Origin of the sequence: Staphylococcus sp. FSL K6-3157 (assembly GCF_038005145.1) — a bacterium.
In the GTDB taxonomy this organism is placed as follows: domain Bacteria; phylum Bacillota; class Bacilli; order Staphylococcales; family Staphylococcaceae; genus Staphylococcus; species Staphylococcus equorum.
The window spans coordinates 1,903,160-2,018,502 of sequence record NZ_JBBOSM010000001.1 but is presented as its reverse complement, the minus strand read 5'-3'; the positions used below and the strand labels follow the sequence as shown (position 1 = coordinate 2,018,502).

107 protein-coding genes, 2 tRNA genes and 3 pseudogenes (2 of these 112 running past the window's edge) are annotated in these 115,343 nt (G+C 32.7%); 79 read left to right on the top strand and 33 right to left on the bottom strand.

The window, feature by feature from the left end; genetic code table 11:
• Together lipA and MHB47_RS09645 are read left to right on the top strand one after the other, a co-directional pair.
• A protein-coding gene (lipA, locus tag MHB47_RS09650) for a lipoyl synthase (RefSeq protein WP_002508167.1) crosses the window boundary here: on the top strand, positions 1-322 show its end. 608 nt of this gene lie to the left of the window's left edge; the window shows 322 of its 930 coding nt (coding positions 609-930); its start codon lies beyond the left edge, outside the window; the stop codon is at positions 320-322.
• A gap of 166 nt (positions 323-488) precedes the next feature.
• A complete protein-coding gene (locus MHB47_RS09645; protein ID WP_002508166.1) occupies positions 489-872 on the top strand; it encodes a YutD family protein in 384 nt (127 codons plus the stop codon).
• 225 nt (positions 873-1,097) lie between these two features.
• Here the strand turns inward: MHB47_RS09645 and MHB47_RS09640 are convergent, their stop codons facing one another.
• Entirely contained in the window at positions 1,098-1,364 is a 267-nt protein-coding gene (locus MHB47_RS09640) for a DUF3055 domain-containing protein (protein ID WP_002508165.1), read from the bottom strand.
• Positions 1,365-1,512: 148 nt separating this feature from the next.
• Between MHB47_RS09640 and MHB47_RS09635 the strand changes: the two genes are divergently transcribed.
• The 9 genes and pseudogenes from MHB47_RS09635 to dltD all read left to right on the top strand — a co-directional run bounded on the left by MHB47_RS09635 (position 1,513) and on the right by dltD (position 8,928).
• Entirely contained in the window at positions 1,513-1,944 is a 432-nt protein-coding gene (locus MHB47_RS09635; protein ID WP_107518588.1) for a DUF86 domain-containing protein, read from the top strand.
• A gap of 6 nt (positions 1,945-1,950) precedes the next feature.
• Positions 1,951-2,730, top strand: coding sequence for a TIGR01457 family HAD-type hydrolase (locus tag MHB47_RS09630; RefSeq protein ID WP_002508163.1), 780 nt, complete (start codon positions 1,951-1,953; stop codon positions 2,728-2,730).
• Positions 2,731-2,740: 10 nt separating this feature from the next.
• Entirely contained in the window at positions 2,741-3,700 is a 960-nt protein-coding gene (locus tag MHB47_RS09625) for a 2-hydroxyacid dehydrogenase (protein WP_340756384.1), read from the top strand.
• Positions 3,701-4,099: 399 nt separating this feature from the next.
• Positions 4,100-4,374: pseudogene (locus MHB47_RS09620) on the top strand (transposase); the annotation flags it as partial.
• Positions 4,375-4,695: 321 nt separating this feature from the next.
• Positions 4,696-4,842, top strand: a complete 147-nt coding sequence (locus MHB47_RS09615; protein WP_002508161.1) for a teichoic acid D-Ala incorporation-associated protein DltX — start codon at positions 4,696-4,698, stop codon at positions 4,840-4,842.
• Between the two features lie 14 nt (positions 4,843-4,856).
• On the top strand, positions 4,857-6,317 hold the full coding sequence (gene dltA, locus MHB47_RS09610) for a D-alanine--poly(phosphoribitol) ligase subunit DltA (RefSeq protein WP_340756383.1): 1,461 nt from the start codon (positions 4,857-4,859) through the stop codon (positions 6,315-6,317).
• Positions 6,317-7,531 (top strand): D-alanyl-lipoteichoic acid biosynthesis protein DltB, encoded by a 1,215-nt coding sequence (gene dltB / locus MHB47_RS09605; protein ID WP_340756381.1) that lies wholly within the window; start codon positions 6,317-6,319, stop codon positions 7,529-7,531. The genes dltA and dltB overlap by 1 nt, the downstream gene beginning before the upstream one ends.
• Before the next feature lie 18 nt (positions 7,532-7,549).
• Complete coding sequence (dltC, locus tag MHB47_RS09600; RefSeq protein ID WP_340756379.1) at positions 7,550-7,786, top strand: D-alanine--poly(phosphoribitol) ligase subunit 2; 237 nt, start codon at positions 7,550-7,552, stop codon at positions 7,784-7,786.
• Positions 7,783-8,928, top strand: a complete 1,146-nt coding sequence (gene dltD, locus MHB47_RS09595; RefSeq protein ID WP_340756377.1) for a D-alanyl-lipoteichoic acid biosynthesis protein DltD — start codon at positions 7,783-7,785, stop codon at positions 8,926-8,928. Before dltC ends, dltD begins: the two co-directional genes overlap by 4 nt.
• 546 nt (positions 8,929-9,474) lie before the next feature.
• Here the strand turns inward: dltD and MHB47_RS09590 are convergent.
• Positions 9,475-9,717: a NifU family protein gene (locus tag MHB47_RS09590; protein WP_002483816.1), complete on the bottom strand. Its 243-nt coding sequence runs from the start codon at positions 9,715-9,717 to the stop codon at positions 9,475-9,477.
• Positions 9,718-9,823: 106 nt separating this feature from the next.
• Here MHB47_RS09590 and MHB47_RS09585 point away from each other — a divergent pair, with 106 nt between their 5' ends.
• Positions 9,824-10,135 carry a YuzD family protein gene (locus MHB47_RS09585; RefSeq protein WP_002508155.1) on the top strand — a complete coding sequence of 104 codons (312 nt, stop codon included), beginning with the start codon at positions 9,824-9,826 and terminating at the stop codon, positions 10,133-10,135.
• A gap of 137 nt (positions 10,136-10,272) precedes the next feature.
• Here the strand turns inward: MHB47_RS09585 and MHB47_RS09580 are convergent, their stop codons facing one another.
• A complete protein-coding gene (locus MHB47_RS09580) occupies positions 10,273-11,337 on the bottom strand; it encodes an NAD(P)/FAD-dependent oxidoreductase (protein WP_002508154.1) in 1,065 nt (354 codons plus the stop codon).
• A 454-nt stretch (positions 11,338-11,791) separates the two neighbouring features.
• Here MHB47_RS09580 and MHB47_RS09575 point away from each other — a divergent pair, with 454 nt between their 5' ends.
• From MHB47_RS09575 to MHB47_RS09550, 6 genes are all read left to right on the top strand, one after another.
• On the top strand, positions 11,792-12,028 hold the full coding sequence (locus tag MHB47_RS09575; RefSeq protein ID WP_002512218.1) for a YuzB family protein: 237 nt from the start codon (positions 11,792-11,794) through the stop codon (positions 12,026-12,028).
• Positions 12,029-12,040: 12 nt separating this feature from the next.
• Positions 12,041-12,400, top strand: coding sequence for a HesB/IscA family protein (locus tag MHB47_RS09570; protein ID WP_002512219.1), 360 nt, complete (start codon positions 12,041-12,043; stop codon positions 12,398-12,400).
• A gap of 231 nt (positions 12,401-12,631) precedes the next feature.
• Positions 12,632-13,840 (top strand): NAD(P)/FAD-dependent oxidoreductase, encoded by a 1,209-nt coding sequence (locus tag MHB47_RS09565; protein ID WP_340756375.1) that lies wholly within the window; start codon positions 12,632-12,634, stop codon positions 13,838-13,840.
• A gap of 189 nt (positions 13,841-14,029) precedes the next feature.
• Positions 14,030-15,508 (top strand): M17 family metallopeptidase, encoded by a 1,479-nt coding sequence (locus tag MHB47_RS09560; protein WP_340756373.1) that lies wholly within the window; start codon positions 14,030-14,032, stop codon positions 15,506-15,508.
• A 251-nt stretch (positions 15,509-15,759) separates the two neighbouring features.
• On the top strand, positions 15,760-17,076 hold the full coding sequence (locus MHB47_RS09555; RefSeq protein ID WP_340756371.1) for a Na+/H+ antiporter family protein: 1,317 nt from the start codon (positions 15,760-15,762) through the stop codon (positions 17,074-17,076).
• A gap of 30 nt (positions 17,077-17,106) precedes the next feature.
• The gene (locus MHB47_RS09550) at positions 17,107-17,484 is read left to right on the top strand and encodes a hotdog fold thioesterase (protein ID WP_340756369.1); all 378 of its coding nucleotides are present in this window, start codon (positions 17,107-17,109) and stop codon (positions 17,482-17,484) included.
• Between the two features lie 21 nt (positions 17,485-17,505).
• Here the strand turns inward: MHB47_RS09550 and MHB47_RS09545 are convergent, their stop codons facing one another.
• The 9 genes from MHB47_RS09545 to kapB form a co-directional block, all read right to left on the bottom strand.
• On the bottom strand, positions 17,506-18,681 hold the full coding sequence (locus MHB47_RS09545; protein WP_340756367.1) for an NAD(P)-binding domain-containing protein: 1,176 nt from the start codon (positions 18,679-18,681) through the stop codon (positions 17,506-17,508).
• A gap of 184 nt (positions 18,682-18,865) precedes the next feature.
• Positions 18,866-19,222: a Na+/H+ antiporter subunit G1 gene (locus MHB47_RS09540; RefSeq protein WP_340756365.1), complete on the bottom strand. Its 357-nt coding sequence runs from the start codon at positions 19,220-19,222 to the stop codon at positions 18,866-18,868.
• Positions 19,200-19,493 (bottom strand): Na(+)/H(+) antiporter subunit F1, encoded by a 294-nt coding sequence (locus MHB47_RS09535; protein ID WP_107514682.1) that lies wholly within the window; start codon positions 19,491-19,493, stop codon positions 19,200-19,202. The genes MHB47_RS09540 and MHB47_RS09535 overlap by 23 nt, the downstream gene beginning before the upstream one ends.
• Positions 19,493-19,972, bottom strand: coding sequence for a Na+/H+ antiporter subunit E (locus MHB47_RS09530; protein WP_340756363.1), 480 nt, complete (start codon positions 19,970-19,972; stop codon positions 19,493-19,495). The genes MHB47_RS09535 and MHB47_RS09530 overlap by 1 nt, the downstream gene beginning before the upstream one ends.
• Before the next feature lies 1 nt (position 19,973).
• The gene (locus MHB47_RS09525; RefSeq protein WP_340757312.1) at positions 19,974-21,470 is read right to left on the bottom strand and encodes a Na+/H+ antiporter subunit D; all 1,497 of its coding nucleotides are present in this window, start codon (positions 21,468-21,470) and stop codon (positions 19,974-19,976) included.
• Positions 21,457-21,804 (bottom strand): Na+/H+ antiporter Mnh1 subunit C, encoded by a 348-nt coding sequence (gene mnhC1 / locus MHB47_RS09520; protein ID WP_002508142.1) that lies wholly within the window; start codon positions 21,802-21,804, stop codon positions 21,457-21,459. Before mnhC1 ends, MHB47_RS09525 begins: the two co-directional genes overlap by 14 nt.
• Positions 21,804-22,232 (bottom strand): Na(+)/H(+) antiporter subunit B, encoded by a 429-nt coding sequence (locus tag MHB47_RS09515; RefSeq protein WP_002512223.1) that lies wholly within the window; start codon positions 22,230-22,232, stop codon positions 21,804-21,806. The genes mnhC1 and MHB47_RS09515 overlap by 1 nt, the downstream gene beginning before the upstream one ends.
• Complete coding sequence (locus MHB47_RS09510; protein WP_340756362.1) at positions 22,213-24,630, bottom strand: Na+/H+ antiporter subunit A; 2,418 nt, start codon at positions 24,628-24,630, stop codon at positions 22,213-22,215. The genes MHB47_RS09515 and MHB47_RS09510 overlap by 20 nt, the downstream gene beginning before the upstream one ends.
• Positions 24,631-24,756: 126 nt before the next feature.
• Complete coding sequence (gene kapB, locus MHB47_RS09505; protein ID WP_340756360.1) at positions 24,757-25,137, bottom strand: sporulation phosphorelay system protein KapB; 381 nt, start codon at positions 25,135-25,137, stop codon at positions 24,757-24,759.
• A 67-nt stretch (positions 25,138-25,204) separates the two neighbouring features.
• Here kapB and MHB47_RS09500 point away from each other — a divergent pair, with 67 nt between their 5' ends.
• From MHB47_RS09500 to MHB47_RS09480, 5 genes are all read left to right on the top strand, one after another.
• Entirely contained in the window at positions 25,205-25,807 is a 603-nt protein-coding gene (locus MHB47_RS09500) for a peptidylprolyl isomerase (protein ID WP_021339466.1), read from the top strand.
• A 390-nt stretch (positions 25,808-26,197) separates the two neighbouring features.
• Positions 26,198-26,599, top strand: coding sequence for a S1 domain-containing post-transcriptional regulator Ygs (gene ygs / locus MHB47_RS09495; RefSeq protein ID WP_002508137.1), 402 nt, complete (start codon positions 26,198-26,200; stop codon positions 26,597-26,599).
• Positions 26,600-26,768: 169 nt separating this feature from the next.
• On the top strand, positions 26,769-27,902 hold the full coding sequence (locus MHB47_RS09490) for an NADH-dependent flavin oxidoreductase (RefSeq protein ID WP_056935412.1): 1,134 nt from the start codon (positions 26,769-26,771) through the stop codon (positions 27,900-27,902).
• Positions 27,903-28,481: 579 nt separating this feature from the next.
• A complete protein-coding gene (locus tag MHB47_RS09485) occupies positions 28,482-29,672 on the top strand; it encodes an ornithine--oxo-acid transaminase (RefSeq protein ID WP_002508135.1) in 1,191 nt (396 codons plus the stop codon).
• A 110-nt stretch (positions 29,673-29,782) separates the two neighbouring features.
• Positions 29,783-31,027 carry a Glu/Leu/Phe/Val family dehydrogenase gene (locus MHB47_RS09480; RefSeq protein ID WP_002508134.1) on the top strand — a complete coding sequence of 415 codons (1,245 nt, stop codon included), beginning with the start codon at positions 29,783-29,785 and terminating at the stop codon, positions 31,025-31,027.
• 456 nt (positions 31,028-31,483) lie between these two features.
• On the opposite strand, the gene MHB47_RS09475 is transcribed toward MHB47_RS09480, so the two are convergent.
• The 4 genes from MHB47_RS09475 to MHB47_RS09460 form a co-directional block, all read right to left on the bottom strand.
• On the bottom strand, positions 31,484-31,864 hold the full coding sequence (locus MHB47_RS09475) for a YbaN family protein (protein WP_021339469.1): 381 nt from the start codon (positions 31,862-31,864) through the stop codon (positions 31,484-31,486).
• Between the two features lie 131 nt (positions 31,865-31,995).
• A complete protein-coding gene (locus MHB47_RS09470; protein ID WP_002512228.1) occupies positions 31,996-32,985 on the bottom strand; it encodes a glycerophosphodiester phosphodiesterase in 990 nt (329 codons plus the stop codon).
• A 355-nt stretch (positions 32,986-33,340) separates the two neighbouring features.
• Entirely contained in the window at positions 33,341-34,714 is a 1,374-nt protein-coding gene (gene argH / locus MHB47_RS09465; RefSeq protein ID WP_340757310.1) for an argininosuccinate lyase, read from the bottom strand.
• On the bottom strand, positions 34,704-35,909 hold the full coding sequence (locus MHB47_RS09460) for an argininosuccinate synthase (RefSeq protein ID WP_002512230.1): 1,206 nt from the start codon (positions 35,907-35,909) through the stop codon (positions 34,704-34,706). The genes argH and MHB47_RS09460 overlap by 11 nt, the downstream gene beginning before the upstream one ends.
• 342 nt (positions 35,910-36,251) lie before the next feature.
• On the opposite strand from MHB47_RS09460, the gene MHB47_RS09455 reads away from it, so the two are divergent.
• The 9 genes from MHB47_RS09455 (at position 36,252) to MHB47_RS09415 (ending at position 49,780) form a co-directional block, all read left to right on the top strand.
• Positions 36,252-37,583 carry a glucose-6-phosphate isomerase gene (locus MHB47_RS09455; protein ID WP_340756354.1) on the top strand — a complete coding sequence of 444 codons (1,332 nt, stop codon included), beginning with the start codon at positions 36,252-36,254 and terminating at the stop codon, positions 37,581-37,583.
• A gap of 275 nt (positions 37,584-37,858) precedes the next feature.
• On the top strand, positions 37,859-38,434 hold the full coding sequence (locus MHB47_RS09450; RefSeq protein WP_002508126.1) for a TVP38/TMEM64 family protein: 576 nt from the start codon (positions 37,859-37,861) through the stop codon (positions 38,432-38,434).
• 4 nt (positions 38,435-38,438) lie between these two features.
• Positions 38,439-38,957 (top strand): signal peptidase I, encoded by a 519-nt coding sequence (gene lepB, locus MHB47_RS09445; protein ID WP_340756351.1) that lies wholly within the window; start codon positions 38,439-38,441, stop codon positions 38,955-38,957.
• A gap of 18 nt (positions 38,958-38,975) precedes the next feature.
• The gene (gene lepB, locus MHB47_RS09440; RefSeq protein WP_065337630.1) at positions 38,976-39,551 is read left to right on the top strand and encodes a signal peptidase I; all 576 of its coding nucleotides are present in this window, start codon (positions 38,976-38,978) and stop codon (positions 39,549-39,551) included.
• Positions 39,552-39,844: 293 nt separating this feature from the next.
• Positions 39,845-43,312, top strand: coding sequence for a helicase-exonuclease AddAB subunit AddB (gene addB, locus MHB47_RS09435; protein WP_340756348.1), 3,468 nt, complete (start codon positions 39,845-39,847; stop codon positions 43,310-43,312).
• Positions 43,306-46,965 (top strand): helicase-exonuclease AddAB subunit AddA, encoded by a 3,660-nt coding sequence (gene addA / locus MHB47_RS09430; RefSeq protein WP_340757308.1) that lies wholly within the window; start codon positions 43,306-43,308, stop codon positions 46,963-46,965. Before addB ends, addA begins: the two co-directional genes overlap by 7 nt.
• Positions 46,966-46,989: 24 nt before the next feature.
• Positions 46,990-48,129, top strand: coding sequence for a DUF418 domain-containing protein (locus MHB47_RS09425; RefSeq protein WP_340756346.1), 1,140 nt, complete (start codon positions 46,990-46,992; stop codon positions 48,127-48,129).
• 113 nt (positions 48,130-48,242) lie between these two features.
• A complete protein-coding gene (locus MHB47_RS09420) occupies positions 48,243-49,148 on the top strand; it encodes a fumarylacetoacetate hydrolase family protein (protein WP_002508120.1) in 906 nt (301 codons plus the stop codon).
• Positions 49,149-49,390: 242 nt separating this feature from the next.
• On the top strand, positions 49,391-49,780 hold the full coding sequence (locus MHB47_RS09415) for a YisL family protein (protein ID WP_002508119.1): 390 nt from the start codon (positions 49,391-49,393) through the stop codon (positions 49,778-49,780).
• An 81-nt stretch (positions 49,781-49,861) separates the two neighbouring features.
• On the opposite strand, the gene MHB47_RS09410 is transcribed toward MHB47_RS09415, so the two are convergent.
• On the bottom strand, positions 49,862-51,184 hold the full coding sequence (locus tag MHB47_RS09410) for a CoA-disulfide reductase (protein WP_340756344.1): 1,323 nt from the start codon (positions 51,182-51,184) through the stop codon (positions 49,862-49,864).
• Positions 51,185-51,216: 32 nt separating this feature from the next.
• Positions 51,217-52,059: a Cof-type HAD-IIB family hydrolase gene (locus MHB47_RS09405; RefSeq protein ID WP_002508117.1), complete on the bottom strand. Its 843-nt coding sequence runs from the start codon at positions 52,057-52,059 to the stop codon at positions 51,217-51,219.
• Positions 52,060-52,172: 113 nt separating this feature from the next.
• Between MHB47_RS09405 and MHB47_RS09400 the strand changes: the two genes are divergently transcribed.
• Together MHB47_RS09400 and MHB47_RS09395 are read left to right on the top strand one after the other, a co-directional pair.
• The gene (locus MHB47_RS09400) at positions 52,173-52,481 is read left to right on the top strand and encodes a metal-sulfur cluster assembly factor (RefSeq protein ID WP_002508116.1); all 309 of its coding nucleotides are present in this window, start codon (positions 52,173-52,175) and stop codon (positions 52,479-52,481) included.
• Between the two features lie 86 nt (positions 52,482-52,567).
• Positions 52,568-52,852: pseudogene (locus MHB47_RS09395) on the top strand (acyltransferase family protein); the annotation flags it as partial.
• Positions 52,853-53,075: 223 nt separating this feature from the next.
• Here the strand turns inward: MHB47_RS09395 and MHB47_RS09390 are convergent.
• Entirely contained in the window at positions 53,076-53,495 is a 420-nt protein-coding gene (locus MHB47_RS09390) for a nuclear transport factor 2 family protein (RefSeq protein ID WP_340756342.1), read from the bottom strand.
• Between the two features lie 289 nt (positions 53,496-53,784).
• Here MHB47_RS09390 and clpB point away from each other — a divergent pair, with 289 nt between their 5' ends.
• On the top strand, positions 53,785-56,394 hold the full coding sequence (gene clpB / locus MHB47_RS09385) for an ATP-dependent chaperone ClpB (RefSeq protein ID WP_340756340.1): 2,610 nt from the start codon (positions 53,785-53,787) through the stop codon (positions 56,392-56,394).
• Between the two features lie 512 nt (positions 56,395-56,906).
• Positions 56,907-57,300 (top strand): annotated as a pseudogene (locus MHB47_RS13480) (transposase); the annotation flags it as partial.
• A 194-nt stretch (positions 57,301-57,494) separates the two neighbouring features.
• Here MHB47_RS13480 and MHB47_RS09380 read toward each other — a convergent pair.
• Positions 57,495-57,689, bottom strand: coding sequence for a DUF2929 family protein (locus MHB47_RS09380; protein ID WP_002508112.1), 195 nt, complete (start codon positions 57,687-57,689; stop codon positions 57,495-57,497).
• A 233-nt stretch (positions 57,690-57,922) separates the two neighbouring features.
• Here MHB47_RS09380 and MHB47_RS09375 point away from each other — a divergent pair, with 233 nt between their 5' ends.
• The 3 genes from MHB47_RS09375 (at position 57,923) to MHB47_RS09365 (ending at position 61,606) form a co-directional block, all read left to right on the top strand.
• Entirely contained in the window at positions 57,923-58,864 is a 942-nt protein-coding gene (locus MHB47_RS09375; protein ID WP_277581445.1) for a beta-ketoacyl-ACP synthase III, read from the top strand.
• Between the two features lie 11 nt (positions 58,865-58,875).
• Complete coding sequence (gene fabF / locus MHB47_RS09370) at positions 58,876-60,120, top strand: beta-ketoacyl-ACP synthase II (RefSeq protein WP_277581446.1); 1,245 nt, start codon at positions 58,876-58,878, stop codon at positions 60,118-60,120.
• A 253-nt stretch (positions 60,121-60,373) separates the two neighbouring features.
• Positions 60,374-61,606: an MFS transporter gene (locus tag MHB47_RS09365; protein ID WP_340756335.1), complete on the top strand. Its 1,233-nt coding sequence runs from the start codon at positions 60,374-60,376 to the stop codon at positions 61,604-61,606.
• 55 nt (positions 61,607-61,661) lie between these two features.
• Here the strand turns inward: MHB47_RS09365 and MHB47_RS09360 are convergent, their stop codons facing one another.
• A complete protein-coding gene (locus MHB47_RS09360) occupies positions 61,662-62,036 on the bottom strand; it encodes a DUF3899 domain-containing protein (protein ID WP_340756333.1) in 375 nt (124 codons plus the stop codon).
• 244 nt (positions 62,037-62,280) lie between these two features.
• Here MHB47_RS09360 and opp3b point away from each other — a divergent pair, with 244 nt between their 5' ends.
• The 5 genes from opp3b to MHB47_RS09335 are packed head-to-tail and all read left to right on the top strand — an operon-like array spanning position 62,281 to position 67,982.
• Positions 62,281-63,207 (top strand): oligopeptide ABC transporter permease, encoded by a 927-nt coding sequence (gene opp3b / locus MHB47_RS09355; RefSeq protein ID WP_021339489.1) that lies wholly within the window; start codon positions 62,281-62,283, stop codon positions 63,205-63,207.
• Positions 63,207-64,274 (top strand): oligopeptide ABC transporter permease, encoded by a 1,068-nt coding sequence (opp3C, locus tag MHB47_RS09350; RefSeq protein WP_021339490.1) that lies wholly within the window; start codon positions 63,207-63,209, stop codon positions 64,272-64,274. Before opp3b ends, opp3C begins: the two co-directional genes overlap by 1 nt.
• An 18-nt stretch (positions 64,275-64,292) precedes the next feature.
• A complete protein-coding gene (locus MHB47_RS09345) occupies positions 64,293-65,375 on the top strand; it encodes an ABC transporter ATP-binding protein (protein ID WP_021339491.1) in 1,083 nt (360 codons plus the stop codon).
• Positions 65,365-66,309 (top strand): ABC transporter ATP-binding protein, encoded by a 945-nt coding sequence (locus MHB47_RS09340; protein ID WP_069802047.1) that lies wholly within the window; start codon positions 65,365-65,367, stop codon positions 66,307-66,309. Before MHB47_RS09345 ends, MHB47_RS09340 begins: the two co-directional genes overlap by 11 nt.
• 20 nt (positions 66,310-66,329) lie before the next feature.
• Complete coding sequence (locus tag MHB47_RS09335; protein ID WP_340756330.1) at positions 66,330-67,982, top strand: peptide ABC transporter substrate-binding protein; 1,653 nt, start codon at positions 66,330-66,332, stop codon at positions 67,980-67,982.
• Between the two features lie 276 nt (positions 67,983-68,258).
• On the opposite strand, the gene trpS is transcribed toward MHB47_RS09335, so the two are convergent.
• Complete coding sequence (gene trpS / locus MHB47_RS09330) at positions 68,259-69,248, bottom strand: tryptophan--tRNA ligase (RefSeq protein ID WP_340756328.1); 990 nt, start codon at positions 69,246-69,248, stop codon at positions 68,259-68,261.
• A gap of 304 nt (positions 69,249-69,552) precedes the next feature.
• Between trpS and spxA the strand changes: the two genes are divergently transcribed.
• The 5 genes from spxA to MHB47_RS09305 all read left to right on the top strand — a co-directional run bounded on the left by spxA (position 69,553) and on the right by MHB47_RS09305 (position 74,985).
• On the top strand, positions 69,553-69,948 hold the full coding sequence (gene spxA, locus MHB47_RS09325; RefSeq protein ID WP_002483765.1) for a transcriptional regulator SpxA: 396 nt from the start codon (positions 69,553-69,555) through the stop codon (positions 69,946-69,948).
• 345 nt (positions 69,949-70,293) lie between these two features.
• Positions 70,294-71,013, top strand: coding sequence for an adaptor protein MecA (gene mecA, locus MHB47_RS09320; protein ID WP_340756326.1), 720 nt, complete (start codon positions 70,294-70,296; stop codon positions 71,011-71,013).
• Positions 71,014-71,194: 181 nt separating this feature from the next.
• Entirely contained in the window at positions 71,195-72,193 is a 999-nt protein-coding gene (locus MHB47_RS09315; RefSeq protein ID WP_340756324.1) for a competence protein CoiA, read from the top strand.
• 54 nt (positions 72,194-72,247) lie between these two features.
• Positions 72,248-74,056: an oligoendopeptidase F gene (pepF, locus tag MHB47_RS09310; protein ID WP_002508099.1), complete on the top strand. Its 1,809-nt coding sequence runs from the start codon at positions 72,248-72,250 to the stop codon at positions 74,054-74,056.
• Between the two features lie 314 nt (positions 74,057-74,370).
• On the top strand, positions 74,371-74,985 hold the full coding sequence (locus tag MHB47_RS09305) for an NAD(P)-dependent oxidoreductase (RefSeq protein ID WP_340756322.1): 615 nt from the start codon (positions 74,371-74,373) through the stop codon (positions 74,983-74,985).
• A 441-nt stretch (positions 74,986-75,426) separates the two neighbouring features.
• Here MHB47_RS09305 and yjbH read toward each other — a convergent pair whose 3' ends face one another.
• From yjbH to MHB47_RS09290, 3 genes are all read right to left on the bottom strand, one after another.
• The gene (gene yjbH, locus MHB47_RS09300) at positions 75,427-76,215 is read right to left on the bottom strand and encodes a protease adaptor protein YjbH (protein ID WP_340756320.1); all 789 of its coding nucleotides are present in this window, start codon (positions 76,213-76,215) and stop codon (positions 75,427-75,429) included.
• 17 nt (positions 76,216-76,232) lie between these two features.
• Positions 76,233-76,604, bottom strand: a complete 372-nt coding sequence (locus MHB47_RS09295; protein ID WP_002512240.1) for a truncated hemoglobin YjbI — start codon at positions 76,602-76,604, stop codon at positions 76,233-76,235.
• An 87-nt stretch (positions 76,605-76,691) separates the two neighbouring features.
• Positions 76,692-77,276, bottom strand: a complete 585-nt coding sequence (locus MHB47_RS09290) for a CYTH domain-containing protein (protein ID WP_340756318.1) — start codon at positions 77,274-77,276, stop codon at positions 76,692-76,694.
• Positions 77,277-77,464: 188 nt separating this feature from the next.
• On the opposite strand from MHB47_RS09290, the gene MHB47_RS09285 reads away from it, so the two are divergent.
• The 7 genes from MHB47_RS09285 to fabI all read left to right on the top strand — a co-directional run bounded on the left by MHB47_RS09285 (position 77,465) and on the right by fabI (position 84,446).
• Positions 77,465-77,812 carry a UPF0738 family protein gene (locus tag MHB47_RS09285; RefSeq protein WP_002508094.1) on the top strand — a complete coding sequence of 116 codons (348 nt, stop codon included), beginning with the start codon at positions 77,465-77,467 and terminating at the stop codon, positions 77,810-77,812.
• Positions 77,813-77,828: 16 nt separating this feature from the next.
• Positions 77,829-78,464 carry a GTP pyrophosphokinase gene (locus MHB47_RS09280; RefSeq protein WP_002508093.1) on the top strand — a complete coding sequence of 212 codons (636 nt, stop codon included), beginning with the start codon at positions 77,829-77,831 and terminating at the stop codon, positions 78,462-78,464.
• 11 nt (positions 78,465-78,475) lie between these two features.
• Positions 78,476-79,285, top strand: coding sequence for an NAD kinase (locus MHB47_RS09275; protein ID WP_002508092.1), 810 nt, complete (start codon positions 78,476-78,478; stop codon positions 79,283-79,285).
• A complete protein-coding gene (locus MHB47_RS09270) occupies positions 79,285-80,139 on the top strand; it encodes an RluA family pseudouridine synthase (RefSeq protein ID WP_340756314.1) in 855 nt (284 codons plus the stop codon). The genes MHB47_RS09275 and MHB47_RS09270 overlap by 1 nt, the downstream gene beginning before the upstream one ends.
• Positions 80,140-80,165: 26 nt before the next feature.
• Positions 80,166-81,551 carry a magnesium transporter gene (mgtE, locus tag MHB47_RS09265; RefSeq protein WP_021339500.1) on the top strand — a complete coding sequence of 462 codons (1,386 nt, stop codon included), beginning with the start codon at positions 80,166-80,168 and terminating at the stop codon, positions 81,549-81,551.
• 9 nt (positions 81,552-81,560) lie between these two features.
• Complete coding sequence (locus MHB47_RS09260; RefSeq protein ID WP_340756313.1) at positions 81,561-83,405, top strand: monovalent cation:proton antiporter family protein; 1,845 nt, start codon at positions 81,561-81,563, stop codon at positions 83,403-83,405.
• A gap of 270 nt (positions 83,406-83,675) precedes the next feature.
• On the top strand, positions 83,676-84,446 hold the full coding sequence (gene fabI, locus MHB47_RS09255) for an enoyl-ACP reductase FabI (protein ID WP_002508088.1): 771 nt from the start codon (positions 83,676-83,678) through the stop codon (positions 84,444-84,446).
• A 180-nt stretch (positions 84,447-84,626) separates the two neighbouring features.
• On the opposite strand, the gene cozEa is transcribed toward fabI, so the two are convergent.
• Positions 84,627-85,712 (bottom strand): lipoteichoic acid biosynthesis protein CozEa, encoded by a 1,086-nt coding sequence (cozEa, locus tag MHB47_RS09250; protein ID WP_277583316.1) that lies wholly within the window; start codon positions 85,710-85,712, stop codon positions 84,627-84,629.
• A 338-nt stretch (positions 85,713-86,050) separates the two neighbouring features.
• On the opposite strand from cozEa, the gene MHB47_RS09245 reads away from it, so the two are divergent.
• From MHB47_RS09245 to MHB47_RS09235, 3 genes are all read left to right on the top strand, one after another.
• Positions 86,051-87,622 (top strand): alanine/glycine:cation symporter family protein, encoded by a 1,572-nt coding sequence (locus tag MHB47_RS09245; protein WP_021339502.1) that lies wholly within the window; start codon positions 86,051-86,053, stop codon positions 87,620-87,622.
• A 95-nt stretch (positions 87,623-87,717) separates the two neighbouring features.
• On the top strand, positions 87,718-88,464 hold the full coding sequence (locus MHB47_RS09240) for an esterase family protein (protein WP_340756308.1): 747 nt from the start codon (positions 87,718-87,720) through the stop codon (positions 88,462-88,464).
• An 85-nt stretch (positions 88,465-88,549) separates the two neighbouring features.
• Positions 88,550-89,059, top strand: a complete 510-nt coding sequence (locus tag MHB47_RS09235) for a YjcG family protein (protein ID WP_002508084.1) — start codon at positions 88,550-88,552, stop codon at positions 89,057-89,059.
• 115 nt (positions 89,060-89,174) lie between these two features.
• Here MHB47_RS09235 and ltaA read toward each other — a convergent pair whose 3' ends face one another.
• A complete protein-coding gene (gene ltaA / locus MHB47_RS09230) occupies positions 89,175-90,377 on the bottom strand; it encodes a lipoteichoic acid biosynthesis MFS flippase LtaA (RefSeq protein WP_340756306.1) in 1,203 nt (400 codons plus the stop codon).
• Positions 90,355-91,530 (bottom strand): diglucosyl diacylglycerol synthase, encoded by a 1,176-nt coding sequence (locus tag MHB47_RS09225; RefSeq protein WP_340756304.1) that lies wholly within the window; start codon positions 91,528-91,530, stop codon positions 90,355-90,357. Before MHB47_RS09225 ends, ltaA begins: the two co-directional genes overlap by 23 nt.
• 431 nt (positions 91,531-91,961) lie before the next feature.
• Between MHB47_RS09225 and MHB47_RS09220 the strand changes: the two genes are divergently transcribed.
• From MHB47_RS09220 to MHB47_RS09190, 7 genes are all read left to right on the top strand, one after another.
• The gene (locus MHB47_RS09220; protein WP_340757306.1) at positions 91,962-93,446 is read left to right on the top strand and encodes a UDP-N-acetylmuramoyl-L-alanyl-D-glutamate--L-lysine ligase; all 1,485 of its coding nucleotides are present in this window, start codon (positions 91,962-91,964) and stop codon (positions 93,444-93,446) included.
• Positions 93,436-93,675, top strand: a complete 240-nt coding sequence (locus MHB47_RS09215) for a YueH family protein (RefSeq protein ID WP_340756302.1) — start codon at positions 93,436-93,438, stop codon at positions 93,673-93,675. Before MHB47_RS09220 ends, MHB47_RS09215 begins: the two co-directional genes overlap by 11 nt.
• 12 nt (positions 93,676-93,687) lie before the next feature.
• Positions 93,688-95,250 (top strand): peptide chain release factor 3, encoded by a 1,563-nt coding sequence (locus MHB47_RS09210; protein ID WP_021339508.1) that lies wholly within the window; start codon positions 93,688-93,690, stop codon positions 95,248-95,250.
• A gap of 354 nt (positions 95,251-95,604) precedes the next feature.
• The gene (locus tag MHB47_RS09205; protein ID WP_340756300.1) at positions 95,605-96,408 is read left to right on the top strand and encodes a TerC family protein; all 804 of its coding nucleotides are present in this window, start codon (positions 95,605-95,607) and stop codon (positions 96,406-96,408) included.
• 275 nt (positions 96,409-96,683) lie between these two features.
• On the top strand, positions 96,684-98,465 hold the full coding sequence (locus MHB47_RS09200) for a trypsin-like peptidase domain-containing protein (protein ID WP_340756298.1): 1,782 nt from the start codon (positions 96,684-96,686) through the stop codon (positions 98,463-98,465).
• An 18-nt stretch (positions 98,466-98,483) separates the two neighbouring features.
• Positions 98,484-99,842 carry a TrkH family potassium uptake protein gene (locus tag MHB47_RS09195; protein ID WP_002508076.1) on the top strand — a complete coding sequence of 453 codons (1,359 nt, stop codon included), beginning with the start codon at positions 98,484-98,486 and terminating at the stop codon, positions 99,840-99,842.
• Positions 99,843-100,087: 245 nt separating this feature from the next.
• Positions 100,088-101,596 carry a bifunctional metallophosphatase/5'-nucleotidase gene (locus tag MHB47_RS09190; RefSeq protein ID WP_340756295.1) on the top strand — a complete coding sequence of 503 codons (1,509 nt, stop codon included), beginning with the start codon at positions 100,088-100,090 and terminating at the stop codon, positions 101,594-101,596.
• A 261-nt stretch (positions 101,597-101,857) separates the two neighbouring features.
• Here MHB47_RS09190 and MHB47_RS09185 read toward each other — a convergent pair whose 3' ends face one another.
• Both MHB47_RS09185 and MHB47_RS09180 read right to left on the bottom strand, forming a co-directional pair.
• Positions 101,858-102,460 carry a CPBP family glutamic-type intramembrane protease gene (locus tag MHB47_RS09185; protein ID WP_002508074.1) on the bottom strand — a complete coding sequence of 201 codons (603 nt, stop codon included), beginning with the start codon at positions 102,458-102,460 and terminating at the stop codon, positions 101,858-101,860.
• A gap of 6 nt (positions 102,461-102,466) precedes the next feature.
• Positions 102,467-102,652 (bottom strand): YkvS family protein, encoded by a 186-nt coding sequence (locus MHB47_RS09180; RefSeq protein WP_002508073.1) that lies wholly within the window; start codon positions 102,650-102,652, stop codon positions 102,467-102,469.
• Between the two features lie 200 nt (positions 102,653-102,852).
• Here MHB47_RS09180 and MHB47_RS09175 point away from each other — a divergent pair, with 200 nt between their 5' ends.
• Positions 102,853-103,842 (top strand): lipoate--protein ligase, encoded by a 990-nt coding sequence (locus MHB47_RS09175; protein WP_340756293.1) that lies wholly within the window; start codon positions 102,853-102,855, stop codon positions 103,840-103,842.
• Between the two features lie 99 nt (positions 103,843-103,941).
• Here MHB47_RS09175 and MHB47_RS09170 read toward each other — a convergent pair whose 3' ends face one another.
• Positions 103,942-104,160, bottom strand: coding sequence for an IDEAL domain-containing protein (locus MHB47_RS09170; RefSeq protein WP_002508071.1), 219 nt, complete (start codon positions 104,158-104,160; stop codon positions 103,942-103,944).
• A 252-nt stretch (positions 104,161-104,412) separates the two neighbouring features.
• Between MHB47_RS09170 and MHB47_RS09165 the strand changes: the two genes are divergently transcribed.
• From MHB47_RS09165 to MHB47_RS09135, 7 genes are all read left to right on the top strand, one after another.
• A complete protein-coding gene (locus MHB47_RS09165; protein WP_002508070.1) occupies positions 104,413-104,976 on the top strand; it encodes a competence protein ComK in 564 nt (187 codons plus the stop codon).
• 154 nt (positions 104,977-105,130) lie between these two features.
• Positions 105,131-105,205 (top strand) — tRNA-Asn (locus MHB47_RS09160).
• Positions 105,206-105,207: 2 nt separating this feature from the next.
• A tRNA-Ser gene (locus MHB47_RS09155) sits at positions 105,208-105,296 on the top strand.
• Positions 105,297-105,678: 382 nt separating this feature from the next.
• Complete coding sequence (locus MHB47_RS09150) at positions 105,679-105,993, top strand: ArsR/SmtB family transcription factor (RefSeq protein ID WP_069828118.1); 315 nt, start codon at positions 105,679-105,681, stop codon at positions 105,991-105,993.
• Positions 105,993-107,285: an arsenite efflux transporter membrane subunit ArsB gene (gene arsB, locus MHB47_RS09145; protein WP_198644304.1), complete on the top strand. Its 1,293-nt coding sequence runs from the start codon at positions 105,993-105,995 to the stop codon at positions 107,283-107,285. Before MHB47_RS09150 ends, arsB begins: the two co-directional genes overlap by 1 nt.
• 17 nt (positions 107,286-107,302) lie before the next feature.
• On the top strand, positions 107,303-107,698 hold the full coding sequence (gene arsC / locus MHB47_RS09140) for an arsenate reductase (thioredoxin) (protein WP_002512251.1): 396 nt from the start codon (positions 107,303-107,305) through the stop codon (positions 107,696-107,698).
• A gap of 474 nt (positions 107,699-108,172) precedes the next feature.
• Complete coding sequence (locus MHB47_RS09135) at positions 108,173-108,427, top strand: GlsB/YeaQ/YmgE family stress response membrane protein (RefSeq protein WP_340756288.1); 255 nt, start codon at positions 108,173-108,175, stop codon at positions 108,425-108,427.
• 351 nt (positions 108,428-108,778) lie between these two features.
• Here the strand turns inward: MHB47_RS09135 and MHB47_RS09130 are convergent, their stop codons facing one another.
• A complete protein-coding gene (locus MHB47_RS09130; RefSeq protein ID WP_002508060.1) occupies positions 108,779-108,991 on the bottom strand; it encodes a TM2 domain-containing protein in 213 nt (70 codons plus the stop codon).
• A gap of 174 nt (positions 108,992-109,165) precedes the next feature.
• Between MHB47_RS09130 and MHB47_RS09125 the strand changes: the two genes are divergently transcribed.
• Complete coding sequence (locus MHB47_RS09125) at positions 109,166-109,723, top strand: GNAT family N-acetyltransferase (protein ID WP_002508059.1); 558 nt, start codon at positions 109,166-109,168, stop codon at positions 109,721-109,723.
• A gap of 111 nt (positions 109,724-109,834) precedes the next feature.
• On the opposite strand, the gene MHB47_RS09120 is transcribed toward MHB47_RS09125, so the two are convergent.
• On the bottom strand, positions 109,835-110,773 hold the full coding sequence (locus tag MHB47_RS09120; RefSeq protein WP_340756285.1) for a 1,4-dihydroxy-2-naphthoate polyprenyltransferase: 939 nt from the start codon (positions 110,771-110,773) through the stop codon (positions 109,835-109,837).
• Between the two features lie 189 nt (positions 110,774-110,962).
• Between MHB47_RS09120 and MHB47_RS09115 the strand changes: the two genes are divergently transcribed.
• The 4 genes in view from MHB47_RS09115 to menB are tightly spaced (each overlapping or abutting the next) and all read left to right on the top strand, a layout consistent with a single transcriptional unit that may run on beyond the window.
• Complete coding sequence (locus MHB47_RS09115) at positions 110,963-112,315, top strand: isochorismate synthase (protein ID WP_340756283.1); 1,353 nt, start codon at positions 110,963-110,965, stop codon at positions 112,313-112,315.
• Positions 112,308-113,990 (top strand): 2-succinyl-5-enolpyruvyl-6-hydroxy-3-cyclohexene-1-carboxylic-acid synthase, encoded by a 1,683-nt coding sequence (gene menD / locus MHB47_RS09110; protein ID WP_340756281.1) that lies wholly within the window; start codon positions 112,308-112,310, stop codon positions 113,988-113,990. The genes MHB47_RS09115 and menD overlap by 8 nt, the downstream gene beginning before the upstream one ends.
• A complete protein-coding gene (menH, locus tag MHB47_RS09105) occupies positions 113,977-114,783 on the top strand; it encodes a 2-succinyl-6-hydroxy-2,4-cyclohexadiene-1-carboxylate synthase (RefSeq protein ID WP_340756279.1) in 807 nt (268 codons plus the stop codon). The genes menD and menH overlap by 14 nt, the downstream gene beginning before the upstream one ends.
• A protein-coding gene (gene menB / locus MHB47_RS09100) for a 1,4-dihydroxy-2-naphthoyl-CoA synthase (RefSeq protein ID WP_002508054.1) crosses the window boundary here: on the top strand, positions 114,776-115,343 show its 5' portion. The gene runs 251 nt beyond the window's last position; only the first 568 of its 819 coding nucleotides appear in the window; it begins with the start codon at positions 114,776-114,778; its stop codon lies beyond the right edge, outside the window. Before menH ends, menB begins: the two co-directional genes overlap by 8 nt.

The window sequence follows — 115,343 nt, the reverse complement described above, 5'->3', positions numbered from 1 at the left end:
TAAATCAAGTTTAATGGTAGGTTTAGGTGAAACACATGAAGAAATCTATGAAACAATGGATGACTTACGAGCAAATGATGTTGATATCTTAACAATAGGTCAATATTTGCAACCTTCACGTAAACACTTAAAAGTTGAAAAATACTATACACCATTGGAATTTGGTAAATTAAGAAAAATTGCGATGGATAAAGGTTTCAAACATTGCCAAGCTGGTCCGCTTGTAAGAAGCTCATATCATGCAGATGAACAAGTGAATGCAGCTGCCAAAGAAAAACATCGTATTGGTGAAGAAAAATTGGGTACTGATACAAAGATTTAATAGTAAATAAGACTTAGTTCATTTGTTAAGTGTGCTTAATTTAGCTTCACTTTATGGGCTAAGTCTTTATTAGAAATATAAAGTATATATGCATAGCACCAGCCTGACTAAAGCAGTTGGACGTTCATTGAATGCATGGATAGTATACTTAGATTAGGTGAATGAAATGATAAAAGTGAATGAACACTACTTTGAAATCATAGAAGAGTATAGAGAATGTTTTGACGAGGAAACCTTCGCAAATCGTTATTCTGACATATTAGATAAGTATGATTACGTTGTAGGTGACTTTGGTTACGAACAATTAAGATTAAAAGGTTTTTATACTGATAAAAACAAAAAGGCAGAGTTGAGCAAACGTTTTTCGACAATACAAGATTATTTATTAGAATATTGTAATTTTGGTTGCCCGTATTTTATCTTGAGACGTATTCCAGAACAAGAACTTAAAGCATATGTAGATGAAACTGAAGAGGTTGATCATGATTTTGAAGAAAATAAATTACAAGATGTAAAGATTAAGCCGAGTATTCAAGATACAGAAAAATAAATGTTGATTAATAAAAAGGGAACAGAACATATAGCTCTCGTTTTAAAAAGAACTCATCCATTAAAATTTGTGGATGAGTTCTTTTGCTATATTTAAATATTACGATTTTGATTATGTAGGCATAGGCATATGTATTGTTCCTGTAGTATGTGACACGCGTTGTTTCCAAGGAGTCTCATATGCAAATGTGATATAAAATTAATGAAGCTTTCTAATAGTTAATAACTATTGAATGACTTCATTTAAATATTCGGTGATTTCATTTCCTTCATCTTCATTAACACCAAGTATATATGAAATGTAACCTTCTTCTTCCAAATCATCTGTGCCGATAATCCCAAATTTATTTGTTTGCATATTTAATACGATAGTTTTACCAAAATGGCGATTGGTTTGGACTAACATCAAATCGTAACGACTATGTTCACCTACAAATCCGACAAATTGGACTTGAGCTGATTCATCGTCATCATATAGATACATATCAATCATTTTATAACACTCCTCTTAGTGTGTGGCTTATAATATAATACAGTAGTTGATTCTTTTTTCATGATTAAAAAGTCTTAATTAACAGTATAACGATAAATGAATTCGACTGCAAAGGTATGGTATGATTAGAATGATAGGGGTGACGATGATGTATTTTGTTAATAAAGAAAAATTGAATACAAAGTTAAATTATTTACAACAATTAATTACAGATTATCCTCAAAGTAAAGATAATCAATATGCGTTTGAACGTATTGCACAAATGTTTATAGAGTCAGCTGTAGATATCGGAAATATGGTTATTGATGGCTTTATATTAAGAGATCCAGGTAACTATAAAGATGTTATAGATATTTTAGAATTAGAAAAAGTGATTTCTAAAGACACACAAGTTCACATTAACAAAACGGTCGATGTAAGAAAACAATTCGTCCACTATTATGATGAGCTTGATACGGCTAGTCTTATACCACTTTTTGATGAGACGGTGCCTTATTATCAACAATTTATTGAAGAAGTCATACGTTTTCTAAAAAGTGAAGATGTGCCAGTTACAGCTTTTGGTAAAAAAGGAGAGTAAATATTAATGAAAAATTACAAAGCTTATCTTATTGATTTAGATGGCACGATGTATAAAGGTAATGAAACTATTGATGGTGCAACGCAATTTATAGAATATCTAAACCAACAACAAATTCCACATTTATACGTAACGAACAATTCTACGAAAGAACCAGAAGAAGTAGCTTCAAAATTACATACAATGGGTGTAGATGCAAAGGCAGACGAAGTAGTTACTTCCGCACTTGCAACTGCTGAATACATTTCAGAAGAATCTCCAGGTGCTACTGTTTATATGTTAGGTGGTAGCGGCCTTGAAAAAGCACTAACAAGTCACGGATTAATATTGAAAGACGATGAGTTTGTGGATTACGTAGTAATTGGATTAGATGAAGCAGTTACATATGAAAAATTGACTACTGCAACATTAGGCGTACGTAATGGTGCGAAATTTATATCAACAAATCAAGATGTGTCGATACCTAAAGAACGAGGCTTCTTACCAGGTAACGGTGCTATTACGAGTGTTGTAACAGTATCTACAGGTATTCAACCGACATTTATCGGTAAACCTGAACCTATTATTATGAAAAAAGCATTGGAAATTTTAGATTTAGAGCGTTCAGAAGTAGCTATGGTTGGAGATTTATATGATACGGATATTCTTTCAGGAATTAATGTGGACATTGATACGATACATGTACAAACAGGTGTCACAACTAAGGAACAAATCGTACTCAAAGAAATACCTCCGACTTATACGTTTAAAGATTTGAATGAAGTGATCAAAGAACTCAAAATGTAGGGGTGATTGTATGAATAAAATAGTCGTTAGTAGAAAAATACCTAAGTCATTTATAGAACAATTAGAAACACTTGCAGATGTAGAAGTTTGGAATGAATCTTATACACCAATGCCAAGAGATAAATTTTTGGCATCTTTAAAAGATGCAACTGCCTGTCTTATAACTTTAAGTGAAAAAATTGACGAAGAAGTTATAGAAGCAGCACCTCATTTGAAAGTGATTGCAAATATGGCAGTTGGTTTCGATAATATAGATGTCCAACTAGTACAAAGTAAAGGGATTGTTGTTACGAATACGCCTGGCGTGTTAACTGAGACAACAGCAGAGCTAGGCTTCACTTTGATGCTGACCGTGGCAAGACGCATTGTTGAAGCGGAACAATACGTACAAAGAGGGGAATGGCAAAGTTGGGGGCCATATCTTTTGGCAGGTAAAGATTTATATAATGCTAAGGTAGGCATCTACGGCATGGGTGATATCGGAAAAGCCTTTGCGAGACGCTTGAAAGGATTCAATGCAAATATCATGTATCACAATAGGTCAAGACATAAAGATGCTGAAGAAGCATTAGGCGCTTTATACGTGCCTTTTGATACAATGCTTGAGCATAGTGATTTTATTATTTGTACAGCGCCACTTACTGAAGATACAAGAAATAAATTTGATACTGCTGCATTCAAAAAGATGAAAAATGATGTGATATTCATTAACATCGGCCGAGGTGCAGTTGTTGATGAGCAAGCACTTGTTAATGCTTTACAAGATGGAGAAATTGGTGCATGTGGTTTGGATGTCTTACGTCAAGAACCGATTGATATGACACATCCATTGTTATCAATGAAAAATGCAGTCATTTTACCACATATTGGTAGTGCATCTGTAGTAACGAGAAATCGCATGATTCAACTTTGTGTAGATAATATACGCTTAGTGTTAAGTCACAAACAGGCTAAAACACCGATTTCATAAAATTAAATTACACCTTCTCAGAGAGAATGGGACATAAATATACCATTCTCAAATTAAAAGCAGCAATCTATTGGTTTCTAATGGATTGCTGCTTTTCTATGTTAAAATATTCCGATTTTAAAAGCGCATGCTTGCCTGGGGTATGGGAGTGGGACAAAAATCTAATTTTTCTAATAAGATTTCGTCGTCCCACCCCGGCAAAGATGACTAGAAGTGAAACAAGCTTAATATTATGCGCGTTTTCACTTCAGTCATCTACTGCCAATATAGCAATAGAGTTGAGATATTATTTGTTTTACGGACTCATACTATTCGCCTAGGCGTCAGCTCTTTATAAAATCGGTACAATTATATAAATTTATACAAAAAAATAAGCCACTTTCGTATAAAAATTACAATATGACTCAGCTAACACTACCAATGGAAACTGAAATTTTGATCCCAATGATATCGCACATGCAGTTCATCAAATTGTTGAAACAATTCCAGAAACAGAATTCTACGAATTCAATCACTTAAATGGTGCATCCTCTTATCACTCTAAAATGATGTTGAAAATAATTCTTTATGCTTATACACAATCAATATTTTCTGGACGAAGAATTGAAGCTGCACTTTCAGATAGTATTCGTATGGTGTGGTTATCTCAAAATCAAAAGCCATCATATAGAACAAAAACTCATTGATAATGAGTCTATATTTCTGCTAACAAAGTCAAAGACTTTATTAGCATTTTTTTTGTGCCCAACTTTTCATGAAACTCACTTTGTTATATTAATATTTTAAAAAAAGTAATACCACTCTTTATTATGCGTTATTCAATATAACACTTTTGTTATATATAAATTTGTTTATTCAATTGTCAACCTGTCGTAAAAAATGTATAATATATTAGTAAAATGTTAACGCAATGTAAATTGCTTTAATTAATAAAATTTTATTTATTACATAATTTAATTATAGTCTAGTCTGAAATGAAAAAGAAGAGGTGACCAATGAGTAAAAAAATAGAACAAGATTCATTATTTAATAAGTTAAAACCTTGGCTCATAACGCTGCTTTATTTTGCTATTTTTATAGCGTTGTATCTCATATACGGTACTGGCGATACTCATAATAACTTTATTTATAATGAATTTTAATAGAGGAGAGAAGCATGAAAGATATTATACAATCACTAATTGAAAATGCCCAAAATCACCCTGATCATAAAGCAATTCAACATAATAATGAGAGTTTGACTTATCGTGAATTGAACCAATATTCAAATATACTGGCCGACATTATTAAAGAATCTAAGCGACCGCTCATTTTATATGGTCACATGTCTCCATTTATGATTGTCGGTATGTTGGCAAGTATAAAAGCTGGTTGCGGCTATGTTCCAATCGATACATCTATACCTCATGAACGTATTCAGTCCATTATTGAAAAAATAGAAGGTCAATTTATATTCAATACAACTGAAAATGATATAAATATAAAAGAAATTAATGTGATAGAACAGAGTATGATAACAAGCGCATTAAACATGGAGCAATTTGATTCTAGGATGGTAGGAGAGAATATTGCTTATACGATATTCACGTCTGGCTCTACAGGCGAACCTAAAGGAGTTCAAATAAGTTATGAAAGTTTGAATCAATTCACTAAATGGATGGTTGACCTTAATAAATTAGGTCATAAGCAACAATGGTTAAATCAAGCACCATTTTCATTTGATTTATCAGTGATGGCAGTTTATCCATGTATCGCAACTGCAGGTACATTAAATTTAGTAGATAAAACGATGATTAATAAACCTAAACTATTAAATCAAATGCTGGAGCATTCAAAAATAAATATATGGGTTTCAACACCATCCTTTATGGAGATGTGTTTAATGCTACCTAATTTATCTGAAACAACATACACGAGTTTAAAAGAATTTTTCTTTTGTGGTGAAATTTTGGCACATAGAACTGCTCAAATGTTATTACAGCGTTTTTCATCTGCTTATATATACAACACATATGGTCCTACAGAAGCAACTGTAGCTGTTACGAGTATATTGATTACTGAAGCGGTAATTGAGCGATATAATCCTTTACCGGTAGGCGTTCCAAGACCAGGTACATCTTTATCACTGACAGATAAAGGTGAGCTTATTATTTCTGGAAAGTGTGTAAGCGCGGGATACGTCAAAGATGAGGTTCGTTCTAATGAAGTGTTTAAAATAAATAATAATAAAAAGTATTATTATACAGGTGACAAAGCAGAAATAAGAGATGACCAATGGTTTATTAATGGTCGTATAGATTTTCAAATTAAATTAAATGGTTACAGAATGGAATTAGAAGAAATAGAATTTCAATTAGGCCAAATAGCACGTATCAAGGAAGCTATAGTAGTACCAATATACAAAGGTAATAAAGTTATACATTTAAATGCTGTAATCGTAGTAAATGAAGCTGACCGTGTGGAAAATGAACAAGAAGCAATTCATAACATCAAATGTGAATTAAAACAACGTATACCAGAATATATGATACCAAGGAAAGTTATATTCCAAGATAAATTGCCTTTAACAGTAAATGGTAAATTAGATCGTAAAAAGATTGCTGAGGATGTAATGTAATGATTCCATATGGCACATTTACGTTTTTTCTCATAGCAACTATAGTATTAATACCCGTCATTATTCTTGGTCTTATGGGTAAAAGAAGCCGCATATACAATGGCGTGAGTACTGTAATAATGATTGTACTTATTTTCTCATCTGAAAAACACAATTTATTTGGACAGGATTATTTAAGTGTTCAAGTTATAAATTTTTTGCTCTATACGATTTGGCAAGTTTTAATTATTATATATTATTGGAAATCTCGAGCTAAAAATAATACATTCAGTAAATTTTTTATGGTCATCACATTATCTATATTACCGTTAATTATTGTGAAAGTGATGCAAAGTTCTTGGTTTGGAACTGCACAGCTGAAACTTCATGAAAATAAAGTCATAGAATTTATAGGATTTTTAGGTATTTCATATGTAACTTTTAAAAGTGTTCAATTATTGATGGAAATACGTGACGGCTCAATTAAAGAAATAAAAAGTTGGAAAGTCATACAATTTATTTCATTCTTTCCAACCATTTCATCTGGACCAATCGATCGTTATAAACGATTTGTAAAAGATGATAATAAAATACCTAATGGTGAACGTTATCGTGAACTATTAGTTAAAGCAATTCATTTTATAATGCTTGGATTTTTGTATAAATATATTATTGCGTACTTAATCCAAATGTATGCAATCAATCCACTTATGTTAGATTTTACGAGCTTTACTGCAAAATGGCTGTATATGTATGCCTATAGTTTATATTTATTTTTTGATTTTGCAGGTTATTCGTTGTTTGCCATTGCATTTAGTTATTTGTATGGCATACAAACACCTCAAAACTTTAAGCAACCTTTTAAAGCTCAAAATATTAAAGATTTTTGGAATAGATGGCATATGTCATTATCGTTTTGGTTCAGAGATTGTATATATATGAGATCATTATTCTTTATGTCAAAGAAAAAATTATTGAAAAGTCAATTTGCGATGTCGAATATTGCGTTTTCACTTAACTTTTTAATCATGGGTGTGTGGCATGGTATTGAAATGCATTATATTTTATATGGTTTATATCATGCGGTACTTTTTATTGGCTACGGTTATTATGAAAAGTGGAGAAAAAAACATCCGCCACGATGGCAAAATCTATTTACAACAATGTTAAGTATCATTATCACATTTCACTTTGTAACGTTTGGTTTTCTGATATTTTCTGGAAAACTGTTTTAAAAAATAGGAGGAATTTTTATGGAATTTAGAAAACAAGTTTTAGATTTATTAGAAGAAGTAGCTGAAAATAGTATCGTTAAAGAAAATCCAGATGTTGAATTATTTGAAGAAGGTATAATAGACTCTTTTCAAACAGTGGGACTTTTACTAGAAATACAAAACAAATTAGATATAGAGGTTTCAATCATGGATTTTGATAGAGATGAATGGGAAACACCAAATAAAATAGTAGCGGTTTTAGAAGCATTAAGATGAAACTAAAACCATTTATACCAATCATCGCAAGTCTTATATTGTTTGGAATTTTCTTAGCTATACCAGTAAGTTGGTTTACAGGATTAATTAATTCAAAAACTTTAGAAACACAACGTATATCGTTATCAGATCAAGTGTTAAAAGGAACATTAATTCAAGATAAGATGTATGAATCTGATGCATATTATCCAATTTACGGTTCGAGTGAACTTGAAAAAGATGATCCTTTTAACCCTGCTTTATTAATAAATAATGATAAAAACATTTCTGAGAAACCATTTTTAATTGGAACAGGTGGTTCAACAGATTTAGTCAATGCAGTAGAACTAGGTTCGCAGTATGATAATCTTAAAGGTAAAAAGATAGCGTTTATTGTATCACCACAATGGTTTACTAATAATGGTTTAACATCTGAAAATTTTAAAGAACGTATTGCTAAAGGGCAGTTAAACCAACTGTTTAAACAAAATAATTTAAGCCCTGAACTTAAACAACGTTTTGCTAAAAGACTGTTACAGTTTAAAGATGCTGAAAATAAGCCCTATTTGGAAAAAGTAGCACAACAACCCCAAAATGTTAAGGATACTTATATTTCATCTTTTACAGATAATCAATTGAAAAAAATTGAATTAATAAAAGCGATGTTTCCGTTAACTTCTTCTCCATTATCACAAGTTAAACCTGTAACTCAAGAAGGTGAGTCATGGGAGGATATTCAAAAGCAAGCAGAAGAATATGGTAAAGCACGAACGAAGTCAAATGAATTTGGTATTAGAGATGAATATTGGGATTTAATAAAAAACCATAAACGTAAAATAAATAGAGATTATGAGTTTAATATTAACTCACCAGAGTTTAATGATTTAGCATTGTTAGTAGATACACTAAACGAAGCTGGTGCTGATGTTGAATATATAATCTTACCATCTAATGGTAAGTGGTATGATTATATTGGTATTGATAAACACAGAAGACAAGGTATCTATAAAAAAATTAATCAAACAATTGTAGAACGTGGTGGGGACGTTTATGATATGTCAGATAAAGATTATGAGCCATATGTTGTAAGTGATGCAGTACATATTGGCTGGAAAGGCTGGGTGTATATAAGCGAAAGAATGAATCAACACTTACAAGAATAATTTAGCATGTTACTAACAAGTTTCAGAGTCTATTGTTAAATCAATCAAGTTGTTGTCTGAATTGAAAATGTGAAAGTTTCAACGCTTCTATTCTTTTTTTGGTAAAAATTTTGGATGAAATTTGGGACATAAGCTTCTTAGATAACTGAAAAATGATGGTTTCTATGTGAAATAAAATAGAAGCCATCATTTTTATGTTTTATATATTTGAGTAGCTCGATGATCTACAATTTTCTTTATGCTTATTGCCATTAAGATACCTTCACTTTTTGTTTAACTTTAAGCAATACACAAAGCGATATTCACTAGAAATATACGGTGGAAAAGTACGGAATATTGTATAATCAGTCGGAAAATTGATATTATGACGGAGAATACATTTCTAGTAAAGCACTTGTAATTTTTGCAAAATAAAAAAGCTAAACGATATTATTCGTTTAGCTTGACTATGCTTTGAAACTATTCGCATTACAAAAATGAAATAGTTAATTAAAGTGCTCGAAAGAAACTTAATCTTGAGATGTTATCTATATATGAATATATCAATTAGAATACTTGTTCTACTTCGATTACTCCTGGTACTTCTTCATGCAAAGCACGTTCAATACCTGCTTTTAAAGTGATTGTTGAACTAGGGCATGTACCACATGCACCATGTAATTGTAGTTTAACAATACCATCTTCTACATCAACGAGTGAACAGTCACCGCCATCACGTAGTAAGAAGGGACGAAGTTTTTCAATTACTTCTGCTACTTGATCAAACATTGTTACGTTTTCAGTTGGCATGGAAATGCCTCCTTTCAAGTGAGTTATTTCATATTCTACTTATCTTTTTATTATAATAGAAATGTAAGGAAAAATCTATCAATCAATACAAAAGGGGAATGTTAAAATGAATAAAGCTAGTGTCATCGTTTATGGTGCAGATATTGTTTGCGCAAGTTGCGTTAACGCGCCAACAGCGCGCAATACTTACGATTGGTTACAACCATTGTTAAAAAGGAAATATCCAGATGTTCAGTTTGAATTCACATATATTGATATTGAAAAAGATACTGAGAACTTAACAGATCATGACCAACAGTACATTGAACGCATTCAAGAAGATGAATTATTCTATCCATTAGTTACCATAAATGAAGAATATGTATCAGATGGTTATGTACAATTAAAAGATATAACGAAATTTATGGATGCGCATTAATCACATCCTATTTAGTCTTTCAATTAAATATTACGTCTTAAAAAGATAAAGCGCTTGAGACATCTTATTATAATGTCTTAAGCGCTTTACTGTCCAAATTTGTTTTTCGTATTACTAATTTGAGGAGATAGTACTTTTTAACCGTTATGGTATTTATATAACCATAGTACGCCTGATTTTAAAATAGAAGCTAAGCGGCCGGTAACAGTTCGGTCCATTATATAAGCAAATCCTTTTTTATCTCCAAGTGAGCCGAGGAAACCTTGAACTTTAATTTCAGGCATTTTTTCTGGAAGTGCTTTACCTTGCCATTGTAATTTCATAACATCTGCAATTTGATCACCTTGTGCTTCAGCGAGCTGTGCACTTGGTGCGTGCGGTAATTCTGCACAGTCACCAACCACATAGACATTTTTGTAGGTAGGCACTTGGTGATATTGATTTAAAATAACACGGCCACCTTTACTAATGTCTATTGGAAGGTTTCTAACTACCTCAACAGGTTGAATACCTGCAGTCCATACGACTAAATCTAATTCTTCAGGTACATCATTATTATAGATACAGCCTGGTTCTACGCGATTAATATCAGAGTTTGGTACTACAGTTACATCATTTTTCTTAAACCAATTTTCAATATATTGACTTAACTTTTCAGGAAAACGACGTAGAATACGTTCGCCTCTGTCATAGAGGTAGATTTTTAAATCTTCTCGACTTTCACGTAGTTCACTTGCTAATTCGATACCACTTAATCCAGCACCAACGATACCTACTTTGGCGCCATTTGGTAATTCGCTTAAATGGTGGAATGTCTCACGAGATTTAGATAATGTTTGAATACTATGTGTGTATTCTTCAGCACCTGGCACACTGTGATACTTATCTTCACAGCCTAAACCAATCACTAATTCATCATAATCTACTTTCGTATTGCCAACGGAAATAATTTGATCTTCTAAATCGATATCATTAATTTCTCCAAAAACATTGTTGATGCGATCAGAATCAGGAAAATTCATACGAACATCCTTATCAGATTTAGTACCAGCAGCCAACTCATAAAACTCTGGCTTTAAACAGTGGTAAGGCATACGATCAATTAATGTGACCGTATAATTTTCAGGAAGTGCAGATGGTAAAATATGTGACATGATGCGCATATTTCCATAGCCGCCACCTAATAAGACTAAGTTTTTCATTTGTGATACCCCTCTAGTAAAAATTGTATTGAGCATTAAGATAAAATGAGATGTATTTTATCTTCAACTCGTCAATGTAAGTTATTAAATATAATGTGGTTAAATCATATTTCGTCTTTCATCGATATACCAATTTTCTATAATCAGCTTACTTAGATATATTATAAGCCTTTTTGAATACTTCTACAAATAAAGTAGATACTTTATTATTTGCAATTACATTTAATTTGTAACAGAATTTATTATTTCATCTACTTAAGTAATAACGGCTTGTTTTGACGCAATCTATTTGATAAATAAATGTGGCTAATTGATTAATTATATATCTATAATCAATTGTTTATTCTGGTTGATAAGACAGTATAAAAGTGTGGATTTTATAAGCTAGTATGTAGTCAACTATGTGCAGTGTTTGTTATAATTGTTTAACTGATAATTTATGAGAGGGTGTATTATGAATCCAATAATTGAGTTCTGCATTTCGAATTTAGCGAAAGGCGGGGACTACGTATATAATCAACTTGAAAATGACCCAGAAGTAGACGTATTAGAATATGGTTGCTTACAAAATTGTGGACTATGTTCAAGTGGGTTGTACGCACTAGTGAATGGTGATATCGTTGAAGGTGAATCGCCAGATGACTTATTACAAAAAATTTACGCACATATAGAAGAAACATGGATTTTTTAGGAGGTAATTATAATGGCAGTAGTTGAAATAACTGAAGCAGCAGCATATGAAGTAAAAGACATGTTACAACAAAATGATATGGCAGATGGTTATTTAAAAATTAAAATAAATGGTGGAGGTTGTACAGGCCTTACTTATGGTATGTCAGCTGAAGCAGAGCCAGGTGAAAATGATGAAGTCTTGGAAGTCCACGGTTTGAAAATACTTGTAGAAAAATATGACAAACCTGTATTAGATGGTACTAGAATTGATTTCAAACAGTCACTCATGGGTGGCGGTTTCCAAATTGATAATCCAAACGCAATTGCATCTTGCGGTTGCGGTAGTTCATTTAGAACAGCCAAAGTTGCTGGTTCTCCAGAAGATTGTTAATTTATAAAATTTAAAGGCTATAGTTCGCATAATATCCAAGGTGAGCTATAGCCTTTTATAAGTTTATGTGAAATAATAAACAATATGGGCATTAGCGCTTGAAAATAAGCTATAAAAACTATAAAATTAGTATTGGATAAAAAATGTCTTTTTTGTGAATTACTAATTAAAATATAGGGTATAGCAAAAGACTAAGGCAACAAAAAAATTATGAAAGTTTAGGTGAATGAAATGGCTCAAGATCGTAAAAAAGTATTAGTTTTAGGCGCGGGTTATGCAGGTTTACAAACTATTACAAAATTACAAAAGCAAATTTCAGCAGATGAAGCTGAAGTTACATTAATTAATAAAAATGATTACCATTATGAAGCTACTTGGTTACATGAAGCTTCAGCAGGTACGATTAGCTATGAAGATTTACTATATCCAGTTGAAAGTGTAGTAAACAAAGACAAAGTTAACTTTGTTAAAGCAGAAGTTACAAAAATCGACCGCAATGCTAAAAAAGTAGAAACTGACGCTGGTATTTTTGATTACGATATCTTAGTTGTATCATTAGGTTTCGAAACTGAAACATTTGGTATCAAAGGCATGAAAGATCATGCTTTCCAAATCGAAAACGTTTTAACTGCTCGTAAATTATCTCGTCATATCGAAGACAAATTTGCTAACTATGCATCTTCTAAACAAAAAGATGACAAAGATTTAGCTATTATTGTTGGTGGCGCAGGATTTACTGGTGTGGAATTCTTAGGTGAATTAACTGACCGCATCCCTGAATTATGTAATAAATATGGTGTAGAACAAAGCAAAGTTAAAATTACTTGTGTCGAAGCTGCTCCAAAAATGTTACCAATGTTCTCTGATGAATTAGTTAACCATGCTGTAAGTTACTTAGAAGATAGAGGCGTAGAATTCAAAATTGGTACTCCAATCGTTGCAGCTAACGAAAAAGGTTTCGTAGTAAAAGTTAACGATGAAGAGCAACAATTAGAAGCTAATACAGTTGTATGGGCTGCTGGTGTTCGTGGTAGCAATTTAATGGAAGAATCATTTGAAGGTGTTAAACGTGGACGCATCGTTACTAAACAAGATTTAACTATAGAAGGTTATGACGATGTCTTTGCAATTGGTGATGTTTCCGCATTTATCCCAGCTGGTGAAGAACGTCCATTACCAACAACTGCGCAAATTGCTATGCAACAAGGTGAACAGACTGCTAAAAATATTATAAATATTTTAGAAGGTCAACCAACTCAAGAATTTGAATATGTTGATCGTGGTACTGTATGTTCATTAGGTTCTAATGATGGTGTAGGCGTTGTTTACGGTAAAGATATTCAAGGTAAAAAAGCTGCATTCATGAAAAAAGTTATCGATACACGTGCAGTATACAAACTTGGCGGTGTCGGCTTAGCATTTAAAAAAGGTAAATTTTAATATAGCAATTAAATAATACAGGCGCATGCACTATGTGATTCTGTACTTAAAAAGACCTGTCTAGTAAATAGATAGGTCTTTTTATTAAATAAAAAAGCACTAAGCCATATAAACCGTAGTATCATTTTTAATAAAATAATGGATAGACAATGACACATTAAAAATTCAATTTAAAAAGAGGGATGCGCAATGCAAGTAACAATGCAAAGCAATACTAATATTAACAATAAAACTTTAGTAGTTGGTGTGCCAGAACACTTGAATCAAATTAGTGAGTTAACTGTAGAAGATGAAAATATAATTGAAAAATTAGAAGAACTAAAACGCAATCAAATTATTAATACAAATGTTGGGACAATTTCTAGTACACTGTTTTCATTAAATGGTAAAAAATTAAAGCTCATCACAGTTGGTTTAGGCAATTTAAAAACAACAAACTATAGTGATTTTTTAAAAGTATTTGGCAACTTATTTCAATATTTAAAAAAAGATAGAATTACTCAGGCTTCACTCTTATTTGATACGTTTGGCTCTCAAGTAATTACGATAGATGCGGTTGCAGAAATTTTAGGGCAACAAAGTGAACAAGCAACGTATCAATTTGATGGCTATAAAACGAATAAAATGCCGCCTTATCAACTTGATTTAGATATACATACAGAAAGTTCAGCAGTGCACACATTTGTTAAGCAAGGATTAATTATTGGTTCATCGATTAATTTAGCGCGCGATTATAGTAATATACCGCCTAATATATTAACACCAGGTTATTATGCTGAACGCATTCAAAACCACTTTAAGGATACAGACGTTGCTGTCGATATTAAAGATAGCGATACCGTACAACGTGAAGGCTTTGGATTGATACATGCAGTTGGTAAAGGTTCAAAGCATGGTCCTAGAGTTATTACACTTACATATAATGGAGGCAATGCAGATGCTGAGCCTATCGCACTTGTAGGTAAAGGTATCACTTACGATTCTGGTGGCTATTCTATTAAGCCGAAAATAGGCATGCAAACGATGAAGTATGATATGTGTGGTTCTGCGAATGTGATCGCAATGATTGAAGCAGCACGCCAATTAAAACTTAAAGTAAATATTGTAGGGGTTATTGCAGCTGCTGAAAATATGGTAAATGAAATAGCTATGAAACCTGACGATGTTTATACAGCGTTAAGCGGTGAATCTGTTGAAGTATTAAATACGGATGCTGAAGGACGCTTAGTATTAGGTGATGCAGTATTTTATGCAAACCAATTTCAGCCACAAGTAATTCTTGATTTTGCAACTTTAACCGGCGCAGCTGTAGCCGCACTTGGTGAAGATAAAGCTGCAGTGTTTAAACATAACGCAGAACACCAGCTTGAGGCTATAATTGCTAAAGCACAATTAGTAGACGAATATGTTTTTGAATTACCAATGACCTCTACAGAACAAAGTTTAATCCGTAAAAGTGAAGTCGCTGATTTAGTGAATCATACGAATGGTCATGGAAAAGCTTTGTTTGCTGCTACATTTATTAATCATTTTGCAGGTGAGACACCTCATTTACATTTTGACATTGCAGGGCCTGCAACAACTCAAAGCAACACATATAAAGGACCAAAAGGACCGACAGGCTATTTAATTCCAACCATTGTTCAATGGTTGCGCACATTAAAGTAAATGTTAAAGTAATTTAAATCATTTTGTTATTATTTTAATGGAAAACTCATAAATTATTTTATAGAGTTTTCTGTTTTTTTATTTATAATATGAAAAACATGTAATAATCATTTGACAGTAGGTTATGAATTACCAATGAGCTAAAAATATGGAAACAGATTGGGTAAATGCCATTGACAATTGAAGTGGATATTGATATTATAAATTTCGTAATGCTTTAGTTCGATAACGTGGTAAAGGAGTCATGCTTTGTGATAAATGCAGTAGTTATAGCAGTCGTACTGATGATTGTCTTATGTTTATGTAGATTAAATGTAGTGATAAGTTTATTTATTGGTGCGCTCGTAGGTGGCTTAATTTCAGGAATGAATATCACTGAAATTGTGTCCGTATTTGGTAAAAATATAGTAGATGGTGCTGAAGTAGCACTTAGTTATGCCTTGTTAGGTGGTTTTGCAGCACTTATTTCTTATAGTGGCATTACCGATTATTTAGTGAATAAAATTATAGATGCTATTCATGCTGAAAATAGTAAAATGTCACGAGTAAAAGTGAAAATTATTATTATTGTTGCATTATTAGCGATAAGTATAATGAGTCAGAACTTAATTCCTGTACATATTGCATTTATCCCAATCGTTATTCCACCATTAATCAGTTTATTTAATGAACTTAATATCGATAGAAGACAAATAGCAATCATCATTGGCTTTGGTTTATGTTTTCCTTATGTTCTTATGCCTTTTGGTTTTGGACAAATTTACCACCAAATTATTCAAAGTGGTTTTTCAAAAGCAGATCATCCAATTGAAATGGGTATGATTTGGAAATCGATGCTTATACCATCGATAGGGTATATTGTCGGCTTGATTGCAGGTATATACTATTATAGAAAGCCAAGAAAATATATACAACGTGATGAAGTAAAAGATACAACTCACACTGAAATTAAACCTTATATACTTATAGTTACAATAGTTTCCATTATCGCAACATTCCTTGTACAATTACTTACTGATTCAATGATCTTTGGTGCATTAGCAGGTGTCCTAGTATTCTTTATTTCTAGAGCATATAAATGGACTGAATTAGATAAGAAATTTGTTGAAGGTATACAAATTATGTCCTTTATCGGTGTCGTTATTTTATCTGCAAATGGTTTTGCGGGTGTGATGAATGAAACAGGTGACATTTCTAAGTTAGTGAATGGCATAAGTGGTGTCATAGGAGATAATAAACTTATAAGTATTATTGTAATGTATTTGATTGGATTAGTTGTCACGTTAGGTATTGGCTCATCATTTGCTACGATACCTATTATAGCTACATTATTTGTTCCGTTAGGCGAATCTTTAGGATTAAGCACAATGGGGCTTATAGCTTTAATTGGTACAGCGAGTGCGTTAGGTGATTCTGGTTCGCCCGCAAGTGATTCAACACTTGGCCCAACTGCTGGATTAGACGTTGATGGTCAGCATGATCACATTAGAGATACGTGTATACCTAACTTTGTGTTTTACAATATACCGTTAATTATTTTCGGTACAATTGCTGCTATGGTACTATAAAGCTATTAAGTGGAAAACGGAGTGACAGCAATGACCAATATGTTAGAAGCGTTAAATATGAAAATAGAAAAAGAAGCACAGGGTTTGTTAATTATGTCTATGCCAGTAACGGATCAAGTTAAACAACCATTTGGCTATTTACATGGTGGTGCGAGTTTAGCATTAGGAGAGACAGCTTGTTCTATGGGTGCGGCATATTTAATCGATACGAATCAATATGTACCATTAGGATTAGAAATGAATGCAAATCATATTGGGTCTACCACAGAGGGTACAATTTACGCAACAGCATCTATCATACATGAGGGTAAGACAACACAGGTCTGGAATATAGATATTAAAGATGATACAGATAGATTAATTTGTGTCATGCGCGGAACAATTGCTATAAAGCCTCTGAAACGTTAATAATCAAAAAGCGCTATAAAGTTAATTATTTAACTTTATAGCGCTTTTTGTTTTGTTTTTATTTTCAATTTCATCATAAGCTTCTGCAATACGAAGTGCTGCTTCTCGTCCGCCCATAATATTGCGTGCAAACGGTCCAAGAACTAAATCAGCTAAACCACCTGTGACAAAGAGGTTAGGTAACCATTCTAAAGTTTGAGAAATATATGGCAAGCCGCACGATGTTATAGGGGCTTGGAAGTGATTCGTAAGGTGCTTAATAATTGGCTGCTGCATGATTGATTCTTTAAACCCTGTAGCTAATAAAATATGATCATAGTGCAAGCAATAATTTTCAGTGCAAATGTGATGTTGTTGAATATCTGTAAGTTCATTGATATGCAATTTCAATCTGTTTTGTTTGATGTACTTTTTAAGCCTTAATTCTAGTTCTTTAGGCATAGATCCTCTATGTCGCTCGCGTTTAATAATATCAAATCTTTGTTCAGAAGATTCAATGGCATTAAAAGAAGTCATATTTTTAGGACCGAGCCATCCTGGGTCTGCATCAAAATCATGTACATCTATGTGTTTATTCGTCCACAAATGAATTTTATTGTTATTTTCTTTTAATAGTCTTAAGCATAAATGTGCAGCTGATATACCACTACCAACGACATGTGAAGTTTCTTGATAATAGGATTCATCGTTATCGAACACATGTGATATATCGGGTTGTTGTACAAATAGTTTAGGTGTGTATGGTTCATGATTACAGCCAAAAGCAATAATTAAATTATCTGTATGTATCCATTCATTATTACTTAATTGTATTAACCATTGCTTGTCGTCTTTTTCTATTTTATTGACATAACTTTGTATATGACTTTGGTTTAATTCAAAGTGATGAATAAGCTCATGCGTGTGATCCATAAACATATCACGGTTTGGTCGTTTGTAGGGACCATAAGCTGAATGTGTATAGTGCATTTTCTTAGCATATTGTTTCAAATGAAATGGGTTAGGATGAACATGATGTACACATGGGGAACGTAAATAGGGCATGTCTATACGTTTAGTATAATTATTGAATTGTTCGCAGAGATTATGATGTGGGTCTATAATTTTTAAACGGTCACTTTTTAACCCCTTCGATCTTAGTTTGATAGCTATTGTAGCAGCATGCAAACCACCGCCGATAATTGTCCAAGTTGTCATAAGTATTAAATCTCCTTTAAAACGAAATGATTACGATTTAATATATCATTAATTTTTATATATGACAAATAGAAATGAACATACTGGTTAAAATTATCTTAATCTGTGTCTATAAATTATAAAAAAACACTCAGCTATTTAATAATAGCTGAGTGTTTCATAATATAGGGAAAAGCAATTTATATTAGATTTTTGTATCTTTTAACTCATCTTTTAAATCGTTACGTTTTGTTCGTTTTGAAGCGGGTGTATCTAAATTATATGCAGCTTTAATAATAAGGTGACTTGATAATGGACCGGTAATTAAGATAAATAATATACCAATAAGTAACTGCATACTTGCGTAGCCTTCATGTCCAATAAAGAACAAGAATACACCACTAATTAATAACATAGCTCCTAATGTAGCTGCCTTACCAGCAGCATGTGCTCTTGAATAGACATCATCTAAACGTAAGAGACCAATCGCTGCAAGTGCACTGATGAGTGAACCAAGGATAACTAAAATAAGTGCGATACTAATGACGATCGTCGTTATCATATTCAATCACCTTACCTTTATCCATATATTTCGCAAATACTGCTGTACCTAAGAATGCTAAAATGCCGATTAATAGGATGACGACCATTAAATATTTAGTGCCTAAGAACACACTGAATAATGCGACGATGGCCATAAGTTGAATACCTATTGCATCAAGTGCAACAACACGGTCAGCTAGAGAAGGACCTATGATTACACGTACAAGCATACCTAACATAGACAATGCTACGATGACTAATGCGATAATTAAGATTATATTGTAGTTCATCATTTTTCGCCTACCTCTCTAACGACTTTTTCAAGGGAGGATTTAATACCGTCCACTTCCTCCTCTTTAGTACTAAAATCAATACAATGTATATAAATTTCAGTACGATCATCACTTATACCCAATACTACTGTTCCAGGTGTTAAAGTTATTAAATTAGATAATAACGCAATTTCCCAGTCTGTTTTCAAGTCAGTATTATAAGTGAAAAATGCTGGTTCATTGTCTATTTTTGGCTTAACTATAATGCGTATCACATCGATATTGGCTTTTATTAATTCTATAATGAAAACGAAACAAAGTTTAATTATTTTATAAACTGTAATAATATAAAACCTTCCAGGTAAAATACCACGCATTAGGTATACTAATAATAGGGCAAATAAGTAGCCTAGTATAAAGTTATTAAAAGTATAACTCCCTGTTACAAACAACCAAAAAACAGATAAAAGTAAATTTACTAATATTTGGACTGCCATATTATTTTCCCCCCAATACGCCATCGATATAAACACTTGGATCATAGAACGCTTCTGCAGCATCTTTTATAATTGGATGTAGAAAGTCTGCAGATAATCCGAAAAGTACTGAAATTACAACTGATACAATAGCAATCGCAAGTATACCTTTATATTGTAATTTAGGATTGACTTTATATCCTTTTGATTCGCCAAAGAATCCTTGTAAGAATATGCGAATAACGGAATAAAGTACAACAAGACTTGAAAGCAGTATGACAATACCACTTAAATAGAAACCTTTTTCGAAGGTAGCCTGTACAATATAAAATTTACCATAAAAACCACTTAGTGGTGGTATGCCTGCTAAGCTAAGCGCTGCAATAAAGAATGTCCAACCTAAAACTGGATAGTCTTTAATGAGACCACTGTATTTACGTAAGTCATGTGTTTTAGTGATTTTGTACATAACACCAATTAAGAAAAACAGTGCTGCTTTAATTAACATATCATGTAATGTGTAATAAATAGCGCCCATCATGCCAGTTTGGTTCATCATAGCTACACCGACTAAAATAACACCGACAGCAATCATTATATTGTAAATAATAATTTTCTTAGTATCAAAATAACTGACTGCACCTACACAACCAAAGATAATAGTTAGTAGTGCTAAGAAAAGAATAATATAGAACGGAAAGCTTGATGTATCATGAATGAAAAGACTTGATGTTCTAGCAATTGCATAGACACCAACTTTTGTTAATAACGCACCGAAAAAGGCAATGATTGCAATTGGTGGGGCATAATAAGCACCTGGTAACCAAATGTACATTGGAAAAACGCCGGCTTTCGTTGCAAATACAAAGATAAACATGATGAATATGATATTTACAATCCCAGTATCTGCAGCAGGTAGTTGTCCTAATTTTTCACCAATATCGGCTAAATTTAACGTACCAACTACAGAGTAGAGCATTGCTACTGCAATAACAAAGAAAGCGGATGATGTAACATTTATAAGTACATATTTTATTGTTTCACTTAATTGTACTTTCGTACCACCGATAACTAATAGAATATAAGATGCCAGTAAGAATACTTCGAAGAATACGAATAAGTTAAAAATATCACCTGTGATAAATGAACCTATGACACCTGTTAGCATGAACATTACTGCGAAGTAGTAATAATACGTTTCACGTTCTATGCCCACTGATTGATAAGAATATAAAATAATCAGCATTGTTACGATTAAACTTGAAATCACGAGAAGGATACTAAATATATCGAGTACTAATACAATACTATATGGAGCTTCCCATGAACCAAGTTCTAAAGTTATAATCCCATTCTTTAATACGTTGTTTAAGTTAATAAATGCAAAAATTAATGTGACAGCTGTCCCGCTTAGTGCAACGTATCGTTTAATAATAGGGCGCTTACCAATGAACACAAGTGCAATAATAGTTAACATTGGTATGACGAGTAGTGAAATAATGAGATTACTCTCGATCATCATCTAGCACTCCTTTCATACTTTCTACGTTGTCAGTTCCTAATTCTTTATAACTTCTAAAGGCTAGTACTAAGAAGAACGCTGTTACAGAAAATGAAATTACAATAGCTGTTAAAATTAAAGCTTGTGGTAGCGGATCTACATATGAAGTAATATCTTTTTCAAATATCGGTACTTCACCTTTTTTCAACCCACCCATTGTAATTAAAAATAAGTTGGCAGAGTGTGTTAAAAGGGTACTCCCAATAATGATACGTATCAAACTCTTAGAAAGAATGAGGTAGACGCTCATTGCTGTGAGGATACCACAAACAAATATCATTACTATTTCCATTACTCATCCTCTCCAATCGATAAGATTATAGTCATTATGGTACCGACAACCGCAAACAGTACGCCTAAGTCAAAGAATGTTGCTGTGTGCATTTCTATCGGTTGTAATATTCCTAAAGGTATTTCAAACGGTGTGTGCGTGAAGAAGTTTTTACTATAAAACCAACTCGCCATAGGTGTTGCTATACAAAATAGCAAACCAATGCCTATTAATATTTTGAAATCCCAAGGAAAGATTTTTTTCATAGTTTTAATATCAAAAGCCACAGTGATGATGACAAGCGCACTGGCTAATAACAGTCCACCTACGAAGCCACCACCTGGTGTGTAATGTCCTGCCAAAAATAAAGATAAACCAAACATTACGATGAGGAAGAAGATAACAACAGCTGAATATTGAAAGATTATATTATTCTTCTGTCTTTTCAATGTTTTTACCTCCTTCGTCATTTGTTTTATTACTTGTACGAAGTTTAATCATTGTATATACACCTAAACCAGCGATTCCAAGCACCGCAGATTCGAATAAAGTATCGGTACCACGGAAATCGACAAGTATAACGTTAACCATATTTGTACCGTGTGCTAAGTCATATACATGCTCTTTGTAGAATTCAGAAATAGAGCTAAAATGTCGGTTACCATAAGCGATTAAACCAAGTACAGTTACGACTGCACCCACACCAATAGAAATTAAAACATTTACAAGTTTGAATGAACGCGTCTCTTTATGTCTGTTTAAGTTTGGTAAGTGATAGAAACACAATAAGAATAACGCTGTAGAAATTGATTCAACTATAAACTGTGTTAAGGCTAAGTCTGGTGCGCCAAAGAATATAAAGAATATAGCGACAGAATAACCTACAGCACTTGCCATAATGATGCTGAACAGTCGTGAACGTGCAAATATAATCATAGAAGCTGATGTAATTATAAGTACCACTATGATTAATTCAAATGGACGTACTTCACTCACGTCTTTAAAGTTAATACCAAATGGTGTGACTAATAATGTAGCTAAAGTAATTAAAATTAAAGAAATAAATATAATTACTAAGTTGTTACGCGTAAAACCAGTCACATAAGCATTTGTGAACTTACTTGAGTGACCTAGCGAATCATTACCGAACTTATCATACCAGTAATTGATTGTAAGTTTTGTAGGATGTGCGCGTAATAAGCGCACCCAATAGCCAAACGATAAAATTAGCAATATACCAACAATATATATACCAATGGTAGAGAAAAATGCTGGTGTAAAACCATGGAACATATGGAATTCTGCATGCGTTCCAGTACTTTGACTAATTGAATTAACAGCAGGTTCAATAATTGATCCCGTTAATATAGAAGGGAAGAACCCAAATACTATAACTAATATTGCTAAAATAGCTGGTGAAAACAACATTAGTATAGAAGCTTCATGTGCTTTTTTCGGTAATGCATCTGATTTATGGCTACCTAAGAAGATTTGGCCAATAAATCTTATAGAATATACAAATGTAAATATACTACCGATAATTGCTACGATTGGAATTAATAAACCAAGCGTATTTAAACTAAATAAGTTAACGTTTGTGACCTCAATCATACTTTCCAAGAACTTCTCTTTAGAAAGGAAACCGTTAAACGGTGGCACCCCTGCCATACTGAGTGAGGTGATTATGGTAATTGTAAAAGAAATAGGCATTATTGTTAGCAATCCACCTAATTTTTTTACATCACGAGTACCTGTACTATGGTCAATGGCACCAGCAATCATAAATAACGCACCTTTAAATGTAGCGTGATTTATAAGATGGAACACAGCAGCGGTGAACGCAGCAACATAAAGTTGACTTTCAGCACCTTCAAAATGATAACTTACTGCACCTATACCTAACATAGACATAATCATACCAAGTTGTGACACGGTAGAAAATGCTAAGATACCTTTTAAATCTTGTTGTTTTGTAGCGTTTAATGACGCCCAAAATAGAGTGATTAAACCGACAGCAGTTACTGTCCAAATCCAACCTTGCGAAAGTGCAAAGATTGGTGTCATACGTGCTACTAAGTAAAGACCTGCTTTAACCATCGTAGCTGAGTGTAAGTAGGCACTGACCGGTGTTGGCGCTTCCATTGCATCCGGTAACCAAACGTAAAATGGAACTTGAGCAGATTTTGTCATCGCACCAATTAATACAAATATCATTGATAAGATGAAATAAGGACTTGTTTGGATTTCAGATGCATTTCCAATAAGTTCTTGAATACTTGTAGAGCCACCTGCGAGTGATAATAAAATAAGACCACCCAGTAGTGACAAGCCGCCAAAGACAGTAACAAGCATTGATTTTTGAGCACCGTAAATAGATGCTTGTTTGTCACGCCAAAATGATATGAGTAGAAAACTAGAAAATGAAGTTAACTCCCAAAATAGATATAACATAATAATATTATCAGATAAAACAACACCTAACATTGCACCCATAAAGAGCAAGAGATAACAATAAAAATTCCCTAATTGCTCTTGTCGACTTAAATAACTTATAGAATATAGTACGATTAAACTACCAATGCCAGTTATCAACAAACTGAATAGTAATCCCAGACCATCAACATATAAATCGAAATTCATACCAAAATGAGGCATCCAGTTTGCTTTCTGCATTATGGTATTCCCTGACATGGTTGTAGAAATATATGAGAGGAAATATATAAATAAGACGACGGGGATAGGTAACACAAACCATCCTAAATGTATTCGTTTATGAAACCGATATACAAATGGAATAATGAGTGCAAATATTAACGGTAGAAGAACCGCTATATGTAACAAACTCATTATTTTATCCTCCTTTAAAAATAGTATAAGGTTATTATACATGAATTAGACTATTCTGAAAAACATGGCTAACCCATGAAGCACATGATTTAAATGTTTATTTAAATAAGAAGAAACGCAGTATTTTTATTCAAAATTTTGTTTATATTGAATTGCGTAATCCTTCTTAAGTTGCTGTAAATTCTCGAGTGATTTTTTTGCATGTAACGTATCCTGATCTTTTAATTTAAGTTCCAGTTTAGTGATTGCTTGTTGTAGTGATTGTTCATAAGGTAATTCGTCTTCTGTGAATAATTTAAGATGCGATTTAGTTGTATAGCGCTTTTCAAAATGACTTAACGCTTTACGCTCATGAAAAAATACATTTTCAGTTTCAGTTGGGCTATGTAAATCACCTTGTTTTGGGTGTTTGATAACTTGTTCCACTTGTACTAAGACTTGATTTTCATCTTCTTCCTTTATTATGACACCGTAACTTCCAGTTTTATGTGCAAAACGATATAACATAATTCAATACATCCCTTCATTTGTGTTAGAATACATATATCATCTTAACATGAAATGGAGAATAAAAATGACGAACTATCCTCAGTTAAATTCAGAAATAAACGGTAACGAAATTAAAATGGTATTACACACAAATAAAGGAGATATGACATTTAAATTATTACCTGACGTGGCACCGAAAACAGTGGAAAACTTTGTAACACATGCTAAAAATGGTTATTACAATGGTGTGACTTTCCACCGTGTAATTAATGACTTCATGGTACAAGGCGGAGACCCAACAGCAAGTGGCATGGGTGGCGAAAGTATTTATGGTGGCGCATTCGAAGATGAGTTCTCACTTGAAGCATTTAATTTATATGGTGCTTTATCGATGGCAAACTCTGGTCCAAATACAAATGGATCTCAATTCTTCATTGTCCAAATGACAGAAGTACCTGAATCAATGCTAAGTCAATTAGCAGATGGTGGTTGGCCAGAACCGATTGTTAAAGCATACGGTGAAAATGGTGGTACACCTTGGTTAGATCAAAAACATACAGTTTTTGGTCAATTAATAGATGGGAAAGCAACGTTAGAAGACATTGCAAATACAAAAGTAGGCCCTCAAGATAAACCAGTACATGATATTACAATTGATTCAATTGATATCGAAGAAAACCAAAAGTAAGCGAGTAAGAAATGATATTTTTGCAATTATAAGTAGAATTTAAAATATAATATATAAAACAGGTTCAATCGAACACCCAATTTAGTAATTTTATGTTGAGTGTGAAGTTGAGCCTATTTTTTATTGAAACTACTTTACAAGTTAACAATGTAATTAAACGTATTGAAAATAGGTAGACACATTTTTATGTATGCATTTTTTATAGTCTAGCAATTTTAAGCGTTAAATGAGAGTAGATACTTGCTATACATAGAAGGTTCACGTTTTTATTTTGTTGAATTATTGTATGGAATATATAAAATGTGAAATTTTTCTATTAAATGTTAGTACCAAGTTATAATTTATGCTATTATAATAGTGTTAAGTAAAACGAAATAAGGGGTTATCACGTTGAATAATCACTATACAGTAGGTCAACATATCAAAGTTCGTGTGACTGGTATTCAACCGTATGGCGCTTTTGTAGAAACCCCGGACAATGCTGAAGGATTAATCCACATATCCGAAATTATGGATGATTACGTCCATAATTTGAAAAAGTTTTTATCAGAAGGACAAATTGTAAGAGCGAAAGTGATTTCAATTGATGATGAAGGTAAACTGAATCTTTCTTTAAAAGATAATGACTATTTTAAAAATTATGAACGTAAGAAGGAAAAGCAATCAGTATTAGATGAAATTAAAGAAACCGAAAAATATGGGTTTCAAACAATTAAAGAACGCTTGCCGGTTTGGATTAAACAGTCCAAAAACGCTATTAAAGATGAAAAAACATCTTTAACAAGATACTGACATTTCGATAAGAAATGTCAGTATTTTTTATTGTGAAGAAGATATAATTAAAAATTACATGCGTGAGCATATTTATTTATCTTTATAGTTTAGGTAGTTAGAATTAACAAGCACTCAAATAGTGTGGAAAAAAAGCGATATGGTATTTTACTTAGGAGGAATAATTGTAATGGATAAAAAATTTCAACCATTATTTGAAAAGCTCACATTACCTAATAAAGTTGTATTAGAAAATAGATTTGTCTTAGCTCCGCTAACACACGTATCTTCTAATGATGATGGGTCGATTTCAAATGAAGAAGTAGTATATATGGAACAACGTTCAAAAGATGTGGGATTAGCTATTTCTGCTGCTAGTAATGTAACAGATTTAGGTAAAGCATTTCCTGGACAACCTTCTGTAGCACATGATTCAAATTTAGAAGGGTTGAAACGATTAGCTGAGGCAATGAAGAAAAATGGGTCTAAAGCTGTCGTTCAAATCCATCATGGTGGTGCCCAGGCATTACCTAATTTAACTCCTAATGGAGATGTAGCTGCACCGAGTCCAATTTCATTAAAAAGTTTTGGAGAACAAGAAGAACATCATGCACGTGAAATCACTGTTGAAGAAATAGAACAAACAATTAAAGCGTTTGGTGAAGCGACACGAAGAGTGATTGAAGCTGGTTTTGATGGCGTAGAAATTCATGGTGCTAACCACTATTTAATCCATCAATTTGTCTCACCTTATTACAACCGTCGTAATGATGAATGGGGCGAAGATCCTTATAAATTCGCAAATGCAGTTGTTGATGAAGTGACAGAAACAGTTAAACGTCACGGGAATAAAGATTTTATCGTTGGATATAGATTTTCACCTGAAGAAGCAGAAACACCGGGTATAAGCATGGAAATTACAGAAACGTTAGTAAAACATTTAATTGAAAAACCATTAGACTATTTACACGTTTCATTGATGGATATACATTCAAAAACGCGTGAAGGACAATATAAAGGTCAAGAACGTATTAAATTGTTATTACAATGGATTAATGGTCGTATGCCACTAGTTGGTATTGGTTCAATATTTACTGCGGAACAAGCAATTGAAGCAATTGAATCAACAAATGTAGAACTTGTAGCTTTAGGTAGAGAAATCTTATTAGATCACAATTTTGTTAGTAAAATTAAAAACGGTGAAGAAGATCAAATTATTTCTCATTTTGATCCAAATAGAAAAGACAAGCATCATCTACCACCAAAATTATGGGAACAGTTTAATAAAGGTTTCTACCCACTTCCAAGAACAGATAATAAATAGTATATAGAACATCAAGTAGTGTATTATCACAATTTTCCAAAGATATTGTGATAGATATGCTACTTTTTTTATTTATAGATAAAAGTAAAATATTAGCAGCTTATAGATGAAATAAAGCGAAAAATTCGGAAAAATAATTTAAAAATAACAATTATTATTATGGCTTCATCAAACTAGTAGATATTGGGCAAGGTATTATTCATTAGTAATTATATATAATTACGAGTAAATAACAGTGTATATTTATTAATTTATCCACTGTTATAATGCATGAAGTTATGATTGAATATACAATTTTATGTAAAAATAATAAACGATATTTTATTTTTTAAATCAGACAAAATTATCTTGTATAAACATAGGTAATTATGTCATTATATATGTAAGGGCTTACATATAAATCGAGTAGTTTAAAGATATGTTTAAAGCTTGATTTTTGTTGATGTATCAGCTTATAAGTCGCATGAAATGAGTAGTTTTAGAAAATGGTTTCAGTTGAACTCTAAATACGTTATGCTATGAACAAGTATCGTTTTAGAGTTTAAAAAGACTCTTAAATATTTTCAAAGGGGAGATATCATGTCAAGATCAAAAGAAATCATAGAAGTAACAAATCATTATGGAGCACAAAACTATGTGCCACTTCCAATCGTTATATCGGAAGCAGAAGGTGTTTGGGTTAAAGATCCCGAAGGTAACAAATATATGGATATGCTATCTGCGTATTCAGCTGTAAACCAAGGTCACAGACATCCAAAGATTATTCAAGCATTGAAAGACCAGGCAGATAAAGTTACTTTAGTGTCTCGTGCATTCCATAGTGATAACCTAGGCGAATGGTATGAAAAAATTTGTAAACTTTCAGGTAAAGAAAAAGCATTGCCAATGAACACAGGTGCTGAAGCGGTTGAAACTGCGTTAAAAGCTGCACGTCGTTGGGCTTACGATGTTAAAAATATAGAACCAGATAAAGCAGAAGTAATTGCATTCAATGGTAACTTCCATGGTCGTACTATGGCGCCAGTATCGTTATCATCAGAACCTGAATATCAACGTGGATATGGTCCATTATTAGAAGGATTTAATAAAGTTGATTTTGGAGATATTGAAGCTGTTAAAGGCGCAATCAACGAAAATACTGCTGCAATTTTAATTGAACCAATCCAAGGGGAAGCTGGAATCAATGTTCCACCAGAAGGTTACTTAAAAGCAATTAGAGAATTATGTGACGAACATAATGTCTTATTTATTGCCGATGAAATCCAAGCTGGTTTAGGTCGTTCAGGTAAATTGTTTGCTACAGACTGGGATGACGTTAAACCAGACGTATACATTTTAGGTAAAGCATTAGGCGGCGGCGTATTACCAATTTCAGTCGTATTAGCAGACGAAGAAGTATTAGGTGTGTTTTCACCTGGGTCTCACGGTTCTACATTTGGTGGTAATCCATTAGCTTGTGCAGTTTCAAATGCTGCATTAGATGTTATTATCGACGAAGATTTACCAGGACGTTCATTAGAATTAGGAAATTATTTCAAATCTGAACTAGAAAAAATAGATCACCCTGCAATTAAAGAAGTTCGTGGTCGCGGTTTATTTATCGGAATTGAATTAAATGAAGATGCGAGACCTTATTGTGAAGCATTAAAAGAAAAAGGGTTATTATGTAAAGAAACTCATGACACTGTGATCCGTTTTGCTCCACCACTTATTATTTCAAAAGAAGAATTAGACTTTGCATTAGACAAAGTAAGAAGCGTTTTCGAGTAAATTTATAGTTAAAAAATATAAGTTTTGAAAACTCTTTAAAAAGCGAAATGTTATGTTACAATTATCATGAAAGCGAAATCATTAGTTACGAAAAAGAGGCGAAATGAATCATGACTGAGAATAATAATTTAGTTACTTCTACGCAACAAATTATTAAAGAAGCATTGCATAAACTGGGATTTGACGATGGTATGTATGATTTAGTAAAGGAACCTTTAAGATTCCTTGAAGTTCGAATTCCTGTCCGTATGGATGATGGTACTGTTAAAACATTTACTGGTTATCGTGCACAGCATAATGATGCTGTTGGACCAACAAAAGGTGGAGTTCGTTTCCATCCAGATGTTGATGAAGAAGAAGTTAAGGCCTTATCAATGTGGATGACATTGAAATGTGGCATAGTGGATTTACCGTACGGCGGAGGTAAAGGTGGAATCATTTGTGATCCAAGACAAATGAGCATTCATGAAGTAGAACGTCTATCTCGTGGGTATGTGCGCTCAATTTCTCAATTCGTTGGACCAACTAAAGATATTCCAGCACCAGACGTATTTACAAACTCTCAAATTATGGCGTGGATGATGGATGAATATAGTTCATTAGACAAATTCAATTCACCAGGTTTCATTACTGGTAAACCAATTGTTTTAGGCGGTTCACAAGGCCGTGATCGTTCAACAGCTTTAGGTGTAGTAATTGCCATTGAGCAAGCTGCAAAAAGAAGAGGGCTAGACTTAAAAGGTGCACGTATGGTAATTCAAGGTTTCGGTAACGCAGGTAGTTTCTTAGCGAAATTCTTGTACGACATGGGTGCAAAAATTGTTGGTATTTCAGACGCTTATGGTGCATTACATGACCCAGAAGGTTTAGATATTGACTATCTGTTAGACAGAAGAGATAGTTTCGGAACAGTAACAAATTTATTTGAAGAAACAATTTCAAATAAAGAATTGTTCGAACTTGATTGTGATGTGCTGATTCCGGCAGCAATTACAAATCAAATTACTGAAGATAATGCAGCAGATATTAAAGCTGATATCGTGGTTGAGGCTGCTAATGGCCCAACTACACCAGCAGCAACACGTATCTTAACTGAACGTGGCATTCTACTTGTTCCTGATGTATTAGCAAGTGCTGGTGGCGTAACTGTTTCATACTTCGAATGGGTACAAAATAATCAAGGTTATTATTGGACAGAAGAAGAAGTAAACACTAAATTACGTGAAAAACTTATAACTGCTTTTGATACAATTTATGAATTATCACAAAATAGAAAAATTGATATGCGTTTAGCTGCGTTTATCGTTGGTATTAAACGTACTGCAGAGGCAGCTCGTTATCGTGGTTGGGCATAAAACGTAAAATAGAGTATAAATGGTTTAAATAGTTATTAATTTAGATAAAATAGAAAGTACCCACTATTAATTTTTAATAGTGGGTACTTTCTATTTATTACGAGTTCATTTTTTAGGAGAAACTTCCTTTGTGTTTTATCTTAAAAATGAGTTGAACTATAAATTAGTATGATAAATTCATTTAATGATTATTCAAAAATGGCAGTTCATTAGGCCAAATTCTGTAGGGATAGTACGAGCCGAAGAATACAGGAAGAGGCTGTGCCCGTGGAAAGTGTGCATAAAAAAATGTCAACAAAGTCACAGAATTTGTTGACACTCTAAAAAGTTAGTTTGAAAACTAACTTTTTAAGTAAATGCGTTTAATAAATTTAATAGTTAATCCATATATATCCAGTAATGGGATGATTATTAAAAAATAATACTTTCCTCAACACTATTATTTTTACCAGCAAACTATTTTTTATCATAAAAATTAGCTGGTAATGTTTTTACAAAAGTAAATAAAACTATCGTCTGCAACGTTACCATGATTAATAAACCCAATCTTATATAAGGATGATCTATCATGAAAATTGAAAAGCCGATAACTATATAAAGACTTAACAAAAGTTTGAACTTATCCTTCAATGTATAGCCTTTGTTTTCTTTAAAGCTCTCAACATAATTCACATAAACCTTTGTTTGTACTAACCATTTTTCAAATTTATCAGAGCTTTTAGAAAAACAAAGTACTGCAACTAATAAAAATGGCGTAGTTGGTAACAAAGGTAATAAAACACCAGCAAAACCAATGACTGTAAATAACACACCAATAATAATTAAAAAATATTTCAAAAAAACACTCCTATTGATAGCTATTATCAATAATAAACTAATTCATCACTATAGTAAATAACATAACATTTTACAGGATAGTTTTTATTTTGGTTGTTAATTTAGACATTTGTTGTAGGTAATGGAAATTCTTATTTTGCTTGTGTTTCATTTTCATTAATTACTTGTTTGTATAAATCTGGATAATTCGTAAAGACGCCATTTACGCCATATTCATTGAGTCGTTGCATGTCTGCTTTTTCATTAACAGTAAACGGATGAACTAAGAGACCTGCTTTTTTGAGATTATGCACATTTTGTTTTGTTAAATCTGTATGTTCAGGTCCTACGCCGACTGCATACTGTTTGATCGCATTAAAGTCTTGTTGTGTCATACTAGGTAATTCACCCTTATCTAATAAGCGTACAAGCGGTATGTTAGGGTTAAGGTTTTGTAGCTTTAATAAACTTTCTTGTGAAAAGGATTGAAGCATAACATGTCCATTTTCAAGCGAATCACTATTTAATAAATTGTGTTTATTTAATGTATCTAGAAGTTTTTCTTCCATGCCAGGATAAACATCGGGCGATTTTGTTTCAATATAATAATTGGCACCTGAACCATAGCGTTGGAAAATTTCATCTAATGTCGGTACTTGGACACCTTCATAGTTTGAATTTGCATATTGAGGATTTTCCGCATTAAATTTACTTCCTGCATCTAATTGTTTCAGTTCTTCAAGTGTATATTGATCGACTCTACCTGTACCATTCGTTGTTCTATCAACAGTTTCATCGTGCATTGCGACGAGGTGACCATCTTTAGTCATTTGTAAATCAATTTCTATATATGATGCGCCTATGGCATTGTGACTCTTGTCGTAAGCCGCTAGGGTATGCTCTGGTGCATAGCCACTTGCGCCTCTGTGAGCGATTGTTGTGAATTTTTCACCTGTTAAATTATGTAATTCGTTCTGCTTATTATTTATACCGTTTGAATGAGCGCTTTGTTGTGAATGAGAAGCGTTCTGATTTTCCATCTGACTGCCTTTACCACTTGCGTGAATCTCTGGAGATGCACCGAGACTCAATAATGATGTTACTGCAATACTTGAAATGATAAATTTACTGACGTGTTTCATAATGTTGTCACTCCTTAATCTGAACTGTAATTTCATAGTACAAAATAAAATCAGAAATAAGAATAGGATTTACAACATATTTATTCAAACTAAATAATGTTAAACATATAATTACAATTTATATCAAAAAATTACAAATAAAAGAACGACACTATACCTTGAATGGCTAATACAAGCTGTTTTCTCAAGAGTTGTGGCTATTTGAAGATATATTAACTAGCAATACTGTCATTGCGTCACAGGGTGCTATATATGTCTTTATAATTTAGGATGATTTATTAAGGCGTTATGATTATATATGTAACAAAAAGAACTGGAAGACCGCTTTTTTAAGCACGTTTTCCAGTTCTTTTTGCTAAAGTTGTTGCTTTATTATATTGATTTGTTGTTTTACTGCTTCTTGTCCCGTTGAACCATAACTGATTCTACGACTTACACAGTTTTCAGGTTTTAAGTAATCATAAATGTCCGCTTCGATACTAGCATGCGCGTTTTGATATTCTTCTAATGGAACGTCTAGTAAATAAACGTTATGTTGTATAGACCAAAGCACAATTTTACCAACGATCTCATGTGCATTTCTAAATGGCACACCTTTGTTGACTAAGTAATCTGCAAGTTCTGTTGCATTTGAAAAATCATTGTAGACTGTTTCTTGTAAGTGATCCACATTCACAGTCATTGTATCGACCATGCCTTCGAAGATACGTAGAGAACCTTTAAGTGTATGCACAGCATCAAAGAGTCCTTCTTTATCTTCTTGCATATCTTTATTGTATGCTAAAGGCAAACCTTTAAGTGTCATAAGCATACTCATAAGATTACCTGTCGTACGTCCAACTTTACCTCTAATTAATTCTGCCATATCAGGATTTTTCTTCTGTGGCATGATAGAAGAACCAGTTGAAAACGCGTCGGATAAAGTTATGAAATTTGCTTCTGCTGATGACCAAAAAATAATTTCTTCAGCAAAACGAGAAAGATGAACCATAGTTAATGAAATGTTGTGTAACGTTTCAACAATGTAATCTCTATCGCTTACAGCGTCCATGCTATTTTCATAAAGTGCGCTAAAGTTTAATAAAGATTGTGTTTCATGACGATCAATTGGATAAGTAGTACCACTTAATGCAGCTGCACCAAGAGGGGAGATGTCAATACGCTTTAAGCTATCTTGGAAACGTGATTTATCTCTTTCTAACATCCAATAATACGTCAATATATGATGTGCAAACGATATTGGTTGTGCTCTTTGTAAATGCGTATAACCAGGCATAATTGTATCAACATGTGCTTCAGCAACTTTTACAATAGTTTGTTGGAAAGCAGTGATAGATTCAATTAAGTAGTTAACTTCTTCTTTTGTATATAAATGCATATCAGTAGCGACTTGATCATTTCTACTACGTCCAGTGTGTAATCTGCCACCAGCATCACCGATACGTTTAATTAATTCATGTTCAATATTTAAGTGAATATCTTCTAAAGAAACGTCTAAGTTTAAATTACCTTGTTCATAATCAGCTAAAATAGCGTTTAAGCCATCTATAATTTGTTCGCAGTCTGAATCAGAAATAATACCTTGTTTGGCTAACATCGTTGCGTGAGCAATACTACCTTGGACATCGTATTCGATTAATGCTTTGTCAAAGTGGATAGAAGCATTGAATTCATCGACCCATGCTTCTGGTTGTTCACTAAATCTACCACCCCAAGCTTTACTGCTCATCGTTATATCCGCCATGTAACATAGAATTCACTTTAGTAGGTAGGCCAAAGATATCGATGAAACCAACTGCTGATTCTTGATTAAACGCGTCTTCTTTTGTATAAGTAGCTAATTTTTCATTATATAGTGTATGTGGCGATTTTCTGCCATTAACGATTGCATTACCTTTGTATAATTTAATACGTACATCACCTGTAACATATTGTTGCGTACTATCGACGAATACTTTTAAGCTATCTGTTAATGGAGAGAACCATAAGCCATTATAAATTTGTTCTGAGAATTGTTTTTCGATTACTGGTTTGAAATGTGCTACATCTTTTGTAAGGGTAATTGTTTCAAGTGCTTTGTGCGCTTTTACAATTACTTCAGCTGCAGGTGTTTCATAGACTTCTCTTGATTTAATACCTACAAGTCTATTTTCTACATGGTCAATTCTACCAATACCATGTTTACCAGCTAATTTATTTAAATATAAAATGAGCTCACTTAATTTATATGATTGACCGTCTAAAGCAGTAGGGATACCTTGCTCAAATGAAAGTACAATTTCATCTGATTCGTCAGGTGTATTTTCTATTGGATTAGTTAAGTCATATGCATCTTCTGGTGGTGTGGCATATGGATCTTCGAGAATACCACATTCGTTACTTCTACCCCATAAGTTTTGGTCTATTGAATAAGGTGAATCGTGTTGAATCGGTACTGGGATATTATGTTTAATTGCATAATCTATTTCTTCTTCACGACTCCAAGCCCATTCTCTAACTGGAGCAAATACTTTTAGTTCTGGATCCAAAGCTTTAATTGCTACTTCAAAACGAACTTGGTCATTACCTTTACCAGTACAACCGTGTGCAATACCAACTGAATTTGTTTTGCTAGCAATTTCAACTAATTTTTTTGAAATTAAAGGTCTTGATAATGCAGATACTAATGGATAAGTACCTTCATACATTAAATTACCTTTAATTGCATATGATACGAAATCTTGACTGAATTCTTCAGTAGCATCAATAATGTGACATTCACTTGCCCCCATATCTAATGCTTTTTGATGAACGATGTCTAAATCCTTACCTTCACCTACGTCTAAACAACAAGCTACAATGTCGTAACCTTTATCTAATAACCATTTTACTGCAACACTTGTGTCTAAACCGCCTGAATATGCTAATACTATTTTCTCTTTCATAATTTCCACCTCTAATTGATATTTTTAAAATTTGTTTTTTTATTTGATATTGAATAGTATAGCAGATGTTTATTGAAAATAAAACCACTTTTATACATAAATATGCAAAAATATTCGGATAGGCTTATTCGTTAAAGGAAGTATTTATGTTACGAATATTGGAATAGTGTTGATTAAAGGGTTATATCTATATGTATATAATAATGAATAAAAAAAGTGATACGCTAAAAATAATTAGCAAAATTGTCATAATTTATGACTGATTATAGGCTAGTTGTTTGAATAGTCAAAATAAACTTAGTAATATTATACTGAAACTAAAAACACTGGAGGCAATATCAAATGACTCATATTCAATTAGATTATGGTAAAACTTTAGAATTTTTTGGAGAACACGAACTACAACAACAAAAAGATATCGTTAAATCAATTCATAAAACAATTCATGAAGGGACAGGCGCTGGTAGTGATTTCTTAGGTTGGATAGACCTTCCTGTTGATTATGATAAAGAAGAGTTTTCACGTATTTTAGAAGCTTCTAAACGTGTTAAAGAAAATACAGATGTATTTGTAGTAATTGGTATCGGCGGTTCATATTTAGGTGCACGTGCAGCTATTGAAATGTTAACTTCTTCATTTAGAAATAGTGATGAATATCCAGAAATCGTCTTTGTAGGTAATCATTTATCTTCAACATATACACAAGAGCTAATTGATTATTTAGATGGAAAAGATTTCTCAGTCAATGTAATTTCAAAATCTGGTACAACAACTGAACCAGCAGTTGCATTCAGATTGTTTAAACAATTACTTGAAAATAAATATGGCAAAGATGAAGCGAAAAAACGTATTTTTGCAACTACAGATAAAGAAAAAGGTGCATTAAAAGAATTAGCTACAAATGAAGGCTATGAAACATTTGTTGTACCTGACGATATTGGTGGTCGTTATTCAGTATTAACTGCAGTGGGCTTATTACCAATTGCAGTTGCTGGAATTGATATTAAAGCAATGATGGAAGGTGCAGCTAAAGCACGTGAAGAATTGTCATCAGAAAACATAGAAGACAATATTGCTTATCAATATGCAACTATCCGTAACGTTTTATATGCAAAAGGTTATGACACTGAAATGTTAATCAACTACGATCCTTCAATGCAATATTTCAATGAATGGTGGAAACAATTATTTGGCGAATCTGAAGGTAAAGACTTCAAAGGTATTTATCCTTCAAGTGCAAACTATACAACAGATTTACATTCTCTTGGCCAATATGTTCAAGAAGGACGTCGTTTCTTATTTGAAACAGTAGTAAAAGTAAATAATCCAAAACATAACATTACTATAGAAGAAGATAAAGATAATTTAGATGGATTAAATTACTTAGCAGGTAAAACAATAGACGAAGTTAATACAAAAGCTTTTGAAGGTACACTATTAGCGCATACAGATGGTGGCGTTCCAAACATTGTTGTTGATATTCCTCGTTTAGATGAAGAAACATTTGGTTATATCGTTTACTTCTTCGAATTGGCTTGTACAATGAGTGGTTACCAATTAGGTGTGAATCCATTCAACCAACCAGGCGTTGAAGCATACAAACAAAATATGTTTGCTTTACTAGGTAAACCTGGATTTGAAGATAAAAAAGCAGAATTAGAAAAACGTTTATAATATAGAAACACTTGTTTCATTAAAATAGTGATTTAAGAAAAGACTCATTCCAAAGATAAATTTGGAATGAGTCTTTTCTGTATTGATAACGCTAAAGTGAATAATAATTAGCTAAATTTTTTCAAGCACATTACGATTACTAATACCATAAGTCTCTGACATGATGCTTTCTTCATTCTCGAGACTGATTTATATTAAATCTAGTACTTTATAGTTTTAAAAACATGATATTACACTTATAATTATAATCAATAGAAATGATGGAGATGGGTTAGATGACAGAAGAACAAGTACAATATTGGTTTGATTTATTCGGAAACCTAGGATATATTGTAGGTTTTTTATTGCCATTTATTGAAGCTTTTATTCCTATTTTGCCAATCATTGTATTTGTCATTGTTAACGTTAATGCATATGGTTTTATAATCGGAACTTTATTGGCTTGGATGGGTACAGTGGCTGGTAGTTATATAGTGTTCCTATTTTTTAGAAGGCTTACGCATACACGTTATATGAAGAAAATACAACAACGTACCTCTGTTCAGAGATTGATACATTTCATTGATAGAAAAGGCGTTCTTCCAATTTTTATTTTAATGTGTTTTCCATTTACACCAAGTGCGCTAGTCAATATTGTCGCAAGTTTATCGCATATTAAAGCACATGCCTATTTGACCGTTCTTATAGCTTCAAAATTCGTAATGATTGGGCTTGTAGGTTGGTTGGGGAATGATATTACAACTTTATTCACAAGCCCTACAAGATTGATAACTATCATCATCGTCATTTTAATAGTATGGTTTGTAGGACGAAAAATCGAGAAACATTTTATGCATTCTTCAGAGGAGTGACAGCGTGCGATTCATATTAAAACATTTGATTTCCATAATATTTGCGATTATTATTGTACTATTGATACAAGCGTTTGTAATTACAGGCGCCGTCATTAAAAATGATTGGATGGCTCCGAACCTTAAACAAGATGATCGAATTATTGTAAATAAGATTAAAACTACATTTAACATATTAGATAATAATGATATTATAATGTATCGTAAAGGCGATGAAATTCAATTCAGTAGAATTATTGGTAAACCTGGTCAATCTATTGCATATAAGAACGGGACGTTATACAGAGATGACAGGGCAGTGGATGAGCCTTATGCGAGTAATAGTATAAATGATTTATCACTTAGAAATATTCAGCAATCTGAAGGAGATATCATTCCACCGAATGCTTATTTTGTACTCAATGATAATCGTGAAAACAAACAAGATTCTAGAGCGACTGGATTTATACAGAAAGAAGACATTATTGGAAATGTGAGTTTAAGGTATTTCCCATTTGAAAAATTCACAGTGAACTTTAATTAAATAGACGAGGTGTAAAAATTGAAAAAAGAGATATTAGAATGGATTGTGTCGATTGTCGTTGCAGTGGCATTGGTATTACTAATTGTAAATTTTGTAGCAAAACCATATACAGTTAAAGGTGACTCCATGGATCCTACGCTAAAAGACGGCGAACGTGTCATGGTCAATTTATTTGGTTATAAATTTGGCGATATAAAAAACGGTAACGTCATTGTCTTTCATGCAAATAAAGAAAGCGATTATGTTAAACGTGTTATCGGGACTTCTGGCGATAATGTTGAATACAAAAAAGACAAATTGTTTGTTAATGGTAAAGAAGTAGAAGAACCATATTTAGATTCAAACAAAAAAAATAAACAATATGAATATATTACAGGCAGCTTTGAAACAAAAGATTTAAACCAAGTAGATGGGAAAAATAAAATTCCTGAAGACAAGCTACTTGTGCTCGGTGATAATCGTGAAGTAAGTAAAGATAGCCGCTCATTTGGTTTAATAGACGAAGATCAAGTGGTTGGTAAAGTAGCATTTAGTTTCTGGCCACTTAATGAAATGAAATTTGGATTTGATCCTGATACAGATCAAGATAAATAATAACTGAATTTAAGATATAGTTACCTAATATTATAAGAGAAGTGTTAATCTGTTAATTTAATGGATTAGCACTTTTTCTATACAAAAATCTATGAAATTAAATAAATTTCATTAATCAGCGTAGAGGGAATTTAAATCAGAGATCGTTACGGAATTTAAAAAACCATATGAAGGGGTACTTTTTATAAAGAACTGATTCAAATACTTAAAATAGTTGAATCGGTCAGATGAAAGATTCGTAAAGAAGAACCTTTTCTATGTTAAAATGTGAGTCAAAGGAGTGGAAGTTTACCATGGAATTAAATGCTTATATTGGAAGAGCAGGAACAGGGAAGTCACATGAAATCATTGAAGAAATTAAAAGTAAAATGAAACAAGATCCACTAGGCGATCCCATTGTATTAATTGCTCCAACGCAAAATACTTTTCAACTCGAACAAGCATTTGTAAACGATCCTGAACTAAGTGGTAGTCTTAGAACAGAAGTGCTACACTTTGAACGTTTGAGTTACCGTGTGTTTCAAGAAGTCGGTGGCTTGATGGAACAACAGTTATCAAAAGCAGGTACAGAGATGATGATTTATGATATCATCCAACAACATCAAACAGAGTTGAAGCTCTATCGCTCTCAGGTTAAATACTATGGTTTTAGTGAAAAACTTTATGAACAAATACAAGATTTTAAAAAATATGCAGTTTCTCCAGAACAATTAGAGGAATATATAGCTGCAAATCACTTACAAACACGCACGAAACATAAATTGCAAGACATCGCGCTTATTTATAAGCATTTAGAAGATAGAATAAATGGTGAATATGTGTCAACTGAGGATTCTCTTCAACGTTTTATAACGATGATGGATCAATCTGAGTGGTTGAAGCGAGCCGAAATATATATCGATGGTTTTCATAACTTTTCGACGTTAGAATATCAAATTATTCGTAGCTTAGTAAGTTATGCGAAAAAGGTTACCGTAGTATTAACTACAGACGGGGACAAAGATACGTTTAGTTTATTTAGAAAACCATCTGAATCTTTAACGCATATTGAAGACATCGCGAATGATTTGAATATTAAGGTCAACACTAAACGTTTTAATGAAACAAATCGGTTTAATAATAGTGATTTAAAACATTTAGAGCATAACTTTAACGCATTACAATTTGAGCCAATCTCGGCACAAGGCAATATTGAAATTTTAGAGGCATCTGTAATGCGCGAAGAAATTAATGAAGTAGCTCGTCGTATTTTGAGAGAAAATCGCGAACAAGGAAGACGTTTTCAAGATATCGCAATTTTGTATAGAGATGAATCTTATGCATATTTGATGGAATCGATATTACCGCAATACGATATTCCATACAATATAGATATTAAAGAATCTATGACGCATCACCCAGTAATGGAAATGATGCGCTCACTCATTGAAGTCATACAAACAAATTGGAATTTTGATCCACTTATGCGTCTGTTTAAGACAAATATACTTTCTAAAAAGTTTAAAGATAGTCATTATCTTATTGATATTTTAGAAAACTTTGTACTGGAACGTGGAATTTATGGCAAACGCTGGATTGATGAAAAATATTTCCATGTTGAACAATTTAGAAAAATGGGATTAAAGCGCCAGCCATTAACTGATGAAGAACGTGAAACGTTTGAACGTGTAATTCAAATGAAAACAGATGTGATTGATAAAGTGATGATGTTTGAATCGAAAATGAATAATGCTACAACTGCAATTGAATTTGCGACAGCCTTTTATGAAGCTATAGAAACATTCGATTTACCTAGTCAATTGATGACAGATCGAGACACATTAGACGTTGAGGGCGAACATAAAAAAGCAGAAGAAATTGACCAGATATGGAATGGTTTTATTCAAACATTGGATGATTTAGTTACTGTTTTTGGCGAACAGACTATGACTCAAACACGTTTTTTAGAATTGTTTGATATTGGCTTAGAGCAATTAGAATTTGTGATGATACCGCAAACGATTGATCAAGTGAGTATAGGGACGATGGATTTAGCTAAAGTTGATAACAAAGCACATGTATACCTTGTCGGTGTAAATGATGGGGTCATGCCACAAACCGTTGCATCATCGAGTTTGATTACAGACGACGAAAAGAAATACTTCCAAGAACAGTCAACGATAGAATTGAGCCCTACAGCAGATATATTACAAATGGATGAAGCGTTTGTGTGCTACATTGCTATGACAAGAAGCCGTATAGCTGTTACATTTTCTTATTCTTTGATGGGAAGAAGCGGAGATGAAAAAGAACCGAGCCCATTTTTAAATCAAATTCAACAGTTATATACAAATCTAGATATTCAAAATATTCATCATCAACATCAAGCTAACCCATTATTACTAATGGAACACCCACATCAAACTAAAATTGCATTATTTGAATCGTTAAAAGCATGGTTAGATGATGAGATTGTGGCTGATACATGGTTAGACACATATCAAGTGATGAGAGACGATAACAATTTAAATGATGGTTTGAGTTACTTATTATCGGCATTAACGTATGATAATGAAACGGTCCAATTAAGTGAATCATTGTCTTCAGATTTATATGGGAAGACGATTAATGCAAGTGTATCCAGATTTGAAGGATATCAAGCTTGTCCATTTAAACATTTTGCCTCACATGGTTTACGACTTAACGAACGTACAAAATACAAACTTGAAAATTTTGATTTAGGTGATATTTTCCACCAAGTGTTGAAATTCATTTCAGAAAAAGTGAACGGTGACTTTAAAAACTTAAATACGAAACAAATTCATAAATTAACATTAGAAGCTTTATCTGAAATATTACCTGAAGTTCAATTTAACTTGTTGAATTCAACGGCTTACTATCGTTATTTATCACAACGAATCGGCGCTATTGTTGAGACCACTTTGACTGCGCTCAAATATCAAGGTAGTCACACAAAATTCACACCACAACGTTTCGAAGCAGGATTTAGAAGAAAACCGCGTGATAATAGTGAATTGTTAGCTGAGCCATTGAAGACAACGCAAGGCGTTCCAATCAATATTCGTGGACAAATTGATCGTATAGATACATATCAGCAAGGTGATCAAAGTTTTGTGAATATTATTGATTATAAGTCTTCAAAATATAGTGGGACACTAGATTTGACTAAAGTCTATTATGGTATGCAAATGCAAATGATGACGTATATGGATATTGTGTTACAAAATAAATCACGTCTTGGTTTAACAGAGATGACTAAACCAGGAGGACTTTTATATTTTCATGTTCATGAACCGCGTATTAAATTAGCGTGGAACCAATTAAATGAAGATAAAAGAGATACGGAGTTTATTAATTCGTTTAAATTAAGTGGGTTATTAAATAGTGATGAATCAGTATTAGATGCTTTTGATACAAGATTAGAGCCAAGTTATAATTCTGATATTGTACCACTTGGATTGAAAAAAGATGGAGGAATTAAAAGTAACAGTAAAGTTGCAGATGAAGAAACAATTTATAAATTAATAAAGCATAATAAAAAGAATTTTATTGAAACTGCCTCCAGTATTATGGATGGTCATACAGAAGTTGCACCAATGAAATATAATCAAACATTACCTTGTGAATTTTGTAATTATAAATCTGTATGTCATGTAGATGGTGCTATTGATAGCAAACGTTATCGTACTGTAGACGAGTCGATTAATCCGTTAGAAGCAGTGCAAAATGTGGAGTTAGAAAGCGAGGAAGATGAATTATGAGTCAAATTCCAGCAAAGCCAGCTGATACAAGATGGACTGATAACCAATGGAAAAGTATTTATGCCAAAGGACAAGATGTACTTGTAGCTGCGGCTGCAGGATCAGGCAAAACAGCTGTTTTAGTTGAGCGCATTATTCAGCGGATTATCAAAGATGAAATAGATGTTGACCGCTTACTTGTAGTGACTTTTACAAACGCAAGTGCACGTGAAATGAAACATCGTGTAGATCAACGTATTCAAGAAGCATCTATGGCATCACCTGATAATGCACATTTGAAAAATCAGAGGATTAAAATTCACCAAGCACAAATTTCTACACTCCATAGTTTTTGTTTGAAATTAATACAACACCATTACGATGTTTTAGATATTGATCCAAACTTTAGAACAAGTAGTGAAGCGGAAAATATTTTATTGCTTGAACAAACGATTGATGAAGTATTGGAAAGTCATTATGATGTGTTAGACCCAAGTTTCGTAGATTTGACTGAACAATTATCGTCTGATCGAAATGATGATCAATTACGGAATACGATTAAACAAATGTTTTATTTTAGTGTGGCGAATCCCAATCCTTTAACTTGGCTGCAAAATTTAGCAGACCCTTATTACAATGCTGAGCAACAAGATGATTTACTACAATTATTGAATGAAGTAGCAATGATTTTTATGAATTCAGCATTAGAAGCGTTGAATAAAAGTTATGATTTATTCATGATGCTAGAAGAAGTAGATAAACAAGTAGCTGTATTAGATAAGGAACGACACTTTTTAAATCAAGCGATGGAAGGCGGTCAATTGAATACGCAAGTCATTGCTGAACACCAATTTGAAGCGCGTTTCCCAGCTAAAAATAAGAAGATTAAAGAAGCGAATGAGATGATGCTTGATGCGTATGATGATGGTAAAAAACACTATGATCAATATAAAGCATTGGTTTCAAAAGTTCAGGAAGATTATTTTTCACGTGAAGCAGAAGAATTGAAGCTTGATATGCAGCGCTTAGCACCGAGAGTATCATATCTAACGCAAGTGACAGCAGATGTAATAAAGCAATTTAATTTGAAAAAAAGAAGTAGAAATCTCTTGGATTTTTCTGATTATGAACATTTTGCGTTACGCGTATTAATGAATGATGACGGTACACCTTCAGAAATTGCGGACATGTACCGCCAACAATTTGAAGAAATTCTTGTTGATGAATATCAAGATACGAATAGAGTTCAAGAGAAAATATTATCATGTATTAAACGAGGTAATGAGTCAGACGGCAACTTATTCATGGTAGGTGACGTGAAACAGTCTATCTATAAATTTAGACAGGCAGATCCAAGTTTATTTATAGGAAAATATAATCGTTTTTCATTAGATGGCTTAGAAAATGGTATGAGAATTGATTTGTCACAAAACTTTCGTTCAAGAGAAGAAGTGCTAACAACGACGAATTATTTATTCAAACATATGATGGATGAAGCAGTAGGCGAAATTGTATATGACGATGCTGCACAATTGTATTATGGTGCTCCTTATGATGATAAGCCTCACGATGTTCAGATGAATATGTTGATAGAAGATGCTGAGTCAGATTTAAAAGGCGCAGAGCAAGAAGCTGAATATATCGTACAACAAGTTGAAGAAATAATGGATAAACATGAAATATATGATATGAAATTAGAGCAATATCGTAAACCAAGCTATAAAGATATCGTCATACTTGAACGTTCATATGGTCAAGCACGTAAGATTCAACAGGCGTTTAAAGATCACAATATACCGTTCCATGTAAATAGTAAAGAAGGGTATTTTGAACAAGTAGAAATACGATTGATATTATCCTTTTTAAGAACAGTTGATAATCCGTTACAAGATATCTATTTAGTAGGGTTAATGCGTTCTGTGATTTATCAATTTACTGAAGATGAATTATCTAATATCCGCGTATTTAGTCCTAACGATGATTATTTTTATCAATCAATTAAAAATTATATGCTGAATGATGTTGCAAATAAAAAATTGGTGAAAAAATTAGATGCATTTCTAAAAGATATAGAGATGTATCAACATTATAGCCAAAGCCATCCGGTTTATCAGCTAATTGATAAGTTTTATAATGAGCATTATGTAATTCAATATTTCAGTGGTATTGTTGGAGGCAAAGGGCGTCGCGCTAATTTATATGGATTATTTAATAAAGCAGTAGAATTTGAGAATTCTAGTTTCCGTGGTTTATATCAATTTATTCGCTTTATAGATGAATTAATAGAACGTGGCAAAGATTTTGGAGAAGAAAACGTTATCGGTCCAAATGATGATGTGGTTAGAATGATGACGATTCATAGTAGTAAAGGGTTAGAATTTCCTTTTGTAATATATTCGGGGTTATCTCGTAAATTCAGAAGAGATGATTTACATAAACCAGTGATCTTAAATCAAACTTACGGTTTAGGAATGACTTATTACGATGTGGAAAGTAATTTATCTTATCCTTCGCTATCTTCCGTTACGTATAAAGCCATTGCAGAAAAAGAAATGGTCTCAGAAGAGATGAGACTCATATACGTTGCGCTCACACGTGCAAAAGAACAATTATTTTTAATAGGACGTGTTAAAGATGAGAAGGAATTAACTCAGTTTGAACAAGTTTCTGTGTCGGATACTCATTTGCCTGTAAGTTATCGACTAACTGCGCAAAGACCGATTGATATGATTTATCCAATATTGTCTAAATATCAGTCATCTGCTTTACCGAATGAATTGCGTTTTGAACGCTCAATTAGTGACATCGATGCAACGATGAAACCCTATGTTCAATTAAATATAGATTTTTATCAAGATATTGCATCAGAAGCGGTAGTTGAAGAAAGTGAACGACGCACGATAGAAGATATTGAGACGCTGAATACGAATGACGAAGCAATTCAATCACAAATTCATCAACAGCTGAGCTATACGTATCCTTATCAAGACGTTGTCGATAAACCTTCAAAGCAGTCTGTATCTGAATTAAAACGTCAACTAGACACGGAACAAGCAGATACAAATTATGATAGAGTAAGACAATATCGTATAGGAACATCTTCTTATGAAAGACCTGGCTTTTTAAGTCATAGCTCTAAAAGGAAAGCAAATGAAGTTGGTACATTGATGCATACAGTGATGCAACACCTACCATTTAAACGCGATGGTCTATCACATCATGAATTACATGAACATATTGATCAAATGATTGAAAAACACATCATACCGGAAGATGCGAAAGACGATATTCGCTATGAGGATATCTACACATTTATTAGTAGTGAACTATACGCAACCATCGCCTCCAGTGATGCAATATATCGTGAATTACCATTCGTTGTGAATCAATCCAATGTGGATCATTTAAAAACAGATGACGAAGATGCTTCAATCATTCAAGGTATGATTGATCTTATATTTTTAAAAGATAATCAATATTATTTTGTAGATTATAAGACAGACGCATTTAATAGACGCCGGAACATGTCAGATGAAGAAATTGGTGCTCAATTAAGAGCGCGTTATAAGATACAGATGGAATATTACCGCACCACATTAGAAACAATATTAAAAACCGAAGTTAAAGGATATTTATATTTCTTTAAATTTGGACAACTTTCAATTGATACTTAAATTTCCAAAAAGAGGTGCTATATTGTGTCACCGCAACGCAGATTATTTGAATTAGATGCATTACGTGGTTTTAGTTTGTTTGGCATCATATTAATGAATATTTTAGTTTTTAGTTTTCCTTATGAGGAAACTTATCTACCTGGAGTATTAAATGGTGCCAATGAAGGGCTATTCCGCATTGTTACACTTTTTGTTATCAGTTCATTTTATCCAATATTTACAATGTTATTTGGATATGGATTAAGCATTATGTATGAAAATAGTAAACGTAGAGGGATGTCATATTATCCTTTTATATATCGAAGATTAGTAGTTTTACTTATTTTTGGTGTACTACATGGCTATTTTTTATTTAATGGAGATATTTTATTTGGATATGGCTTTACCGGTATGATTGCAGTTTTATTTATCAAGTTGAAACCTAAGACTTTAATTAAATCAGCTGCTGGCTTATTTATAATGAAAATTGTCATATTAGTTATTCCAATTTCTTTAGCATACTGGAATAAAGGTCGCCATGAAGCAAGTAATTATACAGGTAAATCACTTGCGCAATTGGTTGATATCAAACAAAATGGTCATTACTTTGAATTCTTACAAGTTAATGGATTGGAAAGTAAGTATAGTGTTATAGATATTGTTACAAGAGCTGCATATCTTGATCTTTTACCTTACATACTTATAGGTATTGCCGCACAAAAATTAAGTTTGATAACTAAGATTCAAAACAACCCACGTAGTGCCATGACATGGGGGAGCACTTTATTTATTATCGGTTATTTTATTAAACTTCCATTTGCCTTAGATTATGCAAACAATACGTTTTCAGTCATAAGTTCAATGGTAGGTGGCCCGATTCTTGCAATGGGATACATCTTGATCTTTGTTCGCTTATGTCAATATGCCAAAGCTGCGAAGGTACTAGACATTTTTAAATATCCTGGAAAACTTAGTTTATCAGTTTATATATCACAAAGTATCATTTTCACATTCATTTATTATGATATTGGCTTAAGTTTATACAACAAGTTACCGCTTTATCAATCTTATATTATCGTAGTAGTTGTATATAGTTTGCAACTTTTAGCTTGTTATTATTATTTGAAATTCTTTAAGTATGGACCCATCGAGTGGTTATGGCGGAAAATTACTTACTTAAAATAAGACGCATTAGACACAAAACAATAGAATTTTGAAAATTCTAGTTATTTATTTGTTATTTAGTAGTAAATATAGTTATAATATGTAATAAGATATAGATGAGGAGCTGATATTGAATGAAATTCCTATCATTCAGACATGAAGGACAGACATCATATGGTGTGAAAGTAAAACGTGAAGAAGCTGCGTGGGACTTACAAAAAGTTTTTGCAGATTTTTCGGAGGGCGCGTTCCATCCTAAAACGTTATTAGACGGCCTTCAACAAAACCAAGTCGTAGATTTTCAAGAAGAAGTTCGTAAAGCAGTTGTTGCTGCAGAAGATAGTGGTAAAGGCGAAGATTATAAAGTACAATTTGCTGACATTGAATTTTTACCACCAGTAACACCAACTAATAATGTCATTGCCTTTGGACGTAATTATCAAGATCATGCTAACGAATTAAATCACGAAGTTCAACGCTTGTACGTATTTACTAAAGCCGCTTCTTCATTAACTGGAGATAATAGTACAATTCCTAATCATAAAGATATTACAGATCAATTAGATTATGAAGGTGAATTAGGTATTGTTATTGGGAAATCTGGTGAAAAAATACCAAAAGGCTTAGCATTAGATTACATTTATGGTTATACAATTATTAATGATGTTACAGACCGTAAAGCTCAAGATGCACAAGATCAAGCATTCTTATCTAAAAGTTTAACTGGCGGATGCCCCGTTGGACCTTACATCGTAACTAAAGATGAATTACCTACACCTGAAGACGTGAATATTGTTACAAAAGTAAACAATGATATTCGTCAAGACGGTAATACGAGTGCAATGATTCTTAAAATAGATGAATTAATTGAAGAAATTTCTAAATATGTTGCTTTACATCCAGGTGATATTATTGCAACTGGTACACCTGCTGGCGTAGGCGCAGGAATGAATCCTCCGCAATTTTTACAACCAGGTGATGAAGTTAAAGTGACAATTGATAACATTGGTACACTGACTAATTTTATCGCAGAAAAATAAACGATAGATATATTAACCGGGCTGACATATGTGAGGCCCGGTTTTAATATGCGAAAAATAGAATTAACATTGCAATAACGGGCATATTCAAATAAAATAAGTAGTGCAGAATTTCTTTTTTGAAAAATATACTTATTTTGAGTATGATTAAGAAAGGTACTTTTTATTTTACTAATTAAAAGGTGCAACATACTTCTGTTTTACATATTATTGAAGTACAAATTGTGTGGGGGTTATATATTATGTTACACATGCATATTGCAAGTTGGGTGTTATTAGTAATCTTGTTTTTTGCTGCTTATTTTAATTTTTCAGTAAAACAAGGCGCATCACCTTACTTTAAACCAATCCATATGCTCTTAAGAGTGTTTATGGTATTAGTTTTAATTTCAGGTTTTTGGACATGGATTCAAGCATTCTCATCTGGTAACGCTGGCGGGCATATGTTACTTACGTTGAAAATGATTGGTGGCGTAGCAGTAGTTGCACTTATGGAAGTGTCACTTGCAAAACGTAAAAAAGGTCAATCAAGTCATGGTTTATTGTGGACAACGATTATTGTTATTTTAATTACTATGCTTTTAGGTGTTATCTTGCCATGGGGACCAATTACGCAACTATTTGGTTTATAAAAATTTTAAAACATAAATCAAGTTTAATTAAAAAGGGATCTTCCAATTTTGGAAGGTCCCTTTTAGTTTGAATCACTAGTGCTATTTATTGCGTGCTTTGTAACCAATCATATTAATGATATCTTTAGGTCTACTATAGGGTGGGGCGTAAGCAACTTCAAATTCTGTTAATTCGTCTATAGTTAATTTATGCATCATTGCCATAGAGAGCACATCTATACGTTTGTCTGCACCTTTCTTTCCAACAGCAGCGGCACGTAAAATACGTCGGTTCGTTTTGTCAAAATGAATGCGTAAATGTAACTTTGTATTACCTGGATAATAACCCGCATGTTCTCCTTGTTTGGCTTCAACAGTTTCATAGTCGAAGTTCGAAAGTTCCTGTGGAGATACACCTACACTTGCAAAAGTATAATCGAAAAATTTTACAATATTTGAACCTAAGTAACCTTTAAATTGTATAGATGGGTCACCGGCTAATTGTTCTGCAATGATGCTTGCACCACGATGTGCGCCCCAAGCTAACGGGATATGTGCATTTAAATCTACATGGCGATAATGTGAAGTGATAATATCACCTAAAGCATAGATATTAGGAATGTTAGTTTGAAATTGATCATTCACTGGCACATAGCCCTTGTCATCTAGAATGACATTGGATGACTCAATAAATGCTGAATTTGGTTTGACTCCGATACCTTCTATTATAAGGTCATAATCTTCGACTTTACCCGACTTAAAGTGAACTTCATTACCAATAACTTTGGATACTTGTTCATTTAAACGATAGTCTATATGTCTTTTCTCAATTTCATCGATAATTGGTTGATTCATGTCTTCGTCCATTAATTTATTGAGATGTGTTGAACGATGAACTAACGTAGGTGCGATACCTCTTTCATATAAATTATCTATAATTTCTAAACCAATATAGCCAGCACCGATAACGAGCGCTTTTTTAACTTGGTTAGCTTCAATAAAGTCTTCAATTGCATCTGTATCTTCCATATTTCTTAAAGTGAATGTCATATCGCTATTTAAGTTTAACGTATTAGCACTACAGCCAGGGCTTAGAATTAATGTGTCATATCGTTCTTCAAAGGTTTTATCTTGGGTGTAATCGTAAACAGTTATGGTTTGTGAAGTATCATTGATTGAGGTTACTTCATGATAAGGTTTCACTACAATCTGTTTAGCATCGTAAAATGATTCTGGTGTTGCTTCTAGTATTTGATCTCTTGATGCTACGATGTTTCCTAAATAATAAGGCAAGGCGCAGTTTGCAAAACTCATATCACGATCTTTCTCGAAGACAATGATTTCACTTTCTTGATCTAATCTTCTTATTTGGCTGGCGACAGTTGCACCACCAGCAACAGCACCAACGACTATGATCTTATTCATAATAAATTGCCTCCTAGTGAGTAATTCTCATATTAAATATAAGATTTTACAGTTACTTCATATGGAATGTTTAATTGGAAGTAATCATTTAAATAACGACCAATACCATCATTATTATTTGAATGTGTGACTTCATTCGCAATATGTTTTAACTCATCCAAGCCATTTTCCATTGCGATACCATGTTTTGCGTATTTAATCATTTCTAAATCATTATCTTCATCACCGAATGCGATAATATGATTTCTATCAATATCTAAATGTGTTTTAACATAATCAATACCACGTGCTTTGCTGATACCTTGTTTTACGATTTCTATAACTGGGAAAGGTGAACCCCATCTACGGTGTTCAATATTTTCTGCATAGAATCGTGTAAGCATTTGTTTAACTCTAGGAATCATAAATTCTTCTGCTTCTACTAAAATTGAAGTCGGTGATTCATTTAAACATGTAAGTAAATCGCCTGTTTCAATTTTTGGCGTACCCATGGAAAAACCATCGAATAATTTTTGATCATAGCTATTAAGAAATACATAATCTTTCACTTCTGCAATAATATTAGTAACGCCAAAATCATTTAAAGATTGAATAATATTACGAGCTAAATCAAAATCTAGTCTTTCATGCATTGTTTCAAATTGATCATCTTTTGGATGATGTACAAATGCGCCGTTAAAGTTAACGACAGGTGTATTCATATTAAGTTCATGATAATAAATTTGGCTTGCTCTGTAAGGTCGACCAGTAGCAATCATTAATTTGTGACCTTGATTTTGTAAAGTTGTTAGTACTTCTTTAGTATATGGTGTGATCACTTTTTCATCGTTCAAAAGTGTTCCGTCTAAGTCTAGACAAATTAAATAAGGTTTCATGTAAATCTCCTTAATCTTTGATAATTGATGTATAAATATCATAGCATTTTATTGGCGTTTTGTAAGATATTTGATATATTGTTAATAAGATTAAATACGAAGAGGTGAAATTTATGGAGGAAGATTTAAAAGATAGCATATTAGGTGCTTTAGAAATGGTAATTGACCCTGAGTTAGGTATTGATATTGTGAACTTAGGCTTAATATATAATGTGAATGTTGATGATGAAGGCTTATGCACAGTAGATATGACACTGACTTCTATGGGTTGTCCAATGGGACCGCAGATTATGAATCAAGTGAAAGAAGTATTAGCTGAAGTTCCGGAAGTTAAGGATACAGAGATTAATATCGTTTGGAGTCCACCATGGGGCAAAGATAAGATGTCTCGTTACGCTAAGATTGCTTTAGGCGTAAGCTAAGCTTTATTATGTAGAATGAAAACTAGTCTAGTAAGTACATTTTCAAATGTACTTTTACTTAGACTAGTTTTTTTGTCTTCTAAATTACAAACGGTGATTTTTCTAAAGAACAATTAAATGAATTAATTAGTAAATTTGGTAGCGCTATAGTTTATTTAATAAACACACGAGTACCAAGAAATTATGAAAGTCACGTTAATGCACTGATGAATGATGTATCTAAAGAACATGATAACGCCACGTTCATCGATTGGTACAAACTTTCTGCAGGTCACTCTGAATATTTTGCACCAGATGGTATTCATTTAGAAAAGTCAGTTGTTGAGGCTATGACTGATGAAATATTAAAACATATACTTCTGAAAAAATGATAAATAAACAAGAAGTAATATGTGGAAGTTTATAATTAAAATTAATAAAAACGCCCTCAATTTTTGAGGACGTTCAGAATGTCGACAAAGTATTAGGCTTTGTCGACAATTTTATACATGTTTTCCAAGACTATAGCTTCAAACTGTAGTCTTTGTAAAGTGTTGTATTAACTAGTCAAACGTGGTCATAAAATACCGCTATGATGAATTGCACATTTTAATTTCAATATTTTTTATCTGTTTCATGAATAGGGTAATCATTCGCGCTCATATCACGTCTTGTCATGAATCCATTAGCATTAAATTCCCAATGTTCATTACCATGCGTACGCATCCACTGATTTGTACTTGCATCTCGCCATTCGTATTCAAATCTAACAGATATACGGTTGTCAGTATAGCACCACAATTCTTTCATTAATTTATAATCTAGTTCTTTATCCCATTTTCTATAAAGAAATGCTTTAATTTGCTCACGACCTTCGAAAAATTCACTACGGTTTCGCCAAACTGAATCTTCTGTATATGCTAAGCATACTTTTTCTGGATCTCTAGTATTCCATGTAGTTTCTGCCATTTTCACTTTTTGTAAGGCGCTCTGTGCATTGAAAGGTGGGACAGGCAATTTGATTTCTTCAGTCATTTTTGGACACTTCCTTTATTGTAAAGTTACAAGAAGTCTAGCAGAATATACTTTTTAATCAAGTTTTTACCACGCTATTTAAAAGCGTGAAAAACAGTGTTTAAGCGTAGTGAAAAATGGGCAAAAGACTGATAGACATTGACTTATAAATAGATGAAATAAATTTTAAAATGTAGACTAATTTGTTGATTATTTAAATGAAAAAGACTATAATTAAATTAAGGTCAAAGAAAGTCAAAGTCAAACTTGATTTATTTTGATCAAACTTTTAATGGTGAGGTGAATCATTTTGGATATTAATCAAATGACCTATGCAGTTCAAGGTGCTTTACAAAAAGCAGTTGAATTGGCAAAAGAAAATGAGAACCAAAATATAGAAATTGAAGCTGTGCTTAAAGCAGCACTTGAAGAAAATGAAAGCCTATTTAAAAGTGTTCTAGAAAGAGCAAATATTGATACAGAACAACTTGTTAATGCATATAATGAAAAATTAAAAAATTATCCATCGGTTCAAGGAGAAAACATTCAATATGGGCAATACATCAGCCCTAAAGCAAACGAACTTTTAAATAAAGCAGAATCTTATATGAATTCCTATGAAGATGAATATATTTCTATGGAACATCTTATACTTTCTGCCATGGAAATTGATGAAACAACAAAACAGTTTGTCGGTAACAAAAAAGAAGTCATCGAAGAAATTATTAAAAAAATAAGAGGAGGTAATCACGTGACGTCACAAAATCCAGAATCAAATTATGAAGCATTAGAAAAATATGGTCGCGATCTAGTTGAAGAAGTACGTAAAGGGAATATGGATCCAGTCATAGGTCGTGACGAAGAAATTAGAAATACAGTCAGAATTTTAAGTAGAAAAACAAAAAATAATCCAGTATTGATAGGTGAACCTGGCGTTGGTAAAACAGCAATTGTTGAAGGACTAGCTCAACGTATTGTGCGTAAAGACGTACCTGAATCTTTACTAGATAAAACAATTTTCGAATTAGATTTAAGTGCACTCGTAGCAGGTGCTAAATATCGTGGTGAATTTGAAGAACGTTTGAAAGCAGTATTAAAAGAAGTGAAAGATTCAGATGGTAGAATTTTATTATTTATTGATGAAATTCATATGCTTGTTGGTGCAGGTAAAACAGAAGGTGCTATGGACGCTGGGAATATGTTGAAACCTATGCTTGCACGTGGCGAATTACATTGTATTGGTGCAACAACATTGAATGAATACAGAGAATATATTGAAAAAGATTCGGCATTAGAACGTCGTTTCCAAAAAGTAAATGTATCTGAACCTGATGTAGAAGACACAATTTCAATTTTACGTGGACTAAAAGAACGTTACGAAGTGTATCATGGTGTCCGTATACAAGATAAAGCAATCGTAGCTGCTGCAGAATTATCAGATCGCTATATTACAGATCGTTTCTTACCTGATAAAGCGATTGATTTAGTGGATCAAGCGTGTGCAACGATTCGCACTGAGATGGGTTCCAATCCTACTGAACTAGATCAAGTCAATAGACGTGTAATGCAATTAGAAATTGAGGAAAGCGCCTTAAAAAATGAATCTGATAATTTAAGTAAACAGCGTTTACAAGAATTGCAACAAGAATTATCTAATGAAAAAGAAAAACAAAATGCAATACAATCTCGTGTTGAAGAAGAAAAAGGTAAAATAGCAAAACTACAAGAAAAACGTACAGAGTTAGATGAAAGTAGAAAAGCATTAGAAGATGCTGAAAATAATTATGATTTAGAAAAAGCAGCGGAATTACAACATGGTAAAATTCCAGAATTAGAAAAAGAATTACGTGAACTTGAAGATGCGTTCCAAAACGAACAAAATGGTGATAATGATCGCATCATTCGCGAAATTGTTACAGATGAAGAAATTGGCGATATTGTTAGTTCTTGGACAGGTATACCAGTATCTAAACTTGTTGAAACTGAAAGAGAAAAATTATTAAATCTATCTGATATTTTACATGAGCGTGTAGTAGGACAAGATAAAGCGGTAGATTTAGTTGCAGACGCTGTTGTAAGAGCACGTGCGGGTATTAAAGATCCAAATAGACCTATTGGTAGTTTCTTATTCTTAGGTCCAACAGGCGTAGGTAAAACAGAACTTGCTAAATCATTAGCATCAACGCTATTTGATTCTGAAAAACATATGATTCGTATTGATATGAGTGAATATATGGAAAAACACTCAGTTTCACGCTTAATCGGTGCACCTCCAGGCTATGTAGGCCATGATGAAGGTGGACAATTAACAGAGGCTGTTCGCCGTAATCCATATTCAGTGATATTGTTAGATGAAATTGAAAAGGCACATTCAGATGTATTTAATGTGCTTTTACAAATATTAGAAGAAGGTCGTTTAACGGATTCTAAAGGTCGAGAAGTTGATTTTAAAAATACAATTATTATTATGACAAGTAATATAGGTTCTCAAGTACTATTAGAAAATGTTAAGGATGCAGGTGTCATTACTGATGCAACTGAAAAAGCTGTAATGAATAGCTTGAATCAATATTTCAAACCTGAAATTATCAACCGTATGGATGATATTGTACTCTTTAAACCATTAACAATTGGCGATATGAGTTTAATTGTAGATAAAATATTAACGCAATTAAACATCAGACTTATGTCACAAAGACTCTCAATTGATGTGTCTGATAAAGCAAAAGCATGGCTAGGTGAAGAAGCTTATGAACCACAATTTGGTGCTCGACCATTGAAACGTTTTGTTCAAAGACAAATTGAAACACCACTGGCACGCAAAATGATTAAAGAAAACTTAACAGAAGGTACAAAAGTAAACATAGACTTAGTAGATGATGGTTTGATATTTGAAGAAATCAAACCAGACACGGAATAAGTAGAATTTCAATTAACTAGCTTCTGATAAGTAAAACACTTAAATAGAGCGTCACCTTAAAATAATAATACCAACCCAATAACAGGAATGGTATAGAACATAGATAAGAGCCTGGGACATAAATATCCCATTCTCAAATTAAAAGCAGCAATCTATTAGTTTTTAATAGATTGCTGCTTTTCTATGTTAAAATATTCCGATTTTGAAAGCGCATGCTTGCCTGGGGTATGGGAGTGGGACAAAAATCTAATTTTACTAATAAGATTTCGTCGTCCCACCCCGGCAAAGATGACTAGAAGTGAAACAAGCTTAATATTATGCGCGTTTTCACTTCAGTCATCTACTGCCAATATAGCAATAGAGTTGAGATATTATTTGTTTTACAGACTCATACTATTCCCCTAGGCGTCAGCGCTTTACAAAATCGGTACAATTATATAAATTTATACAAAAAAATAAGCCACTTTCGTATAATAAAGTTACTCTAACATAACTTTAAAACGAAGTGTCTTATGTATAAAAATTACAATATGACTAAGATAACACTACCAATGGAAACTGAAGTTTTGATCTATAACAATGATATCGCACATGCAGTTAATCAAATTGAAGCTGCACTTTCAGATAGTGTCGTATGATGTGGTTATCTCAAAATCAAAAACCATCATATAGAACAATAAATCGTTTTAGAGTACATCCAATCATGGATAAATTATTAAAGTCTCTATTTGTTAACTTTAGAACCTAACTTATAGATTAAAACGCATTGATAATGAATCCATATTTATTGATGGTACTAGAATTGAAGCTAATGCCAATAAGTATACATTTGTATGGAGAAAAAATACTGAACGCTATAATAAAAATGTGATTGAAAAGTCGAAATCACTTTATGAAGAACTCATATAAACAGAGATTTTACCTAAGCTCAAATTAGAGATGAATTAAGAAATTAGCATTCAATATTTAAAAGCTGTCAGTGATTTGGTGCGACTGCTGACTATAGGATGAGATTGTGACCGTGAAAAGTGTGCACAAAAAATGCCAACAAAGTCAGAGACTTTGTTGGCATTTTTTTCGCGTCTAATTATAGACGTGTTCTAATGTTGTTCCTTTGTATCATCATTATTGCCTTTAATAACCATTTCAAATAATACAATAATAATAGTGAAAAATATCGCGCCTACAATAGGTGTGATGAGATTAAGCTCGCCACCGCCTGCTAAACTATTAAGCACAAAGTTAATCATTTGCAATAAGACAATAGACCAAAATAAAGTTGCGAGGTATTTCATTATGTAATGCCTCCAATATAATATATATATTTTCATTATAAATAAGAAAGTACTGTTTGTATAGTATCAAAGTAAGATTCTTAGTTTTACATTGTTATAATATAAGTTTTAAATTATAATTAATCTGTAAAACATCTTATATGTTAGGTGTTGTTCTTGTATTTGAAATGTGTATTATGTTAAATTAATACCTGGTATTAAAATTAAAAATAAGATTGAGAAGGTGTACAACCATGGATGTGGGTATTAAAGGTTTTGGTGCATACGCACCTAAAAATGTCGTAGACAATACCTATTTTGAATCATTTTTAGAAACTTCAGATGAATGGATTTCACAAATGACTGGTATTAAAGAGAGAAGATGGGCTGATGAGGATGAAGAAACTTCAGATTTAGCTTATCAAGCAAGTTTAAAAGCGATAGAAGATGCTCATATCGAAGCAACAGATATCGATATGATTATAGTTGCAACATCAACAGGAGAATTTCCGTTTCCTACAGTTGCCAACCTGTTACAAGAGAAATTAGGTGTTGGTACAGTTGCCTCGATGGATCAACTTGCTGCATGTAGTGGCTTTATGTATGCCATGATTAATGCTAAGCAATTTGTTCAGTCAGGGGACTATAAAAACATACTTGTTGTCGGTGTAGATAAATTATCTAAAATTACAGATTTTACTGACAGATCAACTGCAATATTATTTGGTGATGGTGCTGGCGCAGTTGTAATCGGAGAAGTATCTAAAGGCCGTGGTATTTTAAGTTATGAACTCGGTTCTGATGGTTCTGGTGCTAAACATTTATATTTAAATCCAGAAAATGGAAAAATATTTATGAATGGTCGTGAAGTATTTAAATTTGCAGTGAGAATTATGGGTGAAGCCTCTAACAATGCCATAGCTAAAGCAAATTTAAAACCAGAAGACGTAGATATGTTCGTACCACACCAAGCAAATATCAGAATTATGGAATCTGCAAGAGAACGCTTAGGCATTCCAAAAGAAAAAATGAGTGTCTCTGTAGATAAATTTGGTAATACATCTGCAGCTTCGATTCCTTTAAGTATTGCTCAAGAATTAGAAAATGGTAAGATAAAAGACGATGACGTCTTAGTATTAGTAGGATTTGGCGGCGGTCTTACATGGGGCGCTGTAACACTAAAATGGGGAAAATAGGAGGATAAAATATGAGCAAAGAACAACGTGTTGTAATAACAGGAATTGGCGCATTATCACCTCTTGGCAACGATGCTAAATCAACATGGAATAATGCTTTAAACGGGGTAAGTGGTATCGATACAATTACACGAGTAGATACAACAGATTATAATGTTCATTTAGCTGGAGAGCTAAAGGATTTTAATATAGAAGATCATATACCTAAAAAAGAAGCGCGTCGCATGGACCGTTTTACACAATACGCAGTTGTGGCAGCTAGAGAAGCGGTTAACGATGCTAAATTAGAAATTAATGATAATACAGCTAATAGAATTGGTGTATGGATTGGTTCAGGTATTGGTGGAATGGAAACTTTTGAAATTTCGCATAGCACATTAATGAACCGCGGTCCAAAACGAGTAAGTCCATTTTTTGTACCAATGCTTATACCGGACATGGCAGCAGGACAAGTATCAATTGATTTAGGTGCTAAAGGGCCTAATGGTGCTACAGTGACTGCATGTGCGACAGGTACGAATTCGATTGGCGATGCTTTTAAAATCATTCAACGTGGAGATGCAGACGCAATGATTTCAGGTGGAGCAGAAGCACCTATTACGCATATGGCTATCGCAGGATTCAGTGCGAGTCGTGCTTTATCTACAAATGATGATAAAGAAACAGCTTGTCGACCATTCCAAGAAGGTCGCGATGGATTTGTCATGGGCGAAGGCGCTGGTATTGTTGTACTTGAATCTCTAGAGTATGCTCAGGCACGAGGCGCAGAAATCTATGCTGAAGTAGTAGGTTATGGCTCAACAGGTGATGCGCACCATATCACTGCACCTGCCCCTGAAGGCGCAGGTGGCTCACGTGCTATGCAAGCTGCTTTAGATGATGCAGAAATAAAAGCTCAGGATGTACAATATCTTAACGCACACGGTACGAGCACTCCTTTAGGTGACTTAACAGAAATACAAGCAATTAAAAACACTTTTGGAGAAGCTGCTAGCTCATTAAAAGTGAGCTCAACAAAATCAATGACAGGTCATTTACTTGGTGCTACAGGTGGGTTAGAGGCGATATTCTCTGCACTTTCAATTAGAGATAGCCGCATCGCGCCAACAATCCATGCAAATTCCCCTGATCCAGAATGTGATCTTGATATTGTACCAAATAAAGCAGAAGACTTAGAGATTAATTATGCGATGAGTAGTAGTTTAGGATTTGGTGGACACAATGCCGTACTCGTATTGAAAAAAATCAATGACTAAATCTATAAACTTCATTTAATTTTAAAAGATTTAAAAATATATACAATATAAAAAAACAGCTAAAATTTTAAATTTTGGCTGTTTTTTTTATATTGGAATTTTCTTTAGTGCTAACAAACTTTGTATATTTGTAGTTATAATACATTTTTACCATTATTAACTTCATAATAAGGAAGGAAAATTTTAAAAATGTATATGTACAACATACAATTCATGTATAATAGGAATAATTTAAAAGTCTGGAGGGATAAAATTGAAGAAATTTATGACGTTATCGACGACTTTAAAAACAAGGCTAATAGCTGATTTCATCTTGACCATTGCGAGCCAAGCGATTTTACCTTTTATGGCTTTATATTTAACGAGCAAAACAAATGCGGTGTTTGCCGGTGCATTTTTAATAATAAATATCGTAGTTAGTTTTTTTGTGTCTTTTCTAGGTGGATACTTAGGGGATAATTATAATAGGAAGAAAGTCGTTAATTATATACACTTTTTATACGCAGTGTGCTTAATTATTTTAAGTATTACTGTAACCATGGATGGTGTTGGTTTAATTATTTTTTGTGCTACAGTGTTTATTTTTGAAACCTTATTTGCAGCGAGTCAGCCTATTTTCGAAGCGGCTATCATGGATGCGATATATGAAGACGTAAGAGAATATGTATATCAACTCAATTATTGGATGTTTAATATTAGTACTGCAATAGGAATGATGTTAGGTGCAGTACTATATTTAGGACACAAGCATTTGTTATTTATTATGTTTTTCTTTGCTATGTTAGTGAGTTGGTATTTATTTGAAAAATATTATGATGTAGAACAAATTTATAATAAGAAAGAAGAACTGACATCTCGCTTTAAACATTTTATGAATAGTTATCATGTTGTACTTAAAGATAAATACTATATGATTTTTAATTTAGGAATGATGTTAGTTTTTATGGCAGAACTCAGTTTAAATTCATATGTCGTAGTTAGATTAAAAGATGAGTTTGAAGCTTTTAATTTTTTAGGATTTTACATAGATGGTGTCAGAATGTTTACTGTCATTATGATTATCAATACGATTGTGGTAGCGACGTTAACTTTTACAGTGAATCGACTTATAGCGCAAACTTCTAAAAAAACTGTCTTTATCATCGGTATAGTGTTATATACGATAGGTTATAGTGTATTGACGTCAGCCAGTGCATTTTGGATATTGTGTTTATTTGCAATCATTGCCACGTTAGGAGAATTAATTTATTCACCAATTCAAAATGCGCAGCGCTTTTTAATGATACCTGATGACAAGCGCAGTACCTATTCTACATTTGGCATGGTATCTTATTATGGAGCCAATGTATTATCTAGATTCGGATTGATTTTGGGGGCATTTTTACTGCCATGGATGATGTCAGTCTATGTTGCTGCAGTTGTATTAATCGGTTTCGTCTTACTTTACTATGCATTATTCTTTAATCCCAATATAGAAACAAGATAATAAAAAGACTGTATTAGAGTATTGTTGAAAAATAAACAATATCTAATGCAGTCTTTTATATTGCAAAAGAAATTACGATAGAGAGTAATAAATAAAATAAATTACAAGCAAATGCAATTTTAACCCATGGCGTAACAAAATAATTTTCCTTTTTTGCTTGCGTAGGTTTGAAAAACTCGTCATTTTCGAGTGTGTCTTTATGTTTTTTGTTAGTAAGTTGGTATTTTAATCTTCTAAAACCATAGCTTGTAGGATCTAAAATACCTTCTTGGACAACAATAATAATGAAGAAGAAGATAGCTAATGAAATGGAAATATAGAAAAAGGTATTGATGTATAGGACTAATGTATGTGAAGCAAATAGCCAAACTAACAAAGTAAGTAAGGGTGTAAAAAGTATCCAAATCAGTAAACTTGTTATGTGTTTCATATTAACTCCTCCAATTATACAATAAATTTATTGTAACTTAATATAACTAAAAAATGAATATAAACTTCTATAAATTCAATTATATCAACACTTGTATAAGATTATAAAATAAATTGTTAATAAATTCTTTAATAATGTAAAGCAAAACAATATTGCTTTACACGTAAAGTAAAAGTATAATGTTAATAAATATTCTGAATATTTCAAAGGGAATGTTAATTCTGAATTTAAAGGGGGATAAAATATGCTTAAGTATGTTTTAAAGCGTTTGGGATATATGATTTTATCATTGTTCATAATCATTACGATTACATTTTTCTTAATGAAGCTTATGCCAGGTTCACCATTTAATGATGAAAAATTAAATGAAGAGCAGAAGCAAATTTTAAATGAAAAGTATGGTTTGAATGAACCTGTACCTGTACAGTATGCAAGTTATTTAAAGAATGTCGTTACGGGGGATTTTGGTAACTCATTCCAATATGATAACCAACCTGTATGGGACTTAATAAAACCAAGATTATTACCATCGCTTGAAATGGGACTGACAGCTATGGTTATTGGTGTGATTTTAGGGTTGATTTTAGGAGTTATAGCAGCAGTACGGCAAAACAGTTGGGTCGACTATACAGCCACCGTCATTTCGGTTATTGCAGTATCAGTACCATCATTCGTTTTAGCAGTATTACTACAATACGTATTTGCAGTTAGATTACAATGGTTACCAGTTGCAGGTTGGGAAGGAATATCGACCGCGATACTGCCATCATTAGCACTATCGGCAGCAGTATTAGCAACGGTGGCAAGATACATAAGAGCAGAGATGATAGAAGTTTTAAGTTCGGATTATATCTTGTTAGCACGTGCAAAAGGTAATTCAACAATGAGAGTACTATTTGGTCACGCATTACGAAATGCATTGATACCGGTTATTACGATTATTGTACCGATGTTAGCAAGTATCTTAACTGGTACTTTGACAATTGAAAATATTTTCGGTGTGCCAGGATTAGGGGATCAATTCGTGAGATCAATCACTACGAATGACTTCCCAGTTATCATGGCGACAACAATTTTATTCAGTACATTGTTTATTGTCTCCATTTTCATTGTAGATATTTTATACGGTTTAATTGATCCGCGTATCCGTATACAAGGGGGTAAAAAATAATGGCTGATAAAAGAGACGAAAAATTAACAGATGATCATTCAAATGCAGTTATGACGCATACTTCAGAAGGTATACCGGCATCTGATTTTATTAGAAGTAAGAATGATATTGAAAAAGAACCGGAAATGCAAAGAGAAAGTAAAAACTTTTGGCAAGATGCATGGAAGCAATTGAAACAAAATAAATTGGCCGTAGTTGGGATGATTGGCTTAATCCTTATCGTACTACTAGCGTTGATTGGGCCTTTATTAAGTTCACATGATTATGCAGAACAAGATGTAGATAGACGTAACTTACCAGCTAAAATACCTGTGCTAGATCAAATACCATTTTTGCCATTTGATGGTGAAGGCGCAAAAGGTGTCGATGCTTATAAAGAAGCAGGCGTTACAGAAAACTTTTGGTTTGGTACAGATCAATTAGGCAGAGATTTATGGTCAAGAACTTGGCAAGGTGCGCAAGTATCATTATTCATTGGTGTGGTAGCAGCTTTGCTAGATATATTTATAGGTGTTGTGTATGGTGCAATATCTGGATTCTTTGGAGGACGGATAGATAATGTCATGCAGCGTATTATAGAAGTTGTTGCTTCGATACCTACACTGATCGTGGTTATCTTATTCGTATTAATTTTCGAGCCATCTATTTGGACAATCATTTTAGCCATGGCACTTACGGGTTGGATTGGTATGAGTCGTGTAGTACGTGGTGAATTCTTAAAATTAAAAACACAAGAATTTGTCTTAGCATCTACAACATTAGGTGCATCAAAATTAAAATTAATATTCAAACATATTTTACCTAATACACTTGGCGTTATCGTAGTAACTTCTATGTTTACAGTGCCTAATGCCATATTCTTCGAAGCGTTCTTAAGCTTCATTGGTATTGGTGTACCGGCACCTAAGACGTCGTTAGGTTCGTTAGTAAATGAAGGTAGAGCAATGCTGTTAATTCACCCGCATGAATTATTTATACCAGCAGTAGTATTAAGTTTATTAATTTTATTCTTCTACTTATTTAGTGATGGATTACGCGATGCATTTGATCCTAAAATGCGCAGATAATAAAAGGGGGCAACATTTATGTCAGAACGAGTATTAGAAGTGAATAATTTGCATGTTTCCTTTGATATCGATGCTGGGGAAGTGCAAGCAGTTAGAGGTGTTGATTTCTTTGTCGATAAAGGTGAAACACTCGCAATTGTTGGTGAATCTGGTTCGGGGAAATCAGTCACAACAAAAGCAATCACCAAATTATTTCAAGGTGATGCAGGTAGAATTAAAAAAGGTGAAATTAATTTCTTAGGAGAAGATTTAGCAAAGAAATCAGAACAAGAATTAGTCAAACTTAGAGGTAAAGATATATCTATGATTTTCCAAGATCCAATGACTTCTTTAAATCCAACGATGAAGATTGGTAAGCAAGTTATGGAACCTTTGATGAAGCATAGAAATTATAATAAAGCAGATGCGAAAAAACGTGCTTTAGAGATACTAAATTTAGTAGGTTTACCAAATGCAGAAAAACGTTTCACTGCCTATCCACACCAATTTTCAGGTGGACAAAGACAAAGAATCGTTATTGCAACAGCACTTGCATGTGAACCGAAAGTATTAATTGCCGATGAACCAACAACCGCTTTAGATGTAACGATGCAGGCACAAATATTAGAGTTGATGAAAGAGCTTCAAGATAAAATTAGTACATCAATTATATTCATCACACATGATTTAGGTGTGGTTGCGAATATCGCAGATCGTGTGGCAGTAATGTATGGTGGTCAGATGATAGAGACCGGAGATGTAGATGAAATATTCTATGATCCTAAACATCCATACACTTGGGGATTATTATCATCAATGCCAGATTTAACTACAGGTTCAGAAACAGAATTGCTAGCTATACCAGGGACACCGCCAGATTTATTACATCCACCTAAAGGAGATGCATTTGCAGAGCGTAGCCAATTTGCATTAGATATAGACTTTAAGACGCCACCACCTTGGTTTCAAGTATCACCTACACATTTTGTGAAATCGTGGTTGTTGGACGAACGTTCACCTTATATTGAGCCGCCAAAAATGGTGCAGAAACGTTTACGTGAAATGCCAAATAATTACGATAAACCTCAACAAGTAGAAAGGGTGTCGTTCGATGGAAAATAATAAAGATGTGCTATTACAAGTGAAAAACTTAAAACAATATTTTAATGAAGGTAAGCGAAATGAAGTTAGAGCCATCGAAAACATTTCCTTCGATGTATTTAAAGGGGAAACATTTGGTTTAGTAGGAGAATCAGGCTGTGGTAAATCAACTACAGGTAAAGCCATTATTAAATTGAATGATATTACAGATGGAGAAATACTATATGAAGGCGTAGATATTCAAAAGATAAAAAATCGTAAAGACTCATTGAAATTTAATAAAAAAATACAAATGATTTTCCAAGATCCCTATGCATCATTAAATCCGCGTTTAAAAGTTATGGATATCGTAGCTGAAGGTATTGATATACATAAACTTGCTTCTGGGGTTAAAGATCGTAAGAAACGTGTTTATGATTTATTGGAAACAGTAGGTCTAAGTAAAGAGCATGCGAACCGTTACCCACATGAATTTTCTGGTGGACAACGCCAACGTATCGGTATTGCACGTGCATTAGCAGTACAACCAGAGTTTATTATTGCTGATGAACCGATTTCTGCATTAGACGTTTCTATCCAAGCGCAAGTTGTAAACTTGTTACTAAAATTACAGAAAGAGCGTGGCATTACATTCTTATTCATCGCCCATGACCTTTCGATGGTGAAATACATTTCTGACAGAATTGCAGTGATGCATTTCGGTAAAATCGTTGAGTTAGGTAGTGCTGATGAGATTTATCATCATCCTATGCATCCTTATACCAAATCTTTACTTTCAGCTGTACCTCAGCCAGATCCTGAAAGTGAAAGAGTGAGAAAGAGAACTGTTTTTAAAGAAGATGCAGAGAACAATGACAAGCGCTCATTGCACGAAGTACGACCAAATCATTATGTATTTACAACAGATGAAGAAGCGGAAGAACTGCAATCTGAAACACAGGAACCGTCTGTATAAAAGGGGAAAGGGGGATTATGATGAAAAAGTTTAAGTTATTTACGATACTTATTGCGCTGACAGTAGTATTAGCAGGCTGTGGTAGTGCTGAAGGTATATATTCAGATAAAGGACAAGTATTTAGAAAAGTGTTATCTCAAGATATTACGTCACTGGATTCAGCATTGGCAACAGATACAGTGTCATTTGATATGTATAACCAAATTTATGAAGGACTGTATACATTAGATAAAGATGATAAAGCGCAACCAGGTGTGGCAAAGGCAATGCCTAAAGAAAGCAATGGCGGTAAAACATTAACGATTGAATTGCGTAAAGACGCTAAATGGTCAAATGGAGATCCAGTTACTGCGCATGACTTCGAGTTTGCATGGAAACGAGTAGTTAATCCTGAAACAGCATCTGAATATGCCTATATTATGTACGATTTGAAAAATGCGGAAGATATTAATATGGGTAAAAAAGATGTGGATGAATTAGGCGTTAAAGCACTAGATGACCATACATTAGAAGTAGAATTAAACAAACCAATTCCGTATATTAACGAAATGTTCGCTTTTGGTACATTTATGCCACAAAATGAAAAAGTTGTTAAAAAACATGGTCAGCAATATGGTACTACAGCTGATAAAACAGTGTTTAATGGACCTTTCAAGATAGAACAATGGAGGGTTGAAGATAAAATTCAACTGGTAAAAAATGAAGATTATTGGGATAAAGAAGCGGTTCATTTAGATCGTGTAAATTATAAAGTATTGAAAGACCAACAAGCAGGGGCGTCATTATATGATACAGGATCTGTTGATGATACTGTCATTACTGCTGACCAGGTTGATAAATATGAAGATAATGCAGGTTTGAAAAAACGCTTATTAGCAAGTACATTTTATATCAAATTAAACCAAAAAACTGTACCAGCATTTAAGAATAAAGATATGAGGCTTGCAATTTCACAAGCAATTAATAAAGAAGGCTATGTAAATGCTGTTAAAAATGATGGTTCGGAAGCAACAGATGGTTTCACATCTAAATTAACAGCAGAAACACCTGATGGTAAAGATTTTGCGAAAACGATTGATTCGCCATTATCATATAACCCAGAAGCTGCTAAAGAACATTATGAAAAAGCTAAAAAAGATTTAGGTATAAAAGATCTGACCTTCACGATGAATACTGAAGATACACCAAGTTCAAAAATTTCAGCAGAATATATTAAAGCTCAAGTAGAAAAAACGTTGCCTGGTGTCACAATGAAAATTAAACAATTACCATTTAAACAACGTTTGAATCAAGAGTCTTCTGAAACACACGAAGCCTCATTATCTGGTTGGGGACCAGACTACCCAGACCCATTAACATTCTTAAGTATTATGACAACAGGTGCTGCTCAGAATAATACTGGCTGGGGTAGTAAAGAATATGATCAATTAATTGAAGATGCTAATGGCAAATTATTGAAAAAACCGGAAGAACGTAATGCTGCTATGAAGAAAGCAGAAGAAATGATGTTGGAAGATGCACCAGTTGCACCGATATATCAAAAAGGGGAAGCGCATTTAACAAATCCACAAGTTAAAGGCTTAATCTATCACCAAATTGGAGGAGATACATCTCTGAAAAATGTAAGAATAGATAAGAGTATTGATAGAGAAACTGGTGAAAAGAAAGAATAGAATTTTAACAATAAAATAAATATTATAAACAGCACATCAACATAAGGTTGGTGTGCTGTTTGCTTTCATATTAAACTAAAAGTTTACTAGTACGTACTTATTTGAAATCAAGGCAACATTTCTATTTCCATTAGTTATACATTTATTTAAAGCACTAGCTGAAGACTACAGGATGAGATTGTGATTGCGGATAGCAAGCACAAAAAATGCCAACAAAGTCACTGACTTTGTTGGCATTATGACATATTCTAATCAAATAGAATGTGCCTGTTATAATTATCTTTTACGACCTAAGCCCATAGCTTTTTCCATTTTCTTCAATGTTTTGAAAGAAACTTTTTGTGCTTTATCTCTACCATTATCTAAAATAGTATCTAATTCATCTGAATTAAAATAGTACTCATATTTTTCTTGAAAATCTGTTAAGAATGTTTTTACGATTTCTGCTAAATCTGATTTAAACACACCATAATTAGAGTCTTTATATTTAAGTTGTAATGATTCTAGAGATTCATCCGTTAAACTAGAATAAATGGATAATAAATTAGAAATACCAGGTTTGTTATCTCTATCAAATTTTATAATACCATCTGAATCAGTTACTGCACTTTTGATTTTTTTAGCTGCAGTATTTGGTTGATCAAGTAAGGAAATGAAGTTCTTTTGATTATCATCACTTTTACTCATTTTTCTAGTCGGATCCTGTAAACTCATGACACGGCCACCAACTTTTGGTATGCGTATTTCGGGTTTGATTAATATATCGTTAAAGCGAGAATTAAATCTATCTACTAAATTTCTTGTTAATTCCATGTGTTGCTTTTGGTCGTCACCCACAGGGACAATATTCGTGTTATAGATTATAATGTCTGCAGCCATTAATGGTGGATATGTAAGTAAACCTGCTGGAACGCCTTCAGTTTGTTTAGTGGCTTTGTCTTTAAATTGTGTCATACGTTCCAATTCTCCAATAGAAGAGATCGTAGTGAGCATCCAACTCGCCTGTATATGCGCTGGTACTTCTGATTGTATGAATAATGTGGATTTCTCTGGGTCGATACCAGAAGCTAAATAAATCGCTGCAAGCTGTCTTGTTTGTTTACGTAACTTCAAACGATCTTGTGGAACAGTAATTGCGTGCTGATCCACGATGCAGAAGAAACAATTGTAGTCGTCTTGGACTTCACCAAATTGTTTCAATGCACCAATGTAATTACCAAGTGTTGGAATACCACTGGGCTGGATACCTGAAAATAATGTTTCCATTTTTAGATGCCTACCTTCTAAAATTTAATTTAATATATATTACCTACATTATAACAGTATTTCAATCATTTGTAATTTATGTTAAACTATAGACATATCAATATTTCTACCTGAATTTATTGAGAAATGGTTTTATTTTAAATTTTTTGATAAAAATTAAAGAATTCTCATTTAATTTTAATGTTGAAAGGGTATACTTTGATTGTAAGGTTAAGGAAGACGAAGTTTACTTAAAAGTTTCTTAATCATATAAATATTGAAATCTAATGAATTTAAATTCATGAAAAATAGGAGAGTGAGATGTATGGTAACATTATTTACTTCACCAAGTTGCACATCTTGCCGTAAAGCGAAAGCATGGTTACAAGAACATGACATTCCGTATACGGAGCGTAACATTTTTTCAGAACACTTAACAATTGACGAAATCAAACAAATTTTAAAAATGACTGAAGACGGAACAGATGAAATTATATCTACACGTTCTAAGACTTACCAAAAGTTAAACGTTGATATAGACGCATTACCGCTTCAAGATTTATATTCAATTATTCAAGATAACCCTGGTTTATTACGTCGTCCAATTATTTTAGACGAAAAACGTTTACAAGTTGGTTATAACGAAGACGAAATCAGACGTTTCTTACCAAGAAAAGTACGTACGTTCCAATTACAAGAAGCGCAACGTATGGTTGACTAAAACAAATTACAAATTACAATATTGGCCATAAAGTAGCATGTTTATGATGTTGCTTTATGGCTTTATTATATTTAGCATAACAAATAGACTCAGAGTGAAGTCAAGCGAACCGATTGCTTTATATTTCAATACTTTTATAAACAATTGGCCATTTGATTAAAGAATGATAAATGCGAAACAGCACTTGGTAATTAGTGCTGTTTTTTTGGCTTATGTTAGGGTATGTGTTAATATAAGAGACCAATTAGGAAATAGTAAAAATCAATGAAACAAATCAATTGTAATTATTACTACGTTCTAATACAATAATGATTACTATTCATCGACTGTAAGGAGTGAGATGATATGAGAATAGAGCGTGTTGACGATACTACTGTTAAATTATTTATAACATATAGTGATATAGAGGCTAGAGGTTTTAAACGTGAGGATTTATGGACAAATCGTAAGCGTGGTGAAGAGTTCTTTTGGAACATGATGGAAGAAATCAACGAAGAAGAAGATTTTGTAGTTGAAGGACCTTTATGGATACAAGTACATGCTTTTGAAAAAGGTGTTGAAGTAACAATATCTAAATCTAAAAATGAAGATCTTATTAATATGTCAGAGAATGGTGATAATGAACAACTTGATTATCAAGTAAATGATTTATTATCACAGACGTTTGATCAAGATGATAGTTTAGAAGATTTATTTGAACAACGTCAACAACAAAAAGAAAGCAACCACAACCAAGATAATAACGACCATAAACAACAAAGCACACGTACAGTGATTGTTAGATTTAACGATTTAGAAGAAGTTATTGATTATGCACATCACAATAATCAATCAATAGATGACTTTGAAGATTTATTATACAGTTTTAATAATATATACTACTATGCTGTTCATTTTGATGAAACAGTAGATCAAGAATCAATTAATGATAGTTATAGTCAATTACTTGAATTCGCATATCCTACTGACAAATCAGAAGTATATTTAAACGACTATGCAAAAATTATTATGAGTCATAATGTTGCGTCACAAGTACGTCGTTATTTCCCAAGTGCGGCAGAATAATGTAAAAATTTTGAATTTAAAACTGAGACCTATTGAAATTTAATTTTCAGTAGGTCTTTTTGTGTACTCTTTTTTATTTAATGTTCAATTGTTAGAGGTATATAAGTAAGTTTCTATTATTACTATATTTTAAAAGTAATTATGCGTTAGTAACAGTGTAATAAAATGAGGTGATAAAATTTTGTTATGTGCAAAAAATGAAAGTAACCAAATCATATCAGCAATGATTGCTCAAAAAGGGCATCAATATACGTGTCCGCATTGTCATAATAAGGTTATATTTAAAAAGGGCCAGTTCATTGCACCTCATTTTGCCCATGTAAGTGAAAGGGGGCTTACATGCAATAAAGGAGAAACTTATGAACACTATCGACTTAAATACCAGCTTGCTCAATGGTTTGAAAAATATAATTATGATGTTGCCATAGAACCTTATATAACAAGATGTTATCAATATCCTGATTTAATCATAAATCACAGTGTAGCAATTGAAATACAATTTTCACGAATTACGATATTAAATATAAAAAAACGCAGTATATCCTTACAAAAATGTGGACTAGATGTTGTGTGGATTATTAATAATCCAAGTTATGATAAGGTAACACAAATTTTAATGCTTACAACTTATGAACGGACTTATATTAATTTGAAAGAGCGCCATTTATTTGCTTGGAATAGTTACACCCAACAACTGTACAGATATAAGATTTTACAATATTTAGGAGGCAAACGTTATGTTGCGATAAGGGAGATTGTTTCAAATGATACTTTGATACATACTTCGACTCACGTAAATATTCAACATAACAATTTAACTTTAAAATTAAGTGAAACTGTAATTACTAAATACTTGAAGCATTGTCGTAATAGGCGTTCGGTACTCGAGCCGAGCCTTAGCGTTATGTATCAATTACAATTATCAGAAGCATGGATAAGTAAACACCTTGGCATAATTTTCCCAGAGCAATTATATGTGAAATCTCATCCGGTATATTGGCAATTACAACTTCTATTTATGCTAGCGCATTTACAATTTAAGTTAAGTGATTTTATAAAACTAATTGAGTATAATGAATTTTATATAGGTGATATTAATAAGGAAGAAATTGCTAGTGAAATGGTTAGAAAATTTCAACAATTGAATTATAGCATTGGACTTAATAACGTGCAAAAATGATTGTTACGTGAGAAAATTATAATAATGAACTTTATAGGAGGTTTACTTAATATTATGACTGAACAATTAACAAGAGAAGAACAAGAACGTAAGTACCCTGAATATACTTGGGACTTAACTACTATTTTCGAATCAGATGAAGCTTTTGAAGCAGCATTTAAAGAAGTGGAAAATAACATAGGACAAGAAGAACAATTTAGAGGTCATTTAGCTGATAGTGCAGAAACACTTTATAACGCGTTAGCTTTAGAAGACGAACTAGGTTCTCAATTAGAAAAAGTATATGTATATGCACATCTAAAACAAGATCAAGACACTGCAAATGATAAGTACACTGGGTACGAATCACGTGCGCATCAACTTATTATTAAATTTAGTTCTGGATGGAGTTTCTTAGTTCCAGAAATTTTACAAATTGATGAAGCACAAATCCAAAATTTTATTGAATCTAATGATGATTTAAAACGTTACGCATTTGATTTGAAATTGATTAATGAAAAACGACCTCATGTTTTAAGTGCAGATAAAGAAAAATTACTTACTGAAGCACAAGATGCCTTATCAACAGCAGATAATGTATATGGTATGTTTAGTAACGCTGATTTAGAATTCGAGGATGCCATTGATAAAGATGGTAATCATCATTCATTAACTCAAGGCACGTTTATAAAATGTTTAGAATCAGATGACCGTATTTTACGTAAATCTGCATTTGAAAATTTATATAAAGCCTATGGTGCTTATAACAATACATTAAGCGCAACTTTAGCTGGTGAAGTGAAAAAGAATGTGTTTAATGCCAAAACACATAATTATGAAACTGCAAGAGCAGCAGCATTAAGTAATAATCATATACCAGAAGAAGTATATGATAATTTAGTTAAAACTGTGCATAACTACTTACCATTATTACATCGCTATACGAAATTACGTAAAGACTTATTAGGATTAGAAGATATGAAGATGTACGATCTTTATACACCTTTAGTTAAAGATGTGAAATTTGAAATGCCATATGAAGAAGCTAAAGATTGGATGGTAAAAGCTTTACAACCTATGGGAGAAGAGTATATGAAAGTTGTTGAAGAAGGGTTAAATCATCGTTGGGTAGACGTATACGAAAATAAAGGGAAACGTTCAGGTGGTTATTCTTCAGGTGCGCATTTAACTAATCCTTTTATATTATTAAATTGGTCTAATACAGTGAGCGATTTATATACATTAGTGCATGAATTTGGACACTCTGCACATAGTTATTTCAGTCGTCAAAACCAACCAGCCAATTCAAGTGGTTATACAATATTTGTAGCAGAAGTAGCTTCTACATGTAATGAGGCATTGTTAAGCGACTATATGGACAAACATTTAGATGATGAGCGTAGACTATTATTACTTAATCAAGAGCTTGAACGTTTCCGTGCAACGTTATTTAGACAAACAATGTTTGCTGAATTTGAGCATAAAATTCATCAAATCGAAGAAGCAGGAGAGCCACTTACAGCAAACCGTATGAATGAAGAATACGCAGAACTGAATAGACAATATTTTGGTGATTCTGTTGAAACAGATGAAGATATTAGTAAAGAATGGTCAAGAATACCTCACTTCTATATGAATTATTATGTGTATCAATATGCAACAGGATATAGTGCGGCTCAAAGTTTAAGTCGTCAAATTTTGACTGAAGGCCAACCAGCAGTAGATAGATATATTAATGAATTCTTGAAAAAAGGCAGCTCAGATTACCCAATTGAAATACTTAAAAATGCAGGTGTAGATATGACAACTCCTGAACCAATTGAACAAGCTTGCCAAGTATTTGAACAAAAATTAGACGCTTTTGAAAAGCTTATGAAAGCTTAGTATGAATGTATTCGTTTTCAATATGACAAGTTTGTGACAAAGTGATTTTATTTAATCTAAAAGGTTGAAAGACGCATTTTAGCGTGTTATATTATAAACATGAAATTAATCACATAACAAACATACCCCTTTGTTTGAAGTGAGAAAATTTCTCCCATCCCCTTTGTTTAGCGCCGTGTAATCAGACACGGCGTTTTTTTATACCCTTTTTTAATTAAATTCAAAAATATGAATAACTATTCGTTTGACTTTAAAAAAGTAAAACTATAAAATCGACTTGTACTTAAAATAAATACAAGGAAGAGGTTGAATATATGAAATTAGCAGTTGTAGCAGCAAATGGTAAAGCAGGGCAACTCATTACGAAAGAAGCTTACGATAGAGGATTAGATGTTACTGCCATTGTAAGAAGTTCAAATAAAACAGTAACAGATCAAGTGATTCAAAAAGATTTGTTCGATTTAACAGCGGCTGACATTGCAGAATTTGACGTAGTTATCGATGCTTTTGGACAATCTGATGAAAATAAATTAGATGAACATAGTAAATCAATGAAACATCTAGGTGATTTAGTAAGCAACAGTAACAAGCGTTTGTTAATTATTGGCGGGGCAGGTAGTTTATATGTAGATGAAGCACATACGCTGAAGTTGGTAGACTCACCGGATTTTCCTGAACAATTTAAAAAGATTAGCCAAGCACAAATCAAAACACTAGAAGAAATACAAAAACGAAAAGATGTAAACTGGACATTTGTTTGTCCAGCGCCAGATTTTCAATATGATGGTGAGAAAACTGGAGAATATAAATTGAGTGCAGACGAAGTTATTGGTTCAAAAGTAAGTTATGCAGATTTTGCTCAAGCAATGGTTGATGAAGTATTAGAAGCACAGCACATCCAACAACGTTTTGCTGTATTTGCGAAATAAAATAATAATGAAAACTATAGTGAGATGAGAGTAGGACAAAAATTTAAATTTTCTAATAAAATTTCTGTCTCAGCTTCGCTCAGCTGACTAGAAAATGGAATACAAGAACTTAATCTCTTGCATAAGAACTACTTGTCTCCAAAAATGAAGTAGCAGTTCTTTAAAAGCTTAATATAAGCGCATTTTGAATTCAGTCAACCACTGCCAATATAAAAATTGGGGTCGAGACATGTGGTATGTCCCACTTCTGAAATATAAATGATGATTTGGACCGATACTTGCGGAAAAACACTAGAAGAAGATTATAGAGTGAAGCTGTGCTAGCGAAAAGCATGCACAAAAAAATGCCAACAAAGCCTGAGACTTTGTTGACATTCTGAGATAGCCTTTAGGGCTATCTTTTTATTTATTAAAAAATGTGGTTATCTGTTTATTGCACATTCAAATTTTAGATCTCCAAAATTTTCCATCTGGAGATTTAAGTTTTTCTATCTTTTGTTGCAGTGCTAATTTTTTAAGCTCTTTATTCATTAATTTTTCAGGCCATTCATAAATGGTAAGTAACTCTTCTTTAGTAACTAATTGCTGTTGTTGTATATAACCTTCTAGTGTAGGCGGTAATTTTTTTTCAATAGGTGTTCCAATTAGTTCATTTATGATATACGTATAGATGTGATAAGGATATAGACCTTCAACTTTCAAACCTTCTTCGTGAACGTCTTCGTTAAAGAATACGAGTGAAGGTGCTTCTTCAATCTCCATTTCTCGTGCAATATGCAAGTCTACTTGTAAGCTTTCTTTTAAATAGCTACTATGCAAATCTTCTTTAAAGACTTCGTAATCTAGTCCTGCGTTACTTATGCAATTATTGACCATTGATTCAGTGATTATATCTCGTTTTGGTATAATTTCATTTTGTACAAGGTGTATAAAACGTTCTGCACGTAAGCGTCCTTGAAGTTCAGCAGCCTTATATGCGAGCGCAATATTATCTAAGTCCGATGTGCTCTGCGCTTGGCATTTAGTTAAGATACGTAAAGATGGATTTAATATATGTCTTATACTGATATATTGCTTATACTCTATACGCAATTTGGAGAGAATTGCTGACAATTTAAAGCAATCTTTACTGAATGGGTCGAAAAAAGAATAAATTTCTATCTTACTCACAGGTGAAAGATTCGCATCTTCACGACTATTAGCATGTATTAATTTTAATTCTTCAGTCATGTACATTTCACCTACAATTAGTTTTCGGTATTAACCATATGATTCGCTGTTAAACGTAATCTTTCATACAAATAATCGCCGACACCCGCTTGGAAATCTGCATGCTGAATAGCACTATACATATTTTCAAGCCATGCGTCGCGTTCGTTGTTTGTTATTATAAACTCCATATGACGTCTTTTTAACATTGGATGACCATGTTCTTCTGAATAAAGGCTTGGTCCACCTAAAAATTGAGTCAAGAATTGTTTTTGTTTTCTACTTGTTTCTTGAAAATCTCCAGGAAACAAATGGTTAATTCTGTCGTCTTTTTCCACTAAGAAATAGAAATGGTCAATCATCTTATATAATGCGTCATGTCCAATGATTTCGTAAGGTGTCTGTGCCATTTTATCACCATATTCTCTTAATATATAACTAATATAACACGAATATTTACATTTGGAAGTAATTCGACTTTTTAAACTTGCGTACAATTAGTTATTGTTCAAATTTGATTTACGATTGAAAAATCTTTGAACTTTATTTTCGGGTGTTTCATGTTTAATATCGAATGCTTCAAGAATCATTTTAAATTGAATTAAACCATCATCATAATCTTCAACTTCATATTCCAATTCATAGTCTTGATAATTTAAATAGTCACTTTTATCTAAGACGAGTAAATTGCCTTGAATTGCTTTTTCTAAACGTGAAGTAGTCAAAGCACCAAGAATCACAAGCTGATTAACGTCAACATTCATTTTATTTAATTGTTCGGTGATTTCTAATGGTAAATCATTCGCGACTAATTTTTTATTTAGTTCGGGTATAACATGTGTTTCAAAATTATATTCCATCAAGCCAACTTCGGCAGGTACCTTTAAGGTCATTTCATAGTAATCATCTTTTACGCGTATTCTCAATGCAGACTTATGCGAGCGTAAATCAAATTGCTCAGTATCTATATAATAGTTTGTCTGACTGAAGGGTTGCATCTCTGGGAAATACTTATTATATATAGATTGGTACTGTGATTGAGATAATAATTGTTTGAATTCAATTTCATTGTTAGTTGCCACGAGAAACACTCCTTTTAAGCATATAATGATTTATTTTAAAACACTTACGACATAATTTAAATTGAACTGCATTTTAAAATTAAAAATACTTCAGGTATTATGCTAAATTGTTGTCATAACATTAGACTTGTAACGTGTTATGTACGATAGAATTATGTTAAAATGATGGAGAATAAGGAGGAACAAGCATGCGTATTTATGTAAATGAAATTAAAGTAACAGAAGATAGTATTAATTGTTATACAGAAGCGTCTACAGAAGGTCTGGAAGAAGCAGGACAAATGCTTGTTGACAGTGATAATTATAGTTTTGCATACATCTTGGATGATGGACAATCGTATTCATATTTAATTTTTGTTCAAGAAACTTGGTCTATGCTACATGAAAATAAAGGTAAGAAAATAATAGTAAATGATAAATTAGAATTACAGCAGTTCGAAAGGGAATTTAATTACATATTGGATAACATACAAGGTAATTTAAATTATGGTAAAGAGTTTGTTTCCGTTGTAGAAGATACTTTCGAATTAGAGTGAAGCGGAGTGAGGCATTATGAATCAATGGGATCAATTTTTATCTCCATATAAACAAGCAGTGGACGAATTGAAAATTAAATTAAAAGGCCTTAGAAAACAATACGAAGTAGAAGACAATGCTTCGCCAATTGAATTCGTAACCGGCCGTGTCAAACCAATGACTAGCATTATTGATAAAGCAAATAAGCGTCAAATTTCGTTTGATCGATTACATGAAGAAATGTATGATATCGCAGGATTACGCTTAATGTGTCAATTTGTTGATGACATTGAAGTAGTAGTTAATTTATTAAGACAACGTGAAGATTTTAAAGTTGTGGAAGAACGAGATTACATTAGTAATACCAAACAAAGTGGTTACCGTTCATTCCATGTTATTATTGAATATCCTATTGAAACACTAAAGGGAGAAAAGAAAATATTAGCAGAAATTCAAATCAGAACGCTAGCCATGAACTTTTGGGCCACTGTTGAACATACATTACGTTATAAATATGATGGAGATTACCCACCTGAGATTCAACATCGCCTTGAACGGGCAGCAGAAGCAGCGTTTTTACTTGATGAAGAAATGTCGGAAATTAAAGAAGAAATTCAAGAAGCCCAAAAATATTATTCTAAAAAACGCTCTAAGAAACACAATAATGACTAGGGGGTGTAATCATGCGTTATACGATATTATCTAAAGGTGATTCAAAATCGAATGCACTGAAACATAAAATGATTAACCATATGAAAGATTTTCAAATGGTTGAAGACCCAGACAACCCAGAGATAGTTATATCAGTGGGTGGTGATGGGACATTGTTACAAGCTTTCCATCAATATAGTCACATGTTATCTCGTTGTGCGTTTGTAGGGGTACATACTGGTCATTTAGGATTTTATGCGGATTGGTTACCACATGAAGTAGAAAAGTTAATTATTGAAATTAATAATTCAGAATTCCAAGTCATAGAATATCCTTTGTTAGAAATTATTGTGCGTTATAACGATAATGGTTACGAAACAAGATATTTAGCTTTAAACGAAGCAACTATGAAAACAGAAAATGGATCTACTTTAGTGGTCGATGTGAATATACGAGGTAATCAATTTGAACGATTTAGAGGTGATGGTTTATGTGTATCTACACCATCAGGTTCAACAGCATATAACAAAGCCTTAGGTGGCGCATTAATTCATCCATCTCTAGAAGCAATGCAAATTGCAGAAATTGCATCAATTAATAATAGAGTGTTTAGAACTGTAGGTTCGCCTTTAGTATTGCCGAAACATCATACATGTTTGATAACACCTGTAAACCATGACACGATATTAACTACTATTGATCATGTAAGTATTAAACATAAAAATGTTAATGCTATACAATTTAGAGTAGCAAATGAAAAAGTAAGGTTTGCTAGATTTAGACCATTTCCTTTCTGGAAAAGAGTACATGACTCCTTTATCTCTAGTGAGGAAGATGAGTAATGAAATTCACATATGATATTGAATTTCCAGAATTGGTAAGAACATTTTTACAAAAAAATCACTATTCTAAGCGGACTATAAGCGCCATTAAACATAATGGCGCTTTAGTTGTTAACGGACAGCCAGTTACAGTCAGAAAGCAGTTGGAAATTGGCGATGTGCTTCAAGTTCATTTAGGGCAAGAAACGCCAAGTTCGAATTTGCTGCCATTTACGGATAGATTGAATATCTTATATGAAGATGAATATTTACTTGTTGTATCGAAACCTGCACTTCAAAATTGTGCACCCTCGAGAGATCATAAACATTTGAGTTTAGTCGAACAAGTATTAGGATATTTTAAGCAGTCATCCCTCTCAATTACCCCTCATATCGTTACTCGTATAGATCGGAATACATCTGGTATCGTTATTTTTACCAAACATGGATTCATACATCATCTAATGTCTCAAACACAGGTTGATAAGCGATATTTATGTATATGCCATGGTAATTTGAAAGGTGAAGGCTTAATTGATGCACCTATTGCAAGGGACCCATCTAGTATTATTCAACGCCAAGTCAATGTGAAGGGTAAAGAAGCGAGAACACGTTTTAAATGCCTTCAATATTCTGAAGATTATAGTTTGAGTGAAGTACATTTATTAACTGGTAGAACACATCAAATACGTGTGCATTTTCAACATATAGGACATCCAATCGTGGGCGATGATTTATATGGAGAAAAGCACCCAATATATACACATCAATTATTACGCTGTGTACGTGTATCTTTTATTCATCCAATCACGTATAAAAAGCTTGAAATAAATGATGATTATAGCGCAATAGAATCTATATTTAATATGATATAATTTTAACATTCATGGAGGTGGGGCCATTGGCTAATGAAAAGGATTCAATCACTTTAGAAGATGAACAAGTATATGATCAAGCATTGCTAGATAAATTGTTGTTTGAAAATCATATCGATGAATTCAGAAAAGAATTCTTAGCGATGCATACATATGAACAAAGTGAATACTTTGAAGACAGTGATGAAGAAATTCGACAAAGAATATTTGAAGTATTATCACCAGAAGAAGTAGCTGATTTCTTTGAACAATTAGAAATTGACGAAGATGAATATGAATCACTTTTTGACACTATGGATGCCGAATATGCGAGTAAAGTGCTAGAAGACATGTCTTATGATAATGCTGTAGATATAATGAATAAGTTATCTAAGCAAAAAATTGTTAGCTTGCTTACATTAATGAAACGTGAAGATGCTAAAGAAATCAAAGCATTACTACACTATGAAGAAGATACTGCTGGTGGTATCATGACGACAGAGTATATTTCTTTAAAAGCGACAATGCCAGTTAAAGAAGCAATGATGCATGTAAAAGAACAAGCACCAGATGCCGAAACAATTTATGTTATTTTTACAGTGAATGATAATAAACAACTCGCAGGTGTACTTTCGTTAAGAGATTTGATTGTGGCTGAAAATGATGCATATATTGAAGATATTATGAGTGAACGTGTAATCAGTGCAAATGCGGCAGATGATCAAGAAGATGTTGCTCAAAAAATGCGAGATTATGATTTTATTGCTATGCCTGTAGTAGATTATCAAGATCATTTACTTGGTATTATTACTATCGATGATATTTTAGATGTTATGGATGAAGAAGCTAGCGAAGACTACTCACGCTTAGCTGGTGTGTCAGATGTTGATGCAACCAATGATTCCATTATAAAAACAGCTAGAAAACGCTTGCCTTGGTTAATCATATTAACATTTCTAGGTATGATTACTGCTACAATTTTAGGCTCTTTTGAAGATACTTTATCGCAAGTGGCATTATTAGCTGCCTTTATTCCCATTATAAGTGGGATGTCAGGTAATTCTGGAACGCAATCGCTTGCCGTTTCTGTGCGTAATATTTCAACTGGTGAAATTTACGAGCAAAGTAAATTCAAAGTAGCATTGAGAGAAACAGGAAGCGGATTTTTAAGTGGTTTAATTTGCTCAATATTGCTATTTTTAATTATAATAATACTTTATGGTCAACCAATATTAGCAGTGATTGTTGGCGCTAGTTTGACGATAGCAATGACAGTCGGTACATTAGTAGGCTCAATGATTCCGTTAGTTATGGATAAACTGAAAATCGACCCCGCAGTGGCGAGTGGACCTTTTATTACAACAATTAACGATATTGTAAGTATGTTAATTTATTTTGGTTTAGCAACGTCATTTATGGCTTATTTAACGTAGGAGGGTTATATGGAATTTCTATCGCTTGTTGTCGTTGTATTAGCGGCATTTTTAACACCAATTTTAGTCAATAGACTACGTGTTAGTTTTTTACCTGTCGTAGTTGCTGAAATATTAATGGGGATCGTCATTGGTCACTCATTTTTAAATTTAGTAGAACGCGATGCGATGCTTAATATTTTATCCACTTTAGGATTTATCTTTTTAATGTTTTTAAGTGGTTTAGAAATAGATTTTAAAGCATTTAAAAAAGATAAAAGTTCGACTGCACAAGAAGAAAAATCTAAAAAACAAGAACCTGGACATTTACAACTAGCAGTTATTGTATTTATGGCTATTATGATTATTTCAATTGTATTTGCTTATATGTTTAAATGGTTTGGTTTAATTGATGATGTCTTACTTATGGTAATTATTATTTCAACAATTTCTTTAGGTGTAGTAGTACCAACTTTAAAAGAAATGAACATTATGCGTACTACAATAGGACAATTTATCTTACTTGTTGCTGTATTAGCAGATTTAGTGACAATGATATTACTTACAGGTTATGGTGCGATACATGCTTCTGGTAGTACATCACTTTGGTTAATTGGTAGTTTAGTAGTATTTACGCTAATCTTTTATTTCTTAGGAGGCATCTTCAAGAAAGCGCAGTTCCTACAAATGTTGATGGATGGTACGACACAAATTGGAATACGTGCAGTCTTTGCATTGATTATTTTGTTAGTAGCTTTAGCAGAAGGCGTAGGAGCTGAAAATATACTTGGGGCATTTTTAGCAGGTGTCGTTGTATCACTCTTAGGTCCAGATGAAGATATGGTAGAGAAGTTAGACTCATTTGGTTATGGTTTCTTTATTCCTATATTTTTTATAATGGTAGGTGTAGATTTAAATATTCCAGAGTTAATTAAAGAACCTTCGTTATTATTAATAATACCTTTTTTAATATTAGCATTTTTAATTTCGAAATTAGTTCCTGTGTTTTACATACGTAGATGGTTTGATATGAAAACCACAATTTCTTCGGCCTTTCTACTAACTTCAACGTTGTCTTTAGTAATCGCATCGGCGAAAATTGCTGAACAATTAGGTACTATTTCTAGTGAAATATCAGGTATTTTAATACTAAGTGCAGTTATTACATGTGTATTTGTACCTATTGTCTTTAAAAAGATGTTCCCAATGCCAGATGAAGCAACAAGACAAATTGAAGTTAGCTTAATCGGTAAAAATCAATTAACAATACCTATCGCTCAAAATTTAACTTCACAGCTTTATCAAGTTTCACTTTATTATAGAAATGATTTAAGTGATAAACGCAAGCTTTCTGATGCCATTTCTATGGTTGAAATTGGAGATTATGAAGAAGAATTGTTGGAACGTTTAGGATTATTTGAAAGAAATATTGTAGTCTGTTCAACTAATGATGATGATATAAACCGAAAAGTTGCTTTAATGGCTAAAGAACATGGCGTTAAACGAGTGATTTGTAGGTTAGAATCAAGTTCTAGTGATATTGAACTACAAAGAGAAGGCATAGAAGTATTCAGTAGCTATTTGAGTAACAAGATATTACTGAAAGGTCTAATTGAAACACCAAACATGCTTAATCTTTTAAGTAATGTTGAAACTTCATTATATGAAATTGCAATGTTAAATCATCAATATGACCAAATTCAATTACGTAATTTCCCATTCGATGGTGATATTATCTTTGTACGTATCATTAGAAATAATGAGTCTATCGTACCTCATGGTGATACACAATTACGTTATAGAGATAGAGTGATTGTAACTGGATCTAAAGAATATGTGGATGAATTGAAACGTGAATTAGAATTTTATTATTAGTAAAGAGTATAGCGTTAAGTTGAAAAAGCGTTTTTTATGTTTTGATACCTCTGACGCTTTACTTTTATAAATAAGTTGAAAATATCTTTTATTCATTAGAAGGTGTAGATATTTATTAAATAAAATATATATAGCAAAAAAACTGTTTAAACAATTAAACCAATGTTAAAATAAAGGATGTTGGAATTGGAATCGAGCCAATGAGTCAAAGCTTTCTGATGATTTCTCGAATCGGTTTAAAATGAAAACTTAAATAAAGGAGTTATTCTCATGTTTAATTTAGAAAATAAAACGTTTGTCATTATGGGTATTGCTAATAAACGTAGTATCGGATTTGGAGTAGCTAAAGTATTAGATGAATTAGGTGCAAATTTAGTATTTACATATCGTAAAGATAGAAGTAAAAAAGAGTTGGAAAAATTAGTAGCACAACTGAATCAAGAAACACATCATATGTACCAAATTGATGTTCAAAAAGATGAAGATGTTGTTGACGGTTTTGCGAAAATTGGCGAAGAAGTCGGAAACATTAATGGTGTTTATCACTCAATCGCTTTTGCAAACATGGAAGATTTACGTGGTCGTTTCATAGATACTTCTCGCGATGGTTTTTTATTAGCGCAAGACATAAGTTCGTACTCATTAACAATCGTGTCACGTGAAGCTAAAAAATTGATGCCTGAAGGTGGTAGTATCGTAGCTACAACTTACTTAGGTGGAGAATTTGCTGTTCAAAATTATAATGTTATGGGTGTAGCTAAAGCAAGTTTAGAAGCAAATGTCCGTTATTTAGCATTAGATTTAGGTGAAGACAATATTCGTGTAAATGCAATCTCAGCAGGACCAATACGTACTTTAAGTGCAAAAGGTGTAGGCGGATTCAATACGATTTTAAATGAGATAAAAGAACGCGCACCATTAAAACGTAATGTTGATCAAGAAGAAGTAGGTAAAACTGCAGCATACTTATTAAGTGATTTCTCTAGTGGAGTAACTGGTGAAAACATTCATGTTGACAGTGGTTATCATATCGTTAAATAATAATCAAAACACCTCTAACATGCAATGTGTAGAAATTAACATTGCACGTTAGAGGTGTTTTTTTAAACTATGAAAATGGTACATTGATGGCAAACTAAAAAGCTGAAAGGTCTTTTACATTAAAAGAATCTTTCAGCTTTTTTTGTTAAATAACAATGGATTTTTGATTTTATAAACGAGCTAATCTTTGACGTCACTATTAGCTGCTTCAATAAGCTGTTGTCTATACCGGAATACATTACGGACGATAGATTTAATAATAGCATATAGTGGCACTGCTACAAGAATGAGTACAAAACCACCAAGGTTACCTGCTGCTAAAATTACAACAATGACTGTTAATGGATGGATGTTTAAAGATTTACCCATAACATTTGGCGTAATGACATTTCCTTCTAGCTGTTGTGCAATCAGTGTAATGATACAGACCCAAATAAATATTGTTGGACTTTGTATAATGCCAATGATTCCAGCTGGTACAAATGCCATCCAAGGACCTAAGAACGGAATCATATTGGCAAGACAGGCAAACATAACAAGTAATAATGTATAGTTAAGTCCTAGTATAGAATAACCAATATATAAAATGACACCTAAAATAATACTTACAGTTACTTGACCTTGAATATAAGATTTAACTGTTTCATTTAAGTCTTTTAATAATTCAACTACGAATACTTTTCTATCCCCTTTAAATAATCTTGCAATAAAAGGAATGAATCTTTCGTGGTCTTTTAGCATATAAATTAGGAAGAATGGCACCATGATAAGTAGAAACATAGTAGAAATAAATGATGTCACGAACCCTAATGAATTAGATAATATACTAGTAGCGCCATCGCTCATTGATTTAATCATATTATTAATTCTGTCTGTTACATCTGCTGGTAGTCTTTCCATTTGATCTAAAGCAAAATTAACAATGTTTTGAATTTCATTTTGTAGAGCTGGGATTTGTTTAATTAATTTTGAAATTTGATCTATTATCAGCGGTGCAATATAACCTACAAAGCTGCTTATAATAATAACTAACGCAATCAAGATAATTGTTATACTACCCCAACGTGGAACTTTATATTTTTCAAGAATTTTTTGAAAAGGTAAACAGACATAGAATAAGAAGCCACTAAGTAACAGTGGTAACAATACCGATTGAATAATAACAATAAATGGTGTGAATACACTATGGACTTCCATTACTAATTTGATAAGTAAAAACAGGATGAGCAAGGCAACACCTGTTCTAAACCAAACCTTATTAAGCATAGGACTTTTCCTCCTAAAAAATCGTATTTGAAGTACTATTCAGTATATCTCAAATAGCTACAGAACAAAAGATAAAAATTGATGTCAATTCGATGAATAATTAAATCGATTCAAATAACTTTATAGAATATTAAGTAAAGTCACATAATGCATTAAATAGTGTAAAATTATTTCAATAGAGAATTTAAGTCATTAAAAATTTTTATTATTAATTCACAATCGAAAATATATAAAATGTGAAAAAGATAACTTATGAAATGCGTTGCACGGAATATTTTATATGTGTATAATGATAAAAAATATCATTATACATGATGGTACAACAAGGGGGATACGTTATGTTAGAGAGTTTACTTACGTGGTTGTATGATATTGTATGGAGCAAGCCTTTAGTCTATGGTTTGTTGCTTACGGGGGTATTATTTTCATTTATGTTACGCTTTTTCCAAGTTAGACATTTTAAAGAAATGATACGTCTAATGTTTCAAGGGGAGAAATCACCTACAGGTATTTCCAGTTTCCAAGCGATTGCACTATCATTAGCAGGTCGTGTAGGTACTGGTAATATTGTAGGGGTGTCGACTGCTATATTCATTGGTGGCCCTGGCGCAATATTCTGGATGTGGGCATCAGCATTTTTAGGAGCTGGTAGTGCATTTATTGAATCTACACTCGGTCAGATTTATAAAAGGGAAGAAAAGGGGCAATACCGAGGTGGACCAGCATTCTATATCGAATATGGTATCAAAGGTAAACTCGGTAAAATTTATGGTTTAATCTTTGCTGTAGTAACAGTAATTTCAGTAGGTTTATTATTACCAGGTGTTCAATCCAACGCAATTTCTAGTTCAATGAAAAATGCGTTTAGTTTTGATCCATGGATAGTCGCAACAATTTTGGCAGTATTAATTGCTTTAATTATTTTCGGTGGTATTAAATGGATTGCAAACGCTGCAACAGCAGTTGTTCCGTTTATGGCAATTTTATATATTTTAATGGCAGTTGTTATTATATTTATTAATATTGAACAAGTTCCAGCGCTATTTGCTTTAATATTCAAATCTGCGTTTGGGTTTGAAGCAGCATTTGGTGGGATCGTTGGGGCAATGATTGAAATTGGTGTTAAAAGAGGTCTATATTCGAATGAAGCAGGTCAAGGGACGGGGCCACATGCTGCGTCTGCAGCAGAAGTATCTCATCCAGCTAAACAAGGTCTAGTACAATCATTCTCAGTATATATTGATACACTTTTTGTGTGTACGGCAACAGGTTTAATAATTTTACTTTCAGGTACATATAACGTCACTGGTAATGCTGACATGTCAGACGGTAAATCCAGTTTGATTAAAGATAATGGTGTTTTTGTAGAGATGTCGAATGGAGATAAAGATTACTCTGGTACAGCAATGTACGCGCAAGCTGGTATTGATAAAGCTTTCCAAGGAAGTGGTTATCAATTCGATCCTGCATTCTCAGGAATAGGGTCATACTTCATTGCGATTGCATTATTCTTCTTTGCCTTTACAACAATATTGGCATATTACTATATTGCTGAAACCAATATTACGTATCTAACTAGAAAAAGTTCGAAAAAAATGACTTTTGTTTATATTAATATCACTAGAACTGTTCTCATTGCAGCTACAGTGTATGGTGCAGTGAAAACTGCTGACTTAGCGTGGATGATGGGTGATTTAGGTGTAGGTATGATGGCTTGGCTAAATATCATTGCTATATGGATATTGCATAAGCCTGCAATTAACGCTTTGAAAGATTATGAGAAACAGAAGAACGACCTTGGATCAGGTAAAAAAGCAATTTATAAACCAGATCCTAAGAAATTACCTAATGCTGTCTTCTGGCACAAAGATTATCCTAAACGCCTAAAAGAAGAAAATTTTGAGGAATAACTCAGTATTCAATTTATAAAAATTAAGTTGAAATATTTTAAAATAATGCGTCTCTTGGTACAATGTCATTAAGACTACTAGGGGGCGCATTATTTATGTATGATTTTCAACCAGGAAGAATTAATAAAATTAGTTTTCCTAGCGAATTATTAGAAAGAGATGTCACACTATCTATTTACTTACCAAAAGATTTTTCGGAATTATTTAAGTATAAAGTTGTATTTTGTTTTGATGGTTTAGATTTTTTTAGTTTTGGAAGAATTCATAGAAGTTATGAAAATCTACGTGAAGCGAATGAAATTGAAAAAGCAATCTTCGTTGGCTTTCATTATGAAGACGTTGATAAACGACGTGCTGAATTTCATCCACAAGGCGCGCGTACACATTTAACAGTTAAAGCGGTAGCGAACGAAATTTTACCTTTCATTGATCGAACGTTTCCTACATATAAAGTAGGTAATGCGCGTATATTACTAGGAGATAGTTTAGCTGGAAGTGTAGCCTTAATGACTGCTTTATCTTATCCAAGAATTTTTAGTCAAATCGGTTTATTAAGTCCACAACATGATGAAGTGATTCAGACTTTAATTGAACGATGTCAATTTCAAGAACAGTTAACAATATGGCATGCTGTTGGTTTAGAAGAAGAAGACTTTGAGTTACCAACAAACGGTAAGCGTGCAGATTTTCTAACGCCTAACCGTGAACTGAAATCCATTATTGAAGCAAATAACTTCACGCATCATTACATAGAGTTTGAAGGCGGCCATAGATGGAAATCATGGAAGCATTTACTTGATGATTTGCTAAAGTATTTTTTGTCAGATAATATTTCATTTTAATAATCTGAATAAAATTTAGTTTAAAGTAACGAATTTTTCAGAAATTTGATATAATGTAATTATGTTAAACAAAGGAGGAATTTAAATGATTTTAGGATTAGCATTAATTCCGTCAAAAGCGTTTCAAGATGAAGTGAATGCATATCGTAAGCGTTATGATGCTCATTATGCGTCAATTATGCCGCATATCACGATTAAGGGGCAATTTAAAATAAACGATAGCGATTTAGAATCTGTCAAAGAGACAATTAAATCTAGACTTGAGGGTATACCAGCAGTTGATGTTCATGCAACAAAAGCATCGAACTTCGCGCCGATTACCAATGTCATTTATTTTAAAGTTGAAAAAACTGAAACTTTAGAAAAATTATTCTACAAATTTAACAATGGTGATTTCCATGGCGTGCCAGATCACTCATTTGTACCACATTTCACAATTGCGCAAGGACTAACAAGCCAAGAGTTCGAAGATATTTATGGACAATTGAAATTAGCGGGTATTGATTATAAAGAAACAATTGAACAACTTTCTTTAGTTTATTACGATGAGAAAGATGAAAAATGGAAAGTATTAGATAACTTTAACTTAGCTTAAATAACGCCCATTAGTAGCATCTATGATTGCTTACGATAAAAAATGGAATTAAAGAGGAGTCACTAACAAATTGTTAGTGACTCCTTATTTTGTGATTATAATCTTTGTGAATATATTATGAGTTAAGGTGATATTTTTTATTTCTAATAAAGTATATGCCATAGAATATAGCTAAGAATAAGAATAATAATGCTGAGAAATAAAACGTATTATTTACAGAAGCTGTGAATTGGGTGATTAAGCCACCAACAAGCGGACCAATCATTGAACCAAATCCTTGTACACTGTTAAATACGCCCCAAGTCTCTTCTTGTTCATCTATATGTATATGACTTGCCATAAAAGTGTTCCATGCAGGTAGTAATATACCATACATCAGACCAATAAAGATTGCCAATATCCATACAAGTGTAATATCTGTAATCAGTGATAGAGCAAATATCATTATCGTATATAATATAAAACCACCAAAAATGACGCAGTACATAAATAATGTGCCATGTTTATCAATGACTTTTGATAAGAAGAGCATTGAGATTGCACAACCAATACCGCCAAATACAAGCGCCATAGTATATTCTACTGTAGATACACCGACAACTTTTGTTGCATATGTAGGTAGGATAGGAACTAGTGCTGTGATAGAAGCACCTTGTAATAAAATACCTGGGAATAAAATTAAATGACGTTTTGTCACATCTACAATTTGACCTAATTGTTGTTTAACTGGTCGAGTATTATAATTCGTAAGTCTTATCTTCACGAAGTAATATAAAATCCAAGCAATTAGTACTACCAACGCCATCATAAATGCAAATTTCGTCGGATGGAACTTGAAGATAAGATTCATGCCCACCATACCGACAAGTAAACCGAGGAGCCATGAAAAATAAACATATCCCATTTGTTTGCCACGATTTTTCTCATCGACACTTGCAAGCATAATGACCCAAATAGGACTAACAGCTATACCAAGTAGTACTGCACTAATAATTAGAACAATCGGAGAAGTCGGGAACCAAATGACTAAGAACAAGCTTCCGAAAGCAAGTAGGAAACCTAATGTGAGTACGAGTTTCGTGCCTAATCGTTTAAGTAAAAAACCAATCACGAAGTTGGTTGTTGCATCAGCTATAAAATGAGCAGAAATAGCGATAGATGTAATACCTACCGCAATTGAGGTTGCTGTTGGAAGTAATGCTAAGTAACTTAATATATACATGCCTCGGGCAAATTCCATTAAGAACAAAATTACTAACAATATTATGAAGTTTTTATTTGAATGATAATTATCTTTATTTAACGAAGAGCTTTGCATATAAAGGAACCTTTCCGTAAACTTCTTCATAGCGAGATGAATGATCTAGTAAATTTAACAAGTCATTACACAACTTGTAAGTTGAATATGGAATTCGAGATTCATTCATTGACTGAGTCATTTCTGCTATTTTTGATGGTGTATTTGTTAATGTTGCCACCTGTTGAATTGCTTCTTCAGGTGTGTCAGCAATCAAACCAAATCCTTTTTCTTCAAAGTAATTTGCATTCTCTAACTCTTGACCTGGAGCAGGATTTAAGAAAATCATAGGTGTTTGACGTGTCAAGGCTTCGGATATTGTGATACCGCCTGGTTTAGTAATCATCAATTGGCTTGAAGCCATCCATTCATTCATATGCTTAGTATAGCCTACGATAAGTACGTTGTCGTAATTTTTAAATTGTGCAGATAACGTACGTTTCAATTCTTTATTTTTACCACAAATCATTACGACTTGAGAGTGAGGACTTCGGTTTAATATTTCTTGTATCATTTGGTCGAAACCTTTTGATACACCAAAGGCACCTGCAGACATGAGTATTGTTGGTTTGTCAGGGGCTAAATTATTTTGGCGTAGCCACGATGTTTTATCAATATCCTCTTCGAATTTATCTGCGATAGGGATTCCTGTAACTTTTATCTGCGATTTAGGAATACCTATGCTAGCAAACTCATCTTTTAAATCTTCTGTAGCTAGATAATATCTTTGAGAATGAGGAGTTATCCAGTTCTTTTGCATTCTATAATCTGTCATCACAGTTGCAATAGGAATGTTCATATCAAATTGTTCTGTTAAAACAGACATTACTGGTGTTGGGAAAGTAAGCAAGATTAAATCAGGCTTTTCCTTTAACAGTAAATTTATTAATTTATTAAGTCCATAGTATTTATAGAAACATTTGTCTAATTGGTCGGGACGACTATAGTAAAATGCTTTGTACATATTTCTGAAATATTTAAAACTGTTAATGTACCACTTTTTACATATAGAAGTCAGTATTGGATGAGCTTCTAAAAACAAATCATGTTCAATAACTGTTAAATTGTCTAGATTCATTTCGTTAAACTGGTTCACTACACTTTGAGTAACCTGTAAATGACCATTACCAAAGGATCCAGTAAGGATTAGTATTTTTTTATTTTGAGTAACCATTTAAGCCACCCTCCAATAGTATAAATTTAGCTCATGCTAAGTTTAACGCATTTCTTTGACATGTGAAAGAAAAAACATAATTACTGAAGATTATATCATTTTACATACTGATATGAAATGATTCATACTGAATTCAGAAATATGTATGCAGTAAATCAAGTCATTGTATATTAATACATTACCACGCTTAATATAAATGTATGCTTGAAAAGTAAAAATTAAGTGAATATATAGAAAGCATTAACAAATTAGTTACATAAATTTAACAAAGGAATTCAAATCTAATTTAAACTCAAAAAAATCATGTGATTTTCCTGTTATAAAAGCACATATATAATAGGAAGAAATTATTATAATCTAGATAATAGATTCTATAAAATCAAAGAAAAACGTGTATAATAGAAGTATTGGAAATAAAGGAGCGATAAATGTTGGATGCAAATTTGTTATTTGAAAAAATAAGAGTAAAACAAGTTGTCGGTACGTTAGAGAGAGATGTAACAGATATCACAACTGATTCTCGTACTGCACAACAAGGTAGCGTTTTTGTAGCATCGAAAGGTTATACCGTTGATAGTCACAAATTCTGTCAAGACGTAGTAAACCAAGGCTGCCAAATCGTCGTCGTAAGTCAAGCGCAAGAATTAGACGGTAATGTGACACAAATCATAGTACCTGATACTTTACGCGTAGCAAGTCTATTAGCAAACAAGTTATTTAATTATCCAAGTAAACAGCTTGTCACTTATGGTGTTACAGGAACAAATGGTAAGACGTCAATTGCTACAATGATACACCATATCTATAGAAAATTAGGTAAAGGTAGTGCTTACTTAGGAACAAATGGTTTTCAGATTAATGAAGAAAAATCAAAAGGCTCTAATACTACACCAGAAACTGTAGCTTTAACTAAAAAAATCAATGAAGCTGTTGAAAAGAAAGCTGAAGCTATGACTTTAGAAGTTTCCAGTCATGGGTTATCATTGGGACGCTTAAGTGGTGTTAACTTTGATGTGGCAATTTTTTCAAATTTAACACAAGACCATTTAGATTTTCACGGCACGATGGAAGCATATGGCCATGCAAAATCACTATTATTTAGCCAACTTGGACAAGATTTATCTCAAGAAAAGTTTGTTGTGTTAAATCAAGATGATGGATTTTCTGAATATCTTGCATCAGTATCACCATTTGAAGTGTTTACTTACGGCATTAATAACAAAGCACAATTTATGGCTGAAGATATAAATGAATCATTACAGGGTGCGACTTTTAATTTTGTAACGCCAGAGGGTAATTTTTATGTGAAGTCACCATATGTCGGGCTTTTTAATGTTTCTAATATTATGGCAGCAATGATTGCTGTTTGGAGTAAGGGCGTTAATCTAAGTGAAATTGTAAAAGCAGTTGAAAATTTAGAACCAGTCGAAGGCAGACTCGAAGTATTAGACGTAACGTTACCAATTGATTTGATTATTGATTATGCACATACAGCAGATGGTATGGATAAATTAATTGATGCAGTTCAACCCTTTACTTCACAAAAATTAATTTTCTTATGTGGTTTGGCAGGAGAACGAGATATGAGCAAAGCACCTGAAATGGGACGTATTGCATGCCGTGCGGACTACGTGGTTTTCACACCAGATAATCCAGCAAACGATGAGCCTAAAGTGTTAACACAGGCACTAGCACAAGGTGCGACGCATCAAAATTACATTGAATTTGACGATCGTGCTGAAGGAATTCGCCATGCGATTGATATCGCTGAACCTGGAGATACAGTAGTATTAGCTTCGAAAGGGCGGGAGCCGTATCAGATTATGCCTGGCCATGTAAAAGTACCTCATAGAGATGATTTGATTGGTTTAGAAGCGGCATATAAAAAATTTGGTGGTGGGCCAGTTGAAGATTAGCAATATAGATTGTAATGATGTGCATTCAAATTTATATATTTATGAAAATACTGAAGCGGAAGTATACTTAATTGCGCTGCCAGAATTAAATTGGTCATTAGAAATAGATACAACATTAAATGAAGATGATATCAATGATGAACTTGTGATACACTTGTTTACATTACTTGACGAGTTTACAGCAACTAAGGTTGCCACTGACATTGTCAAATTGATACTTGAGGATTAAAGGAGACTAAAAATGAGTATAAAGGAAGAAGTAGAATCTAGAAAAACCTTTGCAATTATATCTCATCCTGATGCTGGTAAAACCACATTAACTGAAAAGTTATTATTATTTGGTGGTGCAATTAGAGAAGCAGGAACTGTTAAAGGTAAAAAAAGTGGGAAATTTGCAACAAGTGACTGGATGAAAGTAGAGCAAGAGCGTGGTATTTCAGTTACAAGTTCAGTGATGCAGTTTGATTATGATCACTATAAAATCAACATTCTAGATACGCCAGGACACGAAGATTTTTCAGAAGACACATATAGAACACTTTTAGCAGTAGATAGTGCTGTAATGGTAATTGACTGTGCAAAAGGAATTGAACCACAAACACTAAAACTTTTTAAAGTTTGTAAAATGAGAGGTATTCCAATCTTTACGTTTATTAATAAACTTGATCGTGTTGGTAAAGAACCATTTGAATTATTAGATGAAATTGAATCTACTTTAGAAATTGAAACATATCCCATGAATTGGCCGATAGGAATGGGACAAAATTTCTTTGGTATTATCGATCGTGACTCACATACGATTGAGCCTTTTAGAGAAGAAGAAAATACGTTGCATTTAAATGATGATTTTGAATTAGAAGAAGATCATAAAATGAAAAATGATAGCGCGTTTTCTCAAGCGATTGAAGAGTTGATGCTAGTAGAAGAAGCGGGCGAAGACTTTGATAATGAAGCATTACTAAATGGTGAATTAACGCCTGTATTTTTCGGTTCGGCATTAGCTAATTTTGGAGTTCAAAACTTCTTAAACGCTTATGTGGATCATGCACCAATGCCTCATAGTCGTCAAACAAAAGAAGAAGTGGAAGTAAAACCTTATGATTTAGATTTTTCAGGATTTATTTTCAAAATCCAAGCGAACATGGACCCTAAACATAGAGACCGTATTGCCTTTATGCGTGTAGTAAGCGGTGCCTTTGAACGTGGCATGGATGTTACGTTACAGCGTACCAAGAAAAAACAAAAAATAACACGTTCAACATCATTCATGGCTGATGATAAAGAAACAGTAAACCATGCGGTGGCTGGAGATATCATTGGTTTGTATGATACTGGTAATTACCAAATTGGTGACACGTTAGTTGGTGGTAATCAAAAATTCAGTTTCCAAGAATTACCACAATTTACGCCAGAGTTATTTATGAAAGTTTCAGCTAAAAACGTTATGAAACAAAAGCACTTTCATAAAGGTATTGAACAATTAGTTCAAGAAGGTGCGATTCAATATTATAAAGCACTACACACAAACCAAATTCTTATTGGGGCAGTTGGACAGTTACAATTTGAAGTATTCGAACACCGCTTAAAAAATGAATACAATGTCGATGTTGTCATGGAGGCAGTCGGTCCGAAAATTGCACGTTGGATAGAAAATGAAGAAGAAGTTAAAGATAAAATGAGTACATCGCGCTCAATTTTAGTTAAAGATATTTATGAAAATTATGTATTTTTATTTGATAATGAATTTGCAACGAGATGGTTTGAAGAGAAGTTTCCAGAAATTAAATTATATGGTTTGTTATAAAACTATATTTTGTGTATAATAACGATATTAATAGAATACCTATGACTTTGTAGTCAGAGGGGAGTAACTCAACTGTTATTAAAAGTATATATGAAGCATACATTTATATGCTTAAAGAAAATACTTTGTATGTCTTTTTAACATAGTCATTTTATCGTCATTACGAAGCTTGATTGCTTCCGGTAAAATGGGCAGATACAAACTGTCGAGTGAGACCTTTGCTAATAGTGAATAACGTGATTGATTTGTTCTTTAGTGTATAAAAACTAAATGAACTAAATTAAATAACGGCAACACACTAACTTAGCTTAGGTCTCTATTTTTATGTTTAAAAAAATTAAGGAGTTGTCCTAGATGGATCCAAGTATGATTTTACCTTATTTATGGGTGCTCGTTGTTCTAGTATTTTTAGAAGGACTATTGGCTGCAGATAATGCCGTAGTTATGGCAGTTATGGTTAAACATTTACCGCCTGAACAACGAAAAAAAGCTTTGTTTTATGGTTTGTTAGGTGCATTAGTATTCCGTTTTATTTCTTTATTCTTAATCAGTATTATCGCAAATCTTTGGTGGATACAAGCACTTGGTGCATTATACCTACTATATATGTCCATAACCAATTTGATATCCTTCTTTAAAGAGAAAGATAAGGAAGAACAAGAAGCTGGTGATGATCACCACTTTGATGAAGATGGTGGAGAGATTCACGCAAGCCCTAAAGAATTTTGGGGCACTGTATTAAAAGTTGAATTCGCAGATATTGCATTTGCTATTGATTCAATGCTTGCAGCTCTTGCAATTGCAGTGACATTACCAGCAGTTGGCATCCACTTCGGCGGAATGGACTTAGGTCAGTTTGCTGTTATGTTCATAGGTGGTATGTTGGGCGTTGTAATTATGCGTTTCGCTGCAACATGGTTTGTAAACTTATTAAACAAATACCCAGGTTTAGAAGGCGCAGCGTTTGCTATAGTTGGTTGGGTAGGTGTTAAATTAGTGGTCATGGTGCTTGCACATGAAAAAATCGCTGTTTTACCTGAACACTTCCCACATAGTACGTTATGGCAATCAATTTTCTGGACTGTCATGATATTATTAGTAGTTATTGGTTGGTTAACTTCATTAAGAAATAACAAGAAAAAAGAAAAACAAAAGTAAATGTTAATATAACTGGAAAAGCTCATAGAGGTTTTCCAGTTTTTTTATGTGAAAACATGTAAGGTATTATTTATAAATTTTAATATTGTAGTTTACTAAAATTGAGCAAGGATGTGTCAAAATATTTGAGAAAATCATTTAAAGTTAGAAATTTAGAAAGAAAGTGATTATAATCAGAATGTATCTACTTTTATAAAAGAAAATAAAGAAGAATTATCTATTATATTATGTCATAATAGATAGTGAAGATTTATGTAAGATTAGGGGGGATTAAGGTGACTCAAAATAAAAAACACGTCATTCCTAAAGAAAAATATGGACGTAAACGACGTGAGTTTTTTCATAATGAAGAACGTGAACAACGTGTACATTTAGAGCATGAGGCCAGAGAACAGCGTAAAGAAAAAGCGCAAAGATTAGCCAAAAATAATGAAGAGCGTGTGAAAGAAAATTTACGAAAAGCACGTATCGAAAAGCTAACACAAGAAGAGATACAACAACAACAGGCTTTGATGGCTAAACAAAGTGGTTCTAAAGAAGATATAGATATACCAAGCGATAAACAGTCATCAGATACCACACAGTCCTCAAGTTACCCACAGAAGCAAAATGCTAATTATCATACTCAAAGTAAGTCTGAGCAAGAAACAGATGATCATCGAGAGAATACAGAAAATGATACAGTGGTTACTGAGCAGAGCACATTATCAAAAAATCAATCGCCAAAAATTGATGAAGAAGATAACTTTTATTCAGAAGAAGCACAACAATCTCGAGTTGAAACATACGTTGAAGAAGATGATGTAGATGCAAAAGAAGAAAAAGCGCAAACAACAGCGCGTAACAAACATGCATCTCAACATCAAGGACCAAATCACGCCAATCAAAATGGACCATTAAGCAACGTTGATAAGATTAAATATTTCTTTAAGGAACATTGGCCTAAAGTACTTATTGTTATTGCAGTTATATTATTATTAACATTGATGAATTCAATATTTGCTAACGTTGATCAAAACGGTAATGACAAGGATAGTATTTTCCAAAGTAATAAGGGTAAAGAAAAGTCATATACCACAACTATGAAGAGCGCTAATAGTGCTACGCAATCAGTAGTAACGGTTGAGAATGATACAAGCAACAAAGATTCTTCTGCAGAGAAAGAGACACAAGAAGCAGGTAAAGAAAATGAGCTAGGATCAGGTGTCGTCTACAAAAAAGTAGGCGACTCTATTTTTATCATGACAAATGCGCATGTAGTAGGAGACAAGAAAGAACAGAAGATTACATATGGTAATGGAGACTACTCAATAGGAAAAGTTATTGGTACAGATAAATTCTCTGATATTGCAGTGGTTAAAGCAAAGGTTAAGTCTGGGAGCGACGTTAAACCAATCAAAATGGGTGATTCAAGCACTTTAGTATTAGGGGAACCTATTATCGTGGTAGGGAATCCACTAGGCGTTGATTTTAAAGGTAGTGTTTCAGAAGGAATCGTATCAGGTCTTAATCGTCATATTCCTGTAGATATTGATAAAGATGAACAATATGATGTATTAATGGATGCATTTCAAATCGATGCGCCAGTAAACCCTGGTAACTCTGGTGGTGGCGTGGTTAATAGAGATGGTAAATTAATAGGCATTGCATCGTTGAAGATAGATATGGATAATGTAGAAGGTATTGCATTTGCAATTCCAGTAAATCAAGCTGAATCAATAGCAAAAGAACTTGAAGCTAAAGGTGAAGTCAAATATCCTAATACAGGTATTCGTATCATGAATGTTGCCGATATCGATGATGAAAGGCGTCAATCATTACAACTACCTGAAGATGTGAAATCAGGTGTATTAATTGGTGAAGTTAAAGAAAATTCAACAGGTGAAAAATCTGGGTTGCAAAAAGATGATGTAATAGTAGAATTAGATGGTAAAGAATTAGAAGATAATCTAAGATATAGACAAATTATTTTTAATCATAAAGATGATTTGGATACATTACCAGCTAAAATATACAGAGATGGTAAGCTTAAGGATATCAAGATTAAATTGAAGTAGCGTTGGGGTGAATAAACGTTGTCCATTTTCAATCAATTGTTAAAAAAATCAAGCCCTCAACAAGGGATAGTGATGTATTATATTGTTGCAATTATCGTAGCATTTTTATTACTTAATTTACCATTTGTTCACAAATCTGGAATCAATGTTGACCCGATTGATTCTTTGTTTGTAGCAGTTTCAGGCGTGAGTGTGACTGGTTTATCACCTGTTAATATCGTTGAGACATATACTACTTTTGGACAAATCATAATTATGATTATTCTAAATATCGGTGGAATTGGCGTCATGGCCATTGGTACGATGCTATGGGTGTTTTTAGGAAAACATATTGGCATGCGTGAACGTCAGCTTATTATGCTTGATAATAATAAAGATACCATGAGTGGTACAGTTAAACTGATTCTAGATATTGTACGTACAATTTTAATTATAGAACTTGTTGGAGCATCATTATTAGCATTCTATTTTTATAGAGATAATCCAGATTTGCAATATGCAATTATGCAGGGCATGTTTGTAGCGGTATCTGCAACGACAAACGGCGGTTTAGACATAACAGGACAATCGTTAATTCCTTATGCTAATGACTATTTTGTTCAGACTATAGTTATGTTTTTAATTATTTTAGGATCTATTGGCTTTCCAGTATTAATTGAAGTAAAAGCATACATTAAAAATAGAATACCTAATTTTAGATTTTCATTATTTGCAAAAATTACAACAATGACTTACTTAGTATTGTTTGTATTCGGCGCAATAATAATTTTATTATTTGAACATAACCATGCTTTTCAAAATATGACGTGGCATAAATCATTATTTTACGCACTGTTCCAATCTGCAACAACAAGAAGTGCCGGATTACAAACCATTGATGTAAGTAATTTTGGAGAAGGTACGAATGTAATTATGAGTGTCTTAATGTTTATAGGTTCTTCACCGAGTTCAGTAGGTGGTGGTATTAGAACGACTACATTCGCAATCTTAATCTTATTCTTATTGAACTTTAGCAATAATAATGAAAAAACCTCGATTAAAGCATTTAATCGTGAGATTCATACAACAGATGTACAACGCTCATTTGCTGTTTTTACAATGGCAGGAATACTCACATTTGCAGGTACGATTACAATACTTGTGGTTGAAAATGGCAAAATATCATTTCTGCAAGCATTTTTCGAGGTCATGTCAGCATTTGGGACATGTGGACTATCATTAGGTGTTACTGATGACATTAGTGGGATGAGTAAGATCGTATTGATGGTACTGATGTTTATTGGTCGTGTAGGACTTATTAGTTTTATTATTATGATTGGTGGGCGTAGAGAGCCAGACAAATATCATTATCCGAAAGAACGTATTCAAATTGGCTAAAACTTCATTTTGATAGTTTTAAGATGATTAATTATAAAGTTATTCCCTTTCTTGTGAAAACAGTGCAAGAGAGGGTTTTTTAATTTCAATGTTTTATAGAATAATGTAAAAGTAGTAAAAAGAGGCAATTAAATGATTTAAGCAAGGCTTCTTAAATTATTAAAATTCTTAGAATGTAATATTTCCTTTTGCTATCATGGGTATTTAGAAACATGTTAAACTGTAGGAAATGAGGGGAGAGGCATATGAAAAAAAGCGAGAGAATTAGAATAGATGTTATCACAACTTCAGATATGCACAGTCATTTTCTAAACGGAGATCATGGTTCTAATATATATAGAGCAGGTACTTACGTTAAAACGAAGAGAAAAGAAAATGAACATGTTATTTTGTTGGACAGTGGCGGTAGTTTGGCTGGTTCATTGGCTGCATTTTATTATGCTGTTGTTGCGCCATATAAGCGTCATCCTATGATAAAGCTGATGAATGCTATGCAATATGATGCAAGTGGTATTAGTCCTAATGAATTTAAATTCGGTTTGTCCTTCTTTTCAAGAGCGGTCTCTTTATCCAGGTTTCCATGGTTATCGGCGAATATTGAATATAAGCGTACAAGAGAACCTTATTTCTCTACACCTTATACGATAAAAGAAGTAGAAGGCGTCAAGATAGCTATTGTTGGATTAACTTCAGACGGATTGATGAATCGCGAACACTTTGAAATGGAAAATGAGCTACAAATTGATAAAACTTTAGTGGCTTCTAAAAGATGGATTCGCTTTATTCATGAAACTGAAATGCCAGATTTTCTCATAGTCATATATCATGGTGGTATAAACCAACTAAATAAATCCGCAAATGAACGCGAACAAAACGTGAATGAAGCGGAAAAAATTATGCAATCATTAGGCGTGATTGATTTACTGATTACTGGTCATCAACATCAAACTTTTATAGGTAGAGATGATCAAACATTGTATGTACAAGCTGGTCAAAATGCGGAACAATTAGTCCATGTAAAAATTAACTTTAAGCAAAGAACTACCTCATATGAATTAGAAGATGTTGAGTCACAAATTGTTGATTTAAACGAGTATAAGGAAGATGAGGATTTACTAAACTTAACATTTTATGATAGAAAAACTGTTGAACATTGGGGGAAAGAAGTTTTAAATGTTACGCCCGTTTCTGCTCAAGTAAATGGTTTAGGAGACGTTATTACGAAGCCCCATCCTTTCACGCAACTTTTACATGACGGTATTCGCTCAGAGTTTGATTATGATATTTCATGTGTACATTTACCTACCAGTGGAGAAGAAGGCTTAGAAGCAACAATAACCAATGAAGCATTATATAAAGCGTATCCGCATCCTGACGTGCCAGTTGATTTAACTTTAAAAGGACAGCAGATTAAAGATATTCTAGAGTATGGCTATTCACATATAGAATTTAGCCATGGTGAACTCAGTTTAACAATTATTGATGAAACATTATGTACGTTTTGGCAAGGCGTGGATTACACAATTGATATGAATGCTGCACCGTTTAATCGTGTTAATTTAAAAAACATAAGACTGAATCATATGTATCGTGTAAGTATGACAGATTATTGTTATAGAAATTATAGACAGTATTTAGAAAATGCAGTTATTCATGAAACTGGCGAAATAACGATGGTAGAATTAATATCTAGAAATTTGAAAAATGAGCAGTATAAAATAAATCAAAAACAAAGCTTTAATGTAATAACATAGGCTAAAGGATTGTAATATAAATACTACTATATCCTCGTTTGCATAAGATAGGGCTATAGACTCAGCATGTAGTCTTCAATTCATGCTAGGCTATTCTAATTTGGCAAGTGTCTCGTATGCAAAAGTGTTGTAATAACTGGAAAAATGAGCATTATAATATATTTATTTTATATAGCACAAAAAACTGGAAGGCGATCATTATTTTAATGAGCGCCTTCCAGTTTTTAATTTTTAATAAAACGTATAAAGTTCCACAATAAGTTAAGCATGGAATATTAATAGAATTACTACTGCAACGATTTGTGCTATTACAGTGGTAGCAATTCTACGCGTATAAAAGTAGCTTATTGAGAGTGCAATTTGTACGATAAAGATGAAGAAAACAATCCATAAATTATCTAGATAGTAGAATAATGAAGCTGAGCAAAGCGCCGTAATTATAATGCTAAGCCAACTTGGTATGTTTAATTTAATCAATTCTTTTTGTAAAACTGTTCTCATATAGAGTTCATGACAAGGTATAACAAAGACTAATGTTATTAACATTTGCCATTTAAAATATACGCCAGTTCTTGTTAATTCTTTAATTAATTCAAGATATTTTATATCCGAAGAAATTGCTGCAATAATCAGCTGAATAATAATTAATACAATACCAGTAACAATTCCAACACCTAAAGAAGTAAGTAATCTCTTAGATTCTATATCTCTTTGATAAAAGATATAACTAATACCAGCTATGAGCATAATGCCAGTATATAAATACCAATACTCTTGTTTTTCCCCCCACATAATGAAGAGGATGATGTGGAATACAATAAAGCTTAAAAGAAACCATATTAAAGCCTTTGAAATTCTATTCATTTTTTACTATCCTTCTTGTTCAACGATTGTATATCGCTTATGATTAATAACAGTTTTTTCAGGCAAGTCTAAATCATTGAAATTCTCCATAATTGTTAAATCTACAATTACTGAATTATCATTAATTTTCTCTACACGGCCTTTTAAACCATCATAGAATTCTACTATATTTCCAACTTCTGCAACAGTCATTTTTAGTCCTCCCTAGAAATGCTAACTAGATAGTATTATACAAAAAAACTTAAGACAAATAAACAAATAACCATTAAATTGTGTGATATAAACCGATTTTGAAACTTTTTATCATATTTAATGTAAATGATTGGCATTTTTAGAGGAAATATAGCATAAATAAGGTAAGGGTATATTTTTAGGGAAAAGGAGTGCAATAGATGAAGTTTATTAGTAATAATGATATTACAGATCCAACATTAAATTTAGCAATGGAAGAATATGTATTAAAAAATATGCCGAAAGACGAAAGCTATTTTCTATTTTATGTGAATAGACCGTCTATTATAATTGGTAAAAACCAAAATACGATTGAAGAAGTTAACAAACCATATATTGATGCACATAATATTGATGTTGTGAGACGTATATCTGGTGGAGGCGCTGTTTACCATGATGAAGGTAATTTAAATTTCAGTTTTATAACAGATGATGATGGTAACAGCTTCCATAATTTTAAAAAATTTACAGAGCCAATTGTTGAAGCATTAAAATCGTTGGGTGTTGATGCTGAAATGACTGGTAGAAATGATATTCAAGTAGGTAACGCCAAAATTTCAGGCAATGCTATGGTAAAAGTGAAAGATCGTATGTTTAGTCATGGCACATTAATGTTAAATAGTGAATTGGATGAAGTTCAGAACGCATTAAAAGTTAATCCTGCAAAAATTAAATCTAAAGGGATTAAATCTGTACGTAGCAGAGTCGCAAATATTTCAGAATTTCTTGAAGAACCTATTAATATTGATAACTTTAAAGATATTATTTTAAAAACTATTTTTGGAGAAGCAAATCAAGTTGAAACATATCAACTTACTGATGAAGATTGGAAAAATATTGAAGCATTGAGTAATGAGAAATATCGTACATGGGATTGGAATTATGGTAGAAATCCAAAATATAACTTTGAAAGAGAAGAGAAGTTTGAAAAAGGTTTCGTTCAAATTAAATTAGATGTTAAACAAGGTCGTATTGAGCACGCAAGAATTTTTGGAGATTTCTTCGGTGAAGGTGACATAACAGAACTTGAAAATGCATTAGAAGGTACGTTACACGAGTTTGATAGTATTGAGGAAGCATTTTCAAACTACGATATTTATCATTATTTTGGTGATATCGATCGCCATGAACTCATTAGATTAATGTCATAAACAAGAGTTATAAGTAAAAATAAAACTCAAAAAGGTCTATTCTCTAACTTATTGGTGTAAGTAGGGAATAGACCTTATTTTAAATAACAATCTATTAAATTATCCAACGAGAAATTCCTCCAGGTTTCTGTATTCTTCAGTATAACGTTTGAAATCCTGCTCGTTTTTATTCTTAAGCGCGTGGTCAATGAGGTATTCTAACTGCTGTTTACGGACATTTCTTAACGACTCATCAATGATTAATTCAATACCTAAATCATTAATCGTTGACACAAAAGATTCTAATGAATTGTATTTAACATTTGTATTGTTTTTCATTTTCAACACAGCCCCTCTATCTATATTTACATATAGTATACAGCCTTTTATTTTTGAAATCAATAAATAGTCAGATTTTTCCGAAAATATAATTGTAATTTGCAACTTTTCAAAAAATAAGAAAATGCAAAAGTATAATAACTAAAAATCAATTGTAGAAAACTTATAAAATATTTTATTAAATAAGTTGATTTTAAAATCTTTGTGTTATATTATTTGAGTATCACCATAAGTTTTAAGGAGGCGTCAGCTATGATTCAACAATACATTATTAAAAAAGGTGATATGGCTCTTCAACCTTGTAATTTATCTATAGGACTAAATGAAGGTACTTGTGTATTAAAGTATAAGGAGGAGCGTGATATCGTAAAGGAACGGACACATAAGATTATAGATCGTTCATGTAGATTTTATGGTAGTAGCTATGTATTTAAAAAAGAAGACACAATGAGAATTACAGGTATTAATAGTAAACCCCCGATATTATTCACTCCATTATTTCCTACTTATTTTTTTCCTACACATTCAGACCGAAAAGAAGAAAACACTTGGATCAATATTCATTATGTACAAACCATAAGAGCTTTAAAAGATAAAAAATGTAAAATCACATTTGTCGATAACCAGACTATAGTTGTTAATATTTCAGCACACAGTATGCATCATCAATACTTAAATGGCATATATTATTACTATATGATGGACAGAGCTGCTAGGGTGGCTACTTTTGATCCTGAATCTCCTATAGACTATACGAAACCACAATTAAATATTTATGAAGCATTAGCAAAATATTCTCTATTTGAAAATAAATAGCAAAACATTTCTAAAATTTAAATGTAAAAATGTCATATGTGGAATATTATATTAATTTAGTGTAAATATTCCGCATATTTTTTTGGTTAAGGTACTTGAAAATTTCTCTGAAGTTGATATAATAGTATTTGTGCTTGATTGAGATATCAATTATTCCACAGTAGCTCAGTGGTAGAGCTATCGGCTGTTAACCGATCGGTCGTAGGTTCGAGTCCTACCTGTGGAGCCATTGGAAACGTACTCAAGTTGGCTGAAGAGGCGCCCCTGCTAAGGGTGTAGGTCGCGCAAGCGGCGCGAGAGTTCGAATCTCTCCGTTTCCGTTAATAAAAACAAGATTTTTAATACCGAAGTCCTTAACAGGATTTCGGTATTTTTTTGTTTTGTGAATTTATAATTTGTAAATTCACAATTAATAATCATGATAGTAAGTAACCGCAAAAAGTTAAATAGGAAAAGAGTAAAATTAGTTAAAAGTATAATGAATTGCTACAAGTACTGCTAGTTGATACCACTTGTTTTAGAGCTTCGTTAATCCTGTAATAGCTTCATGTTTTATATTGCTCAAGTGTTAAGTGCTGTGAATCAACTATAATATATCAAAACTCAATTTTTTAATAAAAAAATTATAAGTAATCATCAATAGTACATAGACACTCGTCTATATAGATAGTATTATATTTAGTTATAAGAGGAGAGATGAACTTGTCATATAAAGAATTATCAAACGTATTAAAAGTGCTTTCTAACCCAAGTAGATTAGAAATTATGGATTTACTTTCTTGTGGTGAGTTATGTGCATGTGATGTATTGGAACATTTTCAATTTTCTCAGCCAACTTTAAGTCATCATATGAAATCTTTAGTAGAGTGTGAGTTAATTACTACACGAAAAGAGGGGAATAAGCGCATGTATCGGCTTAACCACGATGTATTTGAACAAATTAATCAAAGTTTAAATCTAATAAATACTACAAATGAATTATGTATTTGTAAAAATATGAAGTCAGGTGAGTGTTAATGATGACGATATTAGCAATCACAATCTTTGTATTAACGTTAATTTTTGTTATCTGGCAACCTAAAGGTTTAGATATTGGAATTACTGCATTAATTGGTGCTGTAGTATCTATAATTACGGGTGTTGTAAGTTTTTCAGATGTACTGGAAGTTACTGGAATCGTTTGGAATGCGACTTTAACGTTTGTTGCAGTTATTCTTATTTCACTTATATTAGATGAAATTGGGTTCTTTGAGTGGTCTGCTATACATATGGTTAGAGCATCAAAGGGTAATGGCTTGAAAATGTTTATCTTTATCATGCTTTTGGGTTCAGTTGTAGCAGCCTTCTTTGCAAATGATGGTGCAGCTTTAATACTTACCCCTATTGTATTAGCTATGGTACGTAATTTAGGTTTTGATAAAAAAGCAATATTTCCATTTATCATTGCTAGTGGTTTTATTGCAGATACAACTTCATTACCACTCATTGTTAGTAATTTAGTTAATATAGTTTCTGCAGATTATTTCGATATAGGTTTTATTGAATACTTCAGTAAAATGATTATACCTAATATATTCTCGTTGATTGCAAGTATTCTTGTGTTATGGCTTTATTTCAGAAAATCTATTCCAGGTAAATTTAACGAAGTAAATATTAGAGAACCAAGAGAAGCGATTAAAGATAAAAAGCTTTTTAACATCTCTTGGATTGTACTTGCTATCTTACTCGTTGGTTATTTAATAAGTGAGTTTATAAATATTCCAGTATCTATTATTGCTGGTATGATTGCTTTAATATTTGTATTATTAGCGCGTAAATCTAAAGCGGTGCATACGAAACAAGTAATTAAAGGTGCGCCATGGAATATTGTTTTATTCTCTATTGGTATGTATCTCGTCGTATTTGGTCTGAAAAATGTGGGGATTACAACACTTCTTGGTGATGTACTAACAAATATTTCAAGTTATGGCTTATTTAGTAGTATCATGGGCATGGGCTTTATAGCTGCATTTCTTTCATCTATTATGAACAACATGCCAACTGTATTAATAGATGCTATAGCAATTGGTCAATCGAGTGCCACAGGAATATTAAAAGAAGGCATGATTTATGCCAACGTTATTGGGTCTGATTTAGGACCTAAAATAACACCCATTGGCTCTTTAGCCACACTTCTTTGGTTACACGTGCTAACTCAAAAAGGAGTGAAAATATCTTGGGGTGTGTATTTCAAAACGGGAGTTATTATCACAATCCCTGTTTTATTTGTAACCTTATTAGGTTTATATTTAACACTAATTATTTTTTAAATGAGAGGTAATCATAAATGGATAAAAAAACAATTTACTTTATATGTACTGGTAATTCTTGTCGTAGTCAAATGGCTGAAGGCTGGGGAAGAGAAATACTCGGCAAAGAATGGAATGTTTACTCAGCAGGTATCGAAACGCATGGTGTAAATCCTAAGGCGATAGAAGCTATGAAAGAAGTTAATATTGATATTTCAAATCATACATCCGATATGATTGATAGTAATATTTTAAAACAATCTGATCTCGTTGTTACACTTTGTAGTGATGCTGATGATAATTGTCCAGTTATACCGCCTAATGTGAAAAAAGAACATTGGGGCTTTGATGACCCAGCAGGTAAAGCATGGTCAGAGTTTCAACGCGTAAGAGATGAAATAGGAGATACAATTAAACGATTTAAAGAACTATAATTATCTCAATTTTAAAAATGAGCATAAATTAAATCAGAAAAATAATAAAAACCTTCAAAGTAGACACTAAAAGTGAAAACTTTGAAGGTTTTTTACACGTCAAAATGAAAAAGTGTATTAATAATTATAGTTTGTAAAATTTTAAATAACTAGTTAGGGAAAAATGTACTATAAACAACAAGATTATGATAATTAGATATGAGTAAATCTTAATCGGTAATATGATGCAATAAATGTAATGAATTTTTGGTTTTATTTCAAGATTTTGTATGACTATATATATCTTGATATTGCATGAAAAACAAGAAATTCATTATAAAATATTGTTATAGCGCATTTAAATAGAGATGACTTGAGGAAAAACTAAGAAATTGTTTTGGTTTCCAAAATAAATATTGTTCACAATGTTGTATATAAATAAAAAAAGTGGTAAGCTATTCATTGTGATAAATCAAGAAAATAGGAGAGAGATATATGGGCTTTATTATGATGATTATTGTAGGCGGTTTAATCGGTTGGTTAGCCGGCGCAATTTTAGGTAAAGATATTCCAGGTGGAATAATTGGTAATATTATTGCAGGTTTAATCGGTTCAGCTATTGGTAGTAAATTATTAGGTACATGGGGGCCAGTCTTAGGTGGCGTTCCAATCTTACCAGCACTAATCGGGGCAATCGTATTAATCTTAATTGTTTCATTTATTATGAAAGCAATTAGAAAAAGAAAATAATTAAAAAACACTCACCATTTGGTGGGTGTTTTTTGTTAATCATAAGAGTTCTATAAGGTAATTGTAAAAATAAAAGCTAATCGTTTCTAAAATTAGAAACAATTAGCTTTTTCAATTTTTTCGTAAATTTCAATGTATATGAAATCTATTTTTTACTTATTAAATTTCTGATTCCTTTTATAATAAAGCCTACTACTACAGATCTGAAAACACGTGATATAATATTTTTCATTATTAGTCCTCCTAAGTTACAATTCAACTTTCCATAATTTGCTATATAGTTTCTTTACCCAATTTCAGATGAAATATTGGAGAAAATAGAAAATATTTTATCTTTTAATAAAAAAGTGGTTATTTTTCAAAAGAAATAAGACCGTCTTCGTCTGCTTTGTTAAAGAAAATCGTAATGATGCCACTAATGATAGCGATAACGTATGGAATGCCTGTCCAAAAGAACACTAAATGTATAATACCTTGTAAAAGTTGATTTGAGTAAAATTTATGAATGCCACACCAACCGAGTAAAAATGCAAGTATAACGTAAATGACTTTATTTACTTTCATATGTCTAGTCCTTTCATTTTAAAGTTCTTATCTTAATTATCTCTTATATTAAGCGATTCAACAATCGAAAACAATTAATGAAAAACGATTTCTCGTAAAAACCAATTATTACTTCGAATTTTTTATTTAATTCATATATAATATAGTTAAATAAACATAGTAAGGAGAATACAAATGATTAGAAAAGCTAAACCTACGGATAAGCATGAAATTGCAAAATTATGTTATATCATATGGAGTCAATTAGACATAGATTTAGTGGAATACACCGATAAAGAAAGATTACTAAAAATCATGGAACAAAGTATGGTGGATGTACCATATAGAGGTCATTATAGTAACACTTGGATATACGAAGTCGATGGTAACATTGCAGGTTGCTTAATTGCATATCCTGGTAACAAAGAGTTAGAGCTTGAAAAGGCTTGGTTAGATATGGAATTAGATGAAGACATTAGAGCATATGGGACGCCGATGCCAATGAAAGAGGCTAATGATGATGAATGGTATATCGAAACAGTTGCTACATTCCCAGAATTTAGAGGGCAGGGTGTCGCTACTAAATTAATTAAACATGTATTAGAAACGTATCCAGATGAAAAATGGAGCTTAAATTGTGATTTACTCAATGATGGGGCGTTACATGTTTATAAAAAATTAGGATTCCAACCTACAAGTGAATTCGATTTATATGGTCATATGCATTACCACATGGTACATATAAAAGACTGAGTTTTTATCTCTGTTAAAAAACAAAAAATCGACCTTCATGAGTATGAAGATCGAAAAAGTAATACTTACTTTATTTGATTGCTGGGTTAAACTTGCTAATTGAGAAATATATTAAATACCACCGAGCAGAGCACTAATATAAATACCTAGTGCATACAGTAGACCGAAGAATGTATTCGTTTTTCCTGTTGCAGCCATTGCTGGCATCATAGTTGCTGGCGTGTCATTCTTTTTGAATCTACGTACAGCCTTGATAGGTAGCGGGAATGACAGTAATGCAAGTAAAAAGAAAATTGAACCACCAGGTTGGAAGAATGTAATATAGATAACTAATGCATACGCGACAATGTACATTAATGCTAAGAAGCGTATTGAATTATTTTTACCCAATAAAATAGGTAATGTCTTACGACCACTTTCTTTATCTTTAACACGGTCACGAATGTTATTAGCCATATTGATTAAACCGATTGTTATAACAATCGGAAGACTGATCCAAACAACTAGATTTTGTAAATTACCTGTTTGAATGAAGAATGCAATTAAAATAATAATCATACCCATGAAAATTCCAGAGAATACTTCACCAAAAGGAGTCCAAGAAATAGGGAACGGTCCACCCGTGTATAAATAGCCAATTGCCATACACACGAGTCCAATTGGTATGAGCCAGAATGAACTGTTGATGGCTATAAATAATCCCAGTAAAGCAGCAATGACATAAAATGCAATGGCTATATTCATGACTAACTTAGGACTCATGCCATTGCGAACGATTGCACCACCGATTCCTACAGAAGTGTGGTCATCTAACCCTTTTTTGAAATCATAGTATTCATTAAACATGTTTGTCGCAGCTTGAATTAATAAACAAGCGATTAACATGGCTAAAAGTAAAGCAAGACTTAGATGATCTTCACTACCAAGTAGGAATATTTTTGCAGTAGCAGTACCAACAAGTACTGGTACCACAGCAGCGGTTAAAGTATGTGGTCTCATTAAGTGCCAGTATTTTCTGACAGTAGAATATTGTTGATATTGAGATGCCATAAAATTTTATACCTCGAATTCTTTTATATTAAAATATTTTTTATCAAATTTATTTTAATGGAAGAACTTGTAAAGGTCAAATAACGTGAAAATTATATAAATGAAATAGGCTAGATACCATACACATATTGTGAAAAGTGGTACAATATTATAATGAGTGCAAACTGATAAATGAAAGAAGTGAAATAGATGACTTTGGACGTCAAGGAAAGTGAAATTGTCGAAGCGGTATACGAAAGTAATCATACTTGGGTTTCTGTAGAAGCAAAATTAAATTATGAATTAGATCCTACTGTATTATTCCATGTTACGGAAGACAGTGTAGGAGACCGTTTTTATTTTAAAAAAAATGACAACGAAACTTCATTCTTTGGCTATCATGCTATTAAAAGATTTAAAAATGACTTTGAAAGTAAACAATCTATTTTCCGAGAATGGGAAAAATATAAAAGTGATATTGATTTAATTCATCCAAATTCAGAACGACATCATTTAAAGATATGTGGTGGATTCCAATTTTCAACACATAAATCTGGAGATGAGTGGCGTGAATTTGGTATTAATCATTTTATATTACCTGAAGTATTGGTAACTATGGAAGAAGGAAACACGTATATTACCTATACTGTAAAAGCAGATCAATTTGAAATTGACTCATTTTTATCGATTATAGATAAGTTAACTCAAGAGAATGTTAGCCCAAATTTTGAAAAAGGTGAAATTAAGCGCATTGAGGATATTTATAAAGATGAGTGGCGTGATTTAGTTAAAGATACAATAGATATATTAGACGAAAATAAAAAAATTGTGCTTGCAAGAAAACGATTGATTATGTTTGATAAAAACATAAACATCCCTTATATCTTAAACCAAGCAACACAAGGTGAACATAATAGTTACTTATTTGTATTAGAATCACAAGACAGTGTATTCTTTTCACAAACACCTGAACAGTTAATGGAAATTAATGATGAAATACTATCTACCAAAGCAGTTGCAGGTACGATTAAACGTACGCACCACGATGATGTGGATAATGAAAATATAAATGCATTTTTAAACGATGAAAAAAACTTAAATGAACATCGTTTTGTCGTAGACAGTATATTGAATGACATTGAATTGTATGTTGAAGATATTACATACAATAAAAAACCGCAAATTTTAACAAATGATCATTTGTATCACTTATATACGAAAATTAAAGGACAATTGATTAGCGAATCTTATATTGGTTTATTAGATAATCTTCATCCGACGCCGGCACTTGGAGGTTATCCTAAAGAGGAAGCAATTGAATATATTGAACAAAATGAGTTTGGAACACGTGGGCTTTATGGCGCGCCAGTTGGCTATATTGACATGTATGATAATTGTGAATTTATTGTTGCAATTAGATCTATGTTGATTAAGAAAAATCAGGCAACATTATTTGCTGGTTGTGGGATTGTAAGTGATTCTGATGCGGATAGTGAAGTAGAAGAGACTGCTGTTAAATTTAGCCCAATGATGAAAGCTTTAGGAGTCGAGAAATATGAATAACCATACAACTGCATTAACAAAACAGGTATTTACTTTTGTTTCAGAATTATATGCATACGGAATAAGAGAAATAGTGATAAGTCCAGGTTCTCGTTCAACACCAATGGCAATTGCAATTGAGGCACATCCTAAAATGAAATCTTGGATTCATCCAGATGAACGTAGTGCTGCTTTCTTTGCGATGGGGTTAATGAAAGGTAGTGAGCGACCAGTTGCTATTCTTTGTACATCTGGTAGTGCTGCCGCGAATTATACACCAGCCATTTCTGAAAGTAGCTTGAGTCATTTACCACTAGTGGTATTAACAAGTGATCGTCCACATGAACTCAGAGGTATCGGGGCACCACAAGCAATAGATCAAACAAATATGTTTGCAAATTATACACAATATCAATTTGATTTCCCTATTGCTGATAGTAATGATGACCAAGACTTTATGACGAATACAGTTAAATTCCAATTACAAAAAGCGAGTCAGTATTTATATGGCCCGCATCGAGGTCCAATTCATCTGAATTTGCCATTTAGAGAGCCGCTGACACCTGATTTAGAAAAAGTTGAATGGTTAACTTCAGATACGAAGATTATGCCACATTATCAAAAAACGACGAGTCTCAATGAAATAAATGTAATTGTTAAAAAACGCAAAGGACTTATTATCGTTGGTGATATGCAGCATCAAGATGTAGATCAAATACTCACATTTGCGACGATACATGATATGCCTATACTTGCTGACCCATTAAGTCAATTACGTCGTGAGCACCATCCTAATGTTATAACGACATATGACTTATTATTTAGAGCCGGATTAGAAGTAGATGTTGATTTTATAATTAGAGTAGGTAAACCAGTTATTTCTAAAAAAATAAATCAATGGTTAAAAGATACGAAGGCATTTCAAATATTAGTGCAGAATAACGATAGACCAGATGCATTTCCAATAACACCTCATGTTTCTTACGAGATGTCTGCAAATGATTTCTTTAGACAATTATCTGAGACAACTACAGTTGAACGTAAGCAATGGTTAGAAAAATGGCAATCATTAGAGAAACATGCCAAAGTTGAAATTAAAGATTATGTAAGAACTGCGACAGATGAAGCGGCCTACGTAGCAAATGTACTAGACAAATTAACAACAGATGATGCATTATTTGTGAGTAATAGTATGCCAATTCGAGATGTAGATAATTTGTTTATAGACTGTGAAGCAGCAGTCTTTTCAAATCGTGGCGCTAATGGTATTGATGGTGTTACTTCAACAGCATTAGGTATGGCGGTACACAAGAAAGTGACATTGTTAATTGGCGATTTAGCCTTTTATCATGATATGAATGGCTTGCTTATGTCTAAATTAAATGACATCAATTTGAATATCGTGCTATTAAATAATGATGGTGGAGGAATCTTTTCCTATTTACCACAGAAAGATACAGCCGATGCATATTTCGAAAGGTTATTTGGCACACCAACTGGATTGGATTTTGAACATACTGCGCTACTTTACGACTTTACATTTAAACGATTTGAATCTATTGAAGCATTTAAGTACACTGAGTTATCCAAATTTGGCGCACATATCTATGAAATTATGACGCATAGAGAAGATAATCTACAACAACATCTTAAACTCTATAAAAAGTTGAGTGATATTATCAATGTTACATTATAAATTTCATCGAGCGAATCAATCAACTAATCAATTATTAGTGATGCTACACGGCTTTATTAGTGATCAACAGGCATTTGATAACCATATTCACATATTGAAAGAAAGCGTAAATATCGTAACAATTGACTTGCCTGGACATGGTGCAGATGAATCTCCATTTCATCGAGAGTGGGACTTTCCTTTTATTAGCCAACAGTTAGATGAAACGCTAGAAGTGTTTAGTGCATATCAATTATTTTTACATGGCTATTCAATGGGTGGTAGAATAGCGTTGTATCATGCAATTCATGGCAACACTACATTGACAGGTCTTGTCTTGGAAAGTACGTCCCCAGGCATTGAAGATAGAACAGCACAGATAGAAAGGCAACAAGTTGATTATGCACGTGCCCAAGTATTAGAAATTGCAGGATTAGAAGTTTTTGTTAATGATTGGGAAAAACTGCCACTATTTTATACACAACATGACTTAGATAAGATCACTAAATTAAGTATTCGTAACATGAGAATGCGTCAAGACGCATCTAGATTAGCAAAAGCGTTGAGAGATTATGGTACTGGAAAAATGCCTAATTTATGGTCGGAATTGAATCAAATACAAATCCCAACATGTATTATTGTTGGAAATTTAGATGGTAAATTTTGTGAAATTGCTCAAAAGATAGTTTCAATTATACCGAAAACTGAACTTTTTGAAATAGCACAGAGTGGTCATACTGTTCATGTGGAAGAAATGGCAGAATTTGATAGAATAGTATTAGGTTTTATTCAAAAGGAGGAGCAAAATGACTAGACAGTGGGAAACAATTAAAGAATATAAAGAGATTAAGTATGAATATTACGATGGAATCGCTAAAGTAACAATTAATCGACCTGAAGTTCGTAATGCTTTTACACCAAACACGGTACAAGAAATGATGGATGCATTTACTAAAGCACGTGATGATCAACGTGTTGCTGTTATTATTTTAACAGGTGAGGGAGATAAAGCATTTTGTTCTGGTGGAGATCAGTCAGTACGTGGTCACGGTGGCTATGTAGGTGAAGATCAAGTTCCTCGTTTAAACGTATTAGATTTACAAAGACTTATTCGTGTAATTCCAAAACCAGTTATCGCAATGGTAAGAGGTTATGCAGTAGGTGGCGGTAATGTATTAAATGTTGTATGTGATTTAACAATTGCTGCTGATAATGCTATCTTTGGCCAAACTGGACCGAAAGTAGGGTCATTTGATGCAGGTTACGGTTCTGGTTATTTAGCACGTATAGTAGGGCATAAAAAAGCGCGTGAAATTTGGTATTTATGTCGCCAATATAATGCACAAGAAGCACTAGATATGGGATTAGTTAATA

What these genes read in the sequence shown, in the direction of transcription:
- MHB47_RS09115 (WP_340756283.1), top strand. Translation starts at nt 110,963, where the DNA reads ATGACTTTGGACGTCAAGGAAAGTGAAATTGTCGAAGCGGTATACGAA.
- MHB47_RS09180 (WP_002508073.1), bottom strand. Translation starts at nt 102,652, where the DNA reads ATGACTGTTGCAGAAGTTGGAAATATAGTAGAATTCTATGATGGTTTA.
- MHB47_RS09640 (WP_002508165.1), bottom strand. Translation starts at nt 1,364, where the DNA reads ATGATTGATATGTATCTATATGATGACGATGAATCAGCTCAAGTCCAA.
- MHB47_RS09560 (WP_340756373.1), top strand. Translation starts at nt 14,030, where the DNA reads ATGCAAGTAACAATGCAAAGCAATACTAATATTAACAATAAAACTTTA.
- MHB47_RS09580 (WP_002508154.1), bottom strand. Translation starts at nt 11,337, where the DNA reads ATGAAAAACTTAGTCTTATTAGGTGGCGGCTATGGAAATATGCGCATC.
- MHB47_RS09130 (WP_002508060.1), bottom strand. Translation starts at nt 108,991, where the DNA reads ATGAAAGTAAATAAAGTCATTTACGTTATACTTGCATTTTTACTCGGT.
- MHB47_RS09175 (WP_340756293.1), top strand. Translation starts at nt 102,853, where the DNA reads ATGAAGTTTATTAGTAATAATGATATTACAGATCCAACATTAAATTTA.
- MHB47_RS09190 (WP_340756295.1), top strand. Translation starts at nt 100,088, where the DNA reads ATGAAAAAAAGCGAGAGAATTAGAATAGATGTTATCACAACTTCAGAT.
- MHB47_RS09390 (WP_340756342.1), bottom strand. Translation starts at nt 53,495, where the DNA reads ATGACTGAAGAAATCAAATTGCCTGTCCCACCTTTCAATGCACAGAGC.
- menH (WP_340756279.1), top strand. Translation starts at nt 113,977, where the DNA reads ATGTTACATTATAAATTTCATCGAGCGAATCAATCAACTAATCAATTA.
- MHB47_RS09635 (WP_107518588.1), top strand. Translation starts at nt 1,513, where the DNA reads ATGTATTTTGTTAATAAAGAAAAATTGAATACAAAGTTAAATTATTTA.
- MHB47_RS09305 (WP_340756322.1), top strand. Translation starts at nt 74,371, where the DNA reads ATGAAATTAGCAGTTGTAGCAGCAAATGGTAAAGCAGGGCAACTCATT.
- MHB47_RS09575 (WP_002512218.1), top strand. Translation starts at nt 11,792, where the DNA reads ATGAATCCAATAATTGAGTTCTGCATTTCGAATTTAGCGAAAGGCGGG.
- MHB47_RS09170 (WP_002508071.1), bottom strand. Translation starts at nt 104,160, where the DNA reads ATGAAAAACAATACAAATGTTAAATACAATTCATTAGAATCTTTTGTG.
- MHB47_RS09540 (WP_340756365.1), bottom strand. Translation starts at nt 19,222, where the DNA reads ATGATAACGACGATCGTCATTAGTATCGCACTTATTTTAGTTATCCTT.
- MHB47_RS09235 (WP_002508084.1), top strand. Translation starts at nt 88,550, where the DNA reads ATGATTTTAGGATTAGCATTAATTCCGTCAAAAGCGTTTCAAGATGAA.
- mnhC1 (WP_002508142.1), bottom strand. Translation starts at nt 21,804, where the DNA reads ATGGAAATAGTAATGATATTTGTTTGTGGTATCCTCACAGCAATGAGC.
- pepF (WP_002508099.1), top strand. Translation starts at nt 72,248, where the DNA reads ATGACTGAACAATTAACAAGAGAAGAACAAGAACGTAAGTACCCTGAA.
- MHB47_RS09530 (WP_340756363.1), bottom strand. Translation starts at nt 19,972, where the DNA reads ATGGCAGTCCAAATATTAGTAAATTTACTTTTATCTGTTTTTTGGTTG.
- MHB47_RS09375 (WP_277581445.1), top strand. Translation starts at nt 57,923, where the DNA reads ATGGATGTGGGTATTAAAGGTTTTGGTGCATACGCACCTAAAAATGTC.
- MHB47_RS09270 (WP_340756314.1), top strand. Translation starts at nt 79,285, where the DNA reads ATGAAATTCACATATGATATTGAATTTCCAGAATTGGTAAGAACATTT.
- MHB47_RS09525 (WP_340757312.1), bottom strand. Translation starts at nt 21,470, where the DNA reads ATGATCGAGAGTAATCTCATTATTTCACTACTCGTCATACCAATGTTA.
- MHB47_RS09345 (WP_021339491.1), top strand. Translation starts at nt 64,293, where the DNA reads ATGTCAGAACGAGTATTAGAAGTGAATAATTTGCATGTTTCCTTTGAT.
- MHB47_RS09335 (WP_340756330.1), top strand. Translation starts at nt 66,330, where the DNA reads ATGAAAAAGTTTAAGTTATTTACGATACTTATTGCGCTGACAGTAGTA.
- MHB47_RS09285 (WP_002508094.1), top strand. Translation starts at nt 77,465, where the DNA reads ATGCGTATTTATGTAAATGAAATTAAAGTAACAGAAGATAGTATTAAT.
- MHB47_RS09295 (WP_002512240.1), bottom strand. Translation starts at nt 76,604, where the DNA reads ATGGCACAGACACCTTACGAAATCATTGGACATGACGCATTATATAAG.
- MHB47_RS09245 (WP_021339502.1), top strand. Translation starts at nt 86,051, where the DNA reads ATGTTAGAGAGTTTACTTACGTGGTTGTATGATATTGTATGGAGCAAG.
- MHB47_RS09585 (WP_002508155.1), top strand. Translation starts at nt 9,824, where the DNA reads ATGAATAAAGCTAGTGTCATCGTTTATGGTGCAGATATTGTTTGCGCA.
- addB (WP_340756348.1), top strand. Translation starts at nt 39,845, where the DNA reads ATGGAATTAAATGCTTATATTGGAAGAGCAGGAACAGGGAAGTCACAT.
- MHB47_RS09185 (WP_002508074.1), bottom strand. Translation starts at nt 102,460, where the DNA reads ATGAATAGAATTTCAAAGGCTTTAATATGGTTTCTTTTAAGCTTTATT.
- MHB47_RS09500 (WP_021339466.1), top strand. Translation starts at nt 25,205, where the DNA reads ATGACGAACTATCCTCAGTTAAATTCAGAAATAAACGGTAACGAAATT.
- opp3b (WP_021339489.1), top strand. Translation starts at nt 62,281, where the DNA reads ATGCTTAAGTATGTTTTAAAGCGTTTGGGATATATGATTTTATCATTG.
- opp3C (WP_021339490.1), top strand. Translation starts at nt 63,207, where the DNA reads ATGGCTGATAAAAGAGACGAAAAATTAACAGATGATCATTCAAATGCA.
- MHB47_RS09420 (WP_002508120.1), top strand. Translation starts at nt 48,243, where the DNA reads ATGAAATTCCTATCATTCAGACATGAAGGACAGACATCATATGGTGTG.
- arsB (WP_198644304.1), top strand. Translation starts at nt 105,993, where the DNA reads ATGATGACGATATTAGCAATCACAATCTTTGTATTAACGTTAATTTTT.
- MHB47_RS09380 (WP_002508112.1), bottom strand. Translation starts at nt 57,689, where the DNA reads ATGAAATACCTCGCAACTTTATTTTGGTCTATTGTCTTATTGCAAATG.
- MHB47_RS09410 (WP_340756344.1), bottom strand. Translation starts at nt 51,184, where the DNA reads ATGAATAAGATCATAGTCGTTGGTGCTGTTGCTGGTGGTGCAACTGTC.
- trpS (WP_340756328.1), bottom strand. Translation starts at nt 69,248, where the DNA reads ATGGAAACATTATTTTCAGGTATCCAGCCCAGTGGTATTCCAACACTT.
- MHB47_RS09590 (WP_002483816.1), bottom strand. Translation starts at nt 9,717, where the DNA reads ATGCCAACTGAAAACGTAACAATGTTTGATCAAGTAGCAGAAGTAATT.
- yjbH (WP_340756320.1), bottom strand. Translation starts at nt 76,215, where the DNA reads ATGACTGAAGAATTAAAATTAATACATGCTAATAGTCGTGAAGATGCG.
- kapB (WP_340756360.1), bottom strand. Translation starts at nt 25,137, where the DNA reads ATGTTATATCGTTTTGCACATAAAACTGGAAGTTACGGTGTCATAATA.
- MHB47_RS09400 (WP_002508116.1), top strand. Translation starts at nt 52,173, where the DNA reads ATGGAGGAAGATTTAAAAGATAGCATATTAGGTGCTTTAGAAATGGTA.
- arsC (WP_002512251.1), top strand. Translation starts at nt 107,303, where the DNA reads ATGGATAAAAAAACAATTTACTTTATATGTACTGGTAATTCTTGTCGT.
- MHB47_RS09205 (WP_340756300.1), top strand. Translation starts at nt 95,605, where the DNA reads ATGGATCCAAGTATGATTTTACCTTATTTATGGGTGCTCGTTGTTCTA.
- MHB47_RS09485 (WP_002508135.1), top strand. Translation starts at nt 28,482, where the DNA reads ATGTCAAGATCAAAAGAAATCATAGAAGTAACAAATCATTATGGAGCA.
- mecA (WP_340756326.1), top strand. Translation starts at nt 70,294, where the DNA reads ATGAGAATAGAGCGTGTTGACGATACTACTGTTAAATTATTTATAACA.
- MHB47_RS09125 (WP_002508059.1), top strand. Translation starts at nt 109,166, where the DNA reads ATGATTAGAAAAGCTAAACCTACGGATAAGCATGAAATTGCAAAATTA.
- MHB47_RS09535 (WP_107514682.1), bottom strand. Translation starts at nt 19,493, where the DNA reads ATGAACTACAATATAATCTTAATTATCGCATTAGTCATCGTAGCATTG.
- MHB47_RS09615 (WP_002508161.1), top strand. Translation starts at nt 4,696, where the DNA reads ATGAGTAAAAAAATAGAACAAGATTCATTATTTAATAAGTTAAAACCT.
- MHB47_RS09490 (WP_056935412.1), top strand. Translation starts at nt 26,769, where the DNA reads ATGGATAAAAAATTTCAACCATTATTTGAAAAGCTCACATTACCTAAT.
- MHB47_RS09565 (WP_340756375.1), top strand. Translation starts at nt 12,632, where the DNA reads ATGGCTCAAGATCGTAAAAAAGTATTAGTTTTAGGCGCGGGTTATGCA.
- MHB47_RS09570 (WP_002512219.1), top strand. Translation starts at nt 12,041, where the DNA reads ATGGCAGTAGTTGAAATAACTGAAGCAGCAGCATATGAAGTAAAAGAC.
- cozEa (WP_277583316.1), bottom strand. Translation starts at nt 85,712, where the DNA reads ATGCTTAATAAGGTTTGGTTTAGAACAGGTGTTGCCTTGCTCATCCTG.
- MHB47_RS09625 (WP_340756384.1), top strand. Translation starts at nt 2,741, where the DNA reads ATGAATAAAATAGTCGTTAGTAGAAAAATACCTAAGTCATTTATAGAA.
- dltB (WP_340756381.1), top strand. Translation starts at nt 6,317, where the DNA reads ATGATTCCATATGGCACATTTACGTTTTTTCTCATAGCAACTATAGTA.
- menD (WP_340756281.1), top strand. Translation starts at nt 112,308, where the DNA reads ATGAATAACCATACAACTGCATTAACAAAACAGGTATTTACTTTTGTT.
- ltaA (WP_340756306.1), bottom strand. Translation starts at nt 90,377, where the DNA reads ATGCAAAGCTCTTCGTTAAATAAAGATAATTATCATTCAAATAAAAAC.
- MHB47_RS09280 (WP_002508093.1), top strand. Translation starts at nt 77,829, where the DNA reads ATGAATCAATGGGATCAATTTTTATCTCCATATAAACAAGCAGTGGAC.
- dltC (WP_340756379.1), top strand. Translation starts at nt 7,550, where the DNA reads ATGGAATTTAGAAAACAAGTTTTAGATTTATTAGAAGAAGTAGCTGAA.
- MHB47_RS09630 (WP_002508163.1), top strand. Translation starts at nt 1,951, where the DNA reads ATGAAAAATTACAAAGCTTATCTTATTGATTTAGATGGCACGATGTAT.
- MHB47_RS09275 (WP_002508092.1), top strand. Translation starts at nt 78,476, where the DNA reads ATGCGTTATACGATATTATCTAAAGGTGATTCAAAATCGAATGCACTG.
- MHB47_RS09480 (WP_002508134.1), top strand. Translation starts at nt 29,783, where the DNA reads ATGACTGAGAATAATAATTTAGTTACTTCTACGCAACAAATTATTAAA.
- MHB47_RS09340 (WP_069802047.1), top strand. Translation starts at nt 65,365, where the DNA reads ATGGAAAATAATAAAGATGTGCTATTACAAGTGAAAAACTTAAAACAA.
- MHB47_RS09415 (WP_002508119.1), top strand. Translation starts at nt 49,391, where the DNA reads ATGTTACACATGCATATTGCAAGTTGGGTGTTATTAGTAATCTTGTTT.
- MHB47_RS09645 (WP_002508166.1), top strand. Translation starts at nt 489, where the DNA reads ATGATAAAAGTGAATGAACACTACTTTGAAATCATAGAAGAGTATAGA.
- MHB47_RS09360 (WP_340756333.1), bottom strand. Translation starts at nt 62,036, where the DNA reads ATGAAACACATAACAAGTTTACTGATTTGGATACTTTTTACACCCTTA.
- MHB47_RS09510 (WP_340756362.1), bottom strand. Translation starts at nt 24,630, where the DNA reads ATGAGTTTGTTACATATAGCGGTTCTTCTACCGTTAATATTTGCACTC.
- spxA (WP_002483765.1), top strand. Translation starts at nt 69,553, where the DNA reads ATGGTAACATTATTTACTTCACCAAGTTGCACATCTTGCCGTAAAGCG.
- MHB47_RS09210 (WP_021339508.1), top strand. Translation starts at nt 93,688, where the DNA reads ATGAGTATAAAGGAAGAAGTAGAATCTAGAAAAACCTTTGCAATTATA.
- MHB47_RS09240 (WP_340756308.1), top strand. Translation starts at nt 87,718, where the DNA reads ATGTATGATTTTCAACCAGGAAGAATTAATAAAATTAGTTTTCCTAGC.
- MHB47_RS09260 (WP_340756313.1), top strand. Translation starts at nt 81,561, where the DNA reads ATGGAATTTCTATCGCTTGTTGTCGTTGTATTAGCGGCATTTTTAACA.
- dltD (WP_340756377.1), top strand. Translation starts at nt 7,783, where the DNA reads ATGAAACTAAAACCATTTATACCAATCATCGCAAGTCTTATATTGTTT.
- MHB47_RS09135 (WP_340756288.1), top strand. Translation starts at nt 108,173, where the DNA reads ATGGGCTTTATTATGATGATTATTGTAGGCGGTTTAATCGGTTGGTTA.
- MHB47_RS09470 (WP_002512228.1), bottom strand. Translation starts at nt 32,985, where the DNA reads ATGAAACACGTCAGTAAATTTATCATTTCAAGTATTGCAGTAACATCA.
- MHB47_RS09405 (WP_002508117.1), bottom strand. Translation starts at nt 52,059, where the DNA reads ATGAAACCTTATTTAATTTGTCTAGACTTAGACGGAACACTTTTGAAC.
- argH (WP_340757310.1), bottom strand. Translation starts at nt 34,714, where the DNA reads ATGAGCAGTAAAGCTTGGGGTGGTAGATTTAGTGAACAACCAGAAGCA.
- MHB47_RS09165 (WP_002508070.1), top strand. Translation starts at nt 104,413, where the DNA reads ATGATTCAACAATACATTATTAAAAAAGGTGATATGGCTCTTCAACCT.
- MHB47_RS09225 (WP_340756304.1), bottom strand. Translation starts at nt 91,530, where the DNA reads ATGGTTACTCAAAATAAAAAAATACTAATCCTTACTGGATCCTTTGGT.
- MHB47_RS09545 (WP_340756367.1), bottom strand. Translation starts at nt 18,681, where the DNA reads ATGACAACTTGGACAATTATCGGCGGTGGTTTGCATGCTGCTACAATA.
- MHB47_RS09455 (WP_340756354.1), top strand. Translation starts at nt 36,252, where the DNA reads ATGACTCATATTCAATTAGATTATGGTAAAACTTTAGAATTTTTTGGA.
- fabF (WP_277581446.1), top strand. Translation starts at nt 58,876, where the DNA reads ATGAGCAAAGAACAACGTGTTGTAATAACAGGAATTGGCGCATTATCA.
- MHB47_RS09450 (WP_002508126.1), top strand. Translation starts at nt 37,859, where the DNA reads ATGACAGAAGAACAAGTACAATATTGGTTTGATTTATTCGGAAACCTA.
- MHB47_RS09550 (WP_340756369.1), top strand. Translation starts at nt 17,107, where the DNA reads ATGACCAATATGTTAGAAGCGTTAAATATGAAAATAGAAAAAGAAGCA.
- MHB47_RS09460 (WP_002512230.1), bottom strand. Translation starts at nt 35,909, where the DNA reads ATGAAAGAGAAAATAGTATTAGCATATTCAGGCGGTTTAGACACAAGT.
- dltA (WP_340756383.1), top strand. Translation starts at nt 4,857, where the DNA reads ATGAAAGATATTATACAATCACTAATTGAAAATGCCCAAAATCACCCT.
- fabI (WP_002508088.1), top strand. Translation starts at nt 83,676, where the DNA reads ATGTTTAATTTAGAAAATAAAACGTTTGTCATTATGGGTATTGCTAAT.
- MHB47_RS09120 (WP_340756285.1), bottom strand. Translation starts at nt 110,773, where the DNA reads ATGGCATCTCAATATCAACAATATTCTACTGTCAGAAAATACTGGCAC.